Below are 115,343 nucleotides of genomic sequence, written 5' to 3'. Positions count from 1 at the left end.
TTCAATGATTCCTTTGAAAGTTATAAAAGTAATAATATTCATTTAAATATCTTTGTAATTCATTAGTATTAAATCTTTTGATATCATCTAACAATAATAAATTATTATAATTCTTATGAAATCTTTCTATCTTACCATTACTTTGGGGTGACCTTATTGGAGTAGTTTCGTGTATTATTTTATTATCTTTTAAATATTTACTAAAGGGTCTTTCTTTTATCTTATATTCATTTTTATTACTTCAATTAGTAGTGGTAAATTCTGGAGCATTATCAGTTCTAATTCTATTAACTTCTATTCCAAACTTCTTAAAATCATATATTGCTCTTTGCACAGCATTAATGGCGTTGTTAGTTCCTAAACTATCATAAACATAACCAAATACCATTCTTGTCTTTTCATCAATAAAGTCATAGACATACATATTTTTTTCTACCGGATATTTTGACTTGGGAAAGTGTTTAGCATCCATTTGTATTAATCCGATTTCTTTTACTTCATAACGGTTATAATAGCGTTTGTTTTCCTTAATTTTTTGTCTAATTTTATCATAGCGAGGGTCAGATTTAATTCAGCGATAAAATGTTCTAATATTTCTTGGTAAATCATATTTATGGGCGTCATGTTCGCCTCTAAGGAGATTATTATATAATGACCAAACACCACCAGCTTTAATGTTTTTGTATTTGTAAAATAAATCACATATTTTTTTACGACTTTCAATGTTAAATTGATAATGTGGGTTCAACGGTTTTGTTGATTTAATTATTAAATTACTAAAATTATTTTCATAGTAACCAGTAATAATTTTTTTAGCTCAACGATAAAAAGTTATGTCAATATTGTGAAAGTGTTTTTTAATTAATGATTTTAAAGTATTTTTTTCGGTATAAAATTGTTTGCATAGGTTTAAATAATTATTAATTCGTTTTTTAGTTTTATGATAGTTTTTATCTCGGTAAAAACCCTTTAATCAGCATTGTAAGCGTGCTTCTAAATCTGATAATTGATTTTCGGCGATAATATATTTCATTGTTTACAAACCTGCTTTCTATTTAATTATTTTTGTTGATTTAATCTCATTATAAATTAGTTGTTACTTGATTAAATTTTTTCATATTTTAATGCCGTAAAAATTAGAAATTTTTGTTTGTTAGTCTATAATCAAATTCCAAGGTAAGTAGATTTTAGAATAAGATTTGGAGAAAGGAGAAAGTGATATAAATTTTTATTAATTAGTAAAAATTCACGAAAGGAATTTAATTAATATGAAAAAATTATTAAGAATTTTAGGAATCATAATAATAACTGGAAGCGGAATGTCTGGTGTTGTCGCTAATAGTCCTTATATAATAACTGTACCGAAAAATAATGTTTTAAGTAGTAATTTAAAATTCGAAATATTACCACCAACAAGTGTAGAAAATATTATTCAAACTTTTATGAATGGTACACAGGAAGCTTTTGAGCAAAATTTTAGTTATTGAGTTGATACAGCAAAAGACAAAGTTTCTGAATATTATAATAATTTTTTAATAAATAGAACTGGGAGTTTATATACAAAAAATATGACAGCAATATCTGATAATGTAGTTCAAACATTTGAAAATAATTATATAAATAACACTAGTTCTTCTCAAACTTTTCAAACTCAATCTTATTCAAAAACTATTGGAAACACAAATTCTTTTACTATTTCTTTAAATGAATCAGCATCATTTGAAACAAGTTTTAATTTTTTATTTTGAAACTCATCTATAAATGTTAATGTTAATTCAAGCCAAACATGAGATAAAACAACAACTACAGAAGAAACAGTAACTGCACCCAGCCAATCATTTATTGTGGGCTCTAATTCAAAAGGAATTGCACAATATATAATCCGACAAGGTACATACAAATCAGATGGAATAATAAGGTATTACCTTCCTTCGGACTTTAAAATAACTTCACCAAAATACAGAGGCAAAGATGGTTTAAATCATTGAAATACTGTTTTTTTAACAAGAACTATCAAAGAAATTGCTTCTAAATATCCTGACATGCTTGCAATGGATTATAAGGGAAATTCTGTTTTATCAGTTAATGATATAAATAATCCAACAATAATTATATTCAATATACCAATAACTTGAAATTCACAAGGAGGCAAACTTGATGTTAATTTCAGTGAAAATCCATTAGAAAATCAATAATTTTTAAATTAAAATATTATTACGCATTTTAGAAGCAATCAATTTAACAACAAGTATAACAAATTTTTAATCTCTTGTTAAGAATAAAAGTATAAATTGTATATAATAAAATAAAGTTTAAAGGCAGTAATTAATTAAAATTACTGCCTTTTTTTACTTTGTCAAAAAATGAAAAAGTTGCTTAGTTATTTAAGGGCGCCGTCATCATAGAAAACCACCTTCTAAGGCATTAATTTTAACGGTTTTTAAATTTAGTTATTAAGGATTTTCAATTTTAATTTCAAAATTATTTGTTTTATTTAATCTATAATTGTTAGTGTCGTCATGTTCAAAAGTTAATAATTCTGTTCCTTGTGCTTTAATTCTTATTGTTTTATTGGGTATATTAATCATTCAGGTATAAAAATTTAAACCCGAAGTATCTATTTTTGTTCCATAAGTATTTGTTATTTTTTGAAAGTCTTTTTGTTTAATTCTGTTATTTACAAGCTCTGCATTAAACTCTAAACTAAAAATTTTTCCATTTTTTAAATTTGGTAATTGTTTATCTATATTTGCATTTATATTTTCTTCTGTTCTTATCTCAACTTTTAAAAGGTCATGGTCTTGCCTTTCCGTTAAAAATCTTATTTTTTCTAAGTTTCTAATTTCAAAATCATAAATTTTGTTTTCGTTATCTTTTTGTTCTACTGGTTCATTTGGTTTTTTAGAACAGCCAACTATTGGTAATATTGTTAATGTAGAAAGAGTTATTATATTTAAAATTTTCATTATTTTAATTCCTTTATTACTTTATTTTTTCAATCATATATATATATTACACGAAAATTCTTAATATCATTAGAAAAATGGCAAAACCGATTAAAAATTGAAAGGTATAGTAAAAAGCTGGTACCGTTTTAAAAACTGGAAAAATGGCGGTTGAAAAATTAACTGTTGCTTTGGCAATAATTGCTAATGGGCGTAAAATGGTAATGATTTGTGAAGCTATCAGCATTCAGTTTAGCATTTTAATGCCAGCATTCTGAATGGCACAACCAATATCATTAAAGGTTGGTATTCATCGTCCGGAATATTTACAATTTGGTGGTGGAATTAGGTCATCCCATTCTGAATTGGTGGAGCCGTCAGGGATAAATGCTGTGGAATTAAGGACATTAAAGTCATAAATTTTAAAATTGTAGTTAGCGGTATTTTGCTTATGGTACAAAGGAAATGTTAAAGTAAAAATATTAATACCGTAGCGAATATCAATGTCGGTGTTAAGATAATTAATACTATTGGCAGTTTTACTGACTGATAATTTAATCAGTTTATTGTCATAAGATTTAAGCACATTAAAATCAATTTGATAAATGCTATTGTTGTTTTTAATGGTATTATAATTCTCTTGGTGTGTTTTTTTGTCAAAAGTAAAAAAATAACTTCTTAGTAGTAGTTCTGAATTACCAGTAATATTAATTAAATATTTTTTGGGATAAAAGGTAATTAACGAACGATAAAAGAAACCAATTTGAATAAAGTAGTCCTTATTATAGTTACCTACGCCTTTAAAATCGATTTCGGTATGAGTTTTTTCATCCATATCAAAAGTAGCATAAAATAAACTGGCAAAGAAGTTACCAAGAATTTCGTAGATTTCGTCAAAAATATTTTTGTAATTGCTGTTGTTAATATTGGGAATGTTGTTTTTAAAATAAAGGTAAATGTCATTTCGTAAATCAGAATCATAGCGTAGAAAACTAAACTTAACATTAAGATAATTTAAGGTTCCAAAAAGGTACTTAATTAGATAATAGTCGTTAGCATTTGCAGTATCATATTTTCAGATTTCCTTTTCATCGTGTAATAATTGTAAATAGTTATTACCCGCGATTAAAGTTTTATTAAAAGCTTTAATTTTTAAAACGTTTTCATTTATTTTATCTTCACTAGTAGAACTTTTGTGATAAAAATAGCTTTTGTTTTTAAAACCGTGATTTTTAATTGTAAATTCTTTGTAATAACCTTTTTCTAAAGTATCAATGAAATTAAATACCGGTGTTCAATAAAGATAAGAGTAATTGAATTTGTCAAAATCACCGCGATGAATCATTAAATAGTCAAGGTTATCAACAACATCGTTATAATTATGGTTACCATCAAAATCGGTGGTTGTTGTCGGTAATTCAATATCAGTACTATCTTTTTCAATTTCAATTTCAAAATTATTTGTTTTATTTAATCTATAATTGTTAGTGTCGTCATGTTCAAAAGTTAATAATTCTGTTCCTTGTGCTTTAATTCTTATTGTTTTATTGGGTATATTAATCATTCAGGTATAAAAATTTAAACCCGAAGTATCTATTTTTGTTCCATAAGTATTTGTTATTTTTTGAAAGTCTTTTTGTTTAATTCTGTTATTTACAAGCTCTGCATTAAACTCTAAACTAAAAATTTTTACATTTTTTAAATTTGGTAATTGTTTATCTATATTTGCATTTATATTTTCTTCTGTTCTTATCTCAACTTTTAAAAGGTCATGGTCTTGCCTTTCCGTTAAAAATCTTATTTTTTTCAAGTTTCTAATTTCAAAATCATAAACTTTATTACTTTGTCTTTTATTTCTAATTAGTGATTGTGTTGTTATTTTATCATTCTTAATGTTTTGCGGAGTAATAAAAATATTATTAAAACCAATAATTAACACGGTAAATATTTTCATAAACATTTTTATCACTCCTTTTTAAAATATTTTATTTTTCATTATTCTTTTAGCTTTAATCTTTTTTAATATAAAACGAATTAAACAGTTTACTATTTCTGTTATGGTTACTCATACTAAGGAATAACCTATAATCATTAATTTACCAATTGGTCCAAAATTTTTAATAAATTGTTGCAAATTTTTAATATCTGTATGTAACAATAAAACTATACTTAAAGATATGAATATAATGTAATTAAATATTATTCATCAACATTTTTTTAAAGAACTAATTAATTTGCTTCATTTCATTTTTCAAGGCTCTTTTTGTTTTAATTTTTTGAATAATCAAGCGGATTAATTTTTCAAATTTAATTGCAAAATATATTGCTCCGCCTCATCAAAAAACAAATATTCCTGCAAGCATAATACCACTATTGAACTTGCCGAAGAAATTAACCATTTCTTTATTCATAAAGTCATTAAATTCGTCACTTGTTCCGGTTATTCATTTAGCACCACTTACTGTTAACGCACAAATTAATAAGCTTATAAAGATGAAAACGATACTTAATACTATTTTTAACCACCGCTTTTTAAAAGAATTTTTAATTCTTAATTTTAATGGCATTTTTTCTTTTGAATTATCTTTTTTAAATAATTTTCCTAAAAGTTTTTTCATTTTAACGCTCCTTTCATATTTTTATCGTCCTTTAATAACAATAAATAAAGCAATAAGTACACAAGTAACGCCAAGAATGGTGAAGATTGGATGTTGCGAAAATGTTCGTGCCATTGGTTTAAATAGTTCTAAAATTGTTAAATTGCTAGTAATAAACTTTTTAAAATTGGCAAGACCCTCACTAATATAGTTCGTTAAAGTTTCAAAATGACTACCGGCTAATAATCCAAGAACAGTTATTAAGATAAAAATAATAATTAGTTTAAACATTGTTAGTTACCTTGTTTTGTTTTTTTATTTCTTTGTTCTCAATTAATTTTATTTGGATTTATTGGTTTTATTTGTTTTTTAGCTTTTCCTCACGCACTTAACCGCCCACTATTTTTAACGGCATATCGGCGTTGTCTTTCTAAATTAACTTGTTGACTACCAAATCCAAGAATAATTGCCATAAGAAATTCTACAGCCAGCGTTAAGAATAAAGGAAATATTAGTTGAATATTTGTTCCTGGTACTTCTAAACTTCAAATTAAGTCAAAAACTTTATAAAGCATTTGAGCGAGAAAGTCGGCCATTTTTGCGAGATTTTCCATTTTTCATTATTCCTTTTCTTTCATTTTTCTTAAAAATTTGCTAAATTTATCCATTTTTAAGTATTCTAAGTCTTCTAAATCAATTGCTGTGTCAGTATAGTATTTATCTTCATAGTCAGGATTTACTTTTGAATTTAAGTAATCTCTTAAAAATGCTAGATAAAAAGAATTGTAAGTGTTCAATATTGGTAGAGGAATTTTTAGTTTAAAAAAATAAATATCAAGTTCAGGAATATCGCGATATTTAATGCGACGACCCTTTTTATTATTTTTAGCATCAATTAAGGTGTTTCGTCAGCGTTCATATTCTTCAATGCTCGTAAAGGTGCCATAAATGACTTTTAAGTAGGGGCGAAAAATATTAACTGGTTTTTTGCGAATTCCCACAATCACATTGTTGGCAATATCACGAACTTTAACTCAAATATGTTTATCTCTTTGACCACTAGCGAGAACAATATGACCGAAATGGCGTGCAAGAGCGAAATACTCTTGAATACCAGTTTCTTCGTTTTTGGTATTATTTTTTTCTCAATCGGTTCCTTCTAAAAATAAATTGGTTTCATCTCACAACAGTAAGGTTTTGTCTGGCAATACCGGATAATCAAAGTCTAATAATCCCATATGCCCTAAGCTTAATTTTTGGGTTTCTAGTAATGGGAAAGTTGATGCGATGTGATATTTCTTCTTTTTTAGTAATTTTGCTGCATATACTAGAAAGGCGGTTTTTCCAGTTCCTAACGAACCAATCACAATATTTAATGGTGAGTTTTTTAAGAAGTTAATCACTTTGTTAATTTGTGTGAAATTACCGATTTTAAAAAGGAAAACTAAAATACAACCGGCTAAAAATAAATAGCTCACAATGTTTTTGAAATAACCGTTGTAAATGTATCAAATTGCTCCTCAATGTCATAAAATTAAAAATGAGGTGCGATTCAATTCAATAAAATGGTTATTTTTTTCTATTATTCATTTGCAAAATTTCATCTTGCACCTCACTTTATTTTTTGTTAGCGGACTGCGCCAAGTAATTTTTCAAACATTTTAAAACAAATAAAGAATATTGCCAAAATAAATGGAAAAATGAAGATTCAGTAGTCAGCAAAGAAGTTACCGACTTGTGGCATATTAACGGCAATAATTTCTCACATTTTAGTAAATGCTGTTATAATTGCATTTCACAATTTAGTCATCGCATCGCTAGCTGTTATTTTTGCTGGTGCCTCAGCTAAGAAAGTTGTAAACATATAATCACCCCCTTTCTTTAATGTAACTTCTTGACATTAATTTCGCTTTTATCTAAATACTGATATGGTTTTCCAAATTAGCATTAGAATAAATCAGACTATAATCGCTGTTAAGAATCAAAAAGCAATGTTTGCTATTAAAAGCCAAAGTGGCGCTTCGATTAAATTAATTTCTTTACCACCAGTAATATGAGCGGGAATGGTTGTAATTTGAATAAATAAATCTCAGAAAGTTTGTTTAATTTGTTCTCAATTAAATTCTTTTAAGTTTATTGTCATTTTCTATCTCCCAAAAATCATTTTTATTGGTAAATACATAATTGAAATTAAGGCGAAAAGAAAAGTGATGATAATAATTAATCCGGCAATAAATGCAACTTGTGCAGGCATTTTTTCTATCGGAACAAACAATTTTAAGAACTCCATAATAATTTCTCAAAACATTATTTTTTATCCTTGTTATTTTCTTTTAAATTAGGAGTTTTAACTCATTCTTCAAAGCGGGCAATAAATACTTTTTCGTCTTTTGTGAAATTACCAGTATTATTTTTAATGACATTTTTATATTTAATTCTAATTTTTATTTTGGCATAAATTTTATAAGCAAAATATGCCGATAACATTATGCTGATAATAATAAACATTAGTCCAATTGCGATATTCATTTTTAAGCTCCTTTAAAATAGTTATAATTTGTATCTTTTTTGTTGTTTTCTTTTTCGGCAATGAAGAAACTTAATAATTCTTGGCCTTTAATTAACTTGGTTTCTTGCTCTTGTTGATTAATTGAAATTACTTGATATTCACTATTTTTGATTATTCCAATACAAATTGAATTTTCGTATTTTCCTTTATAAACAAATCGCTTTGGAAACCAAATGCCGATTTGTTCATTAAATCACGGAATTTTTGGTGCTTTAATTAAAATTGCATTTTGGGTTTCTTTTAAGAGATATTTTTTAGTATTTAAGAAAATGTTTTCAATGTTTTTCATAGTAAATTACCTTTCTTATTTGTTATAAACTAAGTTATTTAACTAAGTTTTTTAAACATTTATATATCGCAGATTTGAATGTTTAACAATTTTTGTTAGTAAACTTCGTTTACTAATTAACTTAGTTTGATTTCATTGGTGCAAAAAATATAAGGCATAATTAAAAATAATAAGTGTTAATTTAACCTTATATTTCTTGCAATAAATAAATGAGCTCATATTTATTTATTGATTTTGTGTAAAACTAACATAAGTGTGTGCTTTACACATAAAATTAGCAATCTACTATTGACACTGCCAAAATAATATACTATAATTATTTTATCAGCATTCTAGTATGTAGACTGCTAAAATAAATGGGGAGGTTTGATAAATATGCAAATTAATGAAATACCTAATTACAGCAATGATCCTAAGATTTTAGAAAAATTTGCTCGTAATTTAAATGAGATGCATATTGAAGGCAAAACTGATCCAATAATTGGTCGTGATGATGAAACCCGACGAATTATTGAAATTTTATCGCGAAAACAAAAAAATAATCCAGTACTTATTGGTGAACCCGGAGTTGGGAAAACAGCTATTATTGAAGGATTGGCACAAAGAATTGTTAAGGGTGATGTTCCTAGTAATTTAAAAAATAAAATTATTTATGAACTGGATATGTCATCAATAATTGCGGGTGCTAAATTTCAAGGTGAATTTGAAGAGCGATTAAAGGCAGTTATTAACAAAGTTAAAGCCTCAGCTGGAGAAATTATTTTGTTTATTGATGAGTTGCATTTAATTGTGGGAATGGGTAAAACTCAGGGAGCAATTGATGCTTCAAATATTTTAAAACCAATGTTAGCTCGTGGTGAACTGCGATGTGTGGGAGCAACAACATTGGATGAATATCGCGAATATATTGAAAAAGATGGTGCTTTAGAACGAAGATTTCAAAGAGTTCTTATTAAAGAACCAACTGTTGATGATACAATTTCAATTTTACGCGGTTTAAAAGATCGTTATGAATCATATCATGGTGTGCGAATTCATGATAATGCTATTGTTGCAGCTGCTAATTTAGCTAATAAATATATTAGTGATCGATTTTTACCTGATAAGGCAATTGATTTAATTGATGAAGCGTGTGCCAACATTAAAACAGAAATTGGTTCAATTCCTGCTCCGCTTGATGATGTGAAGCGAAAAGTAATGCAATTGGAAATTGAAAAGGCGGCTTTATTAAAGGAAAAAGATCATAAGTCAAAGCAACGATTAGATGAATTAATTGCAGAATTAGAAAAATTGAAAGTGAAGGAAAATTCTTTAGAATTAGTTTGGAATGAAGAAAAAGCACAATTAGATGAAATTAAAAATACTAGATTACAAGTAGAACAATTAAAAACAGAATTGGAACAAACACAATTAAAAGGTAACTTTAACCGTGCTGGTGAAATTCAATATGGTTTATTACCAAAATTAGAAAAAAAATTGGATGAGATTATTAATAAAACAAAAATTAATGCATTATTAAAAGAAGATGTTACTGAACAAGATGTTGCTAATATTGTTGAAAGATGAACGGGGATTCCTGTTAGTCGCCTCGTTGAAAGTGAAAAACATAAGTTACTTAATTTGACTAAGCATTTACGAATTAGAGTTAAAGGTCAAGATGAAGTTTTACAGTTAGTAAGTGATGCAATTATTAGAGCAAGAAGTGGGATTAAAGATCCAAATCGACCAATTGGTTCATTTATTTTTTTAGGTCCTACTGGAGTTGGAAAAACTGAAGTAGCTCGTGCCCTTGGAGAATATTTATTTGGTTCAGAAAAAAATATTATTAGACTAGATATGTCAGAATATATGGAAAAACATTCGGTAAGTAATTTACTTGGGGCCCCTCCGGGTTATGTGGGTTATTTGCAAGGTGGACAATTAACAGAAAAAGTTCGCAGAAATCCATATAGTATTATTTTATTTGATGAGATTGAAAAGGCACATAGTGATATTTTTAATATCTTATTACAAATTTTAGATGAAGGAATAGTTAGTGATCGGCATGGTAAAATAATTGATTTTAAAAATACAATTATTATTATGACTTCCAATCTTGGTTCGGAATTTTTATTATCACCAAGAGAAGACAGTAAAGCATTGGTAATGCAAAAATTAAAAACAACATTTCGTCCAGAATTAGTTAATCGAATTGATGAAATTGTTATTTTTAATTCATTATCGGAAAAGATTATTAAAGAAATTATTGATAAAGAGTTAGCATTATTGAATGATCGCTTAGAAATGACTAAAGATATTAAATTAGTTTTTGATAATAAGGTTAAAGAAAAAATTCTTAAAGAGGGTTATGATCAGCAATTTGGTGCCCGACCAATTAAGCGATATATTCAAAAGCATATTGAAAATTTACTTGCTAAGTCAATTATTGAAGACCATATTAAAGAAAATCGCATTTATTCGTTAACTGTTAAGAATGATAAAATTATCATTGCTAGTAAGGAAAAGTTAAATTAATGATTGATTTTTCTAGTAATTGTTATATAATTTTATTATTGGCAGTAAACAAGATTAAGTGCTAAAAGTAGGAATGAAATTATGTTAACGATAAGACAAAAAGAAATATTGAAGTTTATTATTGATGAATATATTCAAAGTGCGCAACCAGTATCAAGTAAAATCTTAATTGAAAAGTATAAGTTACCTTATTCTTCAGCGACAATTCGTAGTGAGTGTGCGTTTTTAGAAGAGACAGGATTATTAGAAAAAACTCATGTTTCTAGTGGTCGGATACCAGCATCACTTGGTTATCGCTATTATGTTGATAATTTAATGGATGTTCGTAATGGTGATAATGATATTAAGCAACAATTAGAAAATATTTTTGCTAATCGGCAATTAGCTATTGAAGATATTATTGAACAAACAGCTGAAATATTAAGTGCGATGACTAATTTGATTACAGTAGTTATTGGTTCTAATTCGCAAGAAGATTGTTTGAAAAAAATTGAATTAGTGCCTATTAGTGAAGAAAATGCAGTTGCAATTTTTATTAGTGAAAAGGGACATGTTGTTAATAAGACTTTTAATATTAAAGATGTCACCTTGCAAGATTTAGTTTTAGCGATTGAATTATTTAATAGTCGTTTAATTGGTACAAAATTAGAAGATATTAAAGAAAAAATGCAAGCTTTACAACCAATATTGGAAAAACAAGTTTTGAAACATGAATATATTTTACAGTCATTTATTAATACTTTAGTTAGTTTTAAAAAGCGTGAACATTCAACACATGGTCTTCAATATATGTTAGATAATCCTGAATTTAATGATGTTAATAAAATTAAAGAAATTGTCCGATTTATTGAAGATTATTCGCCTTGAAAACAGTTTATAAAAACAGAAAAAGAACAGCAAGAATATAATCAAGAAAATATTCATATTCTTATTGGCAATGAACTAGGAAAACAAACAGATGATATTGCTGTTATTAGTACTGATTATCATACTGGTAATAAGCAAATTGGACAGTTAGCGGTAATTGGCCCTAAGCGGATTGATTATGATAAGATGTCAGAATTATTAGATTGAATATCACGCAAAATTGAAGAGAGTTTTTAAGAGAAAGGGATAAGAGATATTATGAATAATGATAAACAAAAAGAACTTGATAATCAAAATTTAACTGATTTTAGTGGAACAACGGATGATATTACCAAATTACAATTAGAAATTACAAATTTAAAAATGTTATTAGAAACAACTGAGAATGATAAAATTCGTGCTTTAGCTGATTGAGATAATGCAAGAAAACAATACGATAATGACCTCAAAGAAGTTAGAAAGTATCGTTCGCAAGCAATGATTGTGCAATTATTACCAATTATGGATAATTTTGAACGAGCATTAAATGTAAAAAATGTTGGTGCTGATGTTAAAAATTTTCTTCAAGGTTTTGAAATGATGATTAATCAATTAAAAGTAATTTTAACTAATGAAGGTGTTACTGAGATTGATGTTAAAGTTGGTGATATGTTTAATAGTCATTTGCATTATGCAATTGAACAAGTTGAAAGTGATAAATATCAACCAAATGAAATTACTAAAATTTTACAAAAAGGATATCATTTATATAATCGGGTTTTACGAGTTGCCACCGTACAGGTAGCAAAGGAAAAGATGATTAATAATAATGAAGAAAATCAAGAAAATATTGAAATGAAAGAGGAAAAATAAAATGGCAAAAATTATTGGAATAGATTTAGGAACAACAAATACTTGTGTGGCATTTATGGATGGTGCTGAACCAAGAGTAATTGAAACTCCAGATGGAGCCAGAACGGCACCATCGGTAGTAGCATTTAAAAATGAAGAAATTCTTGTTGGAAATAGTGCAAAACACCAAGCAGTAGCGAATATTAATACTATTTTTTCAATTAAAAGTAAAATGGGAACTGACGAAAAAATTAATATTAATGGTAAGGACTATACACCAGAAGAAATTTCAGCAAAAATTTTAAGTTATGTGCGTGATTTTTCAGAAAAGAAACTTGGTGAAAAAATTACTAAAGCAGTAATTACGGTTCCAGCATATTTTAATAATGCGCAAAGACAAGCAACAGAAAATGCTGGTAAAATTGCTGGTTTTGAAGTTGAACGAATTATTAATGAACCAACAGCAGCGGCGTTAGCATATGGTATTGATAAAGTTAATAAAGGGCAAAAAATATTAGTTTATGATTTAGGAGGCGGAACTTTTGATGTTTCAATTTTGGAATTAGCTGATGGCGTTTTTCAAGTGTTAGCAACATCAGGTGATAATAAATTAGGTGGTGATGATTTTGATCAAATAATTACTGACTGATTAGTTGCTGACTTTAAAAAAGAAACTGGTATTGATTTATCAAAAGATAAATTGGCAATGCAACGAGTAAAAGAAGCTTCAGAACAAGCTAAAAAAGAATTATCTGGTAGTTTACAAGCAACAATTTCATTATCATTTATTTCAGCTAATGAATCAGGACCAGTACATTTACAAAAAACCTTAACACGAGCAGCATTTGATAAAATGACAAGATTATTAGTTGAACGAACTTTAAAGCCTGTTGAAAATGCATTAAATGATGCCAAATTAAAAGCTAGTGATTTAGATCAAGTTTTATTGGTGGGTGGTTCAACAAGAATTCCAGCTGTTCAAGAAGCAGTTAAAAAAATATTAGGGAAAGAACCTAATCGTAGTATTAATCCTGATGAAGTTGTTGCTTTGGGAGCTGCTATTCAAGGTGGAATTATTGCTGGTGATGTTAAAGATATTTTATTGTTAGATGTAACCCCATTGTCATTAGGAATTGAAACTTTAGGTGGTGTAATGACACCTTTGATTCCAAGAAATACAACAATTCCAACATCAAAGTCACAAGTATTTTCTACTGCTGATGATAATCAACCGGCTGTGGATATTCATGTTTTACAAGGTGAAAGACCAATGGCTAGTGATAATAAGACTTTAGGTCGTTTTCAATTATCAGGAATTGATAAGGCACCAAGAGGAGTACCACAAATTGAAGTAACATTTTCAATTGATGTTAATGGTATTGTTGCGGTTAAAGCTAAAGACTTGAAAAATAATAAAGAACAATCAATTACAATTAAATCTGATGAAGGTTTAAGTGAAGCAGATATTAAAAGAATGGTTGAAGAAGCAGAAGCTAATAAAGAAGCTGATGAAGCTCGTCGTAAAAATGTTGAGTTAGTAAATAAAGCCCAAACTTATTTACATGATATTGAACGAGGAATTGAAGAAGGCAAAGAAAAAGTGACTGAAGAACAAAAAACAGCGATGAATGATATGAAAGCAGAAATTGAAAAACTGATTAAAGAAGAAGATTATGTTGGTTTAGAGAAAAAAATGGCTGACTTGGAACAAATGATGATGCAAGTAGCACAGTTTATGCAACAACAAGCTAATTCTGAAGCTCCAGAAATTAATGAACAAGAAAATAATGATAAAAAAGATGATGTTATTGATGCTGAATCTAATGATTCTGGTGTTGAATCTAGTGATGAGAAGAAGTAAATTATGAATGATTCTTACTACACATTGTAGTAAGAATTATTTTATGAGCAAGGTAGGGTAAAAAATGAGCACTAAAAACAAGCGAGACTTTTATGAAATATTAGGTTTATCGCGTAATGCGAGCAATGATGATATTAAACGCGCTTATCGTAAGTTAGCTAAGCAATATCATCCTGATGTTTATAAACAAAGTGATGCTGAAGCTAAAATTCAAGAAATTAATGAAGCGTATGAAGTATTGTCTGATTCTCAAAAACGACAAATGTATGATCAATATGGCAGTGCTGACCCAAATATGTTTAGTGGTGGTCAAGGTTTTGGTAATTTTGAAGATATGTTTGGTGATATTGGTAGTGTTTTTGGTGATTTCTTTGGCGATATTTTTGGTGGTGGTCAAAGAACGCGACAACGACATTCACAAGCACATAAGGGTGAAGATATCTTTTATCGTGAAACTATTAGTTTAAAAGATGCAATTTTGGGAACAACGATTCAGTTTAAAGTTAATGTTAATTTTCCTTGTGATGAATGTCATCAAACAGGTGCTAAAACATCAGGAGATGTTGTAAAATGTTCAAATTGTAATGGTCGGGGGATTGAAGTTACTGAGCAAAGAACAATGTTAGGAATTATTAGACAAGAAAGACCTTGTCATTCTTGTCACGGAATTGGTGAAATTATTAAAAATAAATGTTTACAATGTAAAGGTAAAAAGTTTATTACTAAACAAGAAACCATTAGTCTTGATGTCCCGAAAGGAATTTTTTCTGGACAAAAAGTGCGTGTTCAAGAAAAGGGTCATTATGGACTTAAAGGACAATCTCGTGGTGATGTTTATATTGAAATTGAAGTTCAAAAGCATGCTTTTTTTCAGCGTGATGATTTAGATTTATTAATTACGATTCCGATATCTTTTATTGATGCAATGTTAGGAACAATCATTAAAGTTCCAACATTTGAGAAAACAGTAGAATTTAAAATTCCTCCTAAAACTAAAAATAATGCTGTTTTTACGATTCCTAAAATGGGAAGTTATCATCCTTTAAATAGTAAAAAACGCGGTGATATTATTGTTAAAATAGAAATTGCTTTTCCAAAGCATATTTCAAAACAGCAAGAAAAGATTTTACAACAGTTAAGTGATGAATTAGATTTTAATCCTAACAATGAATTTATTAAAAAATTTAAATAGTTAAAAAATATCGTTGATTAACGATATTTTTTTATATTTGTGCTGAAAATAATCGCACCGAGATTATTTATTTACAATATGGTTTTATTTTCAAATTTTGAAAATAAAACCTAGTTTACTATCTGATTTTAGAAAATATGACAAATATGTTAGAATTAAAGTATTATTATTTTTTAAAAGAAAGGATAAAGAAAAAATGGAATCAGATATTAATAAGCAGCGGTTTAATGATTTGTTTCAAACTTCTTTGGAAGAAATTAAAGCAATAATTAAAGTACCTTCATTTAGTAATGGTGAAATTAATGAACAATATCCTTATGGAAAAAATGTTCATCAAGTATTAGAGGATGTTATTGATTTAGGTAAAAAACTTGGTTTTAAAACTAAATTAGGAACACAAAATCGTTATGGATATATTGAGTATGGTGCAGGTAAAGAATTAATTGGGATTTTATGTCATCTTGATGTTGTTCCCCCAGGTGATTTATCAAAATGAGAATTTCCTCCTTTTGAACCAACTATTAAAAATGATATTCTTTATGGTCGGGGAGTTATTGATGATAAAGGACCAGCCATTATAAATTTATTTGCTTTAAAATATTTAGTTGATGAAGGTTTTATTCCTCAGAAAAGAATTCGGTTAATTTTTGGCATTACCGAAGAAACAACGTGAGATTCAATTAAGCATTATATGAATAATGAAGAAAAACCAAAATTTGCATATACTCCGGATGGTTATTTTCCGCTTGTCTATGCTGAAAAAACGATTTTAAATTTAAAAATTATTGAAAAAAATCCGCAACAAGATTTTATAATAAATGGTGGTGCAGCTTATAATGTTACTTGTGATCAAGCAGAATATCGTGGTTCACAATTAGAAACACTAATTACGGTATTAGAACAAAATAAGTTTTTATATAAAAAACAAGATAATAAGGTTATTGTTTTAGGAAAAGCTGCTCATGGTTCAAAACCACAAGAGGGAATAAATGCGGGATTACAATTAGTAATGGCATTAGCAACAATTAATAATGATAGTAAATTAGTTATGTGAATTGCACAACAATTAAGGTTAGACCCCTATGCTATTAATATTTTTACTAATATTGAAGATGAATCAGGCAAGTTAACTCTTAATGTTGGTTTTATTGAAATGAATTCAAAAACTAATTTTATTGGTTGTGATTTTAGAATTCCCGTTCATACAGATGTTAATGTAATTTTAAAAAAATTAGAAGCTTCATTAGCACCATATAATTTAGTAATTGAGCAAGTTGATTTAAAAGAAAAATTATTTTTTGATAAAAACTCATTAATTGTTAAAAAATTATTAAATGTTTATCAGCAAGCAACTAATGATATGTCGCAACCGTTAGCAATTGGTGGTGGGACTTACGCTCGGAGTATGGAAAATTGTGTTGCTTTTGGGGCTATTTTTGATAGTAATACTTCAACGGAACATCAATATAATGAACAAGTTTTAATTTCAGATTTAAAAAAAGCAATGAAAATTTATATTCAAGCAATTATCGCTTTGGATAGTATATAGAAACGGAGATTTTATTTATGGAAGAAAATATAAATAGGCGGCAAAGAACTTGAAAAAAAGTTAGTAGTGGTGTTAATAAAGGAATTAATAAATCATTAAATGGTATTGAATGATTAGGAAATAAATTACCAAAACCATTTTATTTATTTATTTATTTGATTATTATTTTAATGTTAGTATCATTAATATTAAGTTATGCTTTACCTGATGGCGTTGTTTTAGAAAAATTTTATGATCGTAATACCAATAAAGTAGTTGATGAATATCAACTAAAGTTTTTTAATCTTATTGGTCGTGATGGCATTGTATGATGATTAAAAAACTTTATTAAGAATTTTATGGGTTTAGCAACAACGGGAATTGTATTGTTAACAACAGTATTTGTTGGTGTGGCTGATAAATCAGGCTTTATTGATGTTTCTTTAAGAAAAGTTGGTTCTAGTTTACCAAAAGTAATTTTAACTCCGGCTTGCATTTTTCTAGGATGCATTTCATCATTAGCCGCTGATGCTGGTTATTTAATTTTAATTCCGTTAGCAGGCACATTATATTATCGTGTCGGTAGACATCCTTTAACAGGAATGGCGGCAGTATTTGCTGGTGTTGCTGGTGGGTTTGCAACATCACTTATTCCGGGAAGTGTTGAGTTTATAATGGCTTCATTAACAAATGATTTTTTAGGTAAAGGTTCTGCTTATCAAGTAAATCCATTATCAACTTATTATTTTACATTATTACTTTTATTTGTGTTTACATTAATTGGTTGATTTATTACTGAAAAAGTTGTTGATAAAAGAATTATTGCTCATTATCCAATTGCCAAAAGAGATGATTTGCAAGTTAATAAAAATTTTCATTTAGATGATCAACAGAGAAAAGCAATGTGATTTGTTTTAGGATTTGTGATTATTTATATTATTGGAATATTATTAATGACTTTTATTCCCCAAGCACCATTTAATGGTTTTATTAATAATATTACTAATATTACTCCTAATAAAAATTTAAAATCGGAAGACTATCAATTAACGACACACTTAGTATTAATTATTGGGTTTTTATTTTTAGGTATTGGAATAACTTATGGTTTTGCTGCCAAGACATTTAAAACTAAAGATGATATTGTTAATGCTTTGGTTATTGGATTTAAAAAAACTGCTCCAAGTTTAATTTTATTTTTAGTTATGACACAGTTTATTGCTGGTTTTGCGCAATCAGGAATTGATATTGCTTTAGGATATTATATTGGTTCGGCAATTAACTTTAATAATACAACATTAACTTTATTTGTCTTTATTGTAATCGTAACAATTATTAATTTATTTATTGGTTCAATGTCTGTTAAATGAGGGATTTTAGGGCCAATATTTGTAATGGCTTTATTAAAGTCGCAAATTCATCCAGCAGCTGCAATTGCTGCTTATCGTGTTGGTGATGCTTCAACAAATATGATTTCACCACTAATGCCATACTTTCCTTTAATAATTATTTGAGCAAAAGAATGAATTCAACCAAAACAAAAAGAGAAATTTGAAATTGGTTCAATGATGTCAATTATGTTTCCATATTCACTGTCTTTCTTATTAATGGGAACAATTATTTTTCTCCTTTGAAGTGTTACTGGACTTCCTGTTGGTGTTGATGGTCCAATTTATATTGATGTTGTTAGTAGTGGTAATATCGTTAAATCAATTATGTTACCAAGAAATTTAATTTATACTGTGCAGTCATCATTGTAATATGTTATTAAAATAAAAAATTGAAGCTAGTAATTAAACAGATATTAAAAGAAAAATAAATTAATCTTGCTATTTTTATTTTATTATTTCATAATATTCTTAGCAACATTAAAGATAGTCAGCTTTTTAAAAACATTTAAGAAGCTATAGCAGTTTGGGAATGTGTTCTGCAATAAAAAAATATCGTTTAAACGATTTATAAATATATTTAAAAAATTCACTAATGATTTAGTGAATTTTTTAATTAAATATTAATTTAATTAATAGCAATATTTTATTTTGAAAGGATATTTAAAAATGTTACCACAACAATTACAAGATGAATTATTAATCATAAAAAATGAGTTTAAAAACTATTCGCAATATTCGGTTATTGAATTAGAAGCTTTAAAAGAGGAATGTATTAAATTACAAAAAAAATTATATTTCTATTATGAAAAAACAGTCGCTTTGTTAACACAAAGTAATTCAGAATATAGTACATCACCAATCTTTGCTCAAGAAATCCAATACATTAATGATGAAGTTCAAAAAATAACAATTAGCAAAAAACAAGTAGATGGTATTATTAATATGATTAATTATCGGATTAAGGCATTAAATACTAATTATACTCAACAAAAGGAAAAGGAAATTTTTAATTTTTTACAACAATTAATTGCTATTGAAAATATTTCAGCTATTAAAACATATTTACAAAATACACCGATAAATTTAAATATTGATCAATCAATATTTATTATGGCAATGAGGGTTTATCGCGATGAAAAATCTGATGTAACTTTAGCAATTTTACAAATATTAATTGATTATGGTTTTAATATTAAGACTGTGTATAAAGACCAATATACAGCATTACATTTTGCTATTGAATTTAATAAAGTTGCGATTATTCAATTATTAATTGAAAATGGTATTAATATTAACGCTCAAAATATTAATGGTGAAACAGGGCTTCATTTAGCAGTTATGGAGAATAATATAGAAATAGTAGAATTACTAATAAATGCTGGTGCTGATATTGAAATTGAAACTAATGATGAAGAGACAGCATTATGTATTGCTATTGCTGATAAAAATGTGGAAATGGTATGATTATTATTTAAAAATAATGCTAATGTTAAGTTTGAAGCAAAAAGTGGTTGAAATTTTTTACATTTAGCAGTGCAAAATAATAATATTGATATCACAAAGTTATTAATTGAACAAGGTGTTAACATTAATCTGCAAAATAGAGCTGGTGAAACCCCACTTCATTTTGCAATTTGAAAAGGTTATATTGAGACAGTGATGTTATTAATAGAAAATGGTGCTGATATTGAGATTAAAGATAATCAAGGTTATTCTCCTTTATATTTGGCAGTATATATGAATAATATAGAAATTTTTCAATTATTAATAGATTTTGGTGCAAATATTAATAATGAACATTCTGAGCATCAAGCAATGTTAAAAATTGCTCAACAAAATCAAAATAAGAAGATGGTTGCGCTGTTAAAAAGCAATGCTTCTCTTGCATGTTGCAATTTATTGTAATATTAAGCATTCTAATAATGTTTTTAGGATTAAATAGAGAAATTTATTTTAAATCTCCGTTTTCTGTATTATTTTTTATGTAATTTATTGTATACTATAAGTAAAAAGGATATAGGTAATAATTGGAAGGGTCATAGGAAATGATTATTAAGTCGATAAAGCCCATTACTGAACAACAAATAGATATAATAAATAAAGAGGTTGCAAGTATTCGTAGTATTAACAATCAAGAAACTTATACTGAAGAATTAATTAATTTAAATTCTGAATGTTTAATGTGTTTTTATATGCTGAATAAATTAGCAAGAAATTGTGTTCAAGCAACAAGATATTTAGATAGTTGAAGTTTCTCACATAGTAATAATAAAAAATCAGTGATATATCAACGCGATAAAGTGTTTAAAAATAAAAATGCTAGTTATAGGCGAAAAATATTAATTGGTTTAATTATTACTATTAAATGATTATTTTTTTTATCTATTACGCCAATATTTTTATTGCTTTGAACATACTATGATCCGTATCAAAATAGTTTTTGTCGACAACATTTTGGATTTCGACCAATTAAAAAAGAACAAAAAAGACGAAAAACAATCTATTTTATTTTTTCTAGTATATGATTATTAATAGTTACGATATTATGCTTACATTTTATGAAAGTATGAATATTTAAATAGAATTTATTTGAATTCGAGAAAAGAGGAGATTAACAATGAAAAATATTAAATTGGTTGCTAATGATTTAGGAATTAAAGATGATGATTTAATTGTTTATGGTTCAGCAATGGCAAAAATTAAATTTCAAAATATTAATCAACCCCGTAAAGGAAAATTAATCCTATTTACTAGTACTAATCCAACACCATCTGGTGAAGGAAAAACAACAATGAGTATTGGTTTAGCACAAGGTCTTAAACAATTAAATCAGAGTGTTTGTCTAGCATTACGAGAACCTAGTTTAGGTCCAGTTTTTGGGATTAAAGGTGGTGCCATTGGCGGCGGATTAAGTATTATTCAACCTAAAGATAATATTAATTTACATTTTACGGGTGATTTTCATGCTATCACTACGGCTAATAATTTAGTTAGTGCCATTATTGATAATTATATTTTTCAAGGTAATAGTCTTGATATTGATATTAATAACATTATTTGAAAACGATGTTTAGACCTTAATGACCGTTCACTTCGTAATGTTGAAGTTACAATCTCAAAAACTATTAAAAGAAAAGAACAATTTCAAATTACTACTGCTAGTGATATTATGGCAATTATGGCCTTAGCAAAAGACTTTGAGGATTTAAAAGTCCGATTAAAAAGAACAGTAGTTGCTTATAGCAATACGGGGAAAGAAATTACGATTGCTGATTTACAAATTGTTGGTTCAATTTTAGCGATTTTAAAAGATGCTTTAAACCCTAATCTTGTTCAATCATTAGAAGGTGTTCCGGCATTAATTCATTGTGGTCCGTTTGCTAATATTGCTCACGGTTGTAACTCTGTTATTGCTACTGATTTAGCATTAAAATTAAGTGATTTTGTTATTACTGAAGCTGGGTTTGGTGCTGATTTAGGATTAGAAAAATTTATGAATATTAAAGCAAGAAAAACAGACATTATACCAGATATTGTTGTTATTGTATCAACAATTAAGGCTTTAAAACTTCATGGTATTACTGATAGTAATAACCCTAATGAATTAGAAAGATTGCAAACAGGAATTGCTAATTTATCTCGTCATATAAATATTGTTAAAACCTTTAACCGTAAGTTGGTTGTTTGTATTAATCGTTGACCAGATGATAGTGATGAAGAAATTGCAATGTTATTACAATGATGTGAAAGTCAAAATATACCAGTAGCAATATCAACTGCAGTTAAAGACGGTGGCGCTGGTGCAATAGCATTAGCAAAAGTAGTTCTTGAACAATTAAATAAACCAGAACAACAATATCTTCCGATTTATGACAGTAATTATTCGCTACGAGAAAAAATTTTAACTGTTGTTCAAAAGATTTATCAAGGAAATAATGTTATTTATACATCACAAGCAGAAGAAAAATTACAACAATTAGAAAATAGTTCTTATGCTCAATTACCAATATGTTTTGCTAAAACTCCCGTATCTTTAACTGATAATCCTAAAATTTTAGGAGCTCCAAAAAATTTTGATATTACTGTTCGTAATTTAAAAGTAAATAGTGGTGCCGGTTTTATTATTATTAGTACGGGAGATATTATTACAATGCCAGGATTAAGTAAGAGTCCACAAGCATATAATATTGATGTTGTTAATAATGAAATCATTAATATGAATTAATATTAAATGAAAGGATACTAACTATGCGAAAAATAGTAAGTGGATGTTTAATATCCGTTATTACATTAGGAAATAGTTTTTATCAAGCGATTAATAATCATAAAATTAATGAAATTTATTCTCATAATTATTTTGAAATCTTACAACGCGAAAAAGTTTCTTTTGACCGGAATGTTGATTTTATTAACTTAATTATGCAACCTAACGATGATATTTCTGGATGGTTTATAGATATTTTAAAAGAAAATCATAAAACTAAGTTAGATAGTAATGATAAAATATTTTTAAGCAAGTGAGATAATATTTTGACTCGCAAAGCATCTAACAAGGCCAGTAAAATAAAAGATGGATTGGAAACAATTGGATCATATTTTGAGTTTAATACTTTAGAAGCAATAAACAATATTTGAAACGATAATGATGAAGTTAATTGAATGCCTTTTTTTAAAATTAATACTGTAGGTGAAATGAAACAAGCATTTATATCTTTCTTTGGACAATTAAATTTTCTTTATGGTAAAAAATTCTTGAAAAATAGTTTAACAAAACTTCAATGAACTTATATTCAAAAATTGAATGGCTTGAATGGTATTGTTAATAAAGACAATGATAATCAAATGATAAATTTATTACTTTTTGGTGCTGGTGTTAATAAAGAAGATGCTTGAAAGTGATATCAAGGTGATTGAAATATAATTACTTATAATGGTCAAGAATTTAAAGATTATATTGTGAATCCTACTAGTGCTGCTCATAATGTTTTTGTTCATGAATATGGGCACTTAGTTTCTTATTATACATATTTTAAAAATAATAACCAAAGCGGAGCATTTCACCTTTGAGAATGATTAAATAAAAAAATAAATTTTAATAATTATTTATCGCAAATGTTATTTTCGTGAATTTTAGTTCCCAGTAATTATCATATTTTCTATCCGTTAGAATCTGCTTGAATTGAAGAGTGATTTGGTGAGGCTTTGGCCTATTGAATGTTAACTCCGAAGCATTTACGAACTTATGGATGAGAAATATTAAATCAATATTTTATGTTAGAGTTACCAAAAATTATTAAAAGTTAATTTAGTTAATTAATTTAGAAAATACTAAGAATTTTAAAATTCTTAGTATTTTTGTTTATTCCTATGATTTCTTGTTAATTTAAGAAATAGTAAATGCTTATTAATAAAATATTTGTTATAATAGTAAAAGTTATTACAATATTTTAAAACTGAATTAATTTGATATAATTTAATTAGTGAGGTAAGATATGAAAAATAATTTTGATATCATTAATAATACTGAATTTGATGTCACATTTTATACTGACTCGTGACATAAAATTTTAAATACCATAACCGATATGTTAAATATTGATGATGCTTTAGAATTATCGTTAAACATTATTAGTAAAGAAATGAGTTTGAAATTAAATCAAACTTATCGGCAAAAAAATTATGTTGCTGATGTGCTATCTTTTCCCGTTGAAGCAGATAATCAAAAGCTTTATGCGATGATTAATATGCGAATTTTAGGTGATATTTTTATTTGCTTTGAATTAGCACAAGAACAAGCCGATAAATATGAACATAGTTTATTGCGCGAGTTATCGTTCTTATTTTTACACGGTTTATTACATTTATTGGGATATGATCATCAAACTAAATCAGAAGAAGATATCATGTTTGCTTTACAAGATGAAGTATTAACAAAACTAAAAATTCCTAGAAATAAATAGAGGAGAAATTATGGAAAAAGATTATTTAAAAATATTAAAAGAGTTAAGTAATAATTCTTATAGTCCATATTCAAAGTTTCAAGTAGCAGCAATATTACAAATAAAGGATGATATAATAATTAAAGGTGTTAATGTTGAAAATATCGCTTATGGTGAAACTATTTGTGCTGAAAGAGTAGCTTTGATGCAAGCCTATACGCAAGGTTTTACAAAAGGAGATTTAATTGCCATTCATCTTTATACAAAAACAGGAATAACTCCTTGTGGTAGTTGTCGGCAAGTAATGAGTGAATTATTAACGGCAAATTGTCAAGTTTATATTTATAATGAAACAGAAATAGTTGGTGTATATAAGAATGAACAATTATTGCCGAATCGTTTTAAATCAATTAACTAAATAACATTAGGATAAAGAAATATGTTTAAAATAAGTTATAGTAATGGAGCATAATTTTATGAAGGAAACAAATAGTAATTTATTATTAGTTGACATAAAAAATTTAAGTAAAAAATATCGTCAAAAATGAGCTTTACAAGATATTAATTTGCAAATTTATTGTGGCGAGCGAATTGGTTTAATTGGCGCTAATGGTAGTGGCAAATCAACCATTTCAGAAATTATTGCGGGAATAAGAAAGCCAACAGCAGGAGTAGTTTGAAAAAAGTCAGAATTAGTTATTGGGATTCAGTTTCAAGATTCTAAATATCCGATGGGTATTACTATTTTAGATATGATTCAATATTACTTAGAAACTTTTAATATTAAATATCATTATGATGATTTAGAAAATTTGTTAAAAACATATCAACTAGATGGTATTAAGAAAAAACAAATTAATTCTTTATCTGGGGGTCAACAACAAAGATTAAATATTTTATTAGCAGTTATTCATAAACCGCAATTAATTATTTTAGATGAAGTATCAACAGGTTTAGATATTGAAGTGCGTGAAGATATTTTTGAATTTTTAGAAGAAAATATTGTTAAGAAAAATGTAACGATGATTTTAGTAACCCATATTATGAGTGAAGTAGAAAAGTTTTGTGAAAAAATCATTTTTTTACATAATGGTTTAATTAAAGAACAAATTACTGTTAAAGAAGTTATTGAACAATATGGTACCGTTGCTGAATATACAAAGGTAAAATTTAAATTTTATAAAGAACAAGATAAAAATAATAATTCTTTTTTAATGATTGATAATGAAAGGAAAAAAAATAATGTTCAATAATTTGCTGACAGAAAAAAGATTATTTAAAAGTTTTTTTAAACTTTTAATTCGTTATTATTCTCGCGGATATATGGCCATTAGTTATTTAATTTTTTTTCCTTTAATGATATTAATAATTGATTTCATTGTTTTTTCCAGTGAATTACCTAATGTTGATGATGAATTTTTATTAAGCAAAATAAAAAATATGATTGCGGGGGCATTAATGATTCAAGTAATGATTATTGGGTTTCAAATTATTTCAGGAACAATTGTTGAATTTCGTAATTCAATAATTATTAAACATTTTGGATCAATTAATATGAAACCTAGAACTTTTTTCTTAACTGTTATTTTATTTGGTTGTATTTTAAGTTTATTTACAATTTTAATAACATTATTTTGAACTATCATTATTTTTGGGCGTCAATTTAATATTAGTGAACTTTTAAGTTTTATTAATTTACCAGTTATTGGTTATTTAATATTTTCTATTATTATTAGTATTAGTTTTGGAGTTTTATTAGCAACATTTTTTAAAACTCAAAAACAACATATGTTAATTTCTAATGCTTTATTTTTACCAATGATGCTTTTTAGTGGCGTATTTTTATCAAATTTAAATTTTGATAAGAATTTAATTTTTAAGATTTTTAGTTATTTATCAATTTTTAAATATCCAAGTAGTTTATTAATGAATAATATTGCTAACAATAGTATCTTATCCAACACAAATTTTATTATTAATATTTTAGTTTCTAGTGCTTTACCCTTAATATTTATTGGCGTTGCGATTAAATGGTGAAAATGATATGAATAATAATTTTCGTTCTGGTTTTATTGCCATTGTTGGTGAACCAAATGTTGGTAAATCTACTTTATTAAATACTTTAATGTTAAAAAAAATTGCTATTGTTAGTAATAAACCGCAAACAACAAGAAATCGAATTCAAGGAATTTTGACTACCGATGATTATCAAATAATTTTTATTGATAGTCCAGGAATTCATAAGTCTACTAATGAATTAGGAAAAAGTTTAAATCGGGTGGCAATGCAAAGTACTAAAGGTGTTGAAGGTATTTTATGATTAGTTAATAGTTATGAAGAAATTTCATTAACACATCAATATATATATAAGTCTTTGCAGGAACGAGAAGTACCAATTTTTTTAGAATTGACAAAAATTGATTTAATTACTTCTGAGCAATTAGAGCAAAAAATTAAATTATGAAATGAACGATTTAATGTTCAAGAAATTATTGGTATTAGTTGTTTAAAAAATATTAATATTAGTTTTTTATTAAATAAGCTGATGATGACATTACCGCTTGGACCGCAGTATTTTCCTAAAAATATGTTTCAAGATCAACAAGAAGATTTTTTTGTTAAAGAAATTATTCGTGAGAAAATTCTCTTATTAACTCATCAAGAAGTACCACACGGTGTTGCAATTTTAATTGAGGAATTTAAAAAAGAAAGAACAAAAAAAATTATTCGTGTAATCGCTACTATTGTTGTTGAAAGAGATTCGCAAAAAGGAATTTTAATTGGTAATGGTGGTAAAATGATTAAAAATATTGGTTCGCAAGCAAGAATTGAATTAGAAGAAATTTTTGCAACCCAATTTTATTTAGAATTATTCGTTAAAGTAATAAAAAAATGAAGAGATAGTCCTAACATATTAGCAAAATTAGGTTATGGTAAAAAATAAAGGAAATAAAGTGCATTGACAACAAAAATTTCGGGAATAATTGTTAATAAACAAGATTATCAATTGGTTGATGCCATTGTTAATATTTATACTATTAATGGCATTATTGCTATTTATTGTCCAGGGGTACGAAAAATCACTTCTAAAAATCAAGCATTTTTACAATTATTTAATTATTGTGAATTTGAATTATTTTTTGCTTATAGTAAAAATAAAATGCATCGCTTAAAAACCGGAGTTATTCTTGAAACATTCCCTAATATTCATAGTAACTATGAACGCTTAATGGTCACTAATTATTTAGTTAAACTTTATAGTGAACTTAGTGAGGATACTAATATTATTTTTAATGAATTATTAGTTATTTTACAAACTATTAATAATGATAAAAATGAAGTTAAAAAACTTTTCTGTTTTTTTAACTTTTAAAGTGTTAAAACTTTTAGGATTACAATTGCAACTAAACCATTGTAGCATTTGTAAAAGTAATAAGAATATTAAAACAATAAATTGATCAGCTGGTGGGTTTGTTTGTCGTGGTTGTTTTAAAAACGAACAACAAATATTTCCAATTTCACTTTTACAAGCACTATATGAATTAAATCATGAACCAGAATTTGAACAATGAGAGATTAATCAAGATGATTTATATGTTCTAATTCCATTTTATTATGAATATCTAAGCGAGCGCGGAGTTTTAAGTTATCAATCTTTAAAACCGATTAAAGAAAAATGAATTTTATCATCACTCTTTATTTAAAGAGTGATTTTTTATTTTTTTAAAAAGGAATTAATTCGTTATTTTGTTAATTAAATTTTGAAAGGAGTGATATTAGATTAATAATCCCCAATTAATTAGTGAAAATCATCGTACTACTGTTAGTTATTTTAATAATAATGATTCCAGTTTACGATATAATCAGATTATATTTTTACCAGATTTTACACTTTATTTTGTTCCTTTAATGCATCCTGAATTAGGCAATTCTTATGTTTTAACATTTTATTTAACTATTTTAAAAGGTAAAAATAACGATGCTGGTGGTAATTTAACAAAACTTTATGGCATTCATAAATTTGATAATTTACAGTTTTCTTTTAATGTTAATGAGAATTATGAAAATAAGGGGTGTCGGGCAATAGTACCAGATATTGGTACTGTTGATTTAACAATTCCCAATGATGGCACAGCGTATTCATTTTCATCAAAAAATAAAAAAGCATGAAAAGTTCTTATTCCTCAAAAATGTTTTTTTGAAAATAAAATGAATAAAATTTATTATTCATTTCAGCAAACAAAAAATGAAAATACAGTTATTAGCATTGATAGTCATAAATCAATGGGAGTAATTAACTTTCAATATCATTCGCTCTTAAACTATAATGTTAGTTTAGAAGGCGATGAAACGGTGCAGATTAATAATCCGTTAGCATATAATTTTATGCCTATTGTTAATGAATGAATAGCTAAAGTAGAAGATATTATAGTTTCAGAACCAATAACAGAAACTATTTTTTTAAAAAATAATGATTCCACAACTTATGAATATCCTCGTGTAATTAGATCATTATTTTATTTTTATCATCAATTATCAACAATAAATTGAACTCATTTAGAAGACAAAGCTGATAAAGAGATAAGGACAAAAATTATTCAACAGTATGAACGACCTTTATTGGAACCTAGTGCTGTTTCAACAATTAAAGACTATTATTTAACAAATAAAACACCAGTAAAAATTAAAAGTGTATTTCACACCTCTAATATGGTTTATTACTATTTTCAAAAATTTCAAGAAACTGTTAATCTTAGTTCTAGTTCAGCGATTTATTCAAATAGCCAAGGAATAATATTGCCTTTTGAATATCAAAATTGAAGGGGAAACATTAGTACTAAACTTAAAATTAAAACGATTACTACTGATTTAATATTAAATATTAGTCAAAATCTTTTTATTAAAAAATCATTAACGCAAGATTCTAATATTTTGCAAATAGCTATTCCTGCTGATGAAAAAATAATTTATGATTTTGAACAATCATTATTAATTAGTAGTGAACAAGTTAAATGATGATATGTAAATGGTAATTTAAGTCAAAAGGAATATGAAAAATTTATTTTGCAAGGAGATATTAATTAAAAAATGTTTTATAAAATTAAGCGTTTATTGTTTGTTTCAATTTTAATATTTTCTTGATTAGTCTCATTAGTTTTTATTTTCTTTTTTAAAGAAAATAATATTAATATTACTAATGCTGAGAAAATAATTTACAATAAAGATAATTCTAATAAAAATATTAATTCTAAAAAATTAAATCCGGCAATAAAAGTAGGATGGCTTAAACAAGCATTTTATTATTTAGATCAACATATTTTTCAAAGACTTTTTATTCAAGAGTGAATAAGATTATTTCCTAATTTACCACAAAATAAGTTGCGGTTTTTATATATCACTGATAATTGCCCATTACCAATTGCAGTTAAAGTTATTTATCAAAATCCTTTTAATAATTTTATTTTACAGCAATGAAAATTTGTTATTAATTAAAAGCATCTAATAACATTGATTTTTATGTTAATATTAAATTAAGTAATAAGTTTTTAATTAAATAAGGAAAGGAATGTTTATTGCAATAATATTTTCTAGAAAATAAATCAGTTATTAGAATTTTAAAATAGGAGATAGACAGAATGAGAGGCAAAAGATTTATTAAAAGTTTTATTAATATTTTAGGAATTACAATCATTATTAATTTAATTTTATTATTAGTAAATAAATCTTCATTAGGAGAAATGGCATCAAAAATAACTGTCGGAACCACTCAAAATGAAAAATTTAGTTATGCTGGCTGATCAATGGTTCAGTGATTAATAAATTTTACTATTATTGGTTTTATTATTACAATTTATTTTTGAGCAACGCAACAACCATCAATGGCAGAAAGGTTTAGCGGGTTAAAACAAAAAGGTTAAAAGTAGAAAACATATATTTTAAATACCTGATAAGCAAACTATCAGGCATTTTTATGATTTAATATTTTTAAAGAAGGATTTCTTTATTGAAAATTAGCAAAATAATTTGTATAATATAATTTATAAATGAAAGAGGGATTTAATATTGAAAAAAGGATATTGAAGTTTAACAATCGCAAGAATTTTATTATTGTTAGCTTTGATTTTTATTATTATTCAATATATAATCTCATTAAGCTATGTTCAAAATAAAATTAATGATATTTTTACCAATGCTTTAGATAGCAGTAATTTGCAACAACATGTATTGGCAGAATTTAAACCAATACAAGATTTTTTTCCTTTAATTATTATTGTAGCATTATGTTTAAGTTTAAGTTTATGAATAATTGTTATTACTAGTATTTTATTTATTAACAAAAAGGGTATTTGTTTTTATGGACCATTTGTCTTATTGTTTTTAGTAATATTAAAAATAATATTATTAATAATGGTAACATTTTATAACGAAATTATTGTTGATGATTTAAATTTTTTTGCTCAAAGTCATAAGTGAAAGTTAACAATTATTAAAAATCAATTTCAAAGAATCTTACAATTTAATATTAATGATATTTTTAACATTATTAGCATTATTTTATTATTATGTAGTACTACAATACTGTTATGAATATTTATTTTTAAAAAACAAGAATATTCATTTTTACTTTTTAAAAATAAGCAAGAGTTATTTTCTTATCTTAAAATAAATTATAAGCAATTATCAATTATTTCATAGAAATGGATTACAATACAAATGAAATTTCAAAAAACAATATTTTTTTATATTATTATAATGATGCTAACAACATTAATATTGTTTTTTATTATTTTAGTTAATTTAAATAAACCAACAATATTTTATAATAATTTAAATTTAAATAAACCGGTTGATAATGTTATTCTTGTTGGTGTTGATGGTGTATCTTCTGCTAATGTATTTAAAAATAAATATCCTAATTTCCAAAAAATTATTAATAAAGGAATTTATAGTAAAACAGCATTAAATAATGGAACAATTCATTCGGATTCTAATTGGTCTTCGGTCTTAACTGCCACTAGTGATGATATTCAAAAAAAACACTGAAATAATCACGAGGTAACCGATTGTAGTCAATATTTGCAACAAAACCAAGATAATTGATGAATTGATAATCATAATTCAAAATGTTATTGAAACCCATTAAAAGTACCACCATTATCAATTATGAAGTATATTGATATGTTTAATACAAAAAATAGTCATAATTCTTCGCAATATTATGGGACTTATGATTTTACAATGGATGTAATCTTAAAAAGTGAATTATATCGCCAATATGCCAGTAGGGCGTGGAACAAGAAAATTGCTGCTAATATTCAAGATAATATTAAGGAAAATATTAATAATTCAAAGAAAAAATATCAAGAGGGTTTTTTTAAACAAGATAAGGTTTTAGATATTTTACAACACACACAACTAGATCGGATGAGTATATATAATTGTTTGCCTGGGTCATACGATCGGTTAGTAAAAATAGATCAAGCAGCTGTTAACTTATTTTTAAATGATACTAAGGATAAAAAGTTAGGTCCGTTATCATTTCTATATTTAGCTAGTACTGATTTATTAGCACACGCTAAATATGGTAATAGCGGTTATTATGACCAGTATTTGCTTAGTAATGTTGATATGTGACTAGAAAATATATTAAATGCTTTAGAAAGGGCAGAATATGATAATTACTTATTAATTTTTGTTTCTGATCACGGACATATTGGTAAGAATCATACTTTTTATGCACCATTAGAATTACAAATTCCTTTTATAATGTATCATCCTCATAATAGAAAAAATGGCATATTGGGATATCAAATTAGTAATATGGATCTAACACCAATAATTGCCAGTGCTTTAGGATTACCAATATTAAAAACTTATAAAAATATTTTAGGTGAAATTCAACCTTGATGAAATTATCAAAGTAGAATATTGGGTGTATTTCAAGATGAAAAATAATAAAGTAATTTTACAAATAGGATTTATTACAACAACAATTTTATATTTATTTTTACAAACTAATCTTTTTTTTGCTAGTTTTATGATTGATTTTGAAGAATATTTGTTAGTTCTTAAAAATATTTTTTTAACTTTAAATGTAATGCTTTTAGGATATTTTAGTATTAGTTTTAAATGAACTAAAAAGCAAGCACATTGAATATGATTTTTTATTATTTCACTAATGATTATGATGGCGTTGCTAATGGTAGTAATTAATTTTATTGGTGTTTATGGTCATTGAACAGGATTACCAGAACAATATTTAGCAATAATGGATTTTTTAAGTTATTTAACATATGAACGCGGAAGTATTTATGTAACATTACTTTTTATGGTTTGTTATTTAATTCGTCTCGTATTATTTAAAGGAAATATCATTAGAAAAACTAAAACGATTACTATTACGCTTATAACATTATTAGTAGTTGTTTTAGTAATAGTCATTGCTTTATCGATTACTGTTCTTATATATGACTGCCAATACATTTCTAAAATTGGAATATATCAACGAAGCAATTTCTTTTATAGTTTAGAAGAACCTACTGTTATTGCAGGAATATTTTTTCTTTGTGCTTTTATGATTGGTTTATGTTTTCATTATTTTCAAGGTTCATTTTATTTAAAAAAACTTGCGCATAATTATTTATTAATGTGACAGTTAATGGTAGTTTTTTTAGTTATTATTATTTATTTTACTAGTCAATTAATATTTTATAGTCATAGTACTATTGGTATAAATTATTTATTAATTAGTTTTCTGTTATTAACAGTTTTAAGTACTTTAGAAACTAATTCGCAAAATAAAATTGGATTGAAAAGTAATAATATATTTAATACCACAATAATAATGATGCCATGTGGCATCGCTTTAACTTATATTTTAGATTTTAGTCGTGATTTTCGTGCAACATTTTTTATTTCTTTAATTTCTGCTATTTATTCACATTGATTTTTATTATTGCTATGAACTTTGGGGCATTTAATAATAATTTATTTTATTTGTTTTATAATTAAAAAAATTTCATTTTATTTATTTATTAAATTATCCAATAGATTAAAACTTTATCCAATAATAATTGGTGCCAATGTTAATCAAAAAGAGAAGGAGAGAAAAATTTAAAAATGTTAACCAGTGTTCATAATTATCCTAAATGGTATCAAAACTACCATTTCTATGTTCAATTATCATTTTTTATAGTTTCTTTAGGAAGTTTATCGTGACATTATTGATTTTTAGTTTTCAATGAAGCATTAATAAATCCTGAATATTGTTCTGATGTTTTAGCATGAGATTTTTTTGGTTATTGAAGTATGCAATCAACAGTAATTGTATTATTTTATAGTTTATTAAATATCATTTATTATTTAAAACCTAATATTGCTTTACAATGGGTGACTAATTTTCATATTCGTAATTTTACTAATATATTTTTAGTAATTGCAATGATTTCTTATTATGTAGCTATTATTATTGGTCCACCACCAATTAACGACTTAACAAAAAAATTTGCTTATCGTAATTATTGAATTCCCACTCATATTCAACATTTTTGTTTACCAATTTTAATGTTAGTATACTCATTATTTGCACCATCATCATATATTTCATTATCAAAATACTTAAAGAAAAATCTTTATCTTTATTATCTATACCCAATGTTTTATGGTTTTTTTGTATTATTACGAGGTCATATTAAAATCATAACCGAACAAGGCAATAATGATTATGATTGAACTCGTTATTATCCATATTTCTTTTTTAATGTGCAACAAACTTCTCTTAATGGGTGACTAGTCTTTTTTATTGCTTATATTATTTTCTTTTTAGTATTTTTAATTTTAGGAAGTACATTTATATATATAAATAATCTTCTTGTATTACGAAGACAAGATTATCCGCAATAGGGGAGTAATAAATAAAAATGTCTTAAAATTTTAAGACATTTTTATTTATTATATTATTATTTATATTTTTTAGTTTTATTTTTAGTAGCATAGCTATTATTATTTTTAGAATAAATTTTGTCTAAATATTTTTTACCAGTCATACTAATTTCTTGTTTTCATCGCCTATTTATTTTTTTAATTATTGTCTCTTGTACGGTCATTTGTGATTTTTTTTCCGATATGATGAACGCGATGGGTTCTTCAATGGCCGGTGATGGTGATTGAGATGATGGTGAAACATCAAGTAATCAATCTCGCCAAGAAAAACCACTTGACTTTCGCCATTTCTGACATGCCACCGAGGGAATGAGTTCGCGCGCTGGCATTGTTGGTTTAGCGGGCTTTGGACTTGGTGTCTCACAACCCTAGCAACAAGTAAACTAGTTGGAGCAACTCGCGGTGGTGGAGCAAAAGGATTCTGAAAACAAGTTGGAACCGGCATTGCCACACCATTCGTAGCAACTTATAAAAAAATCAACCCACAACTAGCAAGCAAAGGAAATGAAACCAATCAAGGACACACACAAAGACATACACGTAATAAAACAGAATCTTTAAACAAAAAACTGGGAAAAGTAGAAAGCAAATTTACTAGCAAAAATAGTTTTTCATATCTTAAACCAAAGACACAAAGTGAGTTGAGACATAATAAAAAAGTTTCAGTTCAAAACTTAAATGAAAAACAAACAAAGATTAATAAAGATATTCAAGAACATAATGATAAATCAGATGCCAGACAGAAAAAAAGAGATGAAAAAGCTGTCAAAAAAACAGAAAAGAAAAAGTCATAAGTAAAAAAACACCTGACAAATTTTATAATTGCGGTATAGTCCACCAATCAATTTAGAAAATGATTTAAAAGTTAATTTAAAAACCAATATTGATTTAGAAAAAAGACCCACCCCGTTTTAATCCAACAGCACCAAGTTTTACAAAAAATATTAATTGAAATGATGATATTTATGCTGAAACTGGTGGAACTTGGAGTGGTGATTATACAGAAAAAGTAGAATCACCATATTTTAGTTGCGTCTAAACAGTATTCATCAATCGAAGTTATTTCTACTTTATTGGTAAAATTATTTACTAATAAATTGAAAATTTTATGTGAATACTCAATATAAAGTTTACGATTGATGTTAATACAAATTAATGTCGGACATAACGCTTTTGCTTGATATAAGGGCATGGCGGTTTTAATATTATATTTTCTCGCTTCATAGTTAGCTGAAGCAACAATTGCTCTTCTGGATTGACTACTAACAACAATAGGTTTGGAAACAATCCTTGGATCAATAACTTGATGACAACTAGCAAAAAAAGCATTCATATCAATATAAAATATCACTTTCATCTTTTAACTTATCCTTTTTAGTTAATATAAAATCTATTTGGTGGTATTTTTAAGGGTATTAAAAGCATCATCTACTAATTTTATAACATCAATTTCTTTACTTTGTAAAAGGTTATTGAAAGATAAATGAGCTAAATATTCAATATTTCCTTTCTTATGGCCAACGATTGGACTATAAATTAAACCTTGTAAAGAAAAACCATATTCTTTAAAAAAAGCAATTAAATTATTTAATACTTGATAATGCACTATGGGGTTTTTAACAACGCCCCCCTTTTCAATTTGCGTTCTACTACTTTCAAATTGTGGTTTAATTAAACAAACTAATTGACCTAGGGGCATTAAAATTTCTGTTAAAACCGGAATAATTTTTGTTAATGAAATAAAGGCAACATCAATAGCACAAAAACTAATATTATCTTTAAACATTTCTTTCTTGGCATAACGAAAATTAGTATTTTCCATAACAATTACTTGAGGGTGAATTCGTAATTTTCAAGCTAATTGATTAGTACCGACATCTAAACTATAAACCAATTTTGCTTGATTTTGTAATATACAATCAGTAAAACCACCCGTAGAAGAACCGATATCTAAACATACAAGATTTTCTAAATTGATATTAAACGCTTTAAGAGCTTTACTTAATTTATATCCCCCACGAGAAACAAATTGATTATTTTGTTTTTTTATTCTAATAATACTGTTAAGGGCAACTAAAGTTCCTGACTTAATAATTAATTCCTCATTTACAAGTACTTGATGATTAATAATGGCACTTTGAGCTTCAGTTCGGGAATGAAATAATTCTTTTTGAACTAATAACATATCTAATCGGATTTTTTTCATTGTTGTTCTTCACTTACGATAAATTTTTCATTTTGTTTATTGATTTGTTATTGAGGATAATAAATTCGTTAAATTCTAAAGGATATATTGTAGCAATAGCATTAATATATTTTTCCATAATATTAAGCTTTACAATTAAAAGATTTTGTGTTGGCAATTGGTCTAATAAAGAAGGAATTTTAGCTTTTCGGGCTAAGGTTTCACGATGTAATAAAAAATATAATGCTAAATAAAAACCAAAATTATAATAATAAGTTTTGTTATTTTCTTTGTGATTAAAAATTGCTACCGATTCAAATGAATTACCAATCAGATGGGCGAGAAGATAAAATTTTTCATTTCTTACTAATTCTAAACCTTTTAACTCGTCAATATTTTTAATTTTACTATTATAGGTATCTTGTAATTGTAATTCAATTGGTGATTTAATTGCAGAACTAACTGCTAAGTTTTGAAAAAATTCATTAATTACTTTCAGATTTTTAATTTTTTTAATTTCTAAATCAAAAAGATAAATTTGACTACAAACTATAGCTTTGCAAGAAATTAAATGACGAATAAATAACTCGGGACTTAATTTTTCATTAACAATTAATAGACCTAATGCTTGCATAAAAATACTATGTTTAGTAACAACATTTAAAATATACAAACCATCTTGGATAATTTCTGGATTATTGGTTTGTTTTATGGTTTTAATTAATGTTTTCTTTGCTAATTTAATAGATTTCTTCAATAATTCATTTCCCATAGTTGTCATCCTTGTTAGTTTTTTTCTCATTATCAGCAATACTTTGCAAAATGCCATTAATATATTTATATTCAGTATTGATGAAATACTTTTTAGTAATAAGAACTGCTTCATTAATAATAATTGCTGAATTTTCCTTTAAAATCAGTAATTCATAAGTTGCTCACAATAAAATCCCTTGCTCTAAATTAGATAATTTAGAAAAATGTCACCCTACTTTTAAGTACTTATTAATAATTTTAATTATAATTTTTCGTTGTTCGAAAAGATGGATTAAATTATTAATAATTTCCGCATTAAAATCTGCTTCATTTTCTTTAATTTCTTTAATAATTGTTTCTAAGTCATAATTTAATAATTGTTGTTGATAGATAAAAAAAATTATGCTTTCTCTTATATTATGCTGTGAATTTTTTTCCATATCTTTACCACCGTTATTACTAATTTTAGCATAAAAGAAAGCATATTTTCTATTAAATAGAAAATATGCTTAATTCAAATATTTTATTATTCTTTAATATGTTTTTCATTAATATAATTTTCATATTCGGCATCTGTTAGTACCTTATCAAAATTACCAATAATGGTATTTGCTTGTAATGATTGAATAACAATTCTAACAAAATCTTTAAAATCAGAATTTTCAGTAACTAAGCGATCAATTGTTGCTCAATCAAGAGTTTCTTTTTCTTTTGCTGGAAATAAAATAATATTTTGCTTAATATTATTAGGATTTAGCTTAATAACACCAATATTAAAAGCATCATTAAGTCTTTTTAATTCATTAATAAAGTCCATTACTTTCAGAAATTTTTAAGGTTACTAAATACCCTTCATTGGCTCAAGATGAATTTGATACTGCTTGAAAATAAGATTCACGAAGATTAGCAAAACTTAATTCTTTTTTTAATTCAAATGAATAAAACTTTGTTTTCAAAGCTCCTAAATATTCTTTTTGTAACTTTAAAGTTTTTTTACTAAAATCATTAAATGGAAAATGAACGCCAACAATATCAGGATGCAATCATTTATTTTTACCAGAAACTTTTTTACTTGAAAGTTCATGGAAAATTGTTTTACTAGAAATGTTAAAAGCAGAATTATGTAAAAATTTGACGACAACGGAATGTAAATCTCTTTCATTAAATACAGAATGATTTCTTGTTTTATCCAATTTAATATTTCCATTTTCAATATTATTTGATATATTGTTAGTATTTACTTCTTCAAGTTGTTTTGCTTTTGATGTTTTGTCAATTGGTTCCAACCTTTCTGTTATATTGCTTTCGTTCTTTAAAGCGAACTTACCAGACTCACGATATCAAATAAAATTTGAATGGTGTAATATACCACAGATGTTTTGCACAATCAATAAAAATCTTAAAAAAGGAGAAATTAATTTATTAATTTATGATAAGATGTAAGAATATAAATTTAAAATTAATAAAGGATAAAATATTATGAAAAAATTTCTAAGTACTTTAGGTGCAATTACATTAGTAGGAACAAATGTAACAAGTTTAGTTGCTTGTAATGGCAAATCTGAAACAAATAAATTACCACAACAAAATAATTTAGAGAGCTTATTTTATGATAAACATAATGTATTTTATAAATCAGCAATTTGAAATAATAAACTTTATGTAAGCGGGACAAAAGATGACGAAAAAAAGTTTTATGAATTAGATTTAGATGATCCGAATAAAAAACTTAATGAAATTGAAGGTATTAATGATGAAATTTGAAGTTTGCTTGTTGTAAATGATAAACTACTTTACATTGGAACAAAAAATTATGGTTTATATGTAATTGAGCTTAATGATTCAAAAAAACAACCTAAAAAAATAGAAGGAATAAGTAATTGAGTTGATAGTTTGCTTGTTGTAAATGATAAACTTTATGTTGGAGGAAGTGATGGTTTATATGTAATTGAGCTTAATGATTCAAAAAAACAACCTAAAAAAAATGATAGTATTCCAAATAATATTCCATATGAAAAAAATAGACTTGAAACGCTTTCTTCTTATAAAGATAATATTTATATTGGAATAGAAACAAAATATTTTGGAAATGAAGGTAAAATTTTTAAATTAAATACAAAAACTAATGATTTTTCTATTTTTAAAGAAAAAGATAACAATAACGATAATTTAAGAACTATTTATGTTTCATATGTTGTAAATAATAAACTTTACTTTCATACAAGAAATTCTTGATATTCTGATCCAGGAAATGGGAAATTATATGAATTAGATTTAGATGATTCCAATAAAAAACCTATAGAAATTAAAAACATTAATTGTTCGGTTTGAAGTTTAATTGCTATAAATGATAAACTTTATGTTGGAGGAAGTGAGGGCGGGGTGCATAACTTAAAGGTAGATAATGAAAAAGACCTTTTTTCATTCAATTGTAAATTCATTATACATTTATTAATCAAATTTGCAAAACAAAAATTACAAACTTATTAAATTCGCACATTTTTAAAAATATTAAATTGAAAAATTATTGTTTAGTTTATATGTTCTTCCATTTAGCATGTTTTTAAGCACGGCCAGCGAAAATATCTTACTTCCATAACCTAGACATGATTTCACTAATCTAGATACATCAGATTCAGCTGATACTCCAATATTCCAACTTTCTCCTTGATGTATAATGCCAACTTGATTATTTTTAAAGTACTTAAATATTTCTTTTGGGGCATAAATTTTTAATAATTCCATTAAATTGTCATATTCACCAGAATAAAAATAATTAATAGCTTTTTGAAAAAGTTCTTTGCCATGATATAACTTTGAAAATAAAAATACTTTTCTTAATTCTCTTACAGCATGATGTCGATCTAAAATATATTTAGCTCCCATAAAAGATGCCAGTTGTTTAATTCATGTTGCACCATCCCCGCCAACGACTAATTTAGCATTATCAAAATTTTCATAAAATTGTGATCCTAATTCAAGTAATTTTTTTGATAAGTCTTTAGTTGGCAATCTTTCATCCTTACCAATAAAGAATGTAGTTCTCTTATTTTTCAATTTCTTTCTTTTCTTATTAATTGTTTTTTCATCATAACCAGTACAAAAAGAAATAGTTCTAATTTGAGTATCTTTATTTCTTTTAAATTTTTTCCACCTTTTCTTTTTAAATCTATCTGTATTGGCGAAAGAATCATCAGTATAAATATAAACAATTTGTTTATCTTCTAATAATATTTTTTTATTTACTTGATTTCTTTTATCATCATTTTTAACTGATTTAAATATTCTAGAAATTGTCATGGGTGATAATTTTGTTTCAGGATACATGTCAATAATATCTTGATATCTTTTGCCTGATCCTAATTCATTTTTTATTAATTCTATTAATTGAGTATCTAATTTAGAATATTTTTTTAAATTGAGTTCCTCGTCAATTAGTGCAACATATTTTCACTTTTTATTTGTATAATATTTATAGATATGTCTTTTAAAAGTTAGCTTTCCAAACTCGGTAGTAATTGTTCGAGGTTTGATTTTTACAGCGATATATATTTTTTTATTTCTACTTTTAAAAATTTGGATATCCCGTATTTCAATTTCTTCTTTTCTTTTATTTAATAAATTTTTATATTCTTTTTCTCTATCAAATAACATTTTTTGCCTCCATATATAACTTTAATTATATTTATGTAAAAACAAAAAACTAAATCATTTTTAGGCACAATATACTTCATTTTCTATTTCCTTTTTTATTTTTTTCTATATCAAACACATAAAACAGTTAATATCCATAGATAATATTAATATAATGAAAAAAATAACTAATTACTCACAATTAAATAAAAAATATGACTTAAATTTTAGTGACAATAACTTTGGTTTTACTTGAGAAATTTTTAAGGAACTAGTTGGCGATGATTGGGCAGAATATTTTACAACGAGGTGTTTTTATAGATTTGTGCCTACTGCTAGAATGACCTTTAAAACTTGAAACTGTTTAGCTTGAGATTTATGAATTTGTTGTAACTTTACAGATACATCCGCTCAAGAAGTACGACGCTATGAAAATACACACCCTGAAACAACAATTGCTGATTTACATAATTTATGTCAATATTTAGAAGAAAAGTATGGCGTTCAAATTGGACCCGAACACTCTAAGGTGACTGGGATAGTTTGAAAATTGAATAAAGAAGGCGGAGAAATAATTTTTCCTTCCAATCAACGAATAACTTTTATTGGTTATGCCAACGGTAATAGAATTTTTGGAACAGCTGTAAAAGGTTCTAGTTTTTTGTGTTCACGAACTGACGAAATAATTATGGCAGAAGAAAAAGAAACTTTGACTGATAAACAACTAATTTATAGATATGAGCGTTTACAAATGTCAATGTTTCGTAGCAATCGGATTAAAGTTTCTGACAAACCCATAAAAGAACTTTCTTGAACCTTTGTTGATAAAATGACAGGACAACAAGAAACTCGCTACTTATGAAAAAGTTTTTTTGTCGCGTTCACTTGCAACCCCTATGATAAATATCACCCATTTTATGAAAAATACTGTACGCCATTTTTACCATTAAACGACAAGATAATGAATTTATTAAAAGAAACTGGTAAAGTCTGATACGAAAATGAAAAAGAATTTGAGGGTTTAGGAATTTTTGTTTTAAGACTAACATTAGACTCTACTTGAAATAAATTGCCAGAAATTTCAAGAAAAAAAGTAAACCAACTTAAAAAAGATAACCCCGATGAATATGCTATTGTAAAATATGGTTTTGAGTACTCAGACAGTGATAGTACTATCTTTCCGTTTCGAAAACATTTAAAATATACACAAAAATACGATTTAAAAGATTTTTATGTCGCCACTATTGATATGTATAAATTTGATTTTTATAGTATCGGGGTTGATTGAGCAACTGGGCCAATCGACCATACTGTGCTAAAATTTTGGGGATTTCAAGAATATAAAAAAACTGAACTTTACGATCCATATTTAATATGTGAAATTGTTGTAACCCCCGAAGATAATTTTTCTGAAAATGAAAAAATTAGTTATTTTATAGAAGAAATCATGACTTTAAGAGCAAATTTTTATAATTTTGATCATGTTATTTTTAATTATGATGATAAAGCAAAAACCGCTATGGAATGAATTAAAACAAAATTAATCGAAGATTATAGTTTTAACATTCGTACCAGCACAGCCATTAAGCACACAACACCATTAACCAAAGAAGCCGGTTTAACAGACCGCGTTATTTGAATGCGTAATTTGTTTGGATTTGGTAATTGTCATATAAATTTACAGAATAATCCTTTTACTGCCAAATGCTACGAAGAATTACGATATGATGAAAAACGCACTAATGTTCCTGACCCAAAAATGTATCTCGATCCTTATGATGCAGACTTTTATGCGTTATATGCTGTAAGACAGTTTATTCGTGGAAAACAAAATAAAAATTTATTTTATATAATTTAATTATAATGTTTTAAGTCTTCAAGTAAAAAAGTCTTGTAACGGAAATTTTTATTTTCTTTAACATTTTTAAAACAATTCGTAACATGTTTTTTAAATGCCTTATGCTCCATATCCAAAATGAGGTGCGATTTAAATGGGCAATATTTACAATTAAAATTTAAAGAACACTTTAAAATATAATTGTTTAAACTATTTTTATCAAATTCTAACTTTATTAATGTGTTTCCGCTTAGCATGCTATCATTTTTCAAGCACGGGAAATCCTTTTTAAAAATAGGAATACAATTAAAAGCTGCTACTGTTTTTATTTTTTTATAAGATACTATTTTTGAAAGTAAACAAAAACTATTGTTATTTATATAACAAATTAAAATATGAGGATGCTTTTTATTATCTTTACTATCCATTGGTAAAACCAAATTAAAAATTGAACCCAACTTAAACATATTAATTATTTTAATTTTTCTAAATATAAATCTACAAATACAACTCAGAAAAATGATCTATTGCAATCTTATATTCTTTTTTATAAAAATCAATATAATTTCTAACATCCATTTTACCGTCGTCAATATTTTTTTCACTTTTTTGAAATGCTTCCTTTCAGCATTGATCATAATGTGTTATTTCAAATAGTTCATCAGGGTTTGCGTCTTCAAAAAATAAATAAATATTATCAATAAAACTTTTAATTTCTTTACTTAAATTAATTTCGCTTTTTGTATTAAAAATTAAAGGTTTATTATGTTGTTTGCGAATACTTATAATAACAGGTCCATTGTTATAAGCTACTTCTTCGTTTACACTAAATAAAGGTTTATTCTTAATTAATAAATGAAAAACTTGTGCTAAATGAAGCAATTTATGAAGCATAAATTCCCCCTTATACATTTTTAAGCCATTTTTTTTAAAAAGTTGTTTTGAGTTAAATAAAGCTGGATTTTTATGAATTAAATATTTTGCCATATCCATAACATTATTATTTTCCATAATTAAAACCCCCTATCATTATTAACTTAATTATACACTATTTTTTAAAAAAACTCTGGGGGCAATCAGTTATCTATAAATATAACATATTTTATAAAGATGCTTTTTATTTATTATTTTTACTATCCATTGGTAAAACCAAATTAAAAATCCAACCTCGCGTAAACATATTTAATTATTTTAATCTTTAACCAATAATTTAGAAATTGCTTTCATAAACTTATCTTTCTTATTTAACTCTACACCACTTTTAATCATTTCATCACTGTAACTAATTGTTTTTCTTTTCATTTTAATTTCCCTCCTTAAACTTAATTCACAATTATATATAACTTAATATTATAGACTATTTTTAAAAAAGTAAGACTCTGGGAGGGTTGACTTTCACAAAATCTGCGTGTATAATCTACGTGTATAATCTAGTTGTTTATTAAATTAAAAAAATTACGGAAGTTCTTTCAATAAAGTTAGGGTCCCCAAGGTCCTGCTAAACGCGGACCCCTACCAGGTTGAAAAGCGGTGCCGAGATTTTTTGTAAGCTTAATAAAATTCTAGTATATTGACGCTTCGTTTGTGGAAGCAACCCGACCAGCCGATAATTATCAAGAGTTTATATATTCTTTAAATTCAAAAACTAAAAAGAGACCTTAATAAAAAGGTCTCTTTTTAGCCCAAATTAATTAATTTTTTGAGGAGTTATTTAAATGTCAAAAAAAAAAAAAATGAATTACTACATGTAGGTATACTACTCACTTTAATAGTATTTACTTTTGTAGGAATAATTTTAGGAATAGTAGCTTATAGCAGAAGTAACAAATACTTTCTAAAATCTAATGGTGAGATAGTATATTGTGGAAGTACCATATGAAAACAGATAGGTAGAGACAATAAAGAAATGTATTTAATGTGCTCAAATAAAGATGAAAAAAAGGAAAATGATAAAATACCCGGTTCTTTGATGGAAAAAGTAGAGATATGAGACGGCAAGTATGAAGAGGGGTATTTTAATAATCAAAAAAGAGACTAATTTAATTAGTCTCTTTTACTTTATATTTACTTTATAATTCTAAATTAACATAAGAACTTATTTTATCATTAAATAAGCGTATATTATTTATTTTAATTAATGTGTGATTTGTTTCAATTTCAAAATTATATTTTCCTTTTCCATAAATAACAGATAATTCCAATCGCTTAAAATTACTTATTTCTTTTTCTAAAAGAAATTTACATTGCTTAGTAATGTCAAGTTTATTTATTTCTTCAATTCACCTAAAATTACTTAATAACGCCTCCAATCCCTTTCCATAAATATTCATAACACTGCTTAATTGTGTTTTTTCAACAATACAATTTACAAAATTTTTACCATAATTTCCATCCGCTAATTTTATATCTTTTGGTAATAAACTAGGGATGTCGTTTGGTTCCAAATTATTAATTAATGGTAGTCAATTAAACTGGTTACTGTTCAATTTAAATAATTGATTTTGTGATATGTCATCATTAACTAATTGAATATGATTATTATCAAAACTAAAGTACTCTGATTTTAAAACAACTTCTACATCTTTAAATTTATAATATCCATCATCAAGCAATGGAACTGAAATGAGCTCAAAATAATAAGGCAATAATAGTTTATAATCATCATTTAAACCCATATTTATTGATAAATCAGAAAAAATATATTCAGAAAGCATCATAATAATTTGTTTAAATATTTGTACCGAAGGATGTTTTATTAACTTAGGGTTTTCAAATTTTCAGTACTCAAAAAGATTAGTAATAACTACTTCGGGTTTTTGACCAACAAATTTATTTTCTTTCAACCTTGCAATATCATTTCTAGGTTCATTAGTTTTTTTATCATATTTTGCGTGTTCAAAATTAGTGCGATAGTTATAAGTATAATCTAGCATGTCTAACAATACTTTTTGTAAACTATCAATCCTAAATATTTCCTTAAATTCTAATTCCACTCTATCATAATCTTTAGTTAAATTATATGAGGTAGAATTTAGACAACTGGGTTCAAGCCCACCAATTTCACCAGGTAGAGTGATTGTTTCATTTAAAATAATATTTTCTTTTAATAAATCCACTGGTAGACAACCAAGAGGTACACGCTGATATTTTTGTGTATTTCTAGTAATATGCATTGATGTTACTCTTGCATCAATAAAAACTTTTTTTCTTGATTCTGTTCCGCCACCAACCGTAATCAAATCTAAAGCACTTTTCTCGTTAAAAAACAATTTTGCTTTTTCTCATGCTAAAACTTGACTAGACATTCATTGTTGCAATATTCTAACTTTTGGTTCAGTTTCAATCGGCATTGATAGCATTGGTAACATAACCTTGTCATTTTCTATAAATAATCGTGGATAACCCTCCACGCCGTTTACTTCCCCGATTAATTTAATATTTCCAAATAAAGCTTGCCGTGGAAATTTAATAGTAATTGCTTTAACCTTTGTATCTTCGGGCAATTGTTTTTGAATACGCACGATAATGGGATTAGAACCACGAACTTTAAAATCTTGCACCCGTACCAAAACCGTTTCCTTGGTTACCTTAATTGATTTTGGAGCATAGCGTTCGGTGTAAGAATTTATAATATACAATTCATCCAAATTATTTTCGTTTGCCGGTTCACCAATAGAAACAACATGAAGATTAAATTTGCCGTATAAACTTTCATCTTGAAAAATTATAGTCTTAGCATCGACCATAGTATATTCAACACTGTTATCTTGAATATTAGTAGCATTGCGAGCATCTAATTCTAAATTAAAGTCACTAACTTCATAAGCAATCGTTTTTTTAACTTCTAAGGGGTCAATAAAGCCAATTTTAACAACATTGGGAGAAAAAAAGTATAAATTAGGTTTATTTGCGTTTTTAATCAGGTTGTTTAAAGGATAAATATATAATTCGCGTTTTCTTGTTTCGTTATAAATTGTATGTAAGTCAGGGTCTGATTGTTCGGTGTAATTTGCAAAGTCCAGTGGAGTATTATCAATTGCATAATCACGATATTTTGTTTCATTTTCTTGACTTGGTTTAGTCTTTCAATCCGCCATTTTCTTGTCCTTTCATATCAATATTATTAATTTCTTTACCAATTGTGGTTGTTACATTCAAATTGACTTTGATTGTCATTTTTTCAAGTTCTTTTGAAATAAAACTGTTACCATTCAAGTCGCGGTCAAATTTAAGTAGTAAGTAAATAAAATTTGCATGGGCTTCTTCTCGTAATAATATTTTTTGCTCGAGCATATTATTAGTTTGAATATTAACGGCCGAACTTTCTTGACGAGTTTGTTGAGCCCCTTTATGAATTGCAGGTACATGCATCCCAATCCGTTTATTAATCTCGGTCACATTTCAATCATATAAATAAGTTAATTCTTTTCCTCTAAATTGACCATTAATAGTAGAAAAGGGTATTGGATTTTGGGCTTGATCATAATTCATGACTAAAACATGATTTTTAATAAAATCATCAATAATCTTATTCACATTTTTTTGAACATTACCAACAAGTGAATTTGTATTAATAAGAAATCTTGTGGCGTTTAAAATCGCATCTAGAATGCTTTGTTCATAAAAAATATCTAAAGCTTTCAATTTATCTTCAACACCAGCGATGTCAGCACGCTCACTTGGTAAATTAGAAAAAATTGCAATTGGTATGTAATTAATTTCTAAAACTTGGTTAATATTTAATTTTTCATTATTGCGTTGTTTTTCAAAATCATTAACTTTTATTATTGTTTGTTCTAATTTGGAAGTGCCATTATTGTCAACAATTTTTTTGGTGCTTAGTTCATAAATTTCACGCGTAATTTTTACTTTGCTGTTTTCTAATTGGTAAGTTTCGTACATGCGTAAATTAAGATTATTTTTCTTATAGTCGTCGTAAAAAATTGTACATTGAATTAAATTTCCCAACACATCATATTCTCGCTCTGCTACTCGTATGGGTTGAAAATTCATAATTCCTTGATTTAAAAAAATTAGAAATGCTGAAATACCAATATCGCTAGCTCGTTTCTCATTAATCCAGTTTTTACTTTGAAAATCATTTTTATAAAGTCATGCCATTATTTTTGGTGATAAATCTTGTTGACTAATATTAATTTCCAACTTCTTAGGAGTTAATGCATTAGCCATAGTGTCGGACACATACGATTTATAATAATCTTCATGACCAAAAGGAGCAAAACCATACATTCGCAAAATTGATTTTTCCATTTCGCGTTTTTTAACTACTACATTATCATCTTTATCACTAAATCATTTTTTAGTAAATCGTAATGGCATTATTTACTTTCCAATTCTTCAACTTGTTTTTTTAAAATTTCAATTTTTTCAGAAATTAATTTCCCCAAAGGTACAAGTCCTAGAGTAATAAAGTTTAAAAAGTAAATTAACATTTTCAATCAAAATAATTTTTTAGCCATTATTTTTAGCTCCTCGTTTTGGTTTGTTAATATTAATCTCGTTTTTATTAGCGTTATTATTTTTGATAGCAATAACCATATCAATCTTATTATTTATAATCATTAATTTAGTATCAATTTTATTTAACGCTTCTTTATTTTCTTGCTCCATTTTTTTCGCCTCCTTTTTTGTTTTTAAAGCCGAGATTATTCCTGTAATGCCAGCCGTTCCACCCAAACCGCCAATAATTGCTGTAAAAATACTTGCTACTGTTTCTGAATTCATATGATACTTTCTCCTCTCTTATTTAATTTTAGCCTCTAGGCCCACATAAATGTGAGCTATTAAACTAGTATTTTGTGGGCGGGTTTCTAAAATATCAGTTTCATTTTTTTCTGTTTCGGCTGAAAAAAATAAATAAATTTCTTCCGGGACCTCTTTTGGTCAAGCATCCAAAATAAGTGAGGACTGCATAACAATGTCAGAATCTTCCGGCGTGTGGGGCATTGTGCCCACATTTCACCCTGTTGTTGAAAAAAAATAATTTTTTTTTCATTTGAAAACAAAAGAAGAATTGGGTTTGTCTAATTTCGGAGCCACATAAATCGGATGAATGTGGTGACCGACATTGTCATTTTCTGCGTTTAAAGGATTGTCTTTTTTGTGTCGCACAAAATCGCCCTCGCGAAGGCTAGGCGTCACCAATTGACTGCCGTCGGCAAGAATGACGGTGTATGCCTTTTCTGAAAGTGGCAGTCAACCCTCTTCCAATTTTTTTAATTGAGAAAATCAAGCAATCGCTCCAATTAACGATTTTTGGATATTTTGAAAATTTTGAAAAATCAAATTTAGTTGCTTTTGTAATTTGGCAGAAAAATCAGCTGTTGTAGCGTGCGTATAATCGCCCTCTTGTGGATTAGGTTGTAAAGCATTTGGTGGTAAAGTGCCAATTTGTTTAGGGAAAGATACCGTTAAAGTTTCTGTTTCATGTTCATAATCAGAACTTGCATATTCCTCAATAACTAAATTAGTTACAGGCCCTCTAAGATTAGGATTTTGGGGGCATGTGTAATCCTGACAGCGACTTTGAAAAAATTTTAATTGTTTTTTTAATCGTTCATTTTTTTCTTTTTCTAATAACTTATCAACAACAAATTTACTGTAATACAAACCTAAATCAATCATATTGGCATCAACTGTATTTTCATCATTATAAGGAATTAAAAAATTTTTTAATTCTGTAAAATTAGCTAATGCTTTAACTCTTTGTGGAATCATATCTTGAGTATTATTTGCTAGAGTAGAGGCAATATAACTTGTACTAGAAGTATTCAAATTATTTGTTGCATCAACAAAAAATTCAACTGGAACTCTGTTAAACACTCAATGCTCAATCAAAATATAAATCATGTCTATAACGGTTTCTTTAATTTCATCAGGAAAAGTAGTAAATTCTCACTTATTAAAGATAAAGTCAAGATACATGTTGCAATCATTTTGAGCTCTTAAAGCGAAAGTTTTAAATCAATCATCAAAATTAGCAAAATTTAAATCTTTATATTTAGATGGTATAGCATCTAAGGTTCCAGTAAGTGGTTTGATAGTATGATAACCATTAATGGTTATATTTGGTCAAAGTTCTTTTAAGAGCATTTTTTATCACTTCCGATTTAGTTTTTTATTGATAGTAGTAATTTTTTTAGTTATTTGTTTTTGGATCATATTTTTAGCATTAATTTTAAAATTAATATTTTTGTTTTTAACAAGTGGCCTAACAATGCGGTTTTTAACATTTCGTCAAACAAATTCCCTTGCCCAAAACGCTATCAACGGCTCAATTAACATAGTTGTCTTTATTAAAAACTTGATTTAAATTTTCTTTAACTTTAAATAAATTTCCTTCTTTATAACGGTCATAAGTTATTTTTAAAAGCGGAGTTAAAACTCGATATAACTTTATGCTATTGATGTAAAATTCTTGAACATTTGCTGGTAAAAATGGCATTAAAGATAATATGTTACCTTTAGTTTTACCCCAACCAATTGATCAACCACTTTCATACATATAAAATTTAAAAGGACTAGATGCAGTTATTAACTGTTGTAATTTTAATGGAGTAGTAATTATTGGTCCTATTGGTCGATATTCAGGATTTTGGTAGTAAATTGTAATCGCAATATCTGTTAGTATTCCTGTTGGTTTAACTTTGACTGCAAAAAAGACATCAGATATTAATGGCAATAAAGTACCATCGGTAATTATTTTCTTTTGCACTCTTGAAATAATGTTCTTAAAATTTGTATATTCTTGAATTTTGGTTTTAGTCTTTAATTCTATCTCTTTAATCGTTTTTCTTACAGGTTCAAACACTTTATTTAAACCTTTTTGAATTTGATATGCTGGCGACAATTTTTGTAATTTTTTTGATTTTTCCATAATTTTATTAAATCTTTTAAGAAATTGAGAACGAAAAACATTTTCTGCTCGTAAAGTATTTAGTGACAATAATGTACCTTGACGAATTCCTGATTTTTGCATCTGGGTAATTAAATTAAATCAATTTTCTGTTGGCATTTTTGAAATTTCATTAATGTTTGTTCCGTAACGATTTAAAAATTGATTACCTCATTTTTCTTTAAATATCCTTGTTTTAGTTACAAGATTAGGATTAATTTTTCTTAGTAATGTTTCCATTTCCAAAAGTTGACCTAATGTTGTTACATTTGAATTTTTATAATTCTTAACAAATTGTTTTCGTGCCAAAAATCCTAAATGATTAAGCATGGTTTCTTTAGTTGGTTTTTTAGTATAGTCAAATCAAGTTTTATATTTGTCAAGAATAATTTTTTTATTATGAACCTGCGAAATAACCTGCTCTAAATTATTAGCCGTTGTTATTCCTAAGTGATTAATAATTTTATTTTCTTTCGCTAGATTAAAAAACTTTGTTGTTTTATAAGCTCTTGATATCTTACTAATTTCACCAATAGCTGGCGTTAAATTAAGTAAAGTACTTATTGTATTACTTTGCTCTTTATAAATATCATAGACTTGATTAATTGTAAAATCAGTTACAACACGCACACTTGAAGCAATTAATTGGGATGTTAAATTTGATAATCCAGCACTTAGAGAAAATTTTAGCGACAGACCCGCAGTAAATTTTGCTAATAAAATACCAATGACTTGCACACCAACAAATTTTAATAATTCCAGTAAAAAATCATTTTCTTGTTTTTGAGGCAACCGCGTAGTTTTAATAACTCTCAACTGCAAAGCAGTTATATTAGTTCCAATGGGCATAATCTAAAAAAGGCTACCTAGCTATAGCCTAATTTCCTTTTTAATCATCTTTTTCACCTTAGTCTCCACCTGGGTCTGGTGTTGTTTTGTGATAATGAACCATTTTGGCTACAGCAACTTTACCAGTAAAAAATTCTCGTTCAGCAATATAAACTTGTCCCATATATTTTTCGTCTGTATACATACCTACATCCATAGGCAAATCAATACCTGTGAATGTCGCATATCCCAAAGTATTAACTCATATCATATTAACATTCTCGGGCAAGCGAGATTTAGGCACTTCAATAGTTATACAACCATTAACAACACCGACAACTCCGTTAACCATACCTAGCACGCCATCAGGAGAAGCGGTTAGCAATTTCGCATAAGTAGCTTCGGTCACTACATCAGCTGTCGCGAGCAAGAAGCCACTTGTCCACTCATTTTCAAAATTGACAACAGCAATTCGCATTTTTGCCATTTCTTCAAGAATTGTGTTTTTAGTAATCGGTTTTGCGGTTGCAATTGCTGTACCGCCAGCCACTAATTGTTCAGCATCGTATTTGTCATAAATTTCAGCCATTTGTTGGCGAAGACGAATAATCTTACTTTCAATGAATTTGGGACCTACTGCTTTACTCTCTAAACGCCCTATGCGTTCTTGAATATCAATTACCTTGTCCAAAGTAGCTTCTATTTTTTTCTCGTTGCATAGTTAGATTTGGAACCAGTATTTGGGTCTCATGTTCTATTAATAACTCCGTCCGTTGCAAGTGGAATAACTACTTTCTCACCATATTCAAATTCGGTAAAAGCTATTTCATTTGCAAAAAGTTGGTGAATTAAACTTCCTGTTCGTGGAAATTCGGGTCTTCATTTGCTTGAAACCAATGTTCTTAATTGGTCAACATTAATAAAAAACGCCATTATTATTTATCTTCCTTTCTTTTAAACATTAACTCCTGAGGGGTTAAAGCATCTGATGAAAAAATTATTTCTTCTGAGTTAGAAGGGTTAGTATTTTTATCATCAGCCTTATTTGGAACGCCTCCTGTGTCTAATGTGTGTTTAATTTTTGGCATCGTGGCCACAAAATTATTAATATCATTTTTAATTATTTCAATATCATTTTCAAAATTAATTGAGTTTTTCACAAAATTAATAAATTGATTATCAATATTAGCATCTTGAATTAATTTATTAATTTCTTGTTCTTTTTTAAAAGTTAAATATTCTTTTTCTTTGTCGGCAAGTTTTTTTAGTGCATCTGTTTCTCTTTGTAACAGATTTTTTGCTTTTTCCTGAAAATTAGCAGTATAGTCATTTTGCTCAGTGAAGCCACGATATAAATTTTTCACCTTAAAAGTTCCATCAGCATTTTTTTCGGGTTGTCCGTCTTCGCCAATAAAGACGATTTTTTTATCTCTAATTTTCATTTGGTGTGTACTCCTTTTTCAAATAAAAAACTCATTTGATATTCTAATTATCTAATGAGTTTTTCTAATTATTGAGTTTTTAGCTATTTATTTTTTCTTTTTTTTCCAATTTTTTTAAATTTTTCAACCTCAATGCTAAAAAATGTTTTGTGGGTGGTCTTATTTGGATAATAACGATTGTGTAATTTTCCCTCAATTAAAATAATATCGTGTTCTTTTAATTTTAAGAATTCTTTTTGCAACTTTTCTTCATAAATAGAGAGCGTTGTGTAGTTAAGACCCGCTCAACTAACTTGAACATTAACAACTTTAACAACAACACTACTAATAACTATTTTTTGCTTAAATTCTGTGATTTTGGGAATATCTTTTAAAATAACTGTCAAATTTACAAAATTAACATAGTCAATTACTTCATTTTCTTTTTTAGTTTTTAGTGCTTTTAACATTTTGTTTTACCTCATTACCCAAAAAGTATTGAATATGCTTTCACGCATCGTGCTCGTGTTTGGTAAGTTTTAAGTTTCCTTTGTAAAAAAATCCTTTCTTTTTAGAAGGCTCTTGTCTAAGAAAGTGCCAATGATATTTAAACCTTAAAAGACTGCTTATTGCTCCAATAAGTTCTGAGGTTGCTAAAGGATTGGTAATCGTTCTACCTTTAGTTAAGAAAAAATTTTCAATAATAAACAATGGCTTAAAATTTTCTATTCTTTTAAAATTATCAAATAATTTTTTAATTTTAAAAATTGCTTGTTCAACGCTTTCAGAAATTATTGTTTCGTTAAATTCAATGCATGAATTTTCAAAATTTCAAAGAATAATACCAGTAGAACCGATGCCTGCGGGGTCAATACCAATTATATAATTCATAAACTAAATACTTACCTTATGACAACTACATTTTTTCGTTGAGTAATCGGAAGCGGTGAATCACGCCTCAATAAAGATTTAGACATATTATATTTTTCTCCTTATGTGTTGTCAGCAAAGAAAATGAGTACATTTTTCTTGGGACACACAGCAATTTTGATAATCATAAGTTTTTTTAGTTTTTCGCTTACAATAATTTTCCATTCTTTTAAACTCACATTGCAATGATTTTTCTTTTAATTGACAATTAATTGCTTTTAACGCTGTAATTAATTCTTTATAAGAATATTTTTGGCGTAACGATTTAAGTCAATAAAAATGTGTTTTCCATTAATTAATCTTCCTCAATTATTTCTTTATAAATAATTCATTTCCGCGGACGAATGGCTTTTTTCTTGTAATAAATTACAGTTTCTAATGAGTGTACTTTTCTTTTAAAATTAGGATTATTACGCGAAAGTCCATAATAGCGTTCTACAATTTCAGCAACACTATCATAAACACCGACTAACTCATTGGTTTCGCAAGAATATATAACATAACAATATTTTTTAGCCATTTCGTACTTGTTCAAGATTTAATAACTAATTTAAATCAGTTTCTTTTAGTCATTCGGGAATAATATAATTAAAATTAATATCTTTATCAGCTTCAGATTTTTTAATATTTTCTAAAAATTTTTGTCGATTTTTAATTTTAACTTCTTCATACAAATTAATAATTTCTTGCCCCTTAATGGTTGCAATTTTCTGTGCACCGTTGGCATCATACTTAATAACTTCATAATCATTTTCTGTAAAAATACCGACCACCATCTGATTTGCATATTTAATTGATGGGTATACTAGTTTGCGAGGAACTCAAGAACTACCACCACTATTGGGAATTGATAGTAAAATCGCATTTGTTGTTTCAGCAACAATATATTTTTTATTCAAAAATAAATTTTTTAAGTTAGTCATTATTTATTAACTCCTCATATCAATAATTTTTTGGTTTTTGTAAAAAAATAATATATATCCTTCCTATATGCAATTTCCTAGTTAGCTAACATAGTTAACCATCTAAGAAATCTATGTTATCTCTCTTATGTTTTAACTAAGTTATGTTAGCTAACTAGGTGCGAGAAATGCTCGAAATTACCAAAAAGCATTATTTTGGCACACCTAAAAAGTGTTCTCATATTTACAACACAATTTTTAGATAGAATTTAGTTTTTTGTTCGAACAAGTTAATAAAGTTAGTTTAATTTTATTAATTAAAATACCTACCTCCTTTAAAAAATTATTCTTAAGAGGAGTATTCTTACTGGTCTAAAATGGTTATCTTACACACACATAATATAAACCAATCTCCAATATTTATACGAAGTGCATATTTTGTTTTACAAAAGAACAAAAAAGACGATAATTATCGTCTTTTCCTATTTTTCTACCTCTTTGTTATACGCCCTCTACAAGTTATGCACCCATATAAGATAAAAGAAAGACCTTTTAGTAAATATTTAAAAGATAATAAGATTATACATGAAACAACACCAATAAGGTCACCACAAAGTAATGGTAAGATAGAAAGATTTCATAAGAACTATAATAATTTATTATTGTTAGATGATATCAAAAGATTTAATACTAATGAATTACAAATATATTTAAATGAATATTATTATTTTTATAACTTCCAAAGAAATCATTGAACAATAAAAGACACTCCATTCAATTTTTTAAATAAACTTTTAAAAACCTCTTGATAACATATGTCTGTGCTATAGTACAAGTTTATTTAAGGTAATGTATAATATTAGTTGTAGTATTGGATAAAATAGTTTATAATAATTAAGATGTTAAATAAAATACTGTACATTACAATTCCCTTGCTTTATAGGTGCTAATATGTGATGAATTGACAATAAAAAATGTCATAACACCATTTATTTATGCAACTATATTCAAGGAGGAAAAAATATGAGTTTTAATGAATTAAATTTAAAGGAAGATAATATAAGTTTTGATGACTTAAATTTAAATAATAACTTAAAGCGCGCAATTTTAAAGGCGGGTTATGTTAACCCTACTGAAATTCAAAAGAAAACAATTCCGTTAGCATTAGAAAATTATGATATTATTGGAAAAAGTCATACAGGAACAGGAAAAACCGCTGCATTTGTATTACCAATCTTAAATAATTTAAATCCAAAACTACGAAGAGTACAAGCAATGATTGTTTGTCCAACAAGAGAGTTAGCATTACAAGTTTTAGATCAAGTAAGAAAATATGCTTTTTATTTAGAAGGAGTTAATGCGACAGCATTATTTGGTGGTTCGGATTTACGAAGACAAATTTATAGTTTAAAAAATAGTAATATTGTTGTTGGGACACCGGGAAGAATTGTTGATCATATTCAACGCAGAACTTTAAGATTGAATGATATTCAAACTGTAGTTTTAGATGAAGCTGATGAAATGTTAAAAATGGGATTCAAACAAGATATTGATAAAATATTTACTAGCATTACATCAAAGTATCAAACATTATTGTTTTCAGCAACAATGAATCGTGCTGTTTTAGAAGTTGCTAATAACTATCAAAATAGTCCGGTTCAAATAAGTATTAAAAGAAATGCTGCGGAATTAAATAATATTAAGCAATATTTTATTAATACAAGAAATACAAGTAAAGATCGTGCGTTAGTGGATTTATTTTTGAAAATTCAACCAAATTTAAGTATTGTTTTTTCTAATACCAAAGCATATACTGAAAGAATTTCTAAAATATTATGAGAAAATGGCATTAAGTCAGCTGTTATTAATGGTGATAAGCGACAAAGTGAAAGAAATAAAGCAATGAATGCTTTTAGAACTAATAAAGTTCAAGTGCTAATTGCTACTGATGTAGCAGCACGGGGAATTGATGTTGATGGGATTGATTATATTTTTAATTATGATTTACCTCGTGAACAAGAAAGTTATGTGCATCGTATTGGAAGAACAGGACGCGCTGGTGAAACCGGAATTGCAATTACATTAGTAAATAATAAAAAAGAATTAATTGATATTAAAAGATTAGAACAAACTTTAAACATTAAGATTAATCCTTACAATACTTAATACTGAATTTAAGGATATTACAGAAGAACATCATTTTAACTAATGATGTTTTTTACTATTCAATAAACTAAAATTAAATATCAAATTTGCAAAAATTATCAAAATTCATTAAAATTATTAGCAAAGTTAAATACTTTTTATAAATAAGGAGAAACAGATGAAATTTTCAATTATTATTGAACGATTAATAAAAAAATATCATAATTTTAAACTTAATGATATTTCACTTAAAGTTAGTAGTGGCAAGATGCATGCGATTATTGGTGCTAGTGGTAGTGGGAAAACAGTTACGATTAAATCATTAATTGGCGGTATTAATTATGATGGCGGTAAAATTTATATTAATGGTCAAGATGCTAAAAAACCGTTAGCAAAACAAACTATTGGGTATGTTCCCGAGTTTACTAAATTTCCTCGTAATATTACAACTTATCGGTTTTTAAAATCACTAGCTAAAATGAATGGTTTAAAAAATAATCAGATTAAACAAAGATTACAATCATTAATGGAAGAGTTTAATATTTGAGAATTTCGTAATAAAAATATGAATGCTTTTTCTAGTGGTATGAAAAAGAAAGTGATGGTAATTCAGGGAATTATTCATAATCCGGATATTTTAATTTTAGATGAACCAGAAGCAAATTTAGATACAACAACAAGAAAACAAATTTTAGGTTATTTAAGAACACTAGTTAATCAAGGTAAAACAGTCTTTTTTTCAACTCATTTATTAAATGAAGTTAAAGATGTTATTGATGAATGTTCAATTATTTATCGGGGTAATTTATTATATAGTGGACCAATTAGTGGTTTTCAATTAACAAATTCATTTGTTATTGAATGTGAGGATAATGAAGCGATGGTGATATTTTTTAAAGATAATGATATTGACTATTTATTTAGAGAAGAAAGTAATGATCTTTTCTTTAAATTAAAAAATTCGTTAGAAATTAATAAGATATTTCTTTATGCCATTGAATATAATCTAATTATTTATCGGATTGAGCCATATACGATTGATTTAGATTTCTTTTATAATACTTTAACCAGTGAAAAATTTAATTTGTAAGAAAGGAATAAAATATGAAAATTTTATCAAGTAATAATTTTTTACCGATTTTTAATTTTGCTTTAAGAAAAATATTAGTTTCTTTGTTAACATTAGTAATTGAAATTATTACTTTATTAAGTCTTATAATAACAACAATAGTTCTTTTTATTCAATTAGGAAATGATAATGATAGTTTTTTAGTAAATTTTCAATATATTATTTTAGTATTTTTAAATTTATTATTATTTCTTTTTATTGTTTTAAATGTAGTTCGAATTATTAGTGAAGAAATAACTGATGGAACATTTTTGTTATTAATTTCTAAACCTTATTCACGATTTAAAATATTATTTTCTAAATATTTAAGTTTATTATTTGTAGTTTTTTTATTTATTGCAATTAATTTAGGAATAGCTATTTTATTAGGTTATGTTATTAGTACTATTAGTAATAAGCATGCTCAGTTTATTTTACTTTTAAATATGATGACAAAATTAATGCTTTTCTCATTATTTCTTAGTTTTGTTGTGTTAGCAGGTTCAATATTAACAGCTTTAATATTTTCATCAAATATTGTTTTTTTAATATTAGTTGTTTTTAGCAGTATGTTTTTATTAGGCGGATTACCATATTCTTTAATTAAAGAAATTAGTAATAAACAAACAGTTAATATTGGTGAGGATACTTTTGATATTAATAATATTAAAGAAATAATCTTATTTAATGATGCTGTCAAAAAACCTGAAAATAACCAAACTAATATTAAAATTCGCTACTCTAAATTAGTAACCGAAATTTTTAATTTTTATAATGAATATGAATATCAACAACTTACAGCAAGGTTAACAGAAATTGATGATAAAAGAAGAGCAATGTATAAAAAATTTGATTTATATACTGATGAAATTAAGACATTTACTGCTGATGGTAGTGTTACACGATGAACAGGAGAGCTTACAAACGACTTAAAGGATAAAGATGTTAAATTGCATATTCAATTTAAAACATATTTTAAAACATTAGAACAATTAGATGCTAGTAATGAATATCAATATGAACTAATACAACTTATTAATAATGATTTATCACCACAAGTTGTTGAACTAACTAAAGATAAAAATGTTTCGTTAATGGAATTAGATATTGACAAAAATAATTCAACTACTAGTAAAACATATATTGAAGTTAGGAACAAAAAAATGTCTAATTGAAATCCATTTACTGTTTTTAGAGAGAATTATAGGTATGAATTTGATGAAAAATTATCTGAAAAATATAATGATTTGTTTAGTAATAAGGTATATTTTGCAATTCAAGAATTAGATAATAATATTTTAGTTAAAGTTCGTCATTTGAAATTATTAACTAATCAATCATTATCAATAAATAAAAATTGGACTGATTATCAATCATTAATGAAGACATATCGGATTATTAGTTTTCTTAATCTTTTTGAACATTGAAATCAAATGTGAACAACATTTTTAGGATTTAATGATTTCTTTTTTAGCCCCACAGGTAATTCATATATTGATTTTGATAAACAAAAAAATTATTTAAATTCATATCGTGATTTTGAAATTATAACAAATAATGAAGGACAGATTGAGGTTCAAAAGATTAATCACATTTTAAATTCAACAGCAGTAGCTATTGGTTATGGGATATTTGCAATGCTATTAAATATCGGTTCAGTTTTAGTTATTAAACGCCGAGATATTGTTTAGGTTTTCAATGGGGTTGCTTCATTTTATGTAATAAAATTTATGTTATAATTAAAACTGAAATGCAGATGTGAGGATTGCAAATAATGAGATTATTTATTAGTTTAAAAGAATGAAATTGATATCATTGATTAATAACCGGTTTAATTTTTCTGTTAATATTTACTCTTATCATATGACAAATATTATTATTTATTTTGCATCAAAGAAAATTTTTAGAAGGTAAAATCATTAATTTTTTAGAAATAATTAAATTATTGCCACTGCGTCAAATATTATATCGGTTATCAGAAATTGCTAGTTATCATCATGAATTTAAAACAATTTTACCATATTGGATTTTTCTTTATGAAAAGCATAGTCAAGAACTATTAGCATTAATAAATGAAGCATTAATAATTTTAAAACAAGATCAGCAAGATATTAAGAAATTTAGTTTATATAAGTTAAAACAATTATTAGCAAAAATTAATAAGTTAAATAAAAAATCACGCGACTTATTATTAGATTATGAAAATGCTCTTAAAATTGAATTAACCCAACGCGAGCAAGCATCATTATATAAAAGTTTTTTTAATCAGTTAGTTAATAATGCTACTAAATTACAAATTCATGTGGCAATAAATCCTGAAAAATTAGATTATTTAGTTAATGTTTTACAAAATATGTTATATAACTTTGAAATTGAATTAACTAAAGGAGTATTTTTGAAGTCATATCAAATTCTTGATAAGATTGCTGTTGGTTTAATTTCCTTTACAGAAATTTTAGATAAGATTCCGCAGTTATTAACGATTGTACATAAAGTTATTCCCAAGCAATTAAAACAAATGACTACTTTATATATGAATAAAGGTAATGATATTATTTTGCAAGAGCAGTTTGTGAATTTATTTGATGATGTTAATCTTCAAGTTCAACAAGTTAAAAAATTGTTAGATAATTTACAATATAAAAAGGGACAAGTCAGAGTTGAAAAAATTCTGGTTTTGCTAGCTAATTTTAATTATCAATCACAAAAAGAAAAAGATTTAAAAACAATTTTTTCAACTTACTATGAGCCAACCATTAAAGTAGTTGAATTAATTGAAAATAGTTTTGAAAATTTAAAAAAAGAATTAGTACAAATTGAAACTATTTATTTATTTTTGCCAATGGAAAAAGAAATAATTAATAATAGTCAAAAATTAGTTAAGAATTTAAGTTCACAAATGAATGAATTAATTGTGATTATGAATCAAACAAAAACTAATGCTTATCATCAATTGGTTAAATTACAGGTAAAAATTTTAGAAAATGCTTTAAAAACTCAAGTTCATTTAGAACAAGTGTACAAATTAATAACGCAAAAAACTGAAGAAGAAAAGCAATTAAAACAGTTACTTTCACATTTAGGAATCCTATTAATGCAATTAAATGCTAAGTTAAATAAAATTACTTATCAAAAAATTGCTTATACTTTCAAAGACCGGATTAGTGATGTTTATAACTCATTTTCGGAACTTAAAGAATTAATTAGTATTAGTGATGATTTACAAGAACAAAAGCGGTTATTACGCAAGTTATATTTATTAAAAGATAATATTTATAAATTACATAGTAAAATCAAAAATATTGCCATCATTGATCAACTAATTCAACGAGCAATTGTCTATGGTTATAAATTTTGTGCTATTGATGATAGTGTTAACAATAAAATTAAAAGTGCACAGCTAATTTATAACAGTGCTAATTATGAAGATGCATTACAATTAGTATTACAAGCATTAGAGTATTCGTATGAACAACGGTTACATAAAAGATTGCAAAAAAGGTAATAGAGAGTAGGAATAATTAAAAATGAATGATACTATTTTAATTCGTTATGGTGAATTATCAACTAAAGGTAAGAATCGGTATTTATTTATTAATCAGTTAGAAAAAAATTTAAAAGCTAAGTTAATCGCATTTAAATATTTAAATATTGTTGCAACCCATAGTCGGATGTTGATTTATTTAAATGAACATCAAACTAATCCTATTGAAATTGAACAAATTACTAATATTATTAGAAATACTTTTGGAATTACTTCGTTTTCTTTTGCTAAACAAGTTATTAAAGATTTAAATGTTATTCAGAAGGAAATTTTGACATTGATTAGCAATTTAGAATTTAAATCATTTAAATTAGATGTTAATCGGATTGATAAAAAATTTCATTGTACTTCGTTAGAAATAATTAATGTTATTGCTGGATTAATTTTAGATTATAAAAAAGATTGTCAAGTTAATTTAACAAATCCACAATTAACGATATATTTAGAAATTCAAATTGATAATGCTTTTATTATGTTTGATAAAATTACCGGATTAAAAGGTTATCCTGTTGGTATTGCTGGAAAAGTATTATTACTTATGAGTGGTGGGATTGATTCACCAGTTAGTGCTTATTTATTAATGAAACGCGGATTGGAAGTTCATTATTTACATTTTATAACTCCACCATATACTAAAGATGAATCATTACAAAAAGTTATTAATTTAGTTAAAACCTTAGGAGTTTATGGCGGTAATGTTGCTTCAAAATTATATATATGCAATTTTAGTAGTTTACAACAAGAGTTAAACCATATTCCTTTATCATCGTATCAGATTACAATTATGCGCCGAATGTTTGTGCGTATTGCTAATTATTTAGCAAGAAAATTGCGTATTAAAATTTTAGCAACTGGTGATTCTTTAGGACAAGTAGCATCACAAACAATTGAAAGTTTATCAGTTATTGCTGATGTTAGTGATATGGTAATTTTGCGACCATTAATTACTTATGATAAAAATGAAATTATTAATATTGCTAAAAATATTAATACTTATGAAACATCAATTATTCCTTTTATAGATTGTTGTTCATTATTTGTTCCTCAAAATCCAGTAATTAAACCAATAATTGCTATTGCTAAGAAACAAGAACAAAGCATTTTATGAGAAGACATTTTAGCATTAACAGTTGAAAATAATATTATAAAACAAGAAATTAATTTTCTTGAAAAAAAGTAGGTGGAAATAATTATTAATTTAAATGTTCACAGTGAGTATTCACTATTAAGTTCACCGTTAAAGTTAAAAGATTATTTTAAGTTTGCAATTAAAAATAATCTTTCAGTTTTAGCATTGACCGATAAGAATACAATGTTTGGGGTAATACGATTTTATGAACAATGTCAAAAATATAATATTAAACCAATTATTGGCATTGATATTGATGTGTTAGATATTGCTCGTAATTTGAAATTAGAATTAATTGTTATTGCTAAAAATCAGCAAGGTTATGAACAACTTTGTCTTATTTCTTCAATAATTGCTATTTCTAATAATTCAACAATTAGTTGTGAACAATTATTAGAACATTTAAATGAGATTATTGTTATTTTTAAACCACAAAATACTTTAGCAATGTCTTTAACAATGCAAGCGGAATATTTAACAAGAATCCAAAAAAAGGCCCGCACATATATGGGAATTAATCAGGATAATTTTAGTAATATTCAATATTGAATTGATAAGCAACAATTAGTTGTTCCTTGTAATTTAGTAAAATATTTACAATCGGATGATAATCAAACATTACAGTTAATTGAAGCTATTAAGGAACAAAAATTGTTAGCAGAAACTAATGTTAATGATTTTAGTAATTATCATTATTTATTATCATTTGATATTTATTGTGAATATGAACAAATATTAATAACTAATTTGGAACAGTTAATTAATAATGTTAATTTACAATTACAATTTAATATTAAGGAAAATATGTTACAGTATGTGCCACCAATTGGTGTGAAGAGCAATGAATATTTGCAAAACTTATGTTTACAACGATTACAAAATAATAAGGAAATTAATAATGATTATCGTTATCAACAACGATTATCTTATGAATTATCAATTATTTGTGAAATGGGTTTTGCTAATTATTTTCTTATTGTTTATGATTATGTTAAATATGCTCGTGAGCAAAATATTATGGTTGGTCCGGGAAGAGGGTCTGTTGCTGGTAGTTTGGTAGCATTTTTATTACAAATTTCTACTGTTGACCCAATAAAATATGATTTAATTTTTGAAAGATTTTTAAATCCGCAACGAATATCAATGCCAGATATTGATATTGATTTTCAAGATGATCGGCGCGAAGAAGTAATAAAATATTTAGTTGAAAAATATGGTAAAAATAATGTCGCCCAAATTATTATTTTTCAAACCATTACTTGTAAAATTGCTCTTAAAGATACGGGAAGAGTATTAAATATTCCTTTAGATATTATTGATAAAATCAGTAAAGCGGTGCCATTAGATTTAAATTTAGATTTATCATTAGCTGTTAGTAAAATTGAAATTTTACAAGTGTATATGACACAATATCCGCAGTTATTTTTATTAGCAAAAAAAATTATTGGCTTACCTCGACAATTTGGAACGCATGCTGCTGGTGTTGTTTTATCACAATTACCAATAATGCAAATTGTTCCAATTCAAAAAGGTTATAACAATATTTATTTAACGCAATATTCAATGAATCATTTAGAATCATTAGGATTACTAAAAATGGATCTTTTAGGTTTAAGAAATTTAACAATTTTAAAGCAAATTCTTAATATGATTAATAAAGATTTATCAATGATGATTAGTTTAGATAAAATACCCTTAAATGATAGTAAAACATATCAATTATTAAGTGAAGGATATACGGCGGGGATTTTTCAGTTAGAGTCTAAAGGAATGCAACAAATTTTAATAACCATGCAACCCAAAAATTTAGAAGATATTGTTGTTACAAGTTCATTATTTCGCCCTGGTCCGCAAGAACATATTAAGACATATATTAAAAGAAGATTAAAGCAAGAAGCGGTTTGGTATTTACATCCTGATTTAGAACCAATATTAAAAACAACTTATGGAATTATTATTTATCAAGAACAAATTATTTTAATTGCCCAAAAAATTGCTAATTTTTCATTAGCAAAAGCTGATATTTTAAGAAGAGCAATTAGTAAAAAAAATCAGAATGAGATGACCTTATTAAGTAAAGAATTTATTGCTTCTGGTGTTGCTAATGGTTATGATAAAAAAACTGTTAAGCAAATTTATGATGATATTAATCAGTTTGCTAGTTATGGGTTTAATCGCAGTCATGCGGTGTCATATTCATTATTAGGTTATTGAATGGCTTATTTGAAGGTTAATTATGCATTACAATTTATGTGTGCGTTATTAACTAGTGTGATTGCTAGTGCTAATAAAATTGAACAGTATCTTAAAGAATGTCAAAGATATCATCTAAAAATATTGCCACCGTCAGTTAATTTTTCAACAGAAAATTTTATTATTGAGAATCATATGATTAGGGTACCGCTCACGATAATTAAGCAGGTGGGAATGGTAATGTATGAAGCAATATATGCTGAAAGAGAAGCAAATGGACAATATACTGATTATTTCTCGTTTGTGGCGAGAATGGTGCTTAAAGGTTTAAATATAAGCATATTAGAAGCATTAATTGCTGCGGGAGCTTTAGATGAATTTAAAATCTCACGAAAAACGATGAAATTAAATATGACACTAGCTTTTCGCTATGCACAATTAATTCAGGTATCAAGGAATGATAATATTACCCTAAATTATGATTTGGTAGCAATACCTAGTTTAAAACAAGAACCAGATAATTTATTAGAAAAAGCTCAAGATGAGTTAAAATATTTTGGTTTCTATTTACAAACTCATCCTTTATTATTAATTAAAAAGCAATTGCAATTAGAAAAAGAAATTATTAAATTACAAAATCTAGATAAATTGATTAATTGAAAAGTTAAAGTATTGGTTTTTATTAATCGGATTAAACAAATTAAAACTAAAGATGGTCAGTATATGTGTTTTTTAACAGTAAGTGATGATTATGGGACAAGTGATGTGACAGTTTTTAGTAATATATATATGCAATATCAAGAACAACTTAAAGAAAATACTATTGTCTTAATTAATGCTACTGTTGAAAAGTATAATGATAAAATTCATTTAGTTTTACGAACTTTAAAAGTAATAAGTATTTAAAAAAATCTTATCTAAATTAGATAAGATTTTTTTATTCATCACTATTTTTTACTAATTCCAGAACATTAAGTTTTTTTAAATGATAAGTAGTCATAATATATGTTGATGAATAAATAACTATAATAATAACAAAACTAATTAAAATTACTCATCAAACTAAAGAGAAGGGAATTATTAAAAGAAAGAAATTTTGTAAGATATAAATAAAGATACTTGCTGTTGTTCAAGCTAGTAGTACACCACCAATAAAACCAATCAATACGGAAGGAAGAAACATTGTCAGAATTAAGTTATTAATTGTTCGATATTTGTAACCTTGAATTTGTAATATTGCCATCATTTTTGAAAATTGATCTAATGATAAACTAGTAATCATGGTAATGATAATAATTGCAATAATAATGGCATTAGTAATAAATATGGCAATCATACTAGCAGCAACAGTAGCGATTTTTTTAATTAACTCTTGTTTAGTTGATAATAAATCATAGTTGTCAACAGCATTTGTATATGCTCATCCGTCAGCGCTATTATATAAACCATTTGTAGAAAATGTTGAATATCTTGTTGTAATATCAATAAGTTCGCTATTGCTTGAATAACGACCATTGGATCATAAAGCAATGTTATTAAAAGGGTCTTTTTGATAAATATCACTTGATTTAGTATTAGGAACACCAATAATATCATTAGCATAATCTTGGGCCATAAATATTATTGAATCATTATAAGAATTATGGATACCAACAACTTCATATTGATATGGACCATCAACATTACTTTCATTAGCAAAATGGTCAATACCAATTTTCATTTCTTCTGGTTTACTTTGTAAATATGCTGATGAAAGTAAGGTAAATAAATTTTTACCATTAGTTATTAAGTTAAGAGCACTTGAAAAGTCAGAGTTGTTAATGTATTGTTTAGTTTTATTATTTCAAAAAATGCTATAAGGACGAATTACTCATCACTTATTATTAGTTTCATCAGTAGCAATAATAAATTTATCTTGGTGACCCGTAGGTAATTGTTTAGCTTCTAAAGTTTCAAAGTAATTATTAGTTGCTGCACTAATGCCTTGATAGATAATATTACCATTGTTATCTTTAATGTCATTTTTAGGTAATCGTAAGATGACATCATTAAGATTACGATAAGTTTTAGCATTAGAATATTGTTGGGCAATGTCCTTATCATTCTCGTTAGTACCTTGATAGTCGTAATGATTTGTTCAACCATAAGTTACTTTGTCGCTAGCACTAGTAAATTTATCATTAGGCATTTTTCAAATATTTTCCGTGTTAGGTTGGGGTTGTCATTTACCATTAATAAATTCTTGATTTTTTGAATTATAACCTCATCAGTTATTAGGAATTTTATTTCATTTGTTTTCATTAGTAGTATATTGTAAAGAACGAGTTGTATTTGTAAAATCAATAATATTGCCCACATTTAAATGATGCTTAATTTGTAAAGATTTATTAATGATAATGGGAATAATAATTTTATTATTAATAGTTTTAATTGTTTTTAGTTTATTTTGTAATTCATCAGATATTTTAACCATTTTATTATTTGGTTTAATACCGTGGGTTTTAATATTTTCATTGTTAATTTTTGAATTATAGTGCGTTAATAATTCATCTTCTAAGGGATTATAAGGTAAAGTATTAAAACCAATTGCAAAGCGATTTTTTGTTTTAGCATTATTTAAATATTTTTTAACAAAAGAAGGCATTTCACTGGCAATAACATTTTCCACACATTGTCTGTCTTCAATCTTGGTTATTGTCAATATCATTTGTACCATTAGCAATTAGATTAAAAATGGGACAAACAATATTGGAGACAGCATTCATTGCTGCTGTCCCATGATATTTATTATCCATTGCTTCTAGTCATCCTAATGAAATTGCTTTTCCTGAAAAATCAAACATATTGTAGCTAATTTGATTAATGATATCAGAAAGATTAATACTATTAGGTGATTTTGGATTATCAATATTAGTTCAGATAGCATCATTTTTTTGTTTCATATATTCAGAAATTAAACGATTTTCACCAATTGGATACATTGGATCAGTAGTTTCATATTCAATTCCTTGTCAAGGAAAGAAATTATAGCGATTTAAGGGCATATTATTAATTCCTTGATAAAATTCAACACTAGTTTGATAGTTGATATCATGATAATATGATTTGTCTAGTGATAAAATATTAATCGGAATTAGTAACGATAACGAGATAGTAAACGAAGCAATAAGAATTGTTAAGGCCATTAAAAAAAGTTTTTTATAAGAAACAGCAGCTAAAATAATACGAAAACGAGTTTTAAAACTACCAAAAGCAAAATAGCGATGATAAATTTTTAAAATAAATTTTGATGATTTATTATAGTTAATCTGAGAATGAAATAGTTCACTAATTGGGATATTAATAGCTTTTAAAACTATGACACTAGCACAAGTGATTGTTAAGATGGCAAGAACAAAAAAACCAATCGCTAAACTAGTAAAATCAAGGTAGATGGTGTTATTAGGAATAATAAACATACTACTAAAAATTTCTATAATTGCAATTTGACCAATAGTACCTAAAAATCAACCAATTGGTAAGGCAATACAACAACTAAGAATAGCATAAACTCAATATGATGAAGTAATGGCAAATTTTGAATAACCTAATGCTCTTAGAGTTCCAATTTGCTGATAATTTCTTTCTACGGCTTTTTTAATTATTAGAGAAAAAATTAAAAAACTAATAATGGCAATGAATATAGTAGTAATACTAATAATTATTTTGTAAGCATTAAATATTAAAGCAAAACTGGTAAAACCGCGATTAATGAAATCAGAGGAGTTATATTTTTCCATTTTAATGTTAATATTAAGATTCAAAGGTTTTTTTAATAAAAATGAGTCACTAAGTAATGTTTTGTAATTAGTTAAATCCTTTTCTAAGTTATTTTTAGTTCCTTGATGAGTTAAATAAACACTAGAAATATCTTGAACAATTTGTTTATATTGTAAAAAATTATCAAAAAATACTCAATTTTTAAGAAAAACTATTGGTTCATTGCCATAGTTAGGAATTGGATTTAATTGATTAGTAGAAGGTAAAACGGTTCAATTATCACCACCAATACCAGTAATCATAAAATTAAAATCACCAATTTTAATTTTATCGCCAATATTATAGCCTCGTAATTTTGCAAACTGGGGACTAATAACAATTTGATTACTAGCATCTGGACTTGTACCTTGAATAATTTTTAAGGAATGAGGATTAAGAGACTATCAATGTTAACAAACCGATAATTAAAGTTACTTGCAAAGTCAGTAAGAATAAATTCTCTTCTTGTTGTCACTTTAAAATTAGTAGCTATTCCTGCTAATTCATTTTGCATTTGCATTAAAATATTATTTTCAATTGTTCTTGTAGTTACTGATTTAGCAATATTAGTTTTATTTTTTAAACTTGGATTTGGTTCTGCTAGTCAATTAGTAATTAAATATTGTTTAAAAATTTCAATATTATTAATATTATTATCAGGTGGATATTGAAAAAAATTCGGATTATTTTTATAAATGTTAATATAATAATTTCATAACATTTTATTAAGTAAAGAAGAAAAATATATATCAATTACATTAATAAATTTATTAAAAAGTTGTTTAAATTCAATGTTGTTAATGGCATAATGATATTTTTCTTTAAGAATTTTTCCAATAATTGATTTTTGAAAATAAGAACTTTGATGATTAATTTGTTCTCATTTTAAATAATTAACTAGTTTAATATCATCAATAGTATATTGCTCGTTAACTTTTTTAGTTATTAGTTGCACATTTTTAGTTTTTAATGTTATTAGACTATCATCATTAGGATTATTACTAATACTAAAGTCACTAACTGTTAATTTATTACTTTCTGTAAAATCAGTGTTAGAAAAATTAAATTTATAATAATAATCATATTTTACTTCTTGCCCCATAAAATTATTACTTTGCTTTAAATTATTAATTGTTGACATGGCGAGACTAATACTAGCAGTGAGAATTATTGTTAGCAAAATTAGTAAAATCATTTGAACTTTTACTTTAAACATTGAAAAAAATGCTTGTTTATAAGTTGGAAATATTTTTTTCATTAGTTTTTGTAGCCTTTCTGCTTTAAATAACTTATTCGTCACTACTTTTTACTAATTCAAGTACATTCATTCGTTTTAATGTTTCAGTTGAAATTATATAAGTCAGTGTGTAAATAATTGTAATTGTTGCTAATGTTATTGGTAAAAGTCATCATTGGAAATATAGGGGAATAATGAATCCAGTAAAAATTCCAATAGTTCATAAGATACCTTGACAAATAAATCAAGCACTGATAAATCCAACGATAAATCCCATAATAGCAGCTGGAATAAACATTGATAAAGTTAAACTATTAATTTCACGATATTTATACCCTTGAATTTTCATAATTGCCATTAGTTTAGCAAACTGATGGACAAGAAGATTAGAAATCATTATAACAATAATTACGGATAGACTAATTGAACCTAAAATAAAGATGGCAGCAATACTAGAAGCCACTGTTGTTAAGTTCTTAATTAATTCTCGTTTTACTGTTAATAGTTCACTGTTAGTAACAGTATTAGCAACATTATCATTTAAACTAGCAATTGAATAATCACCAAGAGTTGAAGTTGTTGAATATCTACTAGTAACATCAGTTAATTCAGGATTAGATGATAACCGACCATTAAATCATAATGGCTCATTATTAAAAGGATCTTTTTTATAAATTTCACTACTTGTTGTGGCATTAAAACCAAGAATTTGATTAGCAACTCGTTGATTAATATAAACTTTTAATTCACCATAAGATTCATGAATTGCTTTAACTTGATATTTAACTTTTTGCGGTATCGGGGTATTATCAATTTTTAGAATTTTAGGTATTTCTTTATTACCAATAGTTTTACCGTCTAGTATGGCAATAAAAATATTTCATAATGGATTGTCATATGATTGATTTAAGAGATTTAGTGCTGATGTCATAAAGTTTTCATCAACGAATTTATTTTTAGTAGCAAATGGCACAAAGGCTCTAATATGTCATCATTTATTGTCGGGTGATTGTTCAATAACAAATTTATTATTATTTGTTGGTATTTTTGCATTAATAATTTCTTTTAAAAATTCATCTTTAATTGCTGGGTATTTGATATTATCAATTGTGATTTCTTCTTTGGGTAATCGTAAAATTATTTCATTTAAGTTACGATAACTTTTAGCAATGTCATCATCACCAATATCGTTTTCTTTATAACCATAATGGTTAGTTCAACCATAAGGCGAGTTATTATCATTAATACTTCATTTATCTAGAGGCATATTATAGATATTTTCAGAGTTATTTTCATCACGATAAATTCAAAATGAAGTGTGAGCAGGATATCATTTATTATTAGCACTCATATATTGTAATTGTTTTTGTTGAACTTCACTTTCAAAAATACTATCAACTTTTAAATTATGTTTTATTTGCATTGCCCGATTAATAACTGCTGGAATCTTATCAAGTCATTTTTTTTCTTGGATATATTTTGAACTTTCTTTTAATGCAATCATATCACTATTTGGTTTTACTCCTAGGGTTTTAAAAGCGACATTATTTAAGTTAGCATCATAATATGTATATAATTCATCTTCTTTAGCATTATAAGGTAAAGTATTATGAGTAATTGTTAAGCGTTGTTTTCTTCCAGAAATATTAAGAAAGTCTTTAATATAAGAAGGAACAGCTGTTTCAATTGCATTCATTGTACATGTTCTTCAGTTATCACTAGTATTTATTTCGGCATTAGTTGTTAAAATAGTGTTTACCATTGGACAAATAATTGTGGATAATAATCCTGAAAGTTTGGGATTATTATTAAAATCTTTAGAAATTTGTTCTAATCAACCTAAAGAAATTCCTCTGCCACCTGTTCAATAATAGTTATAAGCAATTTGTTTTAAAATATTATCTAAATTAATGTTTTGGGTATTATCACTAAGTTTTTTTCAAGAATTAGCAGGAGCATCTTTATAGTAATCAGCTACTGGACGAATTTTAGTAATTGGGTAATCAAGACTTTGATTTTGAGCATCAATCCCTTTTCAAGGGTATAAATTATAACGAGTTGTTGGGATATTACTAATCGGTTGTTGAAATTCAGCATTAGTTTGATATTTTAAAAGTCCATAATAAGAATCATCAAGACTGCGAACAGCAGCGGGGATCATTAAGGCAATAGCGATAGTGAATGAAGCAATAAGAATTGTTACAAACATAATAATAATTTTCTTATATGAAACTGATGCCAATGCCAAACGAAACCGAGTTTTAAAGCTTCCAAATGCAAATCATCTTTTGTGGATGCCAGAAATTGCTTTTGAAGGTTTATTATCACTGTTAGGTCGTAATAGGGTAGTTGTATTTTTTGCTACTTGTTTATAAGCAGTAATTGTTACGGTAATTAAAATTACAATGATATTAATTGCCAAAGCAATTAGAAAAGGAATAATATCAAAATAAAAAATATTATTTGGAATTGTAAAGAAATTTTCAAAAATTTTCATTACGGCTATTTGTAAAATACTACCAACAATTCAACCAATGGGTACAGCAAGAATTGTTGTTATTAAGGCATAAGATCAATATGAACCAATAATTGTTTTATTTTCATAGCCTAATGTTTTCAAAACACCAATTTGTGTTGCGTTGCGTTCAACGGTTTTTCTAATAATTAATACTGTTGCAAAAACTGTTAACATTGTCATAAAAATAACAATAATAATACTAAATCAAGTATATGTTCTAGTAATTGTTGGTAACGAATTAAAGCCACGATTAATATAATTGTTGCTGTCACTATTTTCAATCGTTGAAGTTATTTTTAAATCTTCAGTAATTTTTTGAATGTCTTGGGGGTTGTTATTGTAAGCTAACATTTTTTGATAAACAGTTTCAATGCTGTTATTATTTTTTTTAAAATTATCATTAAGAAAAAGTCGAAATAATTCGAAATCATTGGCAATATGATTTCCTGTGTATGTTAAATAGACATTAGATATATCTTCAATATCACTATAACGAATGAATTCATCACGAATAAATAATTGGTGGTTAACGAATAAGACGGCTTCTTTTGCTGGATTAGGAAGAAAATTTATTGGATGAACAACAGGTAACGATGTAAAGTTATCGCCACCAATGCCAGTAATTATTAATTTATAACTACCAATTTTGAGAGTATCACCAATTTTATAATTATATTTTTCAGCAAACTGAGGATTAATTACAATTTGATTAGCACCAGTAGGATAGGTGCCACTAATGATTTTAATATTATTTTTTTTAGGGTCATTATTAGGATTAATACTAATTACACGATAACGGATATTAGTAGCAAAATCAGAAAATAAATACTCTTGGCGTAAATTGACATTAAAGTTACTTAATAAGCCAACTAATTTATTATGGTGATTTCATATTGCTTGCGAAATATCTCAATTATTTCTTAAAGATGTTCCACCAATCGGAAGTGTTAGATATTTGGCAACATCGAGATAACTACTATCCTTATTATCATTTATGTGGTCGTTTATTAGTTGAAAATTAATTTCATTATTATCTTTGTTAATATTCATTAAAATATTTCCTAAATCGCCTTTAAAACCTTGTTTAAAAAAAGCTTTGTTATTAAAATTTGTTGCCTGAGGAAACCTTTTTTCATAATCTTCTTTTGTTAATTGTTGAAAAATATTAATTCCGCCACCAAAAATTGGAACATTATCACTAGATAAATCAGTTTCATTATTTATATCTCTTATTCAACTGTCGCCATTACGAGCATTAACAAAGTCTCTTAAAAATATTTCTTTAAATGCTTTAACTTTGTCAAAATAATCAGCATCAGTTGTTTTTTTTGGATATTTAAGTTTATCACTATTAGCTTTATAAAGATTAAATAAATAAAAGGCAAAAATTGGGTTAATGTATTGTTCAACCAAAGTTGTATATTGTTCATATAATATTTTAAATTCGTTATTAGGAATGTCATGATATTTTTTATGTAAAATTTGACCAAAGAGTGAATTTTTAAAGGCTGAACTATTTGTATTAATTTTTTCTCATTTTAGTAAATTTTTAAAGGAAATATTTTCAATTGTGATATTATTATCACTTGCTATTTTTTCCGTAATATCTAAACTTTCTGATATTAATGGTAATAAACACCCCGTAGGGTCATTTTTATCTTTCGCAATGGTAAGTATTGGTGTACTGTTATCTTTTATACTTTTACTAGTATTAGATTCTGCTAATGAACTTTTACTAAAAGCAGTACAAATATTAAATGTTGGTGATATGCTTTGAATACTAGGACTATTTTTACTATTAAAGCGATAACTATAATTAAATGGTGTTGTAGCACTATTCATTGCTGTTTCACCATCTAAGAGTCATCTTGTCGTAATTCAAGTTAAGGTAATTGTCGTTGATAAGATAATAGTTAATAAAATTAATGAAATAATTTGGATTTTATGTTTAAATGCTCCTCAAAAGGCTTGCTTAAATAATTTGTTTCATTTTCAATGTTTCATAAATGTATCTAACCTCAACTTAATAAATTATTATAAAAAAGATAAATATTTTTTAACATAAATAATTATATCAACTTATTTATGAACGGCAACCTTGTAAGAATATTAGTAGCAAGATTGGTTTTATTTTTTAAATAAATATTTGGATATTGATTTAGATAGACAAAGTTAAATCTAAATAGTATTCTTAATAGAAGTAAGACTATGAAAATAAAATTTAAAAAAAATTGCCGTTTATTATTCTTTTTTTCATAATTTGAATTTGCTTTATTTTTCTAAAAAGTTTAAAATTGTCTTGCATTGTTTTATAAAAGTTGAGGTTTAATTTATGAAAAGAAAAATAATGAAATATTGAGTAGTGTTATTATTATCAGTTTCTCAAATTTTAACCTTAGCTGCTTGTACTTTTCGTTATCAAACTAAGATTGATGAAGGCATCGCTGCTAAATTAAATGATTTTTCGGCAATTACTGGCGAAATTACTAAAGCAATAATATTAAGTAGAGAAAAAAAATGAGATGCTTCGCAAGTTATTAATGATATTTTAGAAAATAAAGTTGATAATTTAATTTTTAAAAATATTTCTTATTCGTATTTTGGACAAACCAATTATAATAATTGATTCCCTCGTCATCAAGAGTTTTTTGCTTCGCAAGATTTAGCTAATAAAGTTATTAACTCTAATGATAAATATGTAAAACCCTATGCTGATTTAATTAGTCAAAATAATATTTTAGGTAAAATTCGAACATATGGTTCAATTTTTAACACTTTAACTGTTGATACATTAAAAGAAATTTTTAATAGTGGGTCCGTTTTAGATCCCATTATGAATTTTTTAACTAAAAGTAATATTGAAAGTTTTTGAAATGATTATAATGCTGGTGGTTATGCTGATATTATTACTGAATTACGAAATAATCTTACTGAACATAATGATAATTTTGTTGGCAAAGCAACATATGCTGAAGCACTACAGTGGTCACAAAAAAGAATTAAAAAAATAATTGTTCAAATTGGTTGTAAGAAAGAAAATGATAAAAAAAAAGAAAATGATGAAGAGAAAGAAAATGATGAAGAGAAAGAAAATGATGAAGAGAAAGAAAATGATGAAGAGAAAGAAAAAGCTGAAAGTTCTTGTAAAGGATATGATAGTAAAGATGATGCCGAAGTAGAAGCTGCTTATGATACAATGATGGCAACATTTGGTATTGAAGTAGATAATATTAATGATAATGATGTTTCAATAATAACTAATAAATATATATTAGAAAATTTTCAAAATGGATTTAAAGATCTAAAAAATATTATTTCATTGTTAGTACCAATTTTACCAGTTATTTCTTATGTAATGAAAATGTATGTTAGTCTTCCTTTTGATGATCCCAATAAGATTTGGTACGAAGTTAGTAAAATTCCTAAAGAAATTCAACAAGCTATTAATGAGCAATTGAGTACGACATATGTTGGTTTCGATCAATCAGTAATTAGTAATTTAAAAAATAAGTTAACAAAAGTATTTTCTTTAAATGATGGCGGATTAAGTTTACGAAAGTTATTATTAATTATGAGATTAACCCCACAATTAAATGAATTAGTTAAGAAAATTAACATAAATATTATAACTTTCTTATGGTCTTTTGATTATCCATTAATTGATGTGGTTTCAGCTGGTGGTGTTTGAATGAGATTTAATAGTATTTTTACAAAAAATACTGATTTTTTCCCATTAGCATTTCCTAAAATTAAAGAAATATTAGATCCCATTTTTGGAACTGTTAAAAAATATTTAAATTTTCTTCCTAATGATACAAATATTAATTTAAATGATGTTTTAACCGCAATTAATAAGTTAGTCGGTGTAATTCAAGATGAGGTGTTAACAGAAGCAAAGATTAACAAGATTCTTGCTGCCATTGAAATTGACAACGAGCATGCAAAAGTGGCATTATTAGAAATCCTTGGATATAATGGTCAGAAAGGTGAATTAATACCGAATGGAGTATTGGATACTCTTATTACGACTATTAGCTCTTGTAAAGAAGAAGATGATTCCAATTGTATAACCGAGGTTGCTAAATTGTTAACAATGTTAACAAGCGAAAACGGAATTTTAGATCGCATTGTTAATGATAATAATGGCACTATTAATATGAAATATCGGAGATTTTATCAAGATAGTAATTATTGAAGAATTACTAATACGAAAATGCAGTATAATGATATTGATAATTCATTAGAAGTATCATATGATATTAGTTTTTCCCAAGGTAAGATGAATAATATTTATTCAATTAAATGAAAAACAAAAAACTATTACAATAGTCTTGCTAGCAATAATTTTAAAATTGTAGCATTTAGGAATAAGGAGATTAAATAAAATGAAAAATACAAAATGGGCATTAATTGGACGAATAGTAATTTCGTTAGCATTTTTTTTAATGATTGTTTATGGTTTTGTGGAGCTAGTTAAGTCTAAATTTGTTATTTATGATACTGTTGTTTTAAAACTAAATTTTTGAACTAGTAATTTTGCTCAAACATTATGGAATATATTAATTATTATTGCTTTTTTTACATTTGTTATTACAAATATTTGAGGTTTAAAAAGAAGGATTTTCTTTTGAATAATTGGTAGTATTTATATAATTATTGGTTTTTTAACATTTATCTTTACAATTATTGATAATACTGATAATGGCGAGAGAATGGCAATTGGATTAGTTATTTCTTTACTATTAATGATTGGGGCGGGATTTTTATTACTAGTTGCCTATCGAATGAAAAATAAAGAGATTGTTGCTAATAATTGAAAATTTTGAGAGAAAAATAAGTCTGCCAGTCCTGCATAGTTAAAAATAAAAACAGCAAAATCCTTGCTGTTTTTATTTTTGACAAGTTTATTTGTTATAATAATTTAAGAAATGAAATAGAATTAGGTGAAAAATTTTTAATGAAGAAAATATTATTAGTTGATGGTAATGGTTTAGTTTTTCGAGCATATTACGCAACTGCATATAGTAATTCCATAACTTTACGAGCAAATGATGGGACACCAACTAATGCTTTGTTAGGTTTTATTACAATGTTAGAAAAGATTTTAAAACAAAATTATGATTTAGTTTTGGTTGCTTTTGATGCGGGACCTAAAAATTTTCGTTATGGAATATTACCTAGTTATAAAGAAAAACGCGTTAAAACCCCACAAGAATTATTACAGCAATTACCATTAGTTCGTGAGTTTTTAGATGCTTATGGAATTCAATGATATGAACATCCTGATTTTGAAGCTGATGATATTATTGCTACGATTAATAAAAAGGCAATTGATTTAAATTGAGAAATTGAAATTTTGTCATCGGATGGTGATTTAGAACAGTTATTATCTGCTAATACGGTAATTGTTAAACCAAAGCAGGGATTATCACAAGTAGAAATTATTAATGTTGATTCATTAAAAGCAAGATGAGATATAACTCCAAACCAAATACCTGATTTAAAAGGATTAAAAGGTGATGCCAGTGATAATCTTCCAGGTATTAAAGGCATTGGCGAGAAAACTGCTTTATCATTGTTACATCAATTTGGAACATTAGAAAATATTATTACGCATCAAGAGGAATTAAAAACAGCGGTTAAAGAAAAAATTGTGAATAATGCTAATATCGGCTTATTATGTAAAGAAATGGCATCTTTAAGATATGATGTTCCTTTTCCTAAGGATTTATCTTCGTTAACAATTAATACAGATTTAAATCGCTTAAAAGAATTTTATTTAAAATATAATTTGAAGTCATTAGTTAATCGTTTAGAGACAAATAATCCTTCACAAGATAATAATAAAGATCAAGGTAAAATTTTAAGTAAGTGAGATGCTAATTATAATTGTGTTGAAAATGCGTTATTTGTTGAAATGAGTGGTGATAATTATTATACTTCAGACATTATTGGGTTTGGTGTTGTTAACGATAAAGGAACATTTTATTTAGATTATCTTGTTGCTAGTACTGATGAATTATTTTTAGCATTTTTAAAAGATGAAAAATGTCTAAAAGATGTTTTTGATTTGAAGAAAGTTATTAATGGTTGTAAATGACATCATATTGAAGTTAAAGGTATTGCTTTTGATTTACAATTAGCAGGTTATATTTTAAATGCGAATATGAAAGTAACGATTGATAATGTTATTAATTATTTTGCTGAACAAACTTTTATGAATGATGAAATGTTTTATGGTAAAAATCAAAAAAAAATTGTACGAGAATTGCAAGAAGTTGCTGGTTTTATTACTAGAAAAGCTTGATGAATTTTACATTTAAAACCGCTTCTTAGTAAGAAATTAGAACAACAACAACAATTAGAGTTGTATAAAAATATTGAGTTTCCTTGTGCTTTTGTATTGGCAAAAATGGAGTTTCACGGTATTCGTGTTGATATGAAACAATTAGAACAGTTAACAAAAGAAGTATTAAAAATTGTCACCCAATTAAATGAAGAAATTAATAGTTTAGCGCAACAAGATGTTAATCCTAATTCTCCTAAACAATTAAAAGAATTATTATTTGATGTGTTAAAATTACCTGATTTACAAAAAGGTAGTACGGCACAAGAAGTATTAATGCAATTACAAATGCAACAATTACATCCAATTATTGATAAAATTTTGGAATATCGTAAATATCAAAAAACTTATTCAACTTATTTAAAAGGTTTAGAAAAATATATTTTCGCAGATGGTAAGGTGCATACGATTTATAATCAAACTAATACAACAACAGGAAGGTTATCTTCACAAGAACCTAATATGCAAAATATTAGTATTCATGATGTTCATCAAAAATTAGTTCGTAAGGTGTTTGTTCCTAATGATTCTGGCACACAAGTAGTGTTATCTAGTGATTACTCGCAAATTGAATTAAAAGTTTTAGCACATATGGCTAATGTTAAAGAATTAATTAAAGCATTTAAAAATAATGAAGATATTCATTCATTAACTGCTAGTAAAATATTTTCTATTAATCAAGCTGAAGTTAGTGAACAGCAACGAAGAGTTGCGAAAACTGTTAATTTTGGGATTGTATATGGTATTTCTGATTTTGGTTTAAGTAAACAATTAATGATTTCTATTAGCGAAGCAAAAAAATTTATTGAACGATATTTTGCTGTTTTTCCTGAAATTCGTCATTATATGGATAATACAATTAAATTTTGTCAAGAACATAAATTTGTTAAAACTTTATTCAATCGGATCCGATACATTCCAACAATTAATGATCGGAATTGAGTAGCTAAACAAGCAGCAGAACGCGTAGCAATTAATGCTCCGATTCAAGGAACAGCAGCTGATATAATTAAATTAGCTCTAATTAAAATTGATCAGCAATTAGAACAAAATAATTTAAAATCGTATCTTGTTGCTCAAGTTCATGATGAGTTGATTGTTGAAGTATATGAAAATGAATTAGAAATTGTTAAAAAAATTGTTAATTCAGCAATGAATTTAGCAACAAAATTGCAGGTGCCCTTAACGGTTGATATTAATACAGGAAATAATTGATATGAAGTATAAAGGAGATTAAGTTAATGCCAGAATTACCAGAAGTAGAAACTGTTCGTGCCAGTTTACAACCTTTTGTTTGCAATCAAGTTATTACAGGAATTAGAATTTATTGAAGTTCAGTAATTAAACAACCCGACTTAGTATCATTTCGAAAATTGATTGTTGGTCAAAAAATTCTTGATTTAAAAAGAAAAGCAAAACATTTAATTTTTGAATTAGAAGATTTTGTGTTAATTAGTCATTTACGAATGGAAGGTAAATATTATTATCAAAATCTTAATGATGATATTGAATGAAAACATGTTTTATTAGTTTTAGAATTAAGTAATGGTTGTGAATTAAGATATCATGATACAAGAAGATTTGGTACTTTTCATTTGCAAAAAAAGGATGAATATGAACAATTAGCACCATTAATCAAAGTAGGCCCAGAACCTTTTGAATCAAGGGCTACTGTTGATTATTTACAAAAGAAATTTAAAAATAAGAACCGAGCTATTAAAACAATGCTGTTAGATCAAAGTATTATTAGTGGTTTAGGAAATATTTATGTTGATGAGGTATTATTTGCTAGTAAAATTCATCCGGTTACTAGGTGTAATAAATTACAAACCGAGCATTTAAAAGCAATTTTAAATAATGCGAAACAAATTTTAACACAAGCGATTAACTTAAAAGGAACAACAATCGCTAGTTATACTTCTAATGTTGGTGTTAAAGGGACATATCAGCAATTATTGAAAGTGCATACAAGAGAAGCATTAGCGTGTTATGTTTGTTCTTCAATAATTGAAAAAATTAAGCTTAATGGTCGTGGTACATATTTTTGCTGTCAATGTCAGAATAAATTATAAGTTGTGAATTATGTGGATAAGTAAATTAAAGCATCTTATTTATAAGATATTTTTAGGACTAAGTTGTGGATAACTTAGTGGGTAATTATTTTTTTATTGTTTATTATTTACATCGCTATTATTCTGTCATAGAATAAATAAGACAATAAGGTGGAGATAAAAATGTTACAATCAGAAGAAAAATTTCAAATAATTATTAATTCTCATATTTGTAGTGAAACGCAAAAGATAGTTCAACATTTATATCAACCAATTATTGGTGTTAATGCTGTTTCGCTATATTTTGCTTTATTAAATGAACAATTATCAATGAAAGTTTTAAATTTAGATAATTCGCATTTACGCTTGCAAAATTTATTACAATTATCATTACTGGAAATTGAAGTTGCGAGAAATCGGTTAGAAGCAATAAATTTACTTGATGTTTATCGTAATAATACTAATATTGGTGTTACTTATTACTATGAATTATTTGCTCCGATGGCACCACAAGACTTTTTTAATCATCAGCAATTTAATCAATTGCTAATTGATAATCTTTCTCTTAATGATTATGAACGAACAAAGTTTTTATTTATGCAATATCAAGAAGATCTGTCAAGTTATAAAAAAATTACGAAATGCTTTAATGAAGTATTTTCTTTATCAATAGTAAAAGCAGATGCTTCTAGTGCTGATTTTATTTTCCAAACCAATCATTTGTCAGAAACTAATAACCAATCATTAGAAGTTGCTAATGAAGATATGAAAAATCCTTTACAAAAAAAAATTTATGAGATGCAAACAATATCACCATATAAATATTTAACATTATTACAAAATTTTCCTTTACAAGCGAAAGATTTACAGTTATTGGCTAAGTTATTAGTTACTTATACTTTGTCACCAGAAGTTACTAATTGTTTAATTGAATATGTGTGATATAAAAATAATAAACTTTTAGTTGTGGCTTATTTAGAAAAAATTGCGAGCACATTACAACAAAAGCAGATTACTACTGTTGAACAAGCAATGATATATTTAAGAACTGCATATGTTCAAAGTTTTAATAAGGAAAAAATAAAATCTAATAAAATTGTAAAAAAATCAAAATTTGATTATGAAATTAAATGAAATACGGGTATTATTCCAAAATGGTTACAAGAAGACCCCCTTTATCAAACATAATTATGGAAGGAAGTGATTGTTATGGATATTTATCATCGGATTCAAAAAACTAAGATTGTTGCTTTGCAAAAATTTATTGCTGAACATCAATTACTAAAAAAAGATTTATTACGAAATAATGATATTTTAGAAAAATATTTAAATAATTTTGTTGAATGTTTGGATGGTTTGAATTGAAATGAATGTCAACAATTAATTCCTGGATATCGGTTAGAATTAGTTTATGAAAATCAACGCATTTATTTAGAAATGCAAGATTGTTTACATCGTCAATATTTGCGAGCTAATGATAAAATTCGTAATAATTATTTAATTTGTCATTTTCCTTTATCAATGATTAATTTATCATTAGAAACTGATTTTCATTTACCAGAAAATGATTTTATTCGCATAAAATTAAAAGAATATTTTATTAATTTCCTTAAAAAAGAGCAAACAACAGGATTATATATTTATGGTGCTCCTGGTATTGGTAAAACTTATATTTCTATTTTATTAGCTAATAGTTTAGTTCGAAGTGATTATAAAGTATGTTTTGTTTTTGTTCCCCAATTAATGAGTCAATTAAAACAAGCGATTTCGAAAGCAACTAATTCATTAGCTAGTGATATTTATAAGCTCCAAACTTGTGATGTGCTATTCTTAGATGATTTAGCTGGTGAACCCGTATCGGAGTGAACTCGTGATGAGGTTTTATTTAGTATTTTAAATTATCGGATGCAACATAATTTATCAACATTTTTTACTTCTAATTATGATATGGGTAACTTACAAGAATATTATAGTCGTAATGCTAAATATAAAAATATTGATATTGTGAAATCAATTCGGTTAGTAGAAAGAATTAGATACTTGGCAAAACCAGTATTATTAGGGGGCGATGTGCTTCGGAAATATGCCCAATAAATTGGCAATGATTTGCAATGTCTTTGGTAATTTCTAGATAGTGTTTTAGAAGAAAATTACTAATTTAATTGTAAAATAAATGAGTTATTTGTATAATTATTGCAGTGCATATAGGAGGAAAACAGAATGACAAAGAAAAGAATTGCAATTAATGGGTTTGGACGCATTGGTCGTTTAACTTTAAGAATATTAATGAATTATGAAAATATTGAGATTGTAGCAATTAATGATTTAGGTGATGTTAAGATGCTAGGTCATTTATTAAAATATGATTCAGCACAAAAGCGATTTGATAAGGAAGTTACTACTAAGGAATCAAGTTTAGTTATTGATGGTCATGAAATTAAAATTGTATCTGAAAAGGATCCTAAAAATTTACCGTGAAAAGAGTTAAATATTGATGTTGTTGTTGAATCAACAGGGTTATTTGTTACTAAGGAAAGTGCAGCAGCTCATATAGTTGCGGGAGCTAAAAAAGTTGTCATTTCAGCACCTGCGGGAGCTGATTTAAAAACCGTTGTGTTTAATGTTAATCATCATGAAATTGTTGCTAGTGATACTATTATCTCAGCGGCATCTTGTACAACTAATTGTTTAGCACCAATGGCACAAGTATTAGATGAAAAATTTGGTATTAAAACTGGGGTGATGACAACAATTCATGCTTATACTAATGATCAAAATATTTTGGATGGTCCACATCGTAAAGGTGATTTTAGAAGAGCAAGAGCAGCGGCAGTTAATATTATTCCAAATACTACAGGAGCTGCTAAAGCGATTGGGTTAGTATTACCAAATTTAAAAGGAAAATTAGATGGTGCAGCTCAAAGAGTACCAGTAGTTACTGGTTCAATTACTGAGTTAACTGTCCTTTTAAATAAAAAGGTAACAGTTGCTGATATTAATGAAGCAATGAAAAATGCTGCTAATGAATCTTTTGGTTATACTGAAGATCCGATTGTTTCTAGTGATGTTATTGGTATTAGTTATGGTTCATTATTTGATGGTACGCAAACTAAAGTAATGACTTTAGGAGACGATCAATTAATCCAAGTTTTTGCTTGATATGATAATGAAATGTCATATGTTAATCAACTATGCCGAACAGTTAATCATATTGCAAACTTAATGGAATAAATAATGGCTAAGGTGGATACCTTAGTTTTTATTATTGGAAAGGAAAATTAAATTCATATGAAAAAAACATTGGCAGATATTAATTTTAAAGATAAAAAAGTATTAGTTCGAGTCGATTTTAATGTGCCATTAGTTGATGGTGTTATTAGTGATGATAATCGTATTATTAGTGCCATCCCAACAATTCAATATTTATTAGACCACGATGCTAAAGTTATTTTATTATCACATTTGGGAAGAATAAAACGGTCAGAAGATTTAAAAAAATATTCATTAAAACCAGTAGCAAAGCGGTTAGCAGAGTTATTAGGTACTGAAGTAAACTTTGTTGATGAAATTAGTGGGGTAACATTGCAAACAGCAATTAATAGTTTAGAAAATAAACAAGTTTTATTAATGGAAAATACGCGTTTTGCTGATTTAGAAAATAAAAGGGAATCTAATAATGATGCTAGTTTAGGTAAATATTGAGCAAGTTTAGGTGATGTTTTTGTTAATGATGCTTTTGGCACAGCCCATCGTGAGCATGCTTCTAATGTTGGTATCGCAACTAATATTAATGAATCGTGTATTGGCTTGTTAGTGGAAAAAGAGTTAGCAATGTTAAATAAAGCGATTATTAATCCTGAGCGACCTGTTGTTGTGATTTTAGGAGGGGCAAAAGTATCTGATAAGATTGGTGTTATTGATCATCTTTTAAAGGTAGCTGATAAAATAATTATTGGTGGAGCAATGAGTTATACTTTTTTAAAAGCGCAAGAATTTAATATTGGCAAGTCTTTAATTGAAGAAGATAAAATAGAATTAGCTAAACAGTATTTACAAAAAGCAAACGGTAAAATAATTTTACCGATTGATCATTTGATGAGTAAAGAGTTTGTTGATCAGTCTGGAATTAATAGTACTGATGCTAATATTGCTGATGATTATATGGGAATGGATATTGGTGCGAAAACAATAACATTATTTAATAACTATATTAAAGAAGCTAAAACTATTATTTGAAATGGTCCAGTTGGCGTTTTTGAGATGAAAAATTTTAGTAAGGGAACGCTAGCAATTTGTGAAACAATTGCTCATTTAAATAATGTTTTTAGTATTGTTGGTGGTGGTGATTCAGCCGCAGCAGCCATTCAGTTAGGTTTTAAAGATAAGTTTAGTTATATTTCAACTGGTGGTGGCGCTAGTTTGGAATTATTAGAAGGTAAACCGTTACCCGCTATTGAAGTTATTCAAGATAAATAGTTAATGTTATTAATGATGTATCGTTTAAATAAACGATACATTTTTATTGTTAAAATATAAAAATTGTAATATATGTTATAATTATTTGTGAAAAATATAAAATTAGAAAAGATAAATGGTGTTATGATGAAAATTAAGTTAGTTGCTTTAGATTTAGATAAAACATTATTGAAAAATCATTTTGAGTTACATCCAGAAAATATTGTTGCTGTGAAGCAAGCTCAAGAACTTGGTGTTAAAGTAATTATTGCTACAGGACGATCACCGCAATCTAGTTATAAGTTTGCTCGCGAATTAGGTTTATATGAAACTAGTGAGCATATGGTATGTTTTAATGGTGCCTATGTTATTAATTTAAGAACTGGTGAGTTATTAGTTGATAAAGAAATAGCATCAGGTACTATTAAGCAAATTATTAATTTAGCTAAAAATTATAAAGTTGCTTTTTGAGGTTATAGTGTTGATGGTAATATTGGTTATATTTTAAAGAAAACTTTTAAAATTTGATTAATTCAAAAGTTAAATCGTCGTAAAATTGTTAAAGTAAATGAAAATTCTGATGTTAGAATGTATAAAATTTTATTATTAGGTAAGAGTAAAAGAATTAATAGTTTAGCATTAGAATTAGAAAAGTTACAAATTGCTGAAATTGCGGTTTCTGACAAGGGAAAATCTCGGATGATTGAGGTTAATGAATTAAATATTAGTAAAGCAAGTGGTATTAAGCATTTAGCTAAGATGTGAAATATTAATCGTGAAGAGGTTATGGCGATTGGTGATGGAATGAATGACTATAAAATGATTGAATGAGCTGGTTATGGAATTGCAATGAAAGATAGTGAAAAACCATTATTAGCAATTGCTAATGATATTACTGATACTTATAATAATGGTGGTGTTAGTAAAGCAATTCATAAATATATATTAGATATTAACTAAGATGTTATAAAAACTCTTAGTTTTTTTTAATAAAATAGTTGTACACTTTTTTTATTTTGCTAAACTTAATTTAAGTATTAAGAATATTGAAAAATAAACTATATTTTGAGGTGAGTAAAATGCGTGGTTGTTTTGCGAAAATTTTTTTAGCATTCCTGCTATGTTCAACAGGTATTATTACTAGTATTAATAGTTTGGAACTTGATATTAATGAAGAAATTGTGTTAAATCCAAATACAGTAATTCTTGCATTTAAGGAGCGCTTTGATAAAAAAATTAAGCAATTAGATTTTTTACTAGCAGAGAAACTTACTGTACCCGTAATGTCAATTGTTTATGAAGAAACAATTAAAGTAAGAGAATTAAAGTTAACTTGATTTGATAATTCTTTATTTGCTAAAGAAAATATTAATTATATGTTAGATAAGCTTGTGTAATATACCACAGACTTATGACAAGCACAAGAGGGTTTTTAAAAAAGGTCGCGTTTAGTTTTCTTAGGTATTTTTAAAAAAAGAAAAAGTAATCGTTTACTATAAATTATTTCAATATTCAAATTAAGTATATATTTCTTATGTATGATTTTTGTTGTAAAAAATTATTTTAATGTTGTTTTTATAAGCATTTTACTTAGTTTCTATAACCTTTTATTGAGATTATGTTTGTTAATATTAAATATTTTGTTTTATTACTTATTTTTCAAATAAAAAGGTAATCAATTTTTAGTTACTTTTCTTTCAAAATTATTTAAACCTTTTCCTACCTAACAAAACTTTATGCGTCCTTTTAAAAAGGGATGATAAATTATAAAATAATGCAGGAATTTCTTAAAAATAGTTTATAATGAAATTCCAAAGTAAGTAGATTCCAGACTAAGATTTTTTTGGAGAAAGGAAAAGGTGTTATTAATTTTATTAATTAGTAAAAATTCACGAAAGGGATTTGATTAATATGAAAAAATTACTAGGAATCTTAGGAACAATAACAATAGCAGGAAGTGGAATGACAGGTATTGTTGGCAATGCCCCAAGAAAAATAGAACAATCTTTTATGAAACGAGAAAAACGAGCAACAAGTCCTTATTTAGTAGAAGCTAATAATGATATAATAGTAAAATATGATTATTATTATGGTAGAACTGGAGATGCTAGTTGAAGTTATACTTTAAGGTTTAATGATAAGAAAACATTAAATATAGTAGATTTTACTAAATATGCTTCTGATTGAAATTCATTTATAGAAAAATATCCTTACATTATAATTAACACTTATGGAGAAGAAAATTCACCAGAAACTTTTGGTAATGTAGGGAAAGATAAATTTGGAGATATTAAAATTAATTTAAATAATGTTGATATAAATCATAACAATAGTAGTGATAAAGCATATTGAAGAACTTTAGTTAAAGCAAATCAATATTGATTTGCTTCATATGATGTTGATTGTGATATTGAAATAGGATTATGAATTGAAAATAATAAAGAATTAAAATTAAATATTTATGTTTATAGTTATCTTTATAGTGCTGGAGCCACTAATAGACACTTAACAACTGTTTTAGGAATAAATTTTGCTAAAATTGTAAATAATTAAAATTAAAAAAATCTTTTAATTCTAGAAATATTTAATTTAATAGCGATTGTAACAATAAGTTAAATATTTTATAAAAAATAATTATTCAAACTTCTAGAAACTACTTTGTTAAAAATTTTTGCAATGTTTGAAAAGGCGTTTTACTGTTTAAAGATGAATGATGGCGTTCAAAATTATAAAAGTAATAATATTTGTTTAAATAATGTTGAAGTTCGTTTTGATTTAATTTTTTATCCTTAGAATAAAATAATTTGGTATAATGTTGATGAAATCGCTCGATTTTAGCGTTACTCTGTGGCGAACGAATCGGTGTGGTTTCGTGGACAATTCCGTTCCTCGAAAGAAAGGTTGTAAAAGGCCTTTCTTTTACTTTATATGCTTTTTTATTGCTTCAATTAGTAGTGGTAAATTTCGGAGCATTATCAGTACGAAGGCGTTTAATTGTTATGCCGAGCTCGCTAAAATCTTTCATTGCTCTTTGTGCGGCATTAATTGCGTTATTGGTTCCTAAACTATCATAAACATAACCAAATACTATGCGTGTCATTTCGTCAATGAAATCATAAATGTAATATTTTTTATTAACCGGAAAATTTGATGTGGTAATAATTTTGGCATCCATTTGTAAAAGACCAATCTCGGAGACTTCATAACGCTTAAAATGGCGTTTTGTTTGTTTGATTTGCTGTTTTAATTCTTTTCAGCGAGAGTCGGATTTAATTCAACGATAAAAAGTTTTGATATTTTTCGGAACTTCTAAATTTTTAACATCGTGAAAACCGATTTTTAAATTGTTAAATAAAGACCACATTCCGCCAGCTTGAAGATTTTTGTAATCAAAATATAAATCACATACTTTTTCGCGAGAATTTAAACTATATTGATAATTAAGATTTTGTGGTTTTGTAGTTTTAAACAATAACAAATCTAAATTGTCAGAATAATAAGCGTTCATAATTTTTTGTGCCCAACGATAAAAAGTTTTTGTTGCACTCTTAAAATATTTTTTAATAAGTTTTGTTAAAGTAGTTTCTTCAATATAAAAATAAGTACATAAATTTAAATAAGCAGTAATGCGTTTTTTAGTTTTATAGTAATAAGGATTACGGCAATTAGCACTTAGTCAACTTTGGATTTTTGCTTTTAAATCCGCTAAATCAGCTTGAGAAATAATATATTTCATTTTTTAAAACTCCTTAAATTGAGAAAATCGTATTTTTTTAATACGATTTTCAAGAATGATTATTAAATTAATAAATTAATGAGGCATTTTGGCAGAGAAGGAAGTTATACTATAAGATAATCCTATTGATTTAGTAAATGTTATCTCAACTTTAATTATCTCAGAAATTTGATAACCAAAATCTGAATCTAAATAACTAAAATCATCGTATTGTTTTTTAACACCATTATTTTTATAAAAATTAATTCAATCTTTATTTTTATTTCCAAGAGATAAACTAAAAATGCGAGTTCGTTTAATTTCAAGAGGCAAATCTATGTTATCTTGAAATTTAATTTTAGCACCACTACCAATTTTACTAGGAATTAAAAAACTATTATAAATGATAGGAAACTCTAAATCATATTTTTTTAAATCATTGCTATTTTTATTGCACCCAGAAATAAACATTGCAGTTATTAAATTTAAAGCTGATAAAAATTTTCGCATAAAGAAAAATCCTCCTTTCAAAGGAATTATATTATAAAAAATAATGGCAATATTTAAGAGAACTTTTTTAATATCATTAATAAGATTGCTAACGGCACTACAAATTCAAATAACATCTGAAACGCCGGAATAACTTCAAACACCGGAAAGGCAGTTTTGGTAAAATTAATCGTCGTTTTGGCAATATCCGCAAGGGGGCGAATTAAAAGATTAATTCCAGAAAGACCAAGTAATCAATTCAACACACCAACAGAAGCGTGCTGAATCCCACATGATATGGCACTAAATAAACCTCAATAAGAACAGTTGGGTGTCGGAATTAAATCATCCATATTACCACTTATTCCGCCACCAATAAAAGCGGTTGAATTCAAAATGTTAAAATCGTATAAATAATAATGATATTCAGTGCTTTCATTTTTCTTTTTATATAGTGGAAAAGTTAGCGTAAAAATATTAATTCCATACATTACATCAACTTTGGCATTGTAAAAATGCAATTTATTACTAGTAGCGTTTCATAGTTGGTTATCATATGCTTTTAACACATTAAAATCTATTTGGTAAGAACTTTTACCAGTGTTAAAACCATTAGCAATTTGTTTATCTTTAACAAAAAAATAGGAACGAAAAATCATATTCTTAATATTTTCTACTGTTGAACCGAAGTTAATTAAATACTGTTTGGGATAAAAAGTAATTAAGGAACGATAGAAAAACCCCATTTGTAAAACATTTTTAGGAATTTGTTGCATTCCTTTATAATCTAATTCTACATAAGTAGAAGCATCCATATCAAAACTAGCATAAAAGAATTGCACAAAAAACTCACCTAAAACTTTATAAATTTTATTAAATAAATCATTAATGAAATCAATAGTTAAATCTTTTTGATAATGAAACATAAAATCTTTAAAATCAAATTTTAATTTGTCATCATAGCGTAAAAAATGAAAGGTATTACCATAATAATTAACTTGTCCAAAAAAGGTATTAATAAAATCTCCTCCAAAACTTGTTCGCGAACCAGATTTTCAAAGCGATTTACCATTTTCTAAAAACTCATTATTACCCACAATGCTACCATGTTCAGTTTTTATAGTAATAACATCACCAAAACTAGAAAAGGAAAGTTCTCTAAAAATAACTTTTTCAATGAAACCAGGCGGATATGAATTTTTGCGACTTAAACTAAATTTACTATTCTGTTTAAAGCCATTTAACTTAATTGATATTTCATTCATATATTTAAAATTATCATCAAAGAAATTAAATATGGGTGTTCAATAGAGATACGAGTAATTAAATTTATCAAAATCTCGGCGTTGTATCATTAAATAATCAAGTTTATCTTGAAACTGATTATATTGATACTCACCATCATTTTTAGTTATTACTGTTGGTAATATTTGCTCGTTCTCTTTTTCTGATAAAGAAGGCATTTCAGCAGAGAAGGAAGTTATACTATAAGATAATCCTATTGATTTAGTAAATGTTATCTTAACTTTAATTATCTCAGAAATTTGATAACCAAAATCTGAATCTAAATAACTAAAATCATGGTATTGTTTTTTAACACCATTATTTTTATAAAAATTAATTCAATCTTTATTTTTATTTCCAAGAGATAAACTAAAAATGCGAGTTCGTTTAATTTCAAGAGGCAAATCTATGTTATCTTGAAATTTAATTTTAGCACCGCTACCAATTTTACTAGGAATTAAAAAACTATTATACATACTAGAAAACTCCAACTCGCAACTTTCGCCACGTTGACTAGGGTTAGTGGTGCGTTTTTCTCTTTTCATAAAGAGGATTGTTCCATATTGGGTTTTGGTGGTTGTTTTGTATCAAAGAAAGCGCCTAACGGTACCAAACTAATAAACATTATAATAAATCAAGAAATAATCTTATCCATCTCATCACGCCTTAAAACTCTTTTTTATCGCTTTAAAAGCATCAGAAAATTTATATTGATTATGGTGTGGACATTCACAATTAACAACTTGCATTTGATGCTTTCTAAAAATTTTATTAAAGTAATAACCCCTAATAATTAACTTAATACCAGTTATTAAGAAATAAATAATTAATAATCAAATATAAACATTAAAAAATACACTTTGAAAATTTAATGGTATAAAATCTTTAAAAAATTTATCCCCTTTAATTTGAAGGACCGTTAAAAATATTCAAATTATAATAACAACACTATGAAGTATAATAAAAAAATGTATAAAACCTAAAACGCTTTTAAATCATTTAATACCTAATATTTTCTTTAATTTTTTCATTTTTAACTCCTTAAAATTAAATATATTGTTGATAAAATACAAATCGTTCCTAAAATTTGGAAAATCGGATGTTGAGAAAATAACCTTATCATTGGTTTAAACAAATCTAAAATTTTAATATTATTTGATAGAACTTTATTAAAATATTCTAAACCCTCGCGCACATAGGCTCATAAACCTAAAAAGTCATTTAAAGCAAAAATAGAAAAAACAGCAACAAGAATAAATAAAATTATCAATTTAAACATTTTAAAAACCTACCTTTTTATTCGCCGTCCATGTTGATTAACTCACGGTCTATTTTTAGGACTATTACCACTGAATTTCTTAATTGGACCACTAGATGATTTTTTCTTTGCTCCTCAATTAGCAACTGATTTTTGATATTTTTTACGAAAACCAACTTTTGGTCGTTCAATATGAATACCTAAAATACCACCAATTACAAGATTTATTACAAGCATAATTAGCGGAAAAATAATAACGCGAATATCTGTTCCCGGAATGGTTAATGTTCAAATTAAATCAAAAACTTTATAAAACATATCGCCAATCAAACTAGCCATTTTTTCTAAGTTTTCCATTTTTTAAACTCCTTTACTTGTTTTTCTTCTTCAGATTATTTTTTAACTTAGTAAGTATCTTACTGAATTTTTCCATTTTTAAATATTCTAATGCTTCAATATCCATTACATTATCATTTCAAAATTTATGTTGATAATTATCGTTCAAAGCACGATTACTTAATTCACGCAAGAATGATAAATATTTATTATCATAAAGATTTAAAATTGACATCGGAATTTTCAATTTAAAGAAATAAATATCTAATTCCGGAATGCTACGATACTTGATTTTGCGACCTTTTTTATCATTTTTTGCATTAATTAGAGTTAATCGTCATTGTTCGTATTCGCTTACCGATTTAAAAGTGCCATAGACAACTTGCAAATAGGGTCGGAAAATACTAACCGGTTTTTTTCTAATGCCAACAATTATTGAATTCGCAATATCACGAACTTTAACTCATATATGTTCAGCTCGTTGTCCGCTTGCTAATACGATATGGGTAAATTGTCGAGCCGAAGCGAAATATTCTTGTAAACCTTGGGTTACTCTATCATTTTCTTTATAGTCAGTTCCTTCTAAAAATAAGTTAGTTTCATCTCATAACAGCAAATGCTTTTCTTCTAATATCGGATAATTATAATCTAATAAAGACATATGCCCTAATGAAAGCATTTGTTTATCCGTAATCGGAAAAGTAGAAATCGTTTTTCAACCACTTAATAAGTAAGAAGCTAAAACCATTAAAGCGGTTTTTCCAGTTCCTAAGGCACCAATTACTAAATTTAAAGGTGAATTTAATAAGAAATTAATAAAACTACGGCGAGCAAAAAAATGAGAAATTTTAGTATATAAAACATACAAAGCAATTAATAAATAAATAATATCAAATAACATTCTTCAACTTTGGGAATTATAATAATGCAAAATCGCACCATAGAATCACGCAATAATAAATAAAGTGCGATTTAAAGTCACAAAATCATATAATCTTAAATTTATTTTTTTAAACAATAGCATCACTTAAATCACACTTTCTTTATTTTTATTACTATCTGCCAGGCATTAATTTTTCAAACATTTTGAAAGCGATTAAAAATAAACCAATAATCACGCCAAGCAAGAAAACTCAATATGTAGCAAAGAAATTAACGACATTTGGCATATTGCCACCAATAATATCAGTTCAAATATTACCAAATGCTTTAATTAATGCTTTTCATAAGTTAGTAACCGCTTGTTCACCAGTAATTGCTACTGGTGTATTTCCTTCTACTAAGAAATTTATTAACATATAATCACCCCCTTTCTAAACAAAATATGATTTAACCTTATAAAATAAAATAACCATAAATAAGACAGTGAATACTAATACCATTCAAAAGGCAATATTTGCTATTAAAAGTCAAAGTGGTTCTTTGGTTAAATCAATTTCTTTACCAGAAACTCACGCCGGAATAGTTGTAATTTGGATAAATAAATCTCAAAAATACAATTTTGTCATTTCTCAATCTAAATCTTTTCAAGCAACTAAAAACATAATAATTACCGCTTAAAAGGTCAAAAGAGTAGAAAAATAATTGCTGAGAAGAGCATTACAATTATTAAAATTGAAAACAAAAATAGAACTTGGGGTGGTAAATCAGCAGTTGGATAAATTAATTCAATTAATTCAATAATTATTTTTTTAAACATTTTCTAAACCTACTTTTTAATTTCTTTTTCATCTTGTTCTAACAAATTTCGTTTAAACTTTGCAATAAATATTCGTTGTGAATAAGTAAAATCTTTTGGTAGCTGTTTTGCTTCACTACCATATTTCTTTTTATCTTTAAAAAACCGATAAATATTAACCGCAATATAGTATGCTAGTAATAATGTTAAAATCGTAAAAAATACTAATCCAAATATACTCATCTTTCTTTTCTCCTTAATTTTCTAATTTTTTAATATGCAATATCAACACAAAGTCAATTATCACCGACTAAATCAGTTCTAACAGATTCAACTGCAGATTTAGACGCTCAAAATTTTTGTTCTAATCCAGTTTTTTTATTAATAGAATATATAAACTCTTGACAATAATCTTTGCCATACTCATCCACATTAACTCACATTTTCATTTCTAAAACTCCTCAAAAAAATTGCAATAACTTAGTTAAATAACTCAAACTCAACTAACATCGATAATTAACGGGCGGAGCATACGCTTTCCGCACCGTTTAAACACCATAAAAACTAACTAAAATATTTTTTTATTTACCCTTATTCTTAAAACACCGTAAAACATTTTTAAAATGAATTTTTAAAATAATCAAAACTTACAACCTTTTTATCATGTTCTTTTTCAGCAACAAAAAAACCTAACAACTCATGACCTAAAATCAAACTAGACTCTTGACCTTTATCATTAATAAAAACTAACCGATATTCACCATCTCTAATTATTCCTATACAAATAGAATTTTCATATTTTCCTTTATAAACAAATCGTTTCGAAAACCAAATACCAGTAGATTCATACAATCACGGAATTGCTGGTGCTTTAATAAGTACTGCATTTTGTGTTTCTTTTAAAAGATATTTTTCAGTGTTTAAAAAAATATTTTCAATATTTCTCATATACATACCATCCTTACAATATTTAGTTATATTAAACTAAGTTATATTTAGCTTAGTTATCTAACTAAGTTAAATATTTATTTTTTTAAACATTTATGTTTAACAAAATTTGTTAGTAAACTTCGTTTACTAATTAACTTAGTTTATTATTATCAAGGCACAAAAAAATACAAGGCATAACTAAAAATAATAAATATTAATTTAACCTTATATTTCTTGTAATAAATAAATGAGCTCATATTTATTAATTAACAGCAAGTTTGTAAAAACCAAAATCTTGTCATATGTATATGGTTTCTATATCATTATCAAAAGTATGTAATATACCACAGACTTATGACAAGCACAAGAAGTTTTTTAAAAAAGGGACAAAAAATTATAAAATAATGCGAGAAATTTTTAAAAATAATTTATAATGAAATTCCAAGGCAAAGAGACTGTAGATTAATTTTTGGAGAAAGGAAAGAGTGTTATTAATTTTATTAATTAGTAAAAATTCACGAAAGGAATTTGATTAATATGAAAAAACTTTTAGGATTATTAGGAACAATGACAATAGCAGGAAGCGGAATGACTGGAATTGTTGGAAATGTCTCGGCTCCAACAAAAAATGAAATTAAAAAAGAATATATAATTACAAAAATATTAGGTATAAATCAAAGAATTAGTTCTATGGCAATCGATAGTCAAAGTAATGTATATTATGGTACTGAGAGTGGGCTTGTTTATAAATTAAAAAATAATGAAGTAATTGTATCAACAATTACTGGTATAGAAAATAATTCTCGTATTGAATCAATAACAATAGATAATAATGATAATGTTTATTTTGCTACATCTACAGGTGGATATAAATTAAAAAATAATGAAATAACTGCAATAAAAATTTTAGGAATAAAAGATTATGTTTGATTATCACTAATTGATAGTCAAAATATTGTATATTTTGTTTCCAATAATGATGGAATTTATAAATTAATTAATAATAACAGTAACGCAGAAAAAATACCTAATATAATAGGTAAAGTTTTAACTTTTATTATTGATAAAAATGATAATAAATTTTATTGAATAGAAAATAAAGGCATTTTTTTATTAAAAAATGGTGAAGATAAACCAATAAAAATATGCGGAATAAAAGGAAGTTGAGGATTTTTAACATTTGTTGATAATAACAATAATGTATATATTAATACAAAAAAAGAAAATGGACATTCTCTTTATGTTATAAAAAATAATGAAAATTGAGGAACAAAAATTAAAAATATAAATACAGGACGAAGCCCTTCAATTGCGGTTGATAATAATAACAATGTTTATATTGGAACTAATAATCACGGTGCTTTTTTATTATCAAATACTGAATTAGTTAAAGAAAAACCAAAGGCCAAAAAAATTAATGAATTAGAAACTAACTCTATGATTAATTCCATTGCAGTTGATAGTAATAACAATATTTATTTTGGCATCCATAGAATTGGACTTTATATAATTAAAAATAATACAAAAATAGCAAGAAAAATTAATGAAATAAATAGTAGTGTATTTATTATTAAAATTAGCAATCAAAATAATAAAGTATATGTATCTGAAGCAGATTATAAATCTACAATGGATGTAGAATACCTAATTAATATTATTAATTAACCAGATAAATATCATAATAGTAAAAAATGTAGTGTAAAGAAAATGAAAAAATATTATCAATTTTAGGTTGTAACCAATCAGTTCAACAACAAGTGGAACAACAAATTTAATTTCTTGTAAAAAGAAAATAACAATTTAAAATATAGGCAAATTATTTTCTTAAAAATTTTTGTAATGTTTGAAATGGGGTTTTAGTGTTTAATGCTGAATGACAGCGTTCAAAGTTATAAAAGTAATAATATTTGTTTAAATAATGTTGAAGTTCATTTTGATTTAATTTTTTATCCTTGGAATAAAATAATTTGTTATAATGTTGGTGGAAACGTTCAATCTTCCCATTGGATTGAGGCGAACGAATTGGTGTCGTTTCGTGAAACGATTGCGCTTTTTGAAAGAAAGGTTGTAAAAGGCCTTTCTTTTACTTTATATGCTTTTTTATTACTTCAATTAGTAGTGGTAAATTCCGGAGCATTATCAGTACGAAGGCGTTTAATTGTTATGCCAAGTTCGCTAAAATCTTTCATTGCTCTTTGCACGGCATTAATTGCGTTATTAGTTCCTAAACTATCATAAACATAGCCAAATACTATGCGTGTTATTTCGTCAATGAAATCATAAATATAATATTTTTTATCAACCGGAAAATTTGATGTGGTAATAATTTTAGCATCCATTTGTAAAAGACCAATCTCAGAAACTTCATAACGCTTAAAATAGCGTTTAGTTTGTTTAATTTGCTGTTTTAATTCTTTTCAACGAGGGTCAGATTTAATTCAACGATAAAAAGTTTTGATATTTTTAGGAACTTCTGAATTTTTAATATCGTGAAAACCGATTTTTAAATTGTTAAATAAAGACCACATTCCACCGGCTTGAAGATTTTTGTAATCAAAATATAAATCACATACTTTTTCACGAGAATTTAAGCTATATTGATAATTAAGATTTTGTGGTTTTGTAGTTTTAAACAATAACAAATCTAAATTGTCAGAATAATAAGCGGTCATAATTTTTTCTGCCCAACGATAAAAGGTTTTCGTTGCATTCTTAAAATATTTTTTAATAAGTTTTGTTAAAGTAGTTTCTTCCATATAAAAATAAGTGCATAAATTTAAATAGGCAGTAATGCGTTTTTTAGTTTTATAGTAATAAGGATTACGGCTATTAGCACTTAATCAACTTTGGATTTTTGCTTTTAAATCTGCTAAATCAGCTTGAGAAATAATATATTTCATTTTTAAACTCCTTAAATTAAGAAAATCGTATTACAAAAAATACGATTTTCAAAAATATTTATTAAATTATTAATTAATTAGGGTTTTCCAGCTGAAAATGAGGTTATATAATAATCATTACTTTTAAAACTAATAGAAAATTTAACATTAATAATCTTATCAATTAAATAACCAATACTATTCTTATAAGTGCCATAAACTCCATTATCCTTATAAAATTTCACAATTTTATCAAGGACAACACCTTTTTCAATTTCAAAACTTATATAATTATGATATTTAAATCGTTCTTCTATATCGCTAGGTAAGGGGCTAATGCCACCGTAAAAAATTAAATTGCCTATATTTTGCAATGAATATGGATATTGAAGTAATGTATTATCTAAACTAACAAACTCCAAATCATATTTTTTTTCAATTTTACTATTAACAGAATTACAAGCAGAAACTAATATTACATTTATTAAACTTAATGCGGTTAAACTTTTTTTTCACATAAATAAAAATCCTCCTTTCAAAGAAATTACATTATATAATAATTAGAGATATTTAAGAAAACTTTTTTAATATCATTAATAAGATTGCTAATGGCACTACAAACTCAAATAACATTTGAAATGCCGGAATAACTTCAAATACCGGGAAGGCAGTTTTTGTAAAATTAATCGTTGTTTTAGCAATATCCGCAAGGGGGCGAATTAAAAGATTAATCCCTGAAAGACCAAGTAATCAATTTAACACGCTAACAGAAGCATGCTGAATACCACAAGATATAGCACTAAATAATCCCCAATAAGAACAATTAGGCGTAGGAATTAAGTCATTCATATTACCACTTATTCCGCCACCAATAAAAGCTGTTGAATTCAAAATGTTAAAATCGTATAAAGAATAATGATATTCAGTACTTTCACCTTTCTTTTTATATAGTGGGAAAGTCAGTGTAAAAATATTAATTCCATACATTACATCGACTTTGGCGTTATAAAAATGCAGTTTATTACTAGTGGTGTTTCATAATTGGTTATCATACGCTTTTAAAACATTAAAATCTATTTGATAAGAACTTTTACCAGTATTAAAACCATTGGCAATTTGTTTATCTTTAACAAAAAAATAGGAACGAAAAATCATATTTTTACTATTTTCGATTGCCGAACCAAAGTTAATTAAATATTGTTTGGGATAAAAAGTAATTAAGGAGCGATAGAAAAAGCCCATTTGTAAAACATTTTTAGGAATTTGTCGTATCCCTTTGTAATATAATTCTACATAAGTAGAGGCATCCATATCAAAACTGGCATAAAAGAATTGTACAAAAAACTCACCTAAAACTTTATAAATTTTATTAAATAAACCATTAATAAAATCAACAGTTAAATTTTTTTGATAATGGAGCATAAAATCTTTAAAATCATTCTTTAATTTGTCATCATAGCGTAAAAAATGGAAAGTATTACCATAATAATTAACTTGTCCAAAAAAGGTATTAATAAAATCTCCTCCAAAACTTGTTTGCGAGCCAGATTTTCAAAGCGATTTACCATTTTCTAAAAACTCATTACTACCCACAATGCTACCGTGCTCAGTTTTTATAGTAATAACATCACCAAAACTAGAAAAGGAAAGTTCTCTAAAAATAACTTTTTCAATCATATCAGGATAAGGATATGAATTTTTGCGACTTAAACTAAATTTACTATTTTGTTTAAAACCATTTAATTTAATTGAAATTTCACTCATATATTTAAAATTATCGTCAAAGAAATTAAAAATAGGTACTCAATATAAATAACTATAATTAAATTTATCAAAATCTCGGCGTTGTATCATCAAATAGTCTAACTTATCTTGAAACTGAATATAATCATACTCGCCATCATTTCTAGTTATTTCCGTGGGTAACGGTTGCTCTCTATCTTTTTCAGGTAGAGGAGACATTTCCGCTGAGAATGAAGTTATATAATAATCAGTACTTTTAAAACTAATAGAAAATTTAACATTAATAATCTTATCAATTAAATAACCAATACTATTCTTATAAGTGCCATAAACTCCATTATCCTTATAAAATTTCACAATTTTATCAAGGACAACACCTTTTTCAATTTCAAAACTTATATAATTATGATATTTAAATCGTTCTTCTATATCACTAGGTAAGCGACTAATGCCACCGTAAAAAATTAAATTGCCTATATTTTGCAATGAATATGGATATTGAAATAATGTATTATCTAAACTAACAAACTCCAATTTACAATCATTACCACATTGACTAGGATTTGTGGCTCGTTTTTCTCGTTTCATAAAGAGAATTGTTCTATATTAGGTTTTGGTGGTTGTTTTGTATCAAAGAACGCCTCTAATGGCACCAAACCAATAAACATTATAAATAAATCAAGAAATAATCTTATCCATCTCATCACGCCTTAAAACTCTTTTTTATTGCTTTAACAGCATCAGAAAATTTATAATGTTGATGTTGTGGACATTCACAATTAACAACTTGCATTTGGTGCTTTCTAAAAATTTTATTAAAGTAATAACCTCTAATAATTAACTTAATACCAGTTATTAAGAAATAAATGATTAATAATCAAAAATACACCTTAAAAAATACACTTTGAAAATTTAATGGTATAAAATCTTTAAAAAATTTATCCCCTTTAATTTGAAGGACCGTTAAAAATATTCAAATTATAATAACAACACTATGAAGTATAATAAAAAAATGTATAAAACCTAAAACACTTTTAAATCATTTAATACCTAATATTTTCTTTAACTTTTTCATTTTTTAACTCCTTAAAATTAAATATATTGTTGATAAAATACAAATCGTTCCTAAAATTTGGAAAATCGGATGTTGAGAAAATAACCTTATCATTGGTTTAAACAAATCTAAAATTTTAATATTATTTGATAGAACTTTATTAAAATATTCTAAACCCTCACGCACATAGGCTCATAAACCTAAAAAGTCATTTAAAGCAAAAATAGAAAAAACAGCAACAAGAATAAATAAAATTATTAATTTAAACATTTTAAAATACCTACCTTTTTATTCGCCGTCCGTGCTGGTTAACTCACGGTCTGTTTTTAGGACTATTACCACTAAATTTCTTAATTGGACCACTAGATGATTGTTTTTTAGTTCCTCAATTAGCAACTGATTTTCGATATTTTTTATGAAAACCAACTTTTGGTCGTTCAATATGAATACCTAAAATGCCACCAATTACAAGATTGATAACAAGCATAATTAGCGGAAAAATAATAACGCGAATATCTGTTCCAGGAATGGTTAAAGTTCAAATTAAATCAAAAACTTTATAAAACATATCGCCAATCAAGCTAGCCATTTTTTCTAAGTTTTCCATTTTTTAAACTCCTTTACTTGTTTTTCTTATTCAGATTATTTTTTAACTTAGTAAGTATCTTACTGAATTTTTCCATTTTTAAATATTCTAACGCTTCAATATCCATTACATTATCATTTCAAAATTTATGTTGATAATTATCATTCAAAGCACGATTACTTAATTCGCGCAAGAATGATAAATATTTATTATCATAAAGGTTTAAAATTGACATCGGAATTTTTAATTTAAAGAAATAAATATCTAATTCCGGAATGCTACGATACTTGATTTTGCGACCTTTTTTATCATTTTTAGCATTAATCAGAGTTAATCGTCATTGTTCGTATTCGCTTACCGATTTAAAAGTGCCATAAATAACTTGTAAATAAGGACGAAAGATACTAACTGGTTTTTTTCTAATGCCAACAATTATTGAATTCGCAATATCACGAACTTTAACTCAGATATGCTCGGCTCGTTGTCCACTTGCTAATACGATATGAGTAAATTGTCGTGCTGAAGCAAAATATTCTTGTAAACCTTGAGTTACCCTATCATTTTCTTTATAGTCAGTTCCTTCTAAAAATAAGTTGGTTTCATCTCATAACAGTAAATGTTTTTCATCTAAAATTGGATAATTATAATCTAATAACGACATATGCCCTAATGAAAGCATTTGTTTATTAGTAATTGGAAAAGTAGAAATCGTTTTTCAACCACTTAATAAGTAAGAAGCTAAAACCATTAAAGCGGTTTTTCCAGTCCCTAAAGCACCAATTACTAAATTTAAAGGGGAATTTAATAAGAAATTAATAAAACTACGACGAGCAAAAAAATGAGAAATTTTAGTATATAAAATATACAAAGCAATTAATAAATAAATAATATCAAATAACATTCTTCAACTTTGAGGATTATAATAATGCAAAATCGCACCATAAGAATCACGCAATAATAAATAAAGTGCGATTTAAAGCGACAAAATCATATAATCTTAAATTTATTTTTTTAAACAATAGCATCACTTAAATCACACTTTCTTTATTTTTATTACTATCTGCCGGGCATTAATTTTTCAAACATTTTGAAAGCAATTAAAAATAAACCAATAATTACACCAAGCAAGAAAACTCAATATGTAGCAAAAAAATTAACAACATTAGGCATATTACCACCAATAATATCGGTTCAAATATTACCGAACGCTGTAATTAATGCTTTTCATAAGTTAGTAACCGCTTGTTCACCAGTAATAGCTACTGGTGTAGTTACTTCTGCTAAGAAAGTTCTAAACATATAATCACCCCCTTTCTAAACAAAATATGATTTAACCTTATAAAATAAAATAACCATAAATAAGACAATAATTACTAATACCATTCAAAACGCAATATTTGCTATTAAAAGTCAAAGTAGTTCTTTGGTTAAATCAATTTCTTTACCAGAAACTCACGCCGGAATAACTTTAATTTGAATAAATAAATCCCAAAAATACAATTTTGTCATTTCTCAATCTAAATCTTTTCAAGCAACTAAAAACATAATAATTACCGCTTAAAAGGTCAAAAAAGTAGAAAAATAATGGCTGAAAACAGCATTACAATTATTAAAATTGAAAACAAAAATACAACTTGGGGTGGTAAATCAGCGGTTGGATAAATTAATTCAATTAACTCAATAATTATTTTTTTAAACATTTTCTAAACCTACTTTTTAATTTCTTTTTCATCTTGTTCTAATAAATTTCGCTTAAACTTTGCAATAAATATTCGTTGTGCATAAGTAAAATCTTTTGGCAATTGTTTTGCTTCACTACCATATTTCTTTTTATCTTTAAAAAACCGATAAATATTAACCGCAATATAATATGCTAGTAATAATGTTAAAATCGTAAAGAACACTAGCCCAAATATACTCATCTTTCTTTTCTCCTTAATTTTTTAATTAATTTATTTTTTTAAACAATTATGTTCAACAAAATCAACACAAAGTCAATTATTACCAACTAAATCAGTTCTAATAGAATCAACTACAAATTTAGACACTCAAATTTTTTGTTCTAATCCAGTTTTTTTATCAATAGAATATATAAACTCTTGACAATAATCTATACCAGGCTCATCCACACTAACTCACATTTTCATTTTTAAAACTCCAAAACTATTTTTTTTACTACATCAAATCAAAAAATTGCAATAACTTAGTTAAATAACTTGTAGAAACCATATACATATGACAAGATTTTGGTTTCTACAAACTTGCTGTTAATTAATAAATAAATACGAGCTCATTTATTTATTACAAGAAATATAAGGTTAAATTAATATTTATTATTTTTAGTTATGCCTTGTATTTTTTTGTGTCTTGTTGTTGATAAACTAAGTTTTTAGTAAACGAAGTTTACTAACAAGTTATGTTAATTTAGTTTAAAGAAAGAGTTTAAAGAGAACTATATTAAACTAAGTTAAAAGACTAAGTTAAATATAACTAAGTTAATATAACTAAATATTGTAAGGGTGTGGTATGTACATGCGAAATATTGAAAATATTTTTTTAAATACTGAAAAATTTCTTTTAAAAGAAACGCAAAAGGCAATGCTTATTAAAGCACCAAAAATTCCGTGATTATATGAACCTGCTGGTATTTGGTTTTCAAAAAAATTTGTTTATAAAGGGAAATATGAAAATTCTATTTGTATTGGAATAATTAAAGATGGTGAATATCAATTGGTTTTGGTTAATAATAAAGGGCAAGAATCTAGTTTGATTTTAGGTCATGAGTTATTAGGTTTTTTTGTTGCCGAAAAAGAACATTATAAAAAAGTTGAAAGTTTTGATTATTTTAAAAATTCATTTTAAAGCTGGTTTATGGTGTTTTAACAATACGGGGGGTAATATAATAAAAAAATACAAAAAAACTTAGTTAGTTTTTAAGGTGTTTAAACGGTGCGGAAAGCGTATGCTCCGACCGTTAATTATCAATGTTAGTTTGAGTTATTTAACTAATGTAATATACCACAGACTTATGACAAACACAAGCAGTTTTTTAAAAAAAAAAAAGGGGGTGTATAAAGTTTTGTTAGGTAGGAAAAGGTTTAAATAATTTTGAAAGAAAAGTAATCATAATTTAATTATCATTTTATTTAAAAAATAAGTAATAAAACAAAATATTTAATATTAACAAACATAATCTCAATAAAATGCTATAGAAACTAAGTAAAATGCTTATAAAAACAACATTAAAATAATTTTTTACAACAAAAATCATACATAAGAAATATATACTTAACTTGCATATTTGAAATATTTTATAGTAAATGATTATTTTTTCCTTTTCAAAAAATACCTAAGAAAATTAAACGCGACCTAAAAAAGGGATAATAAATTTAAAATAAAACTGGAATTTCTTAAAATAGTTTATAATTAAACTCCAAGATAAAGAAATTGCAGATTAAAATTTGGAGAAAGGTTGTTGATTATTTGGTAATTTTTATTAATTAGTAAAAATTTATGAAAGGAATTTGATGTTAATGAAAAAATTACTAGGAATTTTAGGAACTATAACAATAGCGGGAAATGGAATGTCAGGCATTGTTGGAAATGCCCCAATTTCAGTAAAAAGTGAAATTAATTATTTACAAACAAATAATTTAGAAAATTTAAATAGAATCAAAAGAAGTTGATATAGTCAATCACGAAATGAAAATAGAATAAATAGTCAGCGTTTTTCAACTGGTAAGCGTAACTATTGACCTTGATTTTCTAGAGATAATTGAATAAAAATTCAAAAAATATATAAGGAAAGTAATACTTATGATATATTTAAACCTAAATTTATTAATTTACTTAACAATATAACTTTTAATCAAAATGAATGTCCTAGAAATCATTATTGGAAAATTGCTAACGCTATCTGAAATGATTTTTCAACTATTAATAATATATATATGTCTTCAAAAATAAATTATGGACTTTACATGGAAATTTGGGATAGTGGGAATTTAAACAAAGGTAGTGTAAAACTACAATGTTTTGATAATTGTCCTAGCAATAAATTTGAAAACATTGAAGAATTTATTGCAAATACTAATTTAGGGACTTTAAATGATAATAATCAAAATACAATTCTAACAGTAGTAAAATTCAAAAATTCTAATTTAGATACTTCACAATTAGAAGTAATTAATAAAACAAATACATCAGCTACAATTAAAGCAAAAAATGATAGCTCTTCTTATTACGGCAATAAAAAAGTTTCTTTTTCAATCGGAGAAGATTTAAATAAATTAATTAAAATAAGTAATTTAGAAAATATTAATAAAAATAGTGATACAGCTATTTTGAATGAATTAAATTTTTTAAATCCTGATTTAGATATTTTGCAATTAGAAGTAATTAATAAAACAAATACATCAGCTACAATAAAAGCAAAAAATAATAGTAATAAATATTTTGATAAAAAGAAAATTTACTATGTAATAGATAATAAACAAAATAAAATTATTAATTTGAATGAATTAATTAAAAAAGGTATATTTTTAAGTTTTAGAGATAAGAACAAATCAACTACTTTAAAAGAAATTAAAAATATTAATACAAATGATTTAATATATTCAGATGTAACAGCAACAAAAAATATTGAACCAACATACAATAAAAATAGTAAAAGTATTTGTTTTGGAACAACCACATTATTTAATAATTTACCTGAAAAACAGAATATGAAAACACCAAGTTGTAAATATACAAAAGAAACAACCGTAAATTCTCAAATTACTACAGGTTTAAGTAAAACAAACAGTGAAGAAAAAAGAAGGGAACAAACTTCTACTTCAAGTATGGAACATAATTGAAATATTGAATTAAGTACAAGCGGAGAAATATGACCTTTTGAAGAAGTTTCTGCTACTGCCGGAGTCGGAGGCAATTATGGTTCTTCAAATACAAATATGTCATCAGAAACAAAAACTTTAAGTAATACATTTGATTTTTCAAACAGTAAAACAAATGAATTTAAAGAAATTTCAGAAGTGGAATTACCTTCACAAGAAATTGAAGTTAACCCAAATCAAAAGATTAAGGTTACTGCTTCATTAGATGAAGTTTTAGCACAAGTAACATTAAAATTAACACAAAATATTTATGGTGAAATTATTTTACAAATAACAAACACAAGTAATGAAGAAAAATCATTTAAAATTTCAATTAAAGAAATTATGCAAAAATTAAAAGAATATAATCTTTTACCACAAGAAATTACAATAAATAATGATGACACCATAACTTTTAATGGAAAAGCCAGTAGGTCATTAAAAAAAGGATTTGATGGTAATATTGAGTTTCATGAAGTAAAATAAAAATGAGAAAATATTAAGTTTTTTAGGAACGGACACTTCCGTAACCGGAGCAACAAATTAAATATTTTATAAAAAATAATTATTTAAACTTCTAGAAATTACTTTGTTAAAAATTTTTGTAATGTTTGAAACGGAGTTTTAGTGTTTAATGATGAATGACGGCGTTCAAAATTATAAAAGTAATAATATTTGTTTAAATAATGTTGAAGTTCGTTTTGGTTTAATTTTTTATCTTTGGCATAAAATAATTTAGTATAATGTTGATGGAATCGTTCAATCTTACCGTTTGATTGTGGCGAACGAATCGGTGTAGTTTCGTGAACAATTCCATTTTTTGAAAGAAAGGTTGTAAAAGACCTTTCTTTTACTTTGTACGATTTTTTATTACTTCAGTTAGTAGTAGTAAATTCGGGAGCATTATCAGTACGAAAGCGTTTAATTGTTATGCCAAGCTTGCTAAAATCTTTCATTGCTTTTTGCATGGCATTAATTGCGTTATTGGTTCCTAAACTATCATAAACATAACCAAATACTATGCGTGTCATTTCGTCAATGAAATCATAAATGTAATATTTTTTATCAACCGGAAAATTTGATGTGGTAATAATTTTAGCATCCATTTGTAAAAGACCAATCTCAGAAACTTCATAACGCTTAAAATGGCGTTTTATTTGTTTGATTTGTTGTTTTAATTCTTTTCAGCGAGGGTCAGATTTAATTCAACGATAAAAAGTTTTGATGTTTTTCGGAACTTCTGAATTTTTAATATCGTGAAAACCGATTTTTAAATTGTTAAATAAAGACCACATTCCGCCAGCTTGAAGATTTTTGTAATCAAAATATAAATCACATAATTTTTTGCGAGAATTTAAACTATATTGATAATTAAGATTTTGTGGTTTTGTAGTTTTAAACAATAACAAATCTAAATTGTCAGAATAATACGCGGTCATAATTTTTTGTGCCCAACGATAAAAGGTTTTCGTTGCATTCTTAAAATATTTTTTAATAAGTTTTGTTAAAGTAGTTTCTTCAATATAAAAATAAGTACATAAATTTAAATAGGCAGTAATGCGTTTTTTAGTTTTATAGTAATAAGGATTACGGCAATTAGCACTTAGTCAACTTTGGATTTTTGCTTTTAAATCTGCTAAATCAGTTTGGGAAATAATATATTTCATTTTTTTAAACTCCTTAAATTAAGAAAACCGTATTACAAAAAATACGATTTTCAAACATATTTATTAAAATTGCTAATTAATTAGGTATTTTTGCTAAAAATGAACTTATAAAATATTGTGGTTTATTTAATTGATATCTATCTAAATAAACAAATGACACTTTAATACTTTCAAGTTTAGGAATTTCTCAGCCATAAGTAGTCAATATATCTTCAGATGGTTTTGGTTTATAAACACCTTTTCGTTTAAAAAAATCCTTTATAGGATTATTAATACTTTGATTTTCGATTAAAAAGCTTTTTTCAGACATATCATCTGGAAAACGAACACTTTCATCATAAAAAGTTATTCTTCCAGCAGAGCCAAAACTCTCTATATTAAAAAATGTATTATTTAAACTAGAAAATTGTAATTTTTTTTCAGAAACATTACTTCTACATCCAAAAATAAACATTACACATACTAAATTTAAAGCTGATAAAAATTTTCGCATAAAGAAAAATCCTCCTTTCAAAGGAATTATATTATAAAAAATATTAGCAATATTTAAGAGAACTTTTTTAATATCATTAATAAGATTGCTAATGGCACTACAAATTCAAATAACATCTGAAATGCTGGAATAACTTCAAACACTGGAAAGGCGGTTTTGGTAAAATTAATCGTCGTTTTAGCAATATCGGCAATGGGGCGAATTAAAAGATTAATCCCTGAAAGACCAAGTAATCAATTTAACACACTAACAGAAGCGTGCTGAATCCCACAGGATATTGCACTAAATAAACCTCAATAAGAACAATTGGGTGTAGGAATTAAGTCATCCACATTACCACTTGTGCCTCTACCAATAAAAGCTGTTGAATTCAAAATGTTAAAATCGTATAAAGAATAATGATATTCAGTACTTTCATTTTTCTTTTTATAAAGTGGAAAAGTTAATGTAAAAATATTAATCCCATACATCACATCGACTTTAGCGTTATAAAAATGCAGTTTATTACTAGTGGCGTTTCATAATTGGTTATCATATGCTTTTAAAACATTAAAATCTATTTGATAAGAACTTTTACCGGTATTAAAACCATTGACAATTTGTTTATCTTTAACAAAAAAATAGGAACGAAAAATCATATTCTTACTATTTTCTACTGTTAAACCAAAGTTAATTAAATATTGTTTAGGATAAAAAGTAATCAAGGAACGATAGAAAAACCCCATTTGTAGAACATTTTTAGGAATTTGTTGTATCATCCCTTTGTAATCTAATTCTACATAAGTAGAGGCATCCATATCAAAACTGGCATAAAAGAATTGTACAAAAAACTCATCTAAAACTTTATAAATTTTATTAAATAAATCATTAATGAAATCAATAGTTAAATCTTTTTGATAATGAAGCATAAAATCTTTAAAATCTGATTTTAATTTGTCATCATAGCGTAAAAAATGGAAGGTATTACCATAATAATTAACTTGTCCAAAAAAGGTATTAATAAAATCTCCTCCAAAACTTGTTCGCGAGCCAGATTTTCAAAGCAATTTACCATTTTCTAAAAACTCATTATAGCCAACAATGCTACCATGCTCAGTTTTTATAGTAATAACATCGCCAAAACTAGAAAAGGAAAGTTCTCTAAAAATAACTTTTTCAATAAAACCGGGTGGATATGAATTTTTGCGACTTAAATTAAATTTACTATTTTGTTTAAAACCATTTAATTTAATTGAAATTTCATTCATATATTTAAAATTATCATCAAAGAAATTAAAAATTGGCACTCAATATAGATAAGAGTAATTAAATTTATCAAAATCTCGCCGTTGTATCATCAAATAGTCTAACTTATCTTGAAACTGAATATATTGATATTCGCCATCATTTTTAGTTATTGCAGTCGGTAACGGTTGCTCGTTATCTTTCTCTGGTTGTAGTGGCACTTTAGCTGAAAATGAACTTATAAAATATTGTGGTTTATTTAATTGATATCTATCTAAATAAATAAATGACACTTTAATACTTTCAAGTTTAGGAATTTCTCAGCCATAAGTAGTCAATATATCTTCAGATGGCTTTGGTTTATAAACACCTTCTCGTTTAAAAAAATCCTTTATAGGATTATTAATATTTTGATTTTCGATTAAAAAGTTTTTTTCAGACATATCATCTGGAAAACGAACACTTTTATCATAAAAAGTTATTCTTCCAGCAGAGCCAAAACTCTCTATATTAAAAAAAGTATTTTTAATGCTAACAAACTCTAATTCACAATTATTGCCACATTGATTAGGGTTTGTAGCTCGTTTTTCTCGTTTCATAAAGGATTGTTCCATATTAGGTTTTAGTGGTTGTTTTGTATCAAAGAAAACACCTAACGGTACCAAACCAATAAACATTATAATAAATCAAGAAATAATTTTATCCATCTCATCACGACTTAAAATTCTTTTTCATTGTTTTAACAGCATCAGAAAATTTATATTGACTATGTTGTGGACATTCACAATTGACAACTTGTTGTTGATGTTTTTTAAAAACTTTATTAAAGTAATAACCCCTAATAATTAATTTAATACCAGTTATTAACAGATAAATAATTAATAATCAAAAATACACTTTAAAAACTAAATTTTGAAAATCAAACAATATAAAATCTTTAAAAAACTCATCTGTGTTAGTTCTAATTCTTGTTAAAAACACTCAAATTATAACGATAAAACTATGAAGTATGATAAAAAAATGTATAAAACTTAAAACGTTTTTAAATCATTTAATACTTAATATTTTCTTTAACTTTTTCATTTTTTAACTCCTTAAAATTAAATATATTGTTGATAAAATGCAAATCGTTCCTAAAATTTGGAAAATCGGATGTTGAGAAAATAACCTAATCATTGGTTTAAACAAATCTAAAATTTTAATATTATTTGATAGAACTTTATTAAAATATTCTAAACCCTCACGCACATAGGCTCATAAACCTAAAAAGTCATTTAAAGCAAAAATAGAAAAAACAGCAACAAGAATAAATAAAATTATTAATTTAAACATTTTAAATACCTACCTTTTTATTCGCCGTCCATGTTGGTCAACTCACGGTCTATTTTTAGAACTATTACCACTAAATTTCTTAATTGGACCACTAGATGATTGTTTCTTAGTTCCTCAATTAGCAACTGATTTTCGATATTTTTTACGAAAGCCAACTTTTGGTCGTTCAATATGAATACCTAAAATGCCACCGATTACAAGATTTATCACAAGCATAATTAGTGGAAAAATAATAATGCGAATATCTGTTCCCGGAATCGTTAAAGTTCAAATTAAATCAAAAACTTTATAAAATATATCGCCAATGAAACTAGCCATTTTTTCTAAGTTTTCCATTTTTTAAACTCCTTTACTTATTTTTCTTCTTTAGATTATTTTTTAACTTAGTAAGTATCTTGCTAAATTTCTCCATTTTCAAATATTCTAATGCTTCAATATCCATTACATTATCATTTCAAAATTTATGCTGATAATTATCATTCAAAGCACGATTACTTAATTCACGCAAGAATGATAAATATTTATTATCGTAAAGGTTTAAAATTGACATCGGAATTTTCAATTTAAAGAAATAAATATCTAATTCCGGAATGCTACGATACTTGATTTTGCGACCTTTTTTATCATTTTTTGCATTAATTAGAGTTAATCGTCATTGTTCGTATTCGCTTACGGATTTAAAAGTACCATAAATAACTTGCAAATAGGGTCGAAAGATACTAACTGGTTTTTTTCTAATACCAACAATTATTGAATTCGCAATATCACGAACTTTAACTCATATATGTTCGGCTCGTTGTCCGCTCGCTAGTACGATATGGGTAAATTGCCGAGCTGAAGCAAAATATTCTTGTAAACCTTGGGTTACCCTATCATTTTCTTTATAGTCAGTTCCTTCTAAAAATAAGTTAGTTTCATCTCATAACAGCAAATGCTTTTCTTCTAATATCGGATAATTATAATCTAATAAAGACATATGCCCTAATGAAAGCATTTGTTTATCAGTAATCGGAAAAGTAGAAATCGTTTTCCAACCACTTAATAAGTAAGAAGCTAAAACCATTAAAGCGGTTTTTCCGGTCCCTAAAGCACCAATTACTAAATTTAAAGGTGAATTTAATAAGAAATTAATAAAACTACGACGAGCAAAGAAATGAGAAATTTTAGTATATAAAATATACAAAGCAATTAATAAATAAATAATATCAAATAACATTCGTCAACTTTGGGGATTATAATAATGCAAAATCACACCATAGAATCACGCAATAATAAATAAAGTGCGATTTAAAGCGACAAAATCATATAATCTTAAATTTATTTTTTTGAATAATAACACCACTTAAATCACACTTTCTTTATTTTTATTACTATCTTCCGGGCATTAATTTTTCAAACATTTTGAAAGCGATTAAAAATAAACCAATAATCACACCAAGCAAGAAAACTCAATATGTAGCAAAGAAATTAACGACATTTGGCATATTACCACCAATAATATCAGTTCAAATATTACCAAATGCTTTAATTAATGCTTTTCATAAGTTAGTAACCGCTTGTTCACCAGTAATTGCTACTGGTGTATTTCCTTCTACTAAGAAATTTATTAACATATAATCACCCCCTTTCTAAACAAAATATGATTTAACCTTATAAAATAAAATAACCATAAATAAGACAGTGAATACTAATACCATTCAAAAGGCAATATTTGCCATTAAAAGTCAAAGTGGTTCTTTGGTTAAATCAATTTCTTTGCCAGAAACTCACGCCGGAATAGTTGTAATTTGGATAAATAAATCTCAAAAATACAATTTTGTCATTTCTCAATCTAAATCTTTTCAAGCAACTAAAAACATAATAATTACCGCTTAAAAGGTCAAAAGAGTAGAAAAATAATTGCTGAGAAGAGCATTACAATTATTAAAATTGAAAACAAAAATACAACTTGAGGCGGCAAATCGGCAGTTGGATAAATTAATTCAATTAACTCAATAATTACTTTTTTAAACATTTAACAACCAACTTCCTTAATTAATAACATAGCATCAATACAAACCCACGCATCATGAAAAATATCTATCTCTACATGACCAACACAATAATCACGCGCTCATACACGATTAGGTTTAGTATTATTATCACCATTAATATATACAGATAACTGTGATACTCTATCTATCTTTTGTTCTTCTTCTGAAGAAGCAATACCATATCATACTTTCACTTTTCTCTTCCTACCTTTTAATTATCTTTCTTATTTTTAACATTTTTTTATTTTTTCTAATTTTTCTAACCCTTTTTGTACTCTTAATTCGATTAATTTTATTTATTTTTGTATTATAGTTAAATTTAGTCATATCTATGTACTTTTAAAAATATTCTAAATATTTTTTTTATTTGTTAATTTCTTCTCCATCTTTTTCTAATAAATTTTTCTTAAATTTCGCAATAAATATTCGTTGTGAATAAGTAAAATCTTTTGGCAACCGCTTTGCTTCACTACCATATTTCTTTTTATCTTTAAAAAAACGATAAATATTAACTGCAATATAATATGCTAGTAATAATGTTAAAATCGTAAAAAACACTAATCCAAAAATACTCATTTTTCTTTTCTCCTTAATTTTCTAATCTTTTAATATGCAATATCAACACAAAGTCAATTATCACCGACTAAATCAGTTCTAACAGATTCAACTGCGGATTTAGAGGCTCAAATTTTTTGTTCTAATCCAGTTTTTTTATTAATAGAATATATAAACTCTTGACAATAATCTTTGCCAGACTCATCCACATTAACTCACATTTTCATTTCTAAAACTCCTCAAAAAAATTGCAATAACTTAGTTAAATAACTCAACTAACATAGATAATTAACGGGCGGAGCATACGCTTTCCGCACCGTTTAAACACCATAAAAACTAACTAAAATATTTTTTTATTTACCCTTATTCTTAAAACATCGTAAAACATTTTTAAAATGAATTTTTAAAATAATCAAAACTTACAACCTTTTTATCATATGCTTTTTCAGCAACAAAAAAACCTAACAACTCATGACCTAAAATCAAACTAGACTCTTGACCTTTATCATTAATAAAAACTAACCGATATTCACCATCTCTAATTATTCCTATACAAATAGAATTCTCATATTTTCCTTTATAAACAAATCGTTTCGAAAACCAAATACCAGTAGATTCATACAATCACGGAATTGCTGGTGCTTTAATAAGTACTGCATTTTGTGTTTCTTTTAAAAGATATTTTTCAGTATTTAAAAAAATATTTTCAATATTTCTCATATACATACCATCCTTACAATATTTAGTTATATTAAACTAAGTTATATTTAGCTTAGTTATCTAACTAAGTTAAATATTTATTTTTTTAAACATTTATGTTTAACAAAATTTGTTAGTAAACTTCGTTTACTAATTAACTTAGTTTATTATTATCAAGGCACAAAAAAATACAAGGCATAACTAAAAATAATAAATATTAATTTAACCTTATATTTCTTGTAATAAATAAATGAGCTCATATTTATTTATTAATTAACAGCAAGTTTGTAGAAACCAAAATCTTGTCATATGTATATGGTTTCTACATCATTATCAAAAGTATGTATTGATTTAAGAGTATAATTAGTATAAAATTATATAGTTTTAGTTATGAAAAACAAGGGGGATTTGTTAATGGCATTTAAGATGAAACATTTTGGAGATTATGTTCAAAGAAGAGATTATTCCAAGGTTTCAGGGAAATTAGAATTACCCAATTTGATTGAAGTACAAACTGATAATTATCAATGATTTATGAAAGATGGCATTCAGGAGGTTTTTGATGAAATATTTCCAATAACTGACCCTGAAGGGAAGACAACATTATCATTGTTAAGTTGAGAAGTAAAAAAACCACGACGCAACTTAAAACAAGCACAAGAAGAATCAAAGATTTATGAAGTACCAATTTATGCTAAATTGCAATTAACTGTTATTAAAGATGATGAAAGAATTAATAGTCAAATTGCTAAAACGCCAGATCAAGCAATGTTATTATGAGTAAGAGAAGAATTTGGCTTTAAAAATCCAGTATTATCAAAACAAGATGATAATGTTTTTTATTTTGAAGATATTAATGCTGAAGATAAAATTGCTATTGAAATTATTATTAAAAAGCAAGATGAAGAAGAAATGTTAGTTGATTATACCCTTTGAAGAGCAGGTGAAGTTTTTTTAGGTGATTTTCCGTTAATGACCGATAAAGGAACTTTCATTATTAATGGTAGTGAAAAGGTTGTTGTTTCTCAATTAGTAAGGTCACCAGGAAGTTATTACAAAAAGAATATTGATCCGAAAACAGGAAAAATTATTTATTTTAATGATATTATCCCTTCGCGGGG

At 26.1% G+C, this 115,343-nt stretch carries 128 protein-coding genes and 1 pseudogene (2 of these 129 running past the window's edge); 52 read left to right on the top strand and 77 right to left on the bottom strand.

Annotation, left to right across the window (positions count from 1 at the left end; genetic code table 4):
- Nucleotides 1-1,033: the 5' portion of a DDE-type integrase/transposase/recombinase gene (locus AAHM88_RS04840; RefSeq protein WP_342262409.1), read on the bottom strand. It extends 59 nt beyond the left edge of the window; the window shows 1,033 of its 1,092 coding nt (coding positions 1-1,033); it begins with the start codon at nt 1,031-1,033; its stop codon lies off the left edge, out of view.
- A gap of 235 nt (nt 1,034-1,268) precedes the next feature.
- Here AAHM88_RS04840 and AAHM88_RS04835 point away from each other — a divergent pair, with 235 nt between their 5' ends.
- Nucleotides 1,269-2,195, top strand: coding sequence for an ETX/MTX2 family pore-forming toxin (locus AAHM88_RS04835; protein WP_342262408.1), 927 nt, complete (start codon nt 1,269-1,271; stop codon nt 2,193-2,195).
- 258 nt (nt 2,196-2,453) lie between these two features.
- Here AAHM88_RS04835 and AAHM88_RS04830 read toward each other — a convergent pair whose 3' ends face one another.
- The 11 genes from AAHM88_RS04830 to AAHM88_RS04780 all read right to left on the bottom strand — a co-directional run bounded on the left by AAHM88_RS04830 (nt 2,454) and on the right by AAHM88_RS04780 (nt 8,400).
- Nucleotides 2,454-2,966 carry a hypothetical protein gene (locus AAHM88_RS04830; protein ID WP_342262407.1) on the bottom strand — a complete coding sequence of 171 codons (513 nt, stop codon included), beginning with the start codon at nt 2,964-2,966 and terminating at the stop codon, nt 2,454-2,456.
- 46 nt (nt 2,967-3,012) lie between these two features.
- Nucleotides 3,013-4,905: a hypothetical protein gene (locus AAHM88_RS04825; RefSeq protein ID WP_342262406.1), complete on the bottom strand. Its 1,893-nt coding sequence runs from the start codon at nt 4,903-4,905 to the stop codon at nt 3,013-3,015.
- Nucleotides 4,906-5,170: 265 nt separating this feature from the next.
- The gene (locus AAHM88_RS04820; protein ID WP_342262405.1) at nt 5,171-5,563 is read right to left on the bottom strand and encodes a hypothetical protein; all 393 of its coding nucleotides are present in this window, start codon (nt 5,561-5,563) and stop codon (nt 5,171-5,173) included.
- Nucleotides 5,564-5,584: 21 nt separating this feature from the next.
- The gene (locus AAHM88_RS04815; protein WP_338968164.1) at nt 5,585-5,833 is read right to left on the bottom strand and encodes a hypothetical protein; all 249 of its coding nucleotides are present in this window, start codon (nt 5,831-5,833) and stop codon (nt 5,585-5,587) included.
- Nucleotides 5,834-5,835: 2 nt separating this feature from the next.
- Nucleotides 5,836-6,156, bottom strand: a complete 321-nt coding sequence (locus AAHM88_RS04810) for a hypothetical protein (protein WP_342262404.1) — start codon at nt 6,154-6,156, stop codon at nt 5,836-5,838.
- 6 nt (nt 6,157-6,162) lie between these two features.
- Nucleotides 6,163-7,146: a hypothetical protein gene (locus AAHM88_RS04805; protein ID WP_342189963.1), complete on the bottom strand. Its 984-nt coding sequence runs from the start codon at nt 7,144-7,146 to the stop codon at nt 6,163-6,165.
- Nucleotides 7,147-7,169: 23 nt separating this feature from the next.
- Nucleotides 7,170-7,406: a hypothetical protein gene (locus AAHM88_RS04800; protein ID WP_342189962.1), complete on the bottom strand. Its 237-nt coding sequence runs from the start codon at nt 7,404-7,406 to the stop codon at nt 7,170-7,172.
- A 48-nt stretch (nt 7,407-7,454) separates the two neighbouring features.
- Nucleotides 7,455-7,685 carry a hypothetical protein gene (locus AAHM88_RS04795; RefSeq protein WP_342262403.1) on the bottom strand — a complete coding sequence of 77 codons (231 nt, stop codon included), beginning with the start codon at nt 7,683-7,685 and terminating at the stop codon, nt 7,455-7,457.
- 3 nt (nt 7,686-7,688) lie between these two features.
- On the bottom strand, nt 7,689-7,850 hold the full coding sequence (locus tag AAHM88_RS04790; RefSeq protein ID WP_338982040.1) for a hypothetical protein: 162 nt from the start codon (nt 7,848-7,850) through the stop codon (nt 7,689-7,691).
- Nucleotides 7,850-8,071 (bottom strand): hypothetical protein, encoded by a 222-nt coding sequence (locus AAHM88_RS04785; RefSeq protein ID WP_342262402.1) that lies wholly within the window; start codon nt 8,069-8,071, stop codon nt 7,850-7,852. The genes AAHM88_RS04790 and AAHM88_RS04785 overlap by 1 nt, the downstream gene beginning before the upstream one ends.
- A 2-nt stretch (nt 8,072-8,073) precedes the next feature.
- On the bottom strand, nt 8,074-8,400 hold the full coding sequence (locus AAHM88_RS04780) for a hypothetical protein (protein WP_342189958.1): 327 nt from the start codon (nt 8,398-8,400) through the stop codon (nt 8,074-8,076).
- A gap of 375 nt (nt 8,401-8,775) precedes the next feature.
- Between AAHM88_RS04780 and AAHM88_RS04775 the strand changes: the two genes are divergently transcribed.
- From AAHM88_RS04775 to AAHM88_RS04655, 25 genes are all read left to right on the top strand, one after another.
- Entirely contained in the window at nt 8,776-10,914 is a 2,139-nt protein-coding gene (locus tag AAHM88_RS04775) for an ATP-dependent Clp protease ATP-binding subunit (RefSeq protein ID WP_342262401.1), read from the top strand.
- A gap of 81 nt (nt 10,915-10,995) precedes the next feature.
- The gene (hrcA, locus tag AAHM88_RS04770) at nt 10,996-12,018 is read left to right on the top strand and encodes a heat-inducible transcriptional repressor HrcA (RefSeq protein WP_215826474.1); all 1,023 of its coding nucleotides are present in this window, start codon (nt 10,996-10,998) and stop codon (nt 12,016-12,018) included.
- A gap of 21 nt (nt 12,019-12,039) precedes the next feature.
- Nucleotides 12,040-12,633, top strand: coding sequence for a nucleotide exchange factor GrpE (gene grpE / locus AAHM88_RS04765; protein WP_342262400.1), 594 nt, complete (start codon nt 12,040-12,042; stop codon nt 12,631-12,633).
- Between the two features lies 1 nt (nt 12,634).
- The gene (gene dnaK / locus AAHM88_RS04760; protein WP_342262399.1) at nt 12,635-14,473 is read left to right on the top strand and encodes a molecular chaperone DnaK; all 1,839 of its coding nucleotides are present in this window, start codon (nt 12,635-12,637) and stop codon (nt 14,471-14,473) included.
- A 64-nt stretch (nt 14,474-14,537) separates the two neighbouring features.
- A complete protein-coding gene (dnaJ, locus tag AAHM88_RS04755; protein WP_342262398.1) occupies nt 14,538-15,665 on the top strand; it encodes a molecular chaperone DnaJ in 1,128 nt (375 codons plus the stop codon).
- Nucleotides 15,666-15,861: 196 nt separating this feature from the next.
- A complete protein-coding gene (locus tag AAHM88_RS04750) occupies nt 15,862-17,214 on the top strand; it encodes a Sapep family Mn(2+)-dependent dipeptidase (protein ID WP_342262397.1) in 1,353 nt (450 codons plus the stop codon).
- Between the two features lie 17 nt (nt 17,215-17,231).
- Nucleotides 17,232-18,953 (top strand): AbgT family transporter, encoded by a 1,722-nt coding sequence (locus AAHM88_RS04745; RefSeq protein ID WP_342262396.1) that lies wholly within the window; start codon nt 17,232-17,234, stop codon nt 18,951-18,953.
- A gap of 297 nt (nt 18,954-19,250) precedes the next feature.
- On the top strand, nt 19,251-20,489 hold the full coding sequence (locus AAHM88_RS04740; RefSeq protein ID WP_342262395.1) for an ankyrin repeat domain-containing protein: 1,239 nt from the start codon (nt 19,251-19,253) through the stop codon (nt 20,487-20,489).
- Between the two features lie 140 nt (nt 20,490-20,629).
- On the top strand, nt 20,630-21,166 hold the full coding sequence (locus AAHM88_RS04735; protein WP_342262394.1) for a hypothetical protein: 537 nt from the start codon (nt 20,630-20,632) through the stop codon (nt 21,164-21,166).
- Nucleotides 21,167-21,201: 35 nt separating this feature from the next.
- Nucleotides 21,202-22,809, top strand: coding sequence for a formate--tetrahydrofolate ligase (locus AAHM88_RS04730; protein WP_342262393.1), 1,608 nt, complete (start codon nt 21,202-21,204; stop codon nt 22,807-22,809).
- A 23-nt stretch (nt 22,810-22,832) separates the two neighbouring features.
- Complete coding sequence (locus tag AAHM88_RS04725) at nt 22,833-23,888, top strand: hypothetical protein (RefSeq protein WP_342262392.1); 1,056 nt, start codon at nt 22,833-22,835, stop codon at nt 23,886-23,888.
- Between the two features lie 188 nt (nt 23,889-24,076).
- Nucleotides 24,077-24,544, top strand: coding sequence for an rRNA maturation RNase YbeY (gene ybeY / locus AAHM88_RS04720; RefSeq protein WP_342190163.1), 468 nt, complete (start codon nt 24,077-24,079; stop codon nt 24,542-24,544).
- Nucleotides 24,545-24,554: 10 nt separating this feature from the next.
- Nucleotides 24,555-24,941, top strand: a complete 387-nt coding sequence (gene cdd / locus AAHM88_RS04715; RefSeq protein ID WP_342262391.1) for a cytidine deaminase — start codon at nt 24,555-24,557, stop codon at nt 24,939-24,941.
- 58 nt (nt 24,942-24,999) lie between these two features.
- A complete protein-coding gene (locus tag AAHM88_RS04710) occupies nt 25,000-25,776 on the top strand; it encodes an ABC transporter ATP-binding protein (protein ID WP_342262390.1) in 777 nt (258 codons plus the stop codon).
- The gene (locus tag AAHM88_RS04705; protein ID WP_342262389.1) at nt 25,766-26,575 is read left to right on the top strand and encodes an ABC transporter permease; all 810 of its coding nucleotides are present in this window, start codon (nt 25,766-25,768) and stop codon (nt 26,573-26,575) included. The genes AAHM88_RS04710 and AAHM88_RS04705 overlap by 11 nt, the downstream gene beginning before the upstream one ends.
- The gene (gene era, locus AAHM88_RS04700; protein WP_342262388.1) at nt 26,568-27,467 is read left to right on the top strand and encodes a GTPase Era; all 900 of its coding nucleotides are present in this window, start codon (nt 26,568-26,570) and stop codon (nt 27,465-27,467) included. Before AAHM88_RS04705 ends, era begins: the two co-directional genes overlap by 8 nt.
- A gap of 15 nt (nt 27,468-27,482) precedes the next feature.
- Complete coding sequence (gene recO, locus AAHM88_RS04695) at nt 27,483-27,896, top strand: DNA repair protein RecO (protein WP_342262387.1); 414 nt, start codon at nt 27,483-27,485, stop codon at nt 27,894-27,896.
- Nucleotide 27,897: 1 nt separating this feature from the next.
- Nucleotides 27,898-28,227: a DNA repair protein RecO C-terminal domain-containing protein gene (locus tag AAHM88_RS04690; RefSeq protein ID WP_342262386.1), complete on the top strand. Its 330-nt coding sequence runs from the start codon at nt 27,898-27,900 to the stop codon at nt 28,225-28,227.
- A 205-nt stretch (nt 28,228-28,432) separates the two neighbouring features.
- Nucleotides 28,433-29,608, top strand: a complete 1,176-nt coding sequence (locus AAHM88_RS04685; RefSeq protein WP_342262385.1) for a hypothetical protein — start codon at nt 28,433-28,435, stop codon at nt 29,606-29,608.
- 3 nt (nt 29,609-29,611) lie between these two features.
- Nucleotides 29,612-30,016: a hypothetical protein gene (locus tag AAHM88_RS04680; protein WP_342262384.1), complete on the top strand. Its 405-nt coding sequence runs from the start codon at nt 29,612-29,614 to the stop codon at nt 30,014-30,016.
- A 143-nt stretch (nt 30,017-30,159) separates the two neighbouring features.
- A complete protein-coding gene (locus AAHM88_RS04675) occupies nt 30,160-30,441 on the top strand; it encodes a hypothetical protein (RefSeq protein WP_342190156.1) in 282 nt (93 codons plus the stop codon).
- A 145-nt stretch (nt 30,442-30,586) separates the two neighbouring features.
- Nucleotides 30,587-31,219: a hypothetical protein gene (locus AAHM88_RS04670; protein ID WP_342262383.1), complete on the top strand. Its 633-nt coding sequence runs from the start codon at nt 30,587-30,589 to the stop codon at nt 31,217-31,219.
- A gap of 18 nt (nt 31,220-31,237) precedes the next feature.
- Complete coding sequence (locus AAHM88_RS04665) at nt 31,238-32,479, top strand: alkaline phosphatase family protein (RefSeq protein WP_342262382.1); 1,242 nt, start codon at nt 31,238-31,240, stop codon at nt 32,477-32,479.
- Nucleotides 32,469-33,641, top strand: coding sequence for a hypothetical protein (locus tag AAHM88_RS04660; protein WP_342262381.1), 1,173 nt, complete (start codon nt 32,469-32,471; stop codon nt 33,639-33,641). The genes AAHM88_RS04665 and AAHM88_RS04660 overlap by 11 nt, the downstream gene beginning before the upstream one ends.
- Nucleotides 33,642-33,643: 2 nt before the next feature.
- Nucleotides 33,644-34,426: a hypothetical protein gene (locus AAHM88_RS04655; protein WP_342262380.1), complete on the top strand. Its 783-nt coding sequence runs from the start codon at nt 33,644-33,646 to the stop codon at nt 34,424-34,426.
- Nucleotides 34,427-34,482: 56 nt separating this feature from the next.
- Here the strand turns inward: AAHM88_RS04655 and AAHM88_RS04650 are convergent, their stop codons facing one another.
- A complete protein-coding gene (locus tag AAHM88_RS04650) occupies nt 34,483-34,629 on the bottom strand; it encodes a hypothetical protein (protein WP_215826105.1) in 147 nt (48 codons plus the stop codon).
- 19 nt (nt 34,630-34,648) lie between these two features.
- Between AAHM88_RS04650 and AAHM88_RS04645 the strand changes: the two genes are divergently transcribed.
- Together AAHM88_RS04645 and AAHM88_RS04640 are read left to right on the top strand one after the other, a co-directional pair.
- On the top strand, nt 34,649-34,837 hold the full coding sequence (locus AAHM88_RS04645; RefSeq protein ID WP_342262379.1) for a hypothetical protein: 189 nt from the start codon (nt 34,649-34,651) through the stop codon (nt 34,835-34,837).
- A gap of 269 nt (nt 34,838-35,106) precedes the next feature.
- Nucleotides 35,107-35,259 carry a hypothetical protein gene (locus AAHM88_RS04640; protein ID WP_342262378.1) on the top strand — a complete coding sequence of 51 codons (153 nt, stop codon included), beginning with the start codon at nt 35,107-35,109 and terminating at the stop codon, nt 35,257-35,259.
- A gap of 71 nt (nt 35,260-35,330) precedes the next feature.
- Here the strand turns inward: AAHM88_RS04640 and AAHM88_RS04635 are convergent, their stop codons facing one another.
- From AAHM88_RS04635 to AAHM88_RS04610, 6 genes are all read right to left on the bottom strand, one after another.
- Nucleotides 35,331-35,798: a hypothetical protein gene (locus AAHM88_RS04635; protein ID WP_342263326.1), complete on the bottom strand. Its 468-nt coding sequence runs from the start codon at nt 35,796-35,798 to the stop codon at nt 35,331-35,333.
- Nucleotides 35,799-35,855: 57 nt separating this feature from the next.
- Entirely contained in the window at nt 35,856-36,671 is an 816-nt protein-coding gene (locus tag AAHM88_RS04630; RefSeq protein WP_342262377.1) for a TlyA family RNA methyltransferase, read from the bottom strand.
- A 13-nt stretch (nt 36,672-36,684) separates the two neighbouring features.
- Complete coding sequence (locus AAHM88_RS04625; protein ID WP_342262376.1) at nt 36,685-37,422, bottom strand: hypothetical protein; 738 nt, start codon at nt 37,420-37,422, stop codon at nt 36,685-36,687.
- Entirely contained in the window at nt 37,391-37,843 is a 453-nt protein-coding gene (locus AAHM88_RS04620; protein ID WP_342262375.1) for a transcription antitermination factor NusB, read from the bottom strand. The genes AAHM88_RS04625 and AAHM88_RS04620 overlap by 32 nt, the downstream gene beginning before the upstream one ends.
- 86 nt (nt 37,844-37,929) lie before the next feature.
- Nucleotides 37,930-38,220, bottom strand: a complete 291-nt coding sequence (locus AAHM88_RS04615; RefSeq protein WP_342262374.1) for a hypothetical protein — start codon at nt 38,218-38,220, stop codon at nt 37,930-37,932.
- On the bottom strand, nt 38,207-38,788 hold the full coding sequence (locus AAHM88_RS04610; protein WP_342262373.1) for a hypothetical protein: 582 nt from the start codon (nt 38,786-38,788) through the stop codon (nt 38,207-38,209). The genes AAHM88_RS04615 and AAHM88_RS04610 overlap by 14 nt, the downstream gene beginning before the upstream one ends.
- Before the next feature lie 94 nt (nt 38,789-38,882).
- Between AAHM88_RS04610 and AAHM88_RS04605 the strand changes: the two genes are divergently transcribed.
- Nucleotides 38,883-39,893 carry a hypothetical protein gene (locus AAHM88_RS04605; protein ID WP_342262372.1) on the top strand — a complete coding sequence of 337 codons (1,011 nt, stop codon included), beginning with the start codon at nt 38,883-38,885 and terminating at the stop codon, nt 39,891-39,893.
- A gap of 21 nt (nt 39,894-39,914) precedes the next feature.
- Here the strand turns inward: AAHM88_RS04605 and AAHM88_RS04600 are convergent, their stop codons facing one another.
- A complete protein-coding gene (locus AAHM88_RS04600) occupies nt 39,915-41,057 on the bottom strand; it encodes an Mbov_0401 family ICE element transposase-like protein (protein ID WP_342262371.1) in 1,143 nt (380 codons plus the stop codon).
- A gap of 154 nt (nt 41,058-41,211) precedes the next feature.
- Between AAHM88_RS04600 and AAHM88_RS04595 the strand changes: the two genes are divergently transcribed.
- Entirely contained in the window at nt 41,212-42,894 is a 1,683-nt protein-coding gene (locus AAHM88_RS04595; protein WP_342262370.1) for a hypothetical protein, read from the top strand.
- On the opposite strand, the gene AAHM88_RS04590 is transcribed toward AAHM88_RS04595, so the two are convergent.
- The 15 genes from AAHM88_RS04590 to AAHM88_RS04520 form a co-directional block, all read right to left on the bottom strand.
- On the bottom strand, nt 42,891-43,340 hold the full coding sequence (locus AAHM88_RS04590; RefSeq protein WP_342262369.1) for a hypothetical protein: 450 nt from the start codon (nt 43,338-43,340) through the stop codon (nt 42,891-42,893). The genes AAHM88_RS04595 and AAHM88_RS04590 overlap by 4 nt on opposite strands.
- A 31-nt stretch (nt 43,341-43,371) precedes the next feature.
- The gene (locus AAHM88_RS04585) at nt 43,372-43,884 is read right to left on the bottom strand and encodes a Panacea domain-containing protein (protein ID WP_342262368.1); all 513 of its coding nucleotides are present in this window, start codon (nt 43,882-43,884) and stop codon (nt 43,372-43,374) included.
- A 1,058-nt stretch (nt 43,885-44,942) separates the two neighbouring features.
- Nucleotides 44,943-46,970, bottom strand: a complete 2,028-nt coding sequence (locus tag AAHM88_RS04580; RefSeq protein ID WP_342262367.1) for a hypothetical protein — start codon at nt 46,968-46,970, stop codon at nt 44,943-44,945.
- The gene (locus AAHM88_RS04575) at nt 46,951-48,213 is read right to left on the bottom strand and encodes a hypothetical protein (RefSeq protein ID WP_342262366.1); all 1,263 of its coding nucleotides are present in this window, start codon (nt 48,211-48,213) and stop codon (nt 46,951-46,953) included. Before AAHM88_RS04575 ends, AAHM88_RS04580 begins: the two co-directional genes overlap by 20 nt.
- Nucleotides 48,213-48,353 (bottom strand): hypothetical protein, encoded by a 141-nt coding sequence (locus AAHM88_RS04570; RefSeq protein ID WP_342262365.1) that lies wholly within the window; start codon nt 48,351-48,353, stop codon nt 48,213-48,215. The genes AAHM88_RS04575 and AAHM88_RS04570 overlap by 1 nt, the downstream gene beginning before the upstream one ends.
- Nucleotides 48,346-48,618 (bottom strand): hypothetical protein, encoded by a 273-nt coding sequence (locus AAHM88_RS04565; protein ID WP_342262364.1) that lies wholly within the window; start codon nt 48,616-48,618, stop codon nt 48,346-48,348. Before AAHM88_RS04565 ends, AAHM88_RS04570 begins: the two co-directional genes overlap by 8 nt.
- A gap of 18 nt (nt 48,619-48,636) precedes the next feature.
- Nucleotides 48,637-49,986 (bottom strand): hypothetical protein, encoded by a 1,350-nt coding sequence (locus AAHM88_RS04560; RefSeq protein WP_342262363.1) that lies wholly within the window; start codon nt 49,984-49,986, stop codon nt 48,637-48,639.
- 133 nt (nt 49,987-50,119) lie between these two features.
- Complete coding sequence (locus AAHM88_RS04555) at nt 50,120-51,637, bottom strand: hypothetical protein (RefSeq protein ID WP_342262362.1); 1,518 nt, start codon at nt 51,635-51,637, stop codon at nt 50,120-50,122.
- A 58-nt stretch (nt 51,638-51,695) separates the two neighbouring features.
- Nucleotides 51,696-52,307: a hypothetical protein gene (locus AAHM88_RS04550; RefSeq protein ID WP_342262361.1), complete on the bottom strand. Its 612-nt coding sequence runs from the start codon at nt 52,305-52,307 to the stop codon at nt 51,696-51,698.
- An 8-nt stretch (nt 52,308-52,315) separates the two neighbouring features.
- On the bottom strand, nt 52,316-52,549 hold the full coding sequence (locus AAHM88_RS04545) for a hypothetical protein (RefSeq protein ID WP_342262360.1): 234 nt from the start codon (nt 52,547-52,549) through the stop codon (nt 52,316-52,318).
- A gap of 2 nt (nt 52,550-52,551) precedes the next feature.
- The gene (locus AAHM88_RS04540) at nt 52,552-53,058 is read right to left on the bottom strand and encodes a hypothetical protein (protein WP_342262359.1); all 507 of its coding nucleotides are present in this window, start codon (nt 53,056-53,058) and stop codon (nt 52,552-52,554) included.
- An 83-nt stretch (nt 53,059-53,141) separates the two neighbouring features.
- Nucleotides 53,142-53,507, bottom strand: coding sequence for a hypothetical protein (locus AAHM88_RS04535; protein ID WP_342262358.1), 366 nt, complete (start codon nt 53,505-53,507; stop codon nt 53,142-53,144).
- Complete coding sequence (locus AAHM88_RS04530; protein WP_342262357.1) at nt 53,485-53,928, bottom strand: hypothetical protein; 444 nt, start codon at nt 53,926-53,928, stop codon at nt 53,485-53,487. Before AAHM88_RS04530 ends, AAHM88_RS04535 begins: the two co-directional genes overlap by 23 nt.
- 334 nt (nt 53,929-54,262) lie before the next feature.
- The gene (locus tag AAHM88_RS04525; RefSeq protein ID WP_342223644.1) at nt 54,263-54,487 is read right to left on the bottom strand and encodes a hypothetical protein; all 225 of its coding nucleotides are present in this window, start codon (nt 54,485-54,487) and stop codon (nt 54,263-54,265) included.
- A 25-nt stretch (nt 54,488-54,512) separates the two neighbouring features.
- Nucleotides 54,513-54,890, bottom strand: coding sequence for a hypothetical protein (locus tag AAHM88_RS04520; RefSeq protein ID WP_342262356.1), 378 nt, complete (start codon nt 54,888-54,890; stop codon nt 54,513-54,515).
- Nucleotides 54,891-55,390: 500 nt separating this feature from the next.
- Between AAHM88_RS04520 and AAHM88_RS04515 the strand changes: the two genes are divergently transcribed.
- The 7 genes from AAHM88_RS04515 (at nt 55,391) to AAHM88_RS04485 (ending at nt 65,894) form a co-directional block, all read left to right on the top strand.
- Nucleotides 55,391-55,681 (top strand): integrase core domain-containing protein, encoded by a 291-nt coding sequence (locus AAHM88_RS04515; RefSeq protein ID WP_342262355.1) that lies wholly within the window; start codon nt 55,391-55,393, stop codon nt 55,679-55,681.
- Nucleotides 55,682-55,892: 211 nt separating this feature from the next.
- The gene (locus tag AAHM88_RS04510; protein WP_342262354.1) at nt 55,893-57,035 is read left to right on the top strand and encodes a DEAD/DEAH box helicase; all 1,143 of its coding nucleotides are present in this window, start codon (nt 55,893-55,895) and stop codon (nt 57,033-57,035) included.
- 157 nt (nt 57,036-57,192) lie between these two features.
- Complete coding sequence (locus AAHM88_RS04505) at nt 57,193-58,104, top strand: ABC transporter ATP-binding protein (protein WP_342262353.1); 912 nt, start codon at nt 57,193-57,195, stop codon at nt 58,102-58,104.
- 14 nt (nt 58,105-58,118) lie between these two features.
- Nucleotides 58,119-59,813: an ABC transporter permease gene (locus AAHM88_RS04500; RefSeq protein WP_342262352.1), complete on the top strand. Its 1,695-nt coding sequence runs from the start codon at nt 58,119-58,121 to the stop codon at nt 59,811-59,813.
- An 83-nt stretch (nt 59,814-59,896) separates the two neighbouring features.
- Complete coding sequence (locus AAHM88_RS04495) at nt 59,897-61,627, top strand: septation ring formation regulator EzrA (RefSeq protein ID WP_342262351.1); 1,731 nt, start codon at nt 59,897-59,899, stop codon at nt 61,625-61,627.
- Between the two features lie 22 nt (nt 61,628-61,649).
- Nucleotides 61,650-62,846 carry a tRNA uracil 4-sulfurtransferase ThiI gene (thiI, locus tag AAHM88_RS04490; protein ID WP_342262350.1) on the top strand — a complete coding sequence of 399 codons (1,197 nt, stop codon included), beginning with the start codon at nt 61,650-61,652 and terminating at the stop codon, nt 62,844-62,846.
- On the top strand, nt 62,847-65,894 hold the full coding sequence (locus tag AAHM88_RS04485) for a DNA polymerase III subunit alpha (RefSeq protein WP_342262349.1): 3,048 nt from the start codon (nt 62,847-62,849) through the stop codon (nt 65,892-65,894).
- 31 nt (nt 65,895-65,925) lie between these two features.
- On the opposite strand, the gene AAHM88_RS04480 is transcribed toward AAHM88_RS04485, so the two are convergent.
- The 4 genes from AAHM88_RS04480 to AAHM88_RS04465 form a co-directional block, all read right to left on the bottom strand.
- Nucleotides 65,926-67,689: an ABC transporter permease gene (locus AAHM88_RS04480; protein ID WP_342262348.1), complete on the bottom strand. Its 1,764-nt coding sequence runs from the start codon at nt 67,687-67,689 to the stop codon at nt 65,926-65,928.
- On the bottom strand, nt 67,616-69,049 hold the full coding sequence (locus AAHM88_RS04475) for an ABC transporter permease (protein WP_342262347.1): 1,434 nt from the start codon (nt 69,047-69,049) through the stop codon (nt 67,616-67,618). The genes AAHM88_RS04480 and AAHM88_RS04475 overlap by 74 nt, the downstream gene beginning before the upstream one ends.
- 116 nt (nt 69,050-69,165) lie before the next feature.
- A complete protein-coding gene (locus tag AAHM88_RS04470; protein ID WP_342262346.1) occupies nt 69,166-70,002 on the bottom strand; it encodes a hypothetical protein in 837 nt (278 codons plus the stop codon).
- Nucleotides 70,003-70,075: 73 nt separating this feature from the next.
- Nucleotides 70,076-74,545, bottom strand: coding sequence for an ABC transporter permease (locus AAHM88_RS04465; RefSeq protein ID WP_342262345.1), 4,470 nt, complete (start codon nt 74,543-74,545; stop codon nt 70,076-70,078).
- A gap of 328 nt (nt 74,546-74,873) precedes the next feature.
- On the opposite strand from AAHM88_RS04465, the gene AAHM88_RS04460 reads away from it, so the two are divergent.
- The 11 genes from AAHM88_RS04460 (at nt 74,874) to AAHM88_RS04410 (ending at nt 87,946) form a co-directional block, all read left to right on the top strand.
- On the top strand, nt 74,874-76,925 hold the full coding sequence (locus AAHM88_RS04460) for a hypothetical protein (protein WP_342262344.1): 2,052 nt from the start codon (nt 74,874-74,876) through the stop codon (nt 76,923-76,925).
- A 1-nt stretch (nt 76,926) separates the two neighbouring features.
- Nucleotides 76,927-77,397 (top strand): hypothetical protein, encoded by a 471-nt coding sequence (locus AAHM88_RS04455; protein WP_338968073.1) that lies wholly within the window; start codon nt 76,927-76,929, stop codon nt 77,395-77,397.
- A gap of 101 nt (nt 77,398-77,498) precedes the next feature.
- Nucleotides 77,499-80,114 carry a DNA polymerase I gene (gene polA / locus AAHM88_RS04450; protein ID WP_342262343.1) on the top strand — a complete coding sequence of 872 codons (2,616 nt, stop codon included), beginning with the start codon at nt 77,499-77,501 and terminating at the stop codon, nt 80,112-80,114.
- A 14-nt stretch (nt 80,115-80,128) separates the two neighbouring features.
- On the top strand, nt 80,129-80,959 hold the full coding sequence (gene mutM, locus AAHM88_RS04445; RefSeq protein ID WP_338968070.1) for a DNA-formamidopyrimidine glycosylase: 831 nt from the start codon (nt 80,129-80,131) through the stop codon (nt 80,957-80,959).
- A gap of 162 nt (nt 80,960-81,121) precedes the next feature.
- Complete coding sequence (locus AAHM88_RS04440) at nt 81,122-82,126, top strand: DnaD domain protein (RefSeq protein ID WP_342262342.1); 1,005 nt, start codon at nt 81,122-81,124, stop codon at nt 82,124-82,126.
- Nucleotides 82,127-82,147: 21 nt separating this feature from the next.
- The gene (locus AAHM88_RS04435) at nt 82,148-83,032 is read left to right on the top strand and encodes an ATP-binding protein (protein ID WP_342262341.1); all 885 of its coding nucleotides are present in this window, start codon (nt 82,148-82,150) and stop codon (nt 83,030-83,032) included.
- 126 nt (nt 83,033-83,158) lie between these two features.
- Nucleotides 83,159-84,169: a type I glyceraldehyde-3-phosphate dehydrogenase gene (gene gap, locus AAHM88_RS04430; RefSeq protein WP_342262340.1), complete on the top strand. Its 1,011-nt coding sequence runs from the start codon at nt 83,159-83,161 to the stop codon at nt 84,167-84,169.
- 57 nt (nt 84,170-84,226) lie between these two features.
- Complete coding sequence (locus AAHM88_RS04425) at nt 84,227-85,414, top strand: phosphoglycerate kinase (protein WP_342262339.1); 1,188 nt, start codon at nt 84,227-84,229, stop codon at nt 85,412-85,414.
- Between the two features lie 87 nt (nt 85,415-85,501).
- On the top strand, nt 85,502-86,353 hold the full coding sequence (locus AAHM88_RS04420; RefSeq protein WP_342262338.1) for an HAD family hydrolase: 852 nt from the start codon (nt 85,502-85,504) through the stop codon (nt 86,351-86,353).
- Nucleotides 86,354-86,472: 119 nt separating this feature from the next.
- A complete protein-coding gene (locus tag AAHM88_RS04415; RefSeq protein ID WP_342262337.1) occupies nt 86,473-86,790 on the top strand; it encodes a hypothetical protein in 318 nt (105 codons plus the stop codon).
- A gap of 514 nt (nt 86,791-87,304) precedes the next feature.
- A complete protein-coding gene (locus AAHM88_RS04410) occupies nt 87,305-87,946 on the top strand; it encodes a hypothetical protein (protein ID WP_342262336.1) in 642 nt (213 codons plus the stop codon).
- 100 nt (nt 87,947-88,046) lie between these two features.
- Here AAHM88_RS04410 and AAHM88_RS04405 read toward each other — a convergent pair whose 3' ends face one another.
- From AAHM88_RS04405 to AAHM88_RS04345, 13 genes are all read right to left on the bottom strand, one after another.
- Entirely contained in the window at nt 88,047-89,129 is a 1,083-nt protein-coding gene (locus AAHM88_RS04405) for an integrase core domain-containing protein (RefSeq protein WP_342262335.1), read from the bottom strand.
- 75 nt (nt 89,130-89,204) lie between these two features.
- Complete coding sequence (locus tag AAHM88_RS04400) at nt 89,205-89,618, bottom strand: hypothetical protein (RefSeq protein WP_342262334.1); 414 nt, start codon at nt 89,616-89,618, stop codon at nt 89,205-89,207.
- 53 nt (nt 89,619-89,671) lie between these two features.
- A complete protein-coding gene (locus AAHM88_RS04395) occupies nt 89,672-91,357 on the bottom strand; it encodes a hypothetical protein (RefSeq protein ID WP_342262333.1) in 1,686 nt (561 codons plus the stop codon).
- Nucleotides 91,339-91,536, bottom strand: coding sequence for a hypothetical protein (locus AAHM88_RS04390; RefSeq protein ID WP_342262332.1), 198 nt, complete (start codon nt 91,534-91,536; stop codon nt 91,339-91,341). Before AAHM88_RS04390 ends, AAHM88_RS04395 begins: the two co-directional genes overlap by 19 nt.
- Nucleotides 91,529-91,912, bottom strand: coding sequence for a hypothetical protein (locus AAHM88_RS04385; protein WP_342262331.1), 384 nt, complete (start codon nt 91,910-91,912; stop codon nt 91,529-91,531). Before AAHM88_RS04385 ends, AAHM88_RS04390 begins: the two co-directional genes overlap by 8 nt.
- Nucleotides 91,913-91,914: 2 nt before the next feature.
- The gene (locus AAHM88_RS04380) at nt 91,915-92,160 is read right to left on the bottom strand and encodes a hypothetical protein (protein ID WP_338967003.1); all 246 of its coding nucleotides are present in this window, start codon (nt 92,158-92,160) and stop codon (nt 91,915-91,917) included.
- A gap of 9 nt (nt 92,161-92,169) precedes the next feature.
- Nucleotides 92,170-92,496: a hypothetical protein gene (locus AAHM88_RS04375; protein ID WP_342262330.1), complete on the bottom strand. Its 327-nt coding sequence runs from the start codon at nt 92,494-92,496 to the stop codon at nt 92,170-92,172.
- Nucleotides 92,497-92,509: 13 nt separating this feature from the next.
- Nucleotides 92,510-93,493: a hypothetical protein gene (locus tag AAHM88_RS04370; protein WP_342262329.1), complete on the bottom strand. Its 984-nt coding sequence runs from the start codon at nt 93,491-93,493 to the stop codon at nt 92,510-92,512.
- Between the two features lie 37 nt (nt 93,494-93,530).
- The gene (locus AAHM88_RS04365) at nt 93,531-93,773 is read right to left on the bottom strand and encodes a hypothetical protein (protein ID WP_342262309.1); all 243 of its coding nucleotides are present in this window, start codon (nt 93,771-93,773) and stop codon (nt 93,531-93,533) included.
- A gap of 15 nt (nt 93,774-93,788) precedes the next feature.
- Nucleotides 93,789-94,019, bottom strand: a complete 231-nt coding sequence (locus AAHM88_RS04360; RefSeq protein WP_342262328.1) for a hypothetical protein — start codon at nt 94,017-94,019, stop codon at nt 93,789-93,791.
- Between the two features lie 164 nt (nt 94,020-94,183).
- Complete coding sequence (locus AAHM88_RS04355) at nt 94,184-94,396, bottom strand: hypothetical protein (RefSeq protein WP_215825617.1); 213 nt, start codon at nt 94,394-94,396, stop codon at nt 94,184-94,186.
- 29 nt (nt 94,397-94,425) lie between these two features.
- Nucleotides 94,426-94,602, bottom strand: a complete 177-nt coding sequence (locus tag AAHM88_RS04350; RefSeq protein WP_342262327.1) for a hypothetical protein — start codon at nt 94,600-94,602, stop codon at nt 94,426-94,428.
- Between the two features lie 169 nt (nt 94,603-94,771).
- Nucleotides 94,772-95,101 carry a hypothetical protein gene (locus AAHM88_RS04345; RefSeq protein ID WP_215826203.1) on the bottom strand — a complete coding sequence of 110 codons (330 nt, stop codon included), beginning with the start codon at nt 95,099-95,101 and terminating at the stop codon, nt 94,772-94,774.
- 519 nt (nt 95,102-95,620) lie between these two features.
- On the opposite strand from AAHM88_RS04345, the gene AAHM88_RS04340 reads away from it, so the two are divergent.
- Nucleotides 95,621-96,748, top strand: coding sequence for a hypothetical protein (locus AAHM88_RS04340; RefSeq protein WP_342262326.1), 1,128 nt, complete (start codon nt 95,621-95,623; stop codon nt 96,746-96,748).
- A gap of 151 nt (nt 96,749-96,899) precedes the next feature.
- On the opposite strand, the gene AAHM88_RS07465 is transcribed toward AAHM88_RS04340, so the two are convergent.
- From AAHM88_RS07465 to AAHM88_RS04285, 12 genes are all read right to left on the bottom strand, one after another.
- On the bottom strand, nt 96,900-97,079 hold the full coding sequence (locus AAHM88_RS07465; RefSeq protein ID WP_425289539.1) for an integrase core domain-containing protein: 180 nt from the start codon (nt 97,077-97,079) through the stop codon (nt 96,900-96,902).
- On the bottom strand, nt 97,054-97,983 hold the full coding sequence (locus tag AAHM88_RS04335) for a transposase family protein (protein ID WP_342262325.1): 930 nt from the start codon (nt 97,981-97,983) through the stop codon (nt 97,054-97,056). The genes AAHM88_RS07465 and AAHM88_RS04335 overlap by 26 nt, the downstream gene beginning before the upstream one ends.
- Before the next feature lie 77 nt (nt 97,984-98,060).
- Entirely contained in the window at nt 98,061-98,480 is a 420-nt protein-coding gene (locus AAHM88_RS04330; RefSeq protein WP_342262324.1) for a hypothetical protein, read from the bottom strand.
- Between the two features lie 52 nt (nt 98,481-98,532).
- Nucleotides 98,533-100,293 (bottom strand): hypothetical protein, encoded by a 1,761-nt coding sequence (locus AAHM88_RS04325; protein ID WP_342262323.1) that lies wholly within the window; start codon nt 100,291-100,293, stop codon nt 98,533-98,535.
- A gap of 103 nt (nt 100,294-100,396) precedes the next feature.
- Nucleotides 100,397-100,780: a hypothetical protein gene (locus tag AAHM88_RS04320; protein WP_342262322.1), complete on the bottom strand. Its 384-nt coding sequence runs from the start codon at nt 100,778-100,780 to the stop codon at nt 100,397-100,399.
- Nucleotides 100,781-100,783: 3 nt separating this feature from the next.
- On the bottom strand, nt 100,784-101,029 hold the full coding sequence (locus tag AAHM88_RS04315; RefSeq protein ID WP_338967003.1) for a hypothetical protein: 246 nt from the start codon (nt 101,027-101,029) through the stop codon (nt 100,784-100,786).
- 10 nt (nt 101,030-101,039) lie between these two features.
- Nucleotides 101,040-101,366 (bottom strand): hypothetical protein, encoded by a 327-nt coding sequence (locus AAHM88_RS04310; RefSeq protein WP_342262321.1) that lies wholly within the window; start codon nt 101,364-101,366, stop codon nt 101,040-101,042.
- A 13-nt stretch (nt 101,367-101,379) separates the two neighbouring features.
- The gene (locus AAHM88_RS04305; RefSeq protein ID WP_342262320.1) at nt 101,380-102,300 is read right to left on the bottom strand and encodes a hypothetical protein; all 921 of its coding nucleotides are present in this window, start codon (nt 102,298-102,300) and stop codon (nt 101,380-101,382) included.
- A gap of 101 nt (nt 102,301-102,401) precedes the next feature.
- On the bottom strand, nt 102,402-102,644 hold the full coding sequence (locus AAHM88_RS04300) for a hypothetical protein (RefSeq protein WP_342262319.1): 243 nt from the start codon (nt 102,642-102,644) through the stop codon (nt 102,402-102,404).
- Nucleotides 102,645-102,659: 15 nt separating this feature from the next.
- Nucleotides 102,660-102,890 carry a hypothetical protein gene (locus tag AAHM88_RS04295; RefSeq protein ID WP_342223610.1) on the bottom strand — a complete coding sequence of 77 codons (231 nt, stop codon included), beginning with the start codon at nt 102,888-102,890 and terminating at the stop codon, nt 102,660-102,662.
- Nucleotides 102,891-103,054: 164 nt separating this feature from the next.
- Nucleotides 103,055-103,267, bottom strand: a complete 213-nt coding sequence (locus AAHM88_RS04290; RefSeq protein ID WP_215826178.1) for a hypothetical protein — start codon at nt 103,265-103,267, stop codon at nt 103,055-103,057.
- Nucleotides 103,268-103,297: 30 nt separating this feature from the next.
- Complete coding sequence (locus tag AAHM88_RS04285; protein ID WP_342262318.1) at nt 103,298-103,492, bottom strand: hypothetical protein; 195 nt, start codon at nt 103,490-103,492, stop codon at nt 103,298-103,300.
- Between the two features lie 385 nt (nt 103,493-103,877).
- Between AAHM88_RS04285 and AAHM88_RS04280 the strand changes: the two genes are divergently transcribed.
- Together AAHM88_RS04280 and AAHM88_RS04275 are read left to right on the top strand one after the other, a co-directional pair.
- The gene (locus tag AAHM88_RS04280) at nt 103,878-104,207 is read left to right on the top strand and encodes a hypothetical protein (protein WP_342262317.1); all 330 of its coding nucleotides are present in this window, start codon (nt 103,878-103,880) and stop codon (nt 104,205-104,207) included.
- A 671-nt stretch (nt 104,208-104,878) separates the two neighbouring features.
- Nucleotides 104,879-106,705: an ETX/MTX2 family pore-forming toxin gene (locus AAHM88_RS04275; protein WP_342262316.1), complete on the top strand. Its 1,827-nt coding sequence runs from the start codon at nt 104,879-104,881 to the stop codon at nt 106,703-106,705.
- A gap of 98 nt (nt 106,706-106,803) precedes the next feature.
- On the opposite strand, the gene AAHM88_RS04270 is transcribed toward AAHM88_RS04275, so the two are convergent.
- The 13 genes from AAHM88_RS04270 to AAHM88_RS04210 all read right to left on the bottom strand — a co-directional run bounded on the left by AAHM88_RS04270 (nt 106,804) and on the right by AAHM88_RS04210 (nt 114,243).
- On the bottom strand, nt 106,804-107,886 hold the full coding sequence (locus AAHM88_RS04270; RefSeq protein WP_342262315.1) for a DDE-type integrase/transposase/recombinase: 1,083 nt from the start codon (nt 107,884-107,886) through the stop codon (nt 106,804-106,806).
- Between the two features lie 76 nt (nt 107,887-107,962).
- Nucleotides 107,963-108,379, bottom strand: a complete 417-nt coding sequence (locus AAHM88_RS04265; RefSeq protein ID WP_342262314.1) for a hypothetical protein — start codon at nt 108,377-108,379, stop codon at nt 107,963-107,965.
- Nucleotides 108,380-108,432: 53 nt separating this feature from the next.
- Complete coding sequence (locus AAHM88_RS04260) at nt 108,433-110,352, bottom strand: hypothetical protein (RefSeq protein WP_342262313.1); 1,920 nt, start codon at nt 110,350-110,352, stop codon at nt 108,433-108,435.
- Nucleotides 110,303-110,686 (bottom strand): hypothetical protein, encoded by a 384-nt coding sequence (locus tag AAHM88_RS04255; RefSeq protein WP_342262312.1) that lies wholly within the window; start codon nt 110,684-110,686, stop codon nt 110,303-110,305. The genes AAHM88_RS04260 and AAHM88_RS04255 overlap by 50 nt, the downstream gene beginning before the upstream one ends.
- A 3-nt stretch (nt 110,687-110,689) precedes the next feature.
- The gene (locus tag AAHM88_RS04250) at nt 110,690-110,935 is read right to left on the bottom strand and encodes a hypothetical protein (protein ID WP_338967003.1); all 246 of its coding nucleotides are present in this window, start codon (nt 110,933-110,935) and stop codon (nt 110,690-110,692) included.
- A gap of 9 nt (nt 110,936-110,944) precedes the next feature.
- Complete coding sequence (locus tag AAHM88_RS04245; protein ID WP_342262311.1) at nt 110,945-111,271, bottom strand: hypothetical protein; 327 nt, start codon at nt 111,269-111,271, stop codon at nt 110,945-110,947.
- A gap of 13 nt (nt 111,272-111,284) precedes the next feature.
- Nucleotides 111,285-112,277, bottom strand: coding sequence for a hypothetical protein (locus tag AAHM88_RS04240; protein ID WP_342262310.1), 993 nt, complete (start codon nt 112,275-112,277; stop codon nt 111,285-111,287).
- Between the two features lie 28 nt (nt 112,278-112,305).
- On the bottom strand, nt 112,306-112,548 hold the full coding sequence (locus tag AAHM88_RS04235; RefSeq protein ID WP_342262309.1) for a hypothetical protein: 243 nt from the start codon (nt 112,546-112,548) through the stop codon (nt 112,306-112,308).
- 15 nt (nt 112,549-112,563) lie between these two features.
- Nucleotides 112,564-112,794, bottom strand: a complete 231-nt coding sequence (locus AAHM88_RS04230) for a hypothetical protein (protein WP_342262308.1) — start codon at nt 112,792-112,794, stop codon at nt 112,564-112,566.
- A 155-nt stretch (nt 112,795-112,949) separates the two neighbouring features.
- Nucleotides 112,950-113,162 carry a hypothetical protein gene (locus AAHM88_RS04225; RefSeq protein ID WP_342262307.1) on the bottom strand — a complete coding sequence of 71 codons (213 nt, stop codon included), beginning with the start codon at nt 113,160-113,162 and terminating at the stop codon, nt 112,950-112,952.
- Nucleotides 113,163-113,331: 169 nt separating this feature from the next.
- On the bottom strand, nt 113,332-113,544 hold the full coding sequence (locus AAHM88_RS04220) for a hypothetical protein (RefSeq protein WP_342262306.1): 213 nt from the start codon (nt 113,542-113,544) through the stop codon (nt 113,332-113,334).
- A gap of 29 nt (nt 113,545-113,573) precedes the next feature.
- Nucleotides 113,574-113,750, bottom strand: coding sequence for a hypothetical protein (locus AAHM88_RS04215; protein ID WP_339023814.1), 177 nt, complete (start codon nt 113,748-113,750; stop codon nt 113,574-113,576).
- Between the two features lie 163 nt (nt 113,751-113,913).
- Nucleotides 113,914-114,243, bottom strand: coding sequence for a hypothetical protein (locus AAHM88_RS04210; RefSeq protein WP_342262305.1), 330 nt, complete (start codon nt 114,241-114,243; stop codon nt 113,914-113,916).
- Nucleotides 114,244-114,636: 393 nt separating this feature from the next.
- Here AAHM88_RS04210 and AAHM88_RS04205 point away from each other — a divergent pair.
- Nucleotides 114,637-115,343 (top strand): annotated as a pseudogene (locus tag AAHM88_RS04205) (DNA-directed RNA polymerase subunit beta) (its annotated part continues 2,989 nt past the right edge of the window); the annotation flags it as partial.

The sequence above is a fragment of the Spiroplasma endosymbiont of Dromius quadrimaculatus genome (assembly GCF_964031155.1).
Taxonomy (GTDB): domain Bacteria; phylum Bacillota_I; class Bacilli_A; order Mycoplasmatales; family Nriv7; genus Nriv7.
Note: the sequence above shows the minus strand (reverse complement) of the source record. Positions and strands in the feature narration are given on the sequence as shown.